This window comes from Sporofaciens musculi (genome assembly GCF_009830285.1).
Taxonomy (GTDB): Bacteria; Bacillota; Clostridia; order Lachnospirales; family Lachnospiraceae; genus Sporofaciens; species Sporofaciens musculi.
Genome location: NZ_WUQX01000001.1, coordinates 2,790,839 through 2,906,181 on the forward strand (window position 1 = coordinate 2,790,839; position 115,343 = coordinate 2,906,181).

At 42.5% G+C, this 115,343-nt stretch carries 116 protein-coding genes and 10 pseudogenes (2 of these 126 running past the window's edge); 21 read left to right on the plus strand and 105 right to left on the minus strand.

From position 1 onward, the window contains the following. From GN277_RS13945 to GN277_RS13970, 6 genes and pseudogenes are all read right to left on the minus strand, one after another. Positions 1–497 carry the 5' portion of a transcription termination/antitermination NusG family protein gene (locus GN277_RS13945; RefSeq protein WP_159751592.1) on the minus strand. The gene continues 19 nt to the left of window position 1, outside the view, so 497 of the gene's 516 nt are visible here — the first part of the coding sequence; its start codon is at positions 495–497; its stop codon lies beyond the left edge, outside the window. Between the two features lie 285 nt (positions 498–782). Continuing rightward, positions 783–1,868 carry a sugar kinase gene (locus GN277_RS13950; RefSeq protein ID WP_159751593.1) on the minus strand — a complete coding sequence of 362 codons (1,086 nt, stop codon included), beginning with the start codon at positions 1,866–1,868 and terminating at the stop codon, positions 783–785. A gap of 23 nt (positions 1,869–1,891) precedes the next feature. Beyond that, positions 1,892–2,512 (minus strand): bifunctional 4-hydroxy-2-oxoglutarate aldolase/2-dehydro-3-deoxy-phosphogluconate aldolase, encoded by a 621-nt coding sequence (locus tag GN277_RS13955; RefSeq protein WP_159751594.1) that lies wholly within the window; start codon positions 2,510–2,512, stop codon positions 1,892–1,894. After that, positions 2,512–3,135 (minus strand): SDR family NAD(P)-dependent oxidoreductase, encoded by a 624-nt coding sequence (locus GN277_RS13960; protein ID WP_159751595.1) that lies wholly within the window; start codon positions 3,133–3,135, stop codon positions 2,512–2,514. Before GN277_RS13960 ends, GN277_RS13955 begins: the two co-directional genes overlap by 1 nt. 23 nt (positions 3,136–3,158) lie before the next feature. Continuing rightward, the gene (locus tag GN277_RS13965) at positions 3,159–3,962 is read right to left on the minus strand and encodes an NAD(P)-dependent oxidoreductase (RefSeq protein ID WP_244324719.1); all 804 of its coding nucleotides are present in this window, start codon (positions 3,960–3,962) and stop codon (positions 3,159–3,161) included. A 54-nt stretch (positions 3,963–4,016) separates the two neighbouring features. Then, positions 4,017–4,919 (minus strand): annotated as a pseudogene (locus GN277_RS13970) (dihydroxy-acid dehydratase domain-containing protein); the annotation flags it as partial. Positions 4,920–4,983: 64 nt separating this feature from the next. Between GN277_RS13970 and GN277_RS32415 the strand changes: the two are divergent. Further along, the gene (locus GN277_RS32415) at positions 4,984–5,232 is read left to right on the plus strand and encodes a GntP family permease (RefSeq protein ID WP_244324720.1); all 249 of its coding nucleotides are present in this window, start codon (positions 4,984–4,986) and stop codon (positions 5,230–5,232) included. A 68-nt stretch (positions 5,233–5,300) separates the two neighbouring features. Here the strand turns inward: GN277_RS32415 and GN277_RS30915 are convergent, their stop codons facing one another. Beyond that, a complete protein-coding gene (locus GN277_RS30915; protein ID WP_280178607.1) occupies positions 5,301–5,429 on the minus strand; it encodes a hypothetical protein in 129 nt (42 codons plus the stop codon). Between the two features lie 335 nt (positions 5,430–5,764). Here GN277_RS30915 and GN277_RS13980 point away from each other — a divergent pair, with 335 nt between their 5' ends. Together GN277_RS13980 and GN277_RS13985 are read left to right on the plus strand one after the other, a co-directional pair. Further along, complete coding sequence (locus GN277_RS13980) at positions 5,765–6,481, plus strand: FadR/GntR family transcriptional regulator (RefSeq protein WP_159751596.1); 717 nt, start codon at positions 5,765–5,767, stop codon at positions 6,479–6,481. A 332-nt stretch (positions 6,482–6,813) separates the two neighbouring features. Beyond that, positions 6,814–8,079, plus strand: a complete 1,266-nt coding sequence (locus tag GN277_RS13985) for a peptidoglycan-binding protein (RefSeq protein WP_159751597.1) — start codon at positions 6,814–6,816, stop codon at positions 8,077–8,079. A 92-nt stretch (positions 8,080–8,171) separates the two neighbouring features. Here GN277_RS13985 and GN277_RS13990 read toward each other — a convergent pair whose 3' ends face one another. From GN277_RS13990 to pyrH, 8 genes are all read right to left on the minus strand, one after another. Next, positions 8,172–9,296 carry an aldo/keto reductase gene (locus GN277_RS13990; RefSeq protein ID WP_159751598.1) on the minus strand — a complete coding sequence of 375 codons (1,125 nt, stop codon included), beginning with the start codon at positions 9,294–9,296 and terminating at the stop codon, positions 8,172–8,174. 15 nt (positions 9,297–9,311) lie between these two features. After that, entirely contained in the window at positions 9,312–9,686 is a 375-nt protein-coding gene (locus GN277_RS13995) for a MerR family transcriptional regulator (RefSeq protein ID WP_159751599.1), read from the minus strand. 117 nt (positions 9,687–9,803) lie between these two features. Continuing rightward, the gene (gene rseP / locus GN277_RS14000; RefSeq protein ID WP_159751600.1) at positions 9,804–10,835 is read right to left on the minus strand and encodes an RIP metalloprotease RseP; all 1,032 of its coding nucleotides are present in this window, start codon (positions 10,833–10,835) and stop codon (positions 9,804–9,806) included. 8 nt (positions 10,836–10,843) lie between these two features. Next, positions 10,844–11,986: a 1-deoxy-D-xylulose-5-phosphate reductoisomerase gene (locus GN277_RS14005; protein ID WP_159751601.1), complete on the minus strand. Its 1,143-nt coding sequence runs from the start codon at positions 11,984–11,986 to the stop codon at positions 10,844–10,846. A 149-nt stretch (positions 11,987–12,135) separates the two neighbouring features. Beyond that, positions 12,136–12,936 carry a phosphatidate cytidylyltransferase gene (locus tag GN277_RS14010; RefSeq protein WP_159751602.1) on the minus strand — a complete coding sequence of 267 codons (801 nt, stop codon included), beginning with the start codon at positions 12,934–12,936 and terminating at the stop codon, positions 12,136–12,138. Positions 12,937–12,938: 2 nt separating this feature from the next. Beyond that, positions 12,939–13,652, minus strand: coding sequence for an isoprenyl transferase (locus GN277_RS14015; protein WP_159751603.1), 714 nt, complete (start codon positions 13,650–13,652; stop codon positions 12,939–12,941). Between the two features lie 84 nt (positions 13,653–13,736). Further along, entirely contained in the window at positions 13,737–14,288 is a 552-nt protein-coding gene (gene frr, locus GN277_RS14020; protein WP_159751604.1) for a ribosome recycling factor, read from the minus strand. A 64-nt stretch (positions 14,289–14,352) separates the two neighbouring features. Beyond that, on the minus strand, positions 14,353–15,048 hold the full coding sequence (gene pyrH / locus GN277_RS14025; RefSeq protein WP_159756778.1) for a UMP kinase: 696 nt from the start codon (positions 15,046–15,048) through the stop codon (positions 14,353–14,355). 452 nt (positions 15,049–15,500) lie between these two features. Between pyrH and GN277_RS14030 the strand changes: the two genes are divergently transcribed. After that, a complete protein-coding gene (locus GN277_RS14030) occupies positions 15,501–17,027 on the plus strand; it encodes a sodium/proline symporter (RefSeq protein WP_159751605.1) in 1,527 nt (508 codons plus the stop codon). Positions 17,028–17,103: 76 nt separating this feature from the next. On the opposite strand, the gene GN277_RS14035 is transcribed toward GN277_RS14030, so the two are convergent. Next, the gene (locus tag GN277_RS14035) at positions 17,104–18,492 is read right to left on the minus strand and encodes an MATE family efflux transporter (protein WP_159751606.1); all 1,389 of its coding nucleotides are present in this window, start codon (positions 18,490–18,492) and stop codon (positions 17,104–17,106) included. Positions 18,493–18,768: 276 nt separating this feature from the next. On the opposite strand from GN277_RS14035, the gene GN277_RS14040 reads away from it, so the two are divergent. After that, positions 18,769–19,839, plus strand: a complete 1,071-nt coding sequence (locus GN277_RS14040; RefSeq protein ID WP_159751607.1) for a response regulator — start codon at positions 18,769–18,771, stop codon at positions 19,837–19,839. Positions 19,840–19,996: 157 nt separating this feature from the next. Here GN277_RS14040 and GN277_RS14045 read toward each other — a convergent pair whose 3' ends face one another. The 7 genes from GN277_RS14045 to GN277_RS14075 all read right to left on the minus strand — a co-directional run bounded on the left by GN277_RS14045 (position 19,997) and on the right by GN277_RS14075 (position 27,098). Continuing rightward, positions 19,997–20,437 (minus strand): C-GCAxxG-C-C family protein, encoded by a 441-nt coding sequence (locus GN277_RS14045; RefSeq protein WP_159751608.1) that lies wholly within the window; start codon positions 20,435–20,437, stop codon positions 19,997–19,999. Between the two features lie 59 nt (positions 20,438–20,496). Then, complete coding sequence (locus GN277_RS14050) at positions 20,497–22,416, minus strand: NAD(+) synthase (RefSeq protein ID WP_159751609.1); 1,920 nt, start codon at positions 22,414–22,416, stop codon at positions 20,497–20,499. Positions 22,417–22,436: 20 nt separating this feature from the next. Further along, positions 22,437–23,312: an Hsp33 family molecular chaperone HslO gene (gene hslO / locus GN277_RS14055; protein ID WP_159751610.1), complete on the minus strand. Its 876-nt coding sequence runs from the start codon at positions 23,310–23,312 to the stop codon at positions 22,437–22,439. A gap of 21 nt (positions 23,313–23,333) precedes the next feature. Then, positions 23,334–24,092: a class I SAM-dependent DNA methyltransferase gene (locus GN277_RS14060; protein ID WP_159756781.1), complete on the minus strand. Its 759-nt coding sequence runs from the start codon at positions 24,090–24,092 to the stop codon at positions 23,334–23,336. 485 nt (positions 24,093–24,577) lie between these two features. Then, on the minus strand, positions 24,578–25,072 hold the full coding sequence (locus GN277_RS14065; protein ID WP_159751611.1) for a hypothetical protein: 495 nt from the start codon (positions 25,070–25,072) through the stop codon (positions 24,578–24,580). A gap of 235 nt (positions 25,073–25,307) precedes the next feature. Beyond that, the gene (locus tag GN277_RS14070; RefSeq protein ID WP_159751612.1) at positions 25,308–26,030 is read right to left on the minus strand and encodes a LytR/AlgR family response regulator transcription factor; all 723 of its coding nucleotides are present in this window, start codon (positions 26,028–26,030) and stop codon (positions 25,308–25,310) included. Between the two features lie 198 nt (positions 26,031–26,228). After that, on the minus strand, positions 26,229–27,098 hold the full coding sequence (locus GN277_RS14075) for an ABC transporter ATP-binding protein (RefSeq protein ID WP_159751613.1): 870 nt from the start codon (positions 27,096–27,098) through the stop codon (positions 26,229–26,231). 673 nt (positions 27,099–27,771) lie between these two features. On the opposite strand from GN277_RS14075, the gene GN277_RS14080 reads away from it, so the two are divergent. Beyond that, positions 27,772–28,632 carry a sensor histidine kinase gene (locus tag GN277_RS14080; RefSeq protein WP_244324721.1) on the plus strand — a complete coding sequence of 287 codons (861 nt, stop codon included), beginning with the start codon at positions 27,772–27,774 and terminating at the stop codon, positions 28,630–28,632. A gap of 58 nt (positions 28,633–28,690) precedes the next feature. Here the strand turns inward: GN277_RS14080 and GN277_RS14085 are convergent, their stop codons facing one another. The 12 genes from GN277_RS14085 to GN277_RS14135 all read right to left on the minus strand — a co-directional run bounded on the left by GN277_RS14085 (position 28,691) and on the right by GN277_RS14135 (position 40,722). After that, entirely contained in the window at positions 28,691–29,416 is a 726-nt protein-coding gene (locus tag GN277_RS14085; protein ID WP_159751615.1) for a hypothetical protein, read from the minus strand. A 406-nt stretch (positions 29,417–29,822) separates the two neighbouring features. After that, a complete protein-coding gene (locus tag GN277_RS14090) occupies positions 29,823–31,139 on the minus strand; it encodes an McrC family protein (RefSeq protein ID WP_159751616.1) in 1,317 nt (438 codons plus the stop codon). Between the two features lie 15 nt (positions 31,140–31,154). Then, positions 31,155–34,154 (minus strand): AAA family ATPase, encoded by a 3,000-nt coding sequence (locus GN277_RS14095; protein ID WP_244324722.1) that lies wholly within the window; start codon positions 34,152–34,154, stop codon positions 31,155–31,157. Between the two features lie 161 nt (positions 34,155–34,315). After that, positions 34,316–34,888, minus strand: coding sequence for a PadR family transcriptional regulator (locus tag GN277_RS14100; RefSeq protein ID WP_204162750.1), 573 nt, complete (start codon positions 34,886–34,888; stop codon positions 34,316–34,318). Positions 34,889–34,939: 51 nt separating this feature from the next. Further along, positions 34,940–35,545 carry an MATE family efflux transporter gene (locus GN277_RS14105; protein ID WP_322101289.1) on the minus strand — a complete coding sequence of 202 codons (606 nt, stop codon included), beginning with the start codon at positions 35,543–35,545 and terminating at the stop codon, positions 34,940–34,942. Positions 35,546–35,707: 162 nt separating this feature from the next. After that, positions 35,708–36,202: a phosphoribosyltransferase gene (locus GN277_RS14110; protein ID WP_244324972.1), complete on the minus strand. Its 495-nt coding sequence runs from the start codon at positions 36,200–36,202 to the stop codon at positions 35,708–35,710. 1 nt (position 36,203) lies between these two features. Next, the gene (locus GN277_RS14115) at positions 36,204–37,271 is read right to left on the minus strand and encodes an ATP-binding protein (protein ID WP_159751619.1); all 1,068 of its coding nucleotides are present in this window, start codon (positions 37,269–37,271) and stop codon (positions 36,204–36,206) included. After that, positions 37,262–38,095: a radical SAM protein gene (locus GN277_RS14120; protein ID WP_159751620.1), complete on the minus strand. Its 834-nt coding sequence runs from the start codon at positions 38,093–38,095 to the stop codon at positions 37,262–37,264. Before GN277_RS14120 ends, GN277_RS14115 begins: the two co-directional genes overlap by 10 nt. Continuing rightward, a complete protein-coding gene (locus GN277_RS14125) occupies positions 38,092–39,381 on the minus strand; it encodes an ankyrin repeat domain-containing protein (RefSeq protein ID WP_244324723.1) in 1,290 nt (429 codons plus the stop codon). The genes GN277_RS14120 and GN277_RS14125 overlap by 4 nt, the downstream gene beginning before the upstream one ends. A gap of 534 nt (positions 39,382–39,915) precedes the next feature. Then, complete coding sequence (locus GN277_RS30235; protein ID WP_244324724.1) at positions 39,916–40,143, minus strand: hypothetical protein; 228 nt, start codon at positions 40,141–40,143, stop codon at positions 39,916–39,918. A gap of 28 nt (positions 40,144–40,171) precedes the next feature. Beyond that, positions 40,172–40,369: a hypothetical protein gene (locus GN277_RS30240; RefSeq protein WP_244324725.1), complete on the minus strand. Its 198-nt coding sequence runs from the start codon at positions 40,367–40,369 to the stop codon at positions 40,172–40,174. Beyond that, positions 40,366–40,722, minus strand: a complete 357-nt coding sequence (locus GN277_RS14135; protein WP_159751622.1) for a MerR family transcriptional regulator — start codon at positions 40,720–40,722, stop codon at positions 40,366–40,368. The genes GN277_RS30240 and GN277_RS14135 overlap by 4 nt, the downstream gene beginning before the upstream one ends. 132 nt (positions 40,723–40,854) lie before the next feature. Here GN277_RS14135 and GN277_RS14140 point away from each other — a divergent pair, with 132 nt between their 5' ends. Then, entirely contained in the window at positions 40,855–41,223 is a 369-nt protein-coding gene (locus GN277_RS14140) for a carboxymuconolactone decarboxylase family protein (protein ID WP_159751623.1), read from the plus strand. 260 nt (positions 41,224–41,483) lie between these two features. On the opposite strand, the gene GN277_RS14145 is transcribed toward GN277_RS14140, so the two are convergent. From GN277_RS14145 to GN277_RS14155, 3 genes are all read right to left on the minus strand, one after another. Beyond that, a complete protein-coding gene (locus GN277_RS14145; protein WP_159751624.1) occupies positions 41,484–42,176 on the minus strand; it encodes an RES domain-containing protein in 693 nt (230 codons plus the stop codon). Continuing rightward, on the minus strand, positions 42,109–42,477 hold the full coding sequence (locus tag GN277_RS14150; RefSeq protein ID WP_159751625.1) for a hypothetical protein: 369 nt from the start codon (positions 42,475–42,477) through the stop codon (positions 42,109–42,111). The genes GN277_RS14145 and GN277_RS14150 overlap by 68 nt, the downstream gene beginning before the upstream one ends. Positions 42,478–42,896: 419 nt before the next feature. Continuing rightward, positions 42,897–43,295, minus strand: coding sequence for a transposase (locus tag GN277_RS14155; RefSeq protein WP_159751626.1), 399 nt, complete (start codon positions 43,293–43,295; stop codon positions 42,897–42,899). 117 nt (positions 43,296–43,412) lie between these two features. On the opposite strand from GN277_RS14155, the gene GN277_RS14160 reads away from it, so the two are divergent. Next, entirely contained in the window at positions 43,413–43,745 is a 333-nt protein-coding gene (locus tag GN277_RS14160; RefSeq protein WP_159751627.1) for a transposase, read from the plus strand. Further along, positions 43,742–44,650, plus strand: coding sequence for an IS3 family transposase (locus GN277_RS14165; protein ID WP_159751628.1), 909 nt, complete (start codon positions 43,742–43,744; stop codon positions 44,648–44,650). The genes GN277_RS14160 and GN277_RS14165 overlap by 4 nt, the downstream gene beginning before the upstream one ends. Positions 44,651–44,717: 67 nt before the next feature. On the opposite strand, the gene GN277_RS14170 is transcribed toward GN277_RS14165, so the two are convergent. Further along, positions 44,718–45,056, minus strand: a complete 339-nt coding sequence (locus tag GN277_RS14170; RefSeq protein ID WP_159751629.1) for a hypothetical protein — start codon at positions 45,054–45,056, stop codon at positions 44,718–44,720. 368 nt (positions 45,057–45,424) lie between these two features. Between GN277_RS14170 and GN277_RS14175 the strand changes: the two genes are divergently transcribed. Next, a complete protein-coding gene (locus GN277_RS14175; protein ID WP_159751630.1) occupies positions 45,425–45,766 on the plus strand; it encodes a plasmid mobilization protein in 342 nt (113 codons plus the stop codon). 149 nt (positions 45,767–45,915) lie between these two features. Further along, positions 45,916–47,159: pseudogene (locus tag GN277_RS14180) on the plus strand (IS256 family transposase). A 324-nt stretch (positions 47,160–47,483) separates the two neighbouring features. Here GN277_RS14180 and GN277_RS14185 read toward each other — a convergent pair. The 8 genes from GN277_RS14185 to GN277_RS14215 all read right to left on the minus strand — a co-directional run bounded on the left by GN277_RS14185 (position 47,484) and on the right by GN277_RS14215 (position 55,512). Continuing rightward, entirely contained in the window at positions 47,484–48,698 is a 1,215-nt protein-coding gene (locus tag GN277_RS14185) for an IS256 family transposase (protein WP_159751631.1), read from the minus strand. A 178-nt stretch (positions 48,699–48,876) separates the two neighbouring features. After that, positions 48,877–49,827, minus strand: coding sequence for a hypothetical protein (locus GN277_RS14190; protein WP_159751632.1), 951 nt, complete (start codon positions 49,825–49,827; stop codon positions 48,877–48,879). Between the two features lie 99 nt (positions 49,828–49,926). Next, the gene (locus GN277_RS14195; protein ID WP_244324726.1) at positions 49,927–50,589 is read right to left on the minus strand and encodes an Rpn family recombination-promoting nuclease/putative transposase; all 663 of its coding nucleotides are present in this window, start codon (positions 50,587–50,589) and stop codon (positions 49,927–49,929) included. Between the two features lie 15 nt (positions 50,590–50,604). After that, the gene (locus tag GN277_RS30920; protein ID WP_280178608.1) at positions 50,605–50,736 is read right to left on the minus strand and encodes a hypothetical protein; all 132 of its coding nucleotides are present in this window, start codon (positions 50,734–50,736) and stop codon (positions 50,605–50,607) included. A 103-nt stretch (positions 50,737–50,839) separates the two neighbouring features. Continuing rightward, on the minus strand, positions 50,840–52,387 hold the full coding sequence (locus tag GN277_RS14200) for a hypothetical protein (protein ID WP_159751633.1): 1,548 nt from the start codon (positions 52,385–52,387) through the stop codon (positions 50,840–50,842). Next, entirely contained in the window at positions 52,384–53,490 is a 1,107-nt protein-coding gene (locus GN277_RS14205) for a DUF262 domain-containing protein (protein ID WP_159751634.1), read from the minus strand. Before GN277_RS14205 ends, GN277_RS14200 begins: the two co-directional genes overlap by 4 nt. 245 nt (positions 53,491–53,735) lie before the next feature. After that, positions 53,736–54,626 carry a hypothetical protein gene (locus GN277_RS14210; RefSeq protein WP_159751635.1) on the minus strand — a complete coding sequence of 297 codons (891 nt, stop codon included), beginning with the start codon at positions 54,624–54,626 and terminating at the stop codon, positions 53,736–53,738. Between the two features lie 238 nt (positions 54,627–54,864). Beyond that, a complete protein-coding gene (locus tag GN277_RS14215) occupies positions 54,865–55,512 on the minus strand; it encodes a hypothetical protein (RefSeq protein WP_159751636.1) in 648 nt (215 codons plus the stop codon). A 437-nt stretch (positions 55,513–55,949) separates the two neighbouring features. Here GN277_RS14215 and GN277_RS14220 point away from each other — a divergent pair, with 437 nt between their 5' ends. Further along, positions 55,950–57,230 carry an IS110 family RNA-guided transposase gene (locus tag GN277_RS14220; protein WP_159751637.1) on the plus strand — a complete coding sequence of 427 codons (1,281 nt, stop codon included), beginning with the start codon at positions 55,950–55,952 and terminating at the stop codon, positions 57,228–57,230. 200 nt (positions 57,231–57,430) lie between these two features. Here GN277_RS14220 and GN277_RS14225 read toward each other — a convergent pair whose 3' ends face one another. The 4 genes from GN277_RS14225 to GN277_RS14240 form a co-directional block, all read right to left on the minus strand. Next, entirely contained in the window at positions 57,431–57,805 is a 375-nt protein-coding gene (locus tag GN277_RS14225) for a helix-turn-helix domain-containing protein (protein WP_159751638.1), read from the minus strand. A gap of 215 nt (positions 57,806–58,020) precedes the next feature. Further along, positions 58,021–58,752 (minus strand): hypothetical protein, encoded by a 732-nt coding sequence (locus GN277_RS14230; protein ID WP_159751639.1) that lies wholly within the window; start codon positions 58,750–58,752, stop codon positions 58,021–58,023. A 793-nt stretch (positions 58,753–59,545) separates the two neighbouring features. After that, complete coding sequence (locus GN277_RS14235; protein ID WP_159751640.1) at positions 59,546–59,818, minus strand: hypothetical protein; 273 nt, start codon at positions 59,816–59,818, stop codon at positions 59,546–59,548. Positions 59,819–60,101: 283 nt separating this feature from the next. Beyond that, entirely contained in the window at positions 60,102–60,401 is a 300-nt protein-coding gene (locus GN277_RS14240; protein ID WP_159751641.1) for a hypothetical protein, read from the minus strand. Positions 60,402–62,016: 1,615 nt separating this feature from the next. Between GN277_RS14240 and GN277_RS14245 the strand changes: the two genes are divergently transcribed. Then, the gene (locus tag GN277_RS14245) at positions 62,017–62,733 is read left to right on the plus strand and encodes a hypothetical protein (RefSeq protein ID WP_159751642.1); all 717 of its coding nucleotides are present in this window, start codon (positions 62,017–62,019) and stop codon (positions 62,731–62,733) included. A gap of 99 nt (positions 62,734–62,832) precedes the next feature. Here the strand turns inward: GN277_RS14245 and GN277_RS14250 are convergent, their stop codons facing one another. Next, positions 62,833–64,011: an IS110 family RNA-guided transposase gene (locus GN277_RS14250; protein WP_159751643.1), complete on the minus strand. Its 1,179-nt coding sequence runs from the start codon at positions 64,009–64,011 to the stop codon at positions 62,833–62,835. Positions 64,012–64,499: 488 nt separating this feature from the next. Here GN277_RS14250 and GN277_RS14255 point away from each other — a divergent pair, with 488 nt between their 5' ends. Beyond that, positions 64,500–64,991, plus strand: coding sequence for a hypothetical protein (locus GN277_RS14255; protein ID WP_159751644.1), 492 nt, complete (start codon positions 64,500–64,502; stop codon positions 64,989–64,991). A gap of 223 nt (positions 64,992–65,214) precedes the next feature. Here the strand turns inward: GN277_RS14255 and GN277_RS14260 are convergent. The 6 genes and pseudogenes from GN277_RS14260 to GN277_RS14285 all read right to left on the minus strand — a co-directional run. After that, a pseudogene (locus tag GN277_RS14260) lies at positions 65,215–65,649 on the minus strand (ParA family protein); the annotation flags it as partial. Positions 65,650–65,791: 142 nt separating this feature from the next. After that, positions 65,792–66,127, minus strand: a complete 336-nt coding sequence (locus GN277_RS14265; protein ID WP_159751645.1) for a hypothetical protein — start codon at positions 66,125–66,127, stop codon at positions 65,792–65,794. After that, a pseudogene (locus GN277_RS30245) lies at positions 66,117–66,315 on the minus strand (hypothetical protein). The gene GN277_RS14265 and the pseudogene GN277_RS30245 overlap by 11 nt, the downstream one beginning before the upstream one ends. A 330-nt stretch (positions 66,316–66,645) precedes the next feature. Next, a complete protein-coding gene (locus GN277_RS14275) occupies positions 66,646–68,328 on the minus strand; it encodes a recombinase family protein (RefSeq protein WP_159751646.1) in 1,683 nt (560 codons plus the stop codon). Between the two features lie 62 nt (positions 68,329–68,390). Then, positions 68,391–68,564: a hypothetical protein gene (locus tag GN277_RS14280; RefSeq protein WP_159751647.1), complete on the minus strand. Its 174-nt coding sequence runs from the start codon at positions 68,562–68,564 to the stop codon at positions 68,391–68,393. 17 nt (positions 68,565–68,581) lie between these two features. Beyond that, positions 68,582–68,938: a type II toxin-antitoxin system PemK/MazF family toxin gene (locus tag GN277_RS14285; RefSeq protein ID WP_159751648.1), complete on the minus strand. Its 357-nt coding sequence runs from the start codon at positions 68,936–68,938 to the stop codon at positions 68,582–68,584. Positions 68,939–69,119: 181 nt separating this feature from the next. Between GN277_RS14285 and GN277_RS29455 the strand changes: the two genes are divergently transcribed. Next, complete coding sequence (locus GN277_RS29455) at positions 69,120–69,320, plus strand: hypothetical protein (protein ID WP_204162751.1); 201 nt, start codon at positions 69,120–69,122, stop codon at positions 69,318–69,320. Between the two features lie 201 nt (positions 69,321–69,521). Here the strand turns inward: GN277_RS29455 and GN277_RS14295 are convergent, their stop codons facing one another. Together GN277_RS14295 and GN277_RS14300 are read right to left on the minus strand one after the other, a co-directional pair. Next, positions 69,522–70,031 carry an RNA polymerase sigma factor gene (locus GN277_RS14295; protein WP_334296660.1) on the minus strand — a complete coding sequence of 170 codons (510 nt, stop codon included), beginning with the start codon at positions 70,029–70,031 and terminating at the stop codon, positions 69,522–69,524. A gap of 181 nt (positions 70,032–70,212) precedes the next feature. After that, positions 70,213–70,365: a hypothetical protein gene (locus GN277_RS14300; protein ID WP_159751650.1), complete on the minus strand. Its 153-nt coding sequence runs from the start codon at positions 70,363–70,365 to the stop codon at positions 70,213–70,215. Positions 70,366–70,573: 208 nt separating this feature from the next. Between GN277_RS14300 and GN277_RS14305 the strand changes: the two genes are divergently transcribed. After that, positions 70,574–71,257 (plus strand): helix-turn-helix domain-containing protein, encoded by a 684-nt coding sequence (locus tag GN277_RS14305; protein ID WP_159749279.1) that lies wholly within the window; start codon positions 70,574–70,576, stop codon positions 71,255–71,257. A gap of 23 nt (positions 71,258–71,280) precedes the next feature. Further along, positions 71,281–72,144 (plus strand): annotated as a pseudogene (locus tag GN277_RS14310) (IS3 family transposase); the annotation flags it as partial. 117 nt (positions 72,145–72,261) lie between these two features. Here the strand turns inward: GN277_RS14310 and GN277_RS14315 are convergent. The 29 genes and pseudogenes from GN277_RS14315 to GN277_RS14465 all read right to left on the minus strand — a co-directional run bounded on the left by GN277_RS14315 (position 72,262) and on the right by GN277_RS14465 (position 93,950). Then, complete coding sequence (locus tag GN277_RS14315) at positions 72,262–72,858, minus strand: hypothetical protein (RefSeq protein WP_159751651.1); 597 nt, start codon at positions 72,856–72,858, stop codon at positions 72,262–72,264. Between the two features lie 40 nt (positions 72,859–72,898). Further along, on the minus strand, positions 72,899–73,510 hold the full coding sequence (locus GN277_RS14320) for a hypothetical protein (RefSeq protein ID WP_159751652.1): 612 nt from the start codon (positions 73,508–73,510) through the stop codon (positions 72,899–72,901). A 50-nt stretch (positions 73,511–73,560) separates the two neighbouring features. Continuing rightward, complete coding sequence (locus tag GN277_RS14325) at positions 73,561–74,526, minus strand: DUF4062 domain-containing protein (protein WP_159751653.1); 966 nt, start codon at positions 74,524–74,526, stop codon at positions 73,561–73,563. A 178-nt stretch (positions 74,527–74,704) separates the two neighbouring features. Continuing rightward, positions 74,705–75,340, minus strand: coding sequence for a hypothetical protein (locus GN277_RS14330; protein WP_159751654.1), 636 nt, complete (start codon positions 75,338–75,340; stop codon positions 74,705–74,707). A gap of 133 nt (positions 75,341–75,473) precedes the next feature. Then, a complete protein-coding gene (locus tag GN277_RS14335) occupies positions 75,474–75,791 on the minus strand; it encodes a hypothetical protein (protein ID WP_159751655.1) in 318 nt (105 codons plus the stop codon). Between the two features lie 222 nt (positions 75,792–76,013). Further along, the gene (locus GN277_RS14340; protein WP_159751656.1) at positions 76,014–76,343 is read right to left on the minus strand and encodes a DUF6664 family protein; all 330 of its coding nucleotides are present in this window, start codon (positions 76,341–76,343) and stop codon (positions 76,014–76,016) included. A gap of 79 nt (positions 76,344–76,422) precedes the next feature. Continuing rightward, positions 76,423–77,322 (minus strand): helicase, encoded by a 900-nt coding sequence (locus GN277_RS14345; RefSeq protein WP_159751657.1) that lies wholly within the window; start codon positions 77,320–77,322, stop codon positions 76,423–76,425. After that, positions 77,289–79,220 carry a recombinase family protein gene (locus tag GN277_RS14350; protein WP_159751658.1) on the minus strand — a complete coding sequence of 644 codons (1,932 nt, stop codon included), beginning with the start codon at positions 79,218–79,220 and terminating at the stop codon, positions 77,289–77,291. Before GN277_RS14350 ends, GN277_RS14345 begins: the two co-directional genes overlap by 34 nt. Before the next feature lie 54 nt (positions 79,221–79,274). Next, on the minus strand, positions 79,275–79,535 hold the full coding sequence (locus GN277_RS14355; RefSeq protein ID WP_456300590.1) for a stage II sporulation protein R: 261 nt from the start codon (positions 79,533–79,535) through the stop codon (positions 79,275–79,277). A 2-nt stretch (positions 79,536–79,537) separates the two neighbouring features. Continuing rightward, entirely contained in the window at positions 79,538–79,768 is a 231-nt protein-coding gene (locus GN277_RS14360; RefSeq protein ID WP_159751659.1) for a YdbC family protein, read from the minus strand. A 65-nt stretch (positions 79,769–79,833) separates the two neighbouring features. Continuing rightward, the gene (locus tag GN277_RS14365; protein ID WP_159751660.1) at positions 79,834–80,688 is read right to left on the minus strand and encodes a ParB/RepB/Spo0J family partition protein; all 855 of its coding nucleotides are present in this window, start codon (positions 80,686–80,688) and stop codon (positions 79,834–79,836) included. Between the two features lie 8 nt (positions 80,689–80,696). After that, complete coding sequence (gene mobV / locus GN277_RS14370) at positions 80,697–81,662, minus strand: MobV family relaxase (protein WP_159751661.1); 966 nt, start codon at positions 81,660–81,662, stop codon at positions 80,697–80,699. 338 nt (positions 81,663–82,000) lie between these two features. Further along, entirely contained in the window at positions 82,001–83,053 is a 1,053-nt protein-coding gene (locus GN277_RS14380) for an AAA family ATPase (RefSeq protein ID WP_159751662.1), read from the minus strand. A 151-nt stretch (positions 83,054–83,204) separates the two neighbouring features. Further along, positions 83,205–83,678 carry an RNA polymerase sigma factor gene (locus GN277_RS14385; protein WP_159751663.1) on the minus strand — a complete coding sequence of 158 codons (474 nt, stop codon included), beginning with the start codon at positions 83,676–83,678 and terminating at the stop codon, positions 83,205–83,207. A 66-nt stretch (positions 83,679–83,744) separates the two neighbouring features. After that, positions 83,745–84,188, minus strand: a complete 444-nt coding sequence (locus tag GN277_RS14390) for a sigma factor-like helix-turn-helix DNA-binding protein (protein ID WP_159756793.1) — start codon at positions 84,186–84,188, stop codon at positions 83,745–83,747. A gap of 435 nt (positions 84,189–84,623) precedes the next feature. Beyond that, positions 84,624–85,379, minus strand: coding sequence for an alpha/beta fold hydrolase (locus GN277_RS14400; RefSeq protein ID WP_159751664.1), 756 nt, complete (start codon positions 85,377–85,379; stop codon positions 84,624–84,626). 115 nt (positions 85,380–85,494) lie between these two features. Beyond that, complete coding sequence (locus GN277_RS14405; RefSeq protein ID WP_159751665.1) at positions 85,495–85,764, minus strand: CD3324 family protein; 270 nt, start codon at positions 85,762–85,764, stop codon at positions 85,495–85,497. A 221-nt stretch (positions 85,765–85,985) separates the two neighbouring features. After that, positions 85,986–86,360, minus strand: coding sequence for a TnpV protein (locus GN277_RS14410; RefSeq protein ID WP_159751666.1), 375 nt, complete (start codon positions 86,358–86,360; stop codon positions 85,986–85,988). Continuing rightward, positions 86,341–87,339: pseudogene (locus GN277_RS14415) on the minus strand (LPD25 domain-containing protein); the annotation flags it as partial. The gene GN277_RS14410 and the pseudogene GN277_RS14415, both read right to left, overlap by 20 nt. A 36-nt stretch (positions 87,340–87,375) precedes the next feature. Next, positions 87,376–87,552 carry a hypothetical protein gene (locus GN277_RS14420; protein WP_159751667.1) on the minus strand — a complete coding sequence of 59 codons (177 nt, stop codon included), beginning with the start codon at positions 87,550–87,552 and terminating at the stop codon, positions 87,376–87,378. A 52-nt stretch (positions 87,553–87,604) separates the two neighbouring features. After that, complete coding sequence (locus GN277_RS14425) at positions 87,605–88,051, minus strand: DUF6973 domain-containing protein (RefSeq protein ID WP_159751668.1); 447 nt, start codon at positions 88,049–88,051, stop codon at positions 87,605–87,607. A gap of 26 nt (positions 88,052–88,077) precedes the next feature. Further along, the gene (locus GN277_RS14430; RefSeq protein WP_159751669.1) at positions 88,078–88,260 is read right to left on the minus strand and encodes a hypothetical protein; all 183 of its coding nucleotides are present in this window, start codon (positions 88,258–88,260) and stop codon (positions 88,078–88,080) included. Between the two features lie 11 nt (positions 88,261–88,271). Continuing rightward, positions 88,272–88,670: an FtsX-like permease family protein gene (locus GN277_RS14435; RefSeq protein ID WP_159751670.1), complete on the minus strand. Its 399-nt coding sequence runs from the start codon at positions 88,668–88,670 to the stop codon at positions 88,272–88,274. After that, on the minus strand, positions 88,615–90,591 hold the full coding sequence (locus GN277_RS14440) for an ABC transporter permease (protein WP_159751671.1): 1,977 nt from the start codon (positions 90,589–90,591) through the stop codon (positions 88,615–88,617). The genes GN277_RS14435 and GN277_RS14440 overlap by 56 nt, the downstream gene beginning before the upstream one ends. Next, a pseudogene (locus tag GN277_RS14445) lies at positions 90,578–91,259 on the minus strand (ABC transporter ATP-binding protein). Before GN277_RS14445 ends, GN277_RS14440 begins: the two are co-directional and overlap by 14 nt. Beyond that, complete coding sequence (locus GN277_RS14450; protein ID WP_159751672.1) at positions 91,249–91,701, minus strand: SPASM domain-containing protein; 453 nt, start codon at positions 91,699–91,701, stop codon at positions 91,249–91,251. Before GN277_RS14450 ends, GN277_RS14445 begins: the two are co-directional and overlap by 11 nt. A gap of 183 nt (positions 91,702–91,884) precedes the next feature. After that, on the minus strand, positions 91,885–93,132 hold the full coding sequence (locus GN277_RS14455) for a sensor histidine kinase (protein WP_244324974.1): 1,248 nt from the start codon (positions 93,130–93,132) through the stop codon (positions 91,885–91,887). 10 nt (positions 93,133–93,142) lie between these two features. After that, on the minus strand, positions 93,143–93,460 hold the full coding sequence (locus tag GN277_RS32420; protein WP_159751673.1) for a LytR/AlgR family response regulator transcription factor: 318 nt from the start codon (positions 93,458–93,460) through the stop codon (positions 93,143–93,145). After that, entirely contained in the window at positions 93,396–93,950 is a 555-nt protein-coding gene (locus GN277_RS14465; protein WP_159751674.1) for a response regulator, read from the minus strand. The genes GN277_RS32420 and GN277_RS14465 overlap by 65 nt, the downstream gene beginning before the upstream one ends. Positions 93,951–94,569: 619 nt before the next feature. On the opposite strand from GN277_RS14465, the pseudogene GN277_RS14470 reads away from it, so the two are divergent. Next, positions 94,570–95,372: pseudogene (locus GN277_RS14470) on the plus strand (IS4 family transposase); the annotation flags it as partial. 73 nt (positions 95,373–95,445) lie between these two features. On the opposite strand, the gene GN277_RS14475 reads toward GN277_RS14470, so the two are convergent. The 6 genes from GN277_RS14475 to GN277_RS14500 all read right to left on the minus strand — a co-directional run bounded on the left by GN277_RS14475 (position 95,446) and on the right by GN277_RS14500 (position 101,625). After that, positions 95,446–97,134 carry a hypothetical protein gene (locus tag GN277_RS14475; RefSeq protein ID WP_016227172.1) on the minus strand — a complete coding sequence of 563 codons (1,689 nt, stop codon included), beginning with the start codon at positions 97,132–97,134 and terminating at the stop codon, positions 95,446–95,448. A 58-nt stretch (positions 97,135–97,192) separates the two neighbouring features. Beyond that, positions 97,193–97,408 (minus strand): hypothetical protein, encoded by a 216-nt coding sequence (locus GN277_RS14480; RefSeq protein ID WP_120472278.1) that lies wholly within the window; start codon positions 97,406–97,408, stop codon positions 97,193–97,195. 477 nt (positions 97,409–97,885) lie between these two features. Next, positions 97,886–98,407 (minus strand): hypothetical protein, encoded by a 522-nt coding sequence (locus GN277_RS14485; RefSeq protein WP_016227173.1) that lies wholly within the window; start codon positions 98,405–98,407, stop codon positions 97,886–97,888. A gap of 13 nt (positions 98,408–98,420) precedes the next feature. Then, entirely contained in the window at positions 98,421–99,371 is a 951-nt protein-coding gene (locus GN277_RS14490; protein WP_016227174.1) for a ParM/StbA family protein, read from the minus strand. Positions 99,372–99,409: 38 nt separating this feature from the next. Continuing rightward, entirely contained in the window at positions 99,410–101,383 is a 1,974-nt protein-coding gene (locus GN277_RS14495; protein ID WP_016227175.1) for a recombinase family protein, read from the minus strand. Beyond that, the gene (locus tag GN277_RS14500; protein ID WP_031271196.1) at positions 101,380–101,625 is read right to left on the minus strand and encodes a hypothetical protein; all 246 of its coding nucleotides are present in this window, start codon (positions 101,623–101,625) and stop codon (positions 101,380–101,382) included. The genes GN277_RS14495 and GN277_RS14500 overlap by 4 nt, the downstream gene beginning before the upstream one ends. A 237-nt stretch (positions 101,626–101,862) precedes the next feature. Between GN277_RS14500 and GN277_RS14505 the strand changes: the two genes are divergently transcribed. From GN277_RS14505 to GN277_RS14515, 3 genes are all read left to right on the plus strand, one after another. Continuing rightward, complete coding sequence (locus tag GN277_RS14505; RefSeq protein ID WP_016227177.1) at positions 101,863–102,510, plus strand: sigma-70 RNA polymerase sigma factor region 4 domain-containing protein; 648 nt, start codon at positions 101,863–101,865, stop codon at positions 102,508–102,510. A 155-nt stretch (positions 102,511–102,665) separates the two neighbouring features. Continuing rightward, entirely contained in the window at positions 102,666–103,580 is a 915-nt protein-coding gene (locus GN277_RS14510; protein WP_016227178.1) for a hypothetical protein, read from the plus strand. Next, a complete protein-coding gene (locus GN277_RS14515; protein ID WP_016227179.1) occupies positions 103,573–104,091 on the plus strand; it encodes a hypothetical protein in 519 nt (172 codons plus the stop codon). Before GN277_RS14510 ends, GN277_RS14515 begins: the two co-directional genes overlap by 8 nt. An 82-nt stretch (positions 104,092–104,173) precedes the next feature. On the opposite strand, the gene GN277_RS30925 is transcribed toward GN277_RS14515, so the two are convergent. The 10 genes and pseudogenes from GN277_RS30925 to GN277_RS14550 all read right to left on the minus strand — a co-directional run. Beyond that, positions 104,174–104,299, minus strand: coding sequence for a hypothetical protein (locus GN277_RS30925; protein ID WP_022742021.1), 126 nt, complete (start codon positions 104,297–104,299; stop codon positions 104,174–104,176). A gap of 41 nt (positions 104,300–104,340) precedes the next feature. Further along, complete coding sequence (locus GN277_RS14520; protein ID WP_016227180.1) at positions 104,341–104,694, minus strand: TnpV protein; 354 nt, start codon at positions 104,692–104,694, stop codon at positions 104,341–104,343. Positions 104,695–104,876: 182 nt separating this feature from the next. Next, positions 104,877–108,137, minus strand: a pseudogene (locus tag GN277_RS32150) (Eco57I restriction-modification methylase domain-containing protein); the annotation flags it as partial. 741 nt (positions 108,138–108,878) lie between these two features. Next, positions 108,879–110,099, minus strand: a pseudogene (locus tag GN277_RS32155) (LPD25 domain-containing protein); the annotation flags it as partial. Positions 110,100–110,194: 95 nt separating this feature from the next. After that, positions 110,195–110,509, minus strand: coding sequence for a TnpV protein (locus GN277_RS30255; protein WP_244324975.1), 315 nt, complete (start codon positions 110,507–110,509; stop codon positions 110,195–110,197). Between the two features lie 82 nt (positions 110,510–110,591). Continuing rightward, the gene (locus tag GN277_RS14530) at positions 110,592–112,196 is read right to left on the minus strand and encodes a recombinase family protein (RefSeq protein ID WP_159751675.1); all 1,605 of its coding nucleotides are present in this window, start codon (positions 112,194–112,196) and stop codon (positions 110,592–110,594) included. A gap of 105 nt (positions 112,197–112,301) precedes the next feature. After that, positions 112,302–112,514 carry a hypothetical protein gene (locus GN277_RS14535; RefSeq protein WP_159751676.1) on the minus strand — a complete coding sequence of 71 codons (213 nt, stop codon included), beginning with the start codon at positions 112,512–112,514 and terminating at the stop codon, positions 112,302–112,304. Between the two features lie 7 nt (positions 112,515–112,521). Then, the gene (mobV, locus tag GN277_RS14540) at positions 112,522–113,487 is read right to left on the minus strand and encodes a MobV family relaxase (protein ID WP_159751677.1); all 966 of its coding nucleotides are present in this window, start codon (positions 113,485–113,487) and stop codon (positions 112,522–112,524) included. 479 nt (positions 113,488–113,966) lie between these two features. Then, the gene (locus GN277_RS14545; RefSeq protein ID WP_159751678.1) at positions 113,967–115,007 is read right to left on the minus strand and encodes an AAA family ATPase; all 1,041 of its coding nucleotides are present in this window, start codon (positions 115,005–115,007) and stop codon (positions 113,967–113,969) included. Positions 115,008–115,159: 152 nt separating this feature from the next. Continuing rightward, positions 115,160–115,343, minus strand: partial view of an RNA polymerase sigma factor gene (locus GN277_RS14550; RefSeq protein WP_159751679.1) — the 3' end only. 290 nt of this gene lie beyond the right edge of the window; the window shows 184 of its 474 coding nt (coding positions 291–474); its start codon lies beyond the right edge, outside the window — the gene reads right to left on this strand; its stop codon occupies positions 115,160–115,162.

Consider the following 115,343-nt stretch of genomic DNA (forward strand, 5'->3'; position numbering starts at 1 on the left):
TCAAGCCCTGCCAGAATACTTCCAGACACAGAACCTTCCGGCGGTTTCAACCTTGCCAGCCGCTTATGCCTGTCAATCCGGCAGATTCTTTCCTCCATTCCCTGCAAGGGGCCTTCTGTAATCAGGGTAACTCCATCCCGTATAACGCCTTTCGACATACCAAGATGGCGCGCTTCTTTGCACAAAGAGGTTAAGAATAATTCTTCCTTCTTCTGGACATGGAGAATCGCTTTTTTCTCTTGGAGGAAATTCTCCACTCCTTTATGTTGCTGCCATTCTTCTGCCAGCGCTTTTTCGTTATCACTTTCCAGAAATACATAACCTGGAAACATCAACTGTTTTTCTACATGCCATTTTCCTTGGAACTTACGCATTCTGTCATAAGTGAAAATAAATGCGTCCTTTAACGCTGCCTTGGACATGTTTCGTTTGAAGGAGTTTAGAATCTTCCGTTCATTTTGTCTTGGACAATAAAGCAGATACCAGATATCAATCACTTCCTTCGCAGAGTAAGATACTCTGCGAAAATTTTGGGGTAAAATTTATAGATAATTAAATGATTTTCAAAGATAAATACAGTTCTTTTTGATAATAGACTCAAACACATAGACTTTTTTGTTTGATTTTCTTTTGTGATTTTGCAACAAATTTTTACAAAAGTAAATTAAGTGTTGATTTATTAGTTTTAGGTGGTTATAATAATTATGCTGTTAAAGCAAAAAAATCGCAGAGTATCTTACTCTGCGATTTTTATAATTAAAAACATCCCCATGCATTTGAAATTACCTCTTGATATCATAGTTCATATTCACCAGATTACGGATGGATTCTACATCATCTGTAATATTCCCGTCTCCATGGATGGTGTGCTTAATCACACTGCTGGCCACCGCAAAGTTTGCCATGTCCAACGGTTCATAATGATTCATTATTGCATAGAGCAGTCCGCTGGCAAACGCGTCTCCGCCGCCCACCCGATCCAGGATATGAAAGGTGAAGCGTTTACTCTCGAACGTGCGTCCCTGATACCAGATATAAGCCATGAGGCTGTTCTCGCTTCCGCTGTGGACAAAACGGACATGGCGGGCAATACATTTCAAATTTGGATAGCGTTCCACAAATTTCCGGAATACTTTATCCTGCTGCTCATAGCCTGGCTGCAGGGGCAGTCCGTCCTTCCAGTCGCCTTTCCCATAGTTTTCCTCATCCTTCCAAAGGTGATACGGCTCAATGCCCAACAATACATCTACATAGGGCAAACATTGGGTGCAGTAGCCGCGAGCCTCCTCCCAGGTCCAAAGCTTGCTGCGGAAATTGCCGTCAAAGCTGACGGTCAGTCCCTTTTTCTTCGCTTTCTTCAGGCATCTGAGAACAAATTGTGCGCAGCTCTTTGACAGAGCCGGCGTTATGCCGCTGAGATGAAGCCAGCCAAAACCTTCCAGCAGCGCGTCCAGATCCACTTTGGAAAAGTCATATTCCGTAATGGCGCTGTGCCGCCGGTCATAGGTGACTTTACTGGGACGGATGCCATAGCCCGTTTCCAGATAATAACTTCCCAACCGATGGGACGGTGTTTCCTCTTGCGTGGAGAAAATAACCGGAGCGCAGTGAACATCATTAGCGCGAAGCATCCGCACAGCGCTTTTACCCAGAGAATTATTTGGCACGACGCTGAAAAAGGTGCTGTCCACTCCCAGATTTGCCAATGCTAAGGCAATGTTCGCCTCACTGCCCCCGTAACTTGCCTCAAAGCTTTGGGCCGCGCGTATTTTCCCATAATTAGGCGGCGTGAGGCGCAGCATGATTTCACCCATCGTAATGAATCTGTTCTTGTTTTTTTCCTGAACGAAAGGAACCATATGTTCCATAACGCATCCCTCCCTCGTAATATTTACCTTTGAATCCCTCCCGAACCGTCGCCGCCTGCCAGTTTTTCTACCTCCGGCAATGTGACCATATTGTAATCATCTTCCACGGAATGCTTCAATGCCGAAGCCTCAGAAGATAATGCTGTGTCGGGAATATCTTTTACTGCGGCTCCCAACCGGACAGCGTCTACAATATTCCGGGATTTTTGACATAGCCTGCTGATTTCTTTCCAATTCTGGCTGTCAATCAATTCCGCCGTCACCATATAAGATCCTCCGCAGGCGGCAATGACCGGCGAAGCAATATAATCCGCCAGATTTTTCAAAGAAATGCCTCCCGTAGGCATAACCTTAAACTGAGGGAAGGGGGCGCTCATGGCCTTGATCTTCGCCAGGCCGCCGGACTGCTCCGCTGGAAAGAATTTTAACACTTCCAGCCCAAACTTCAGAGCGGCGTGGTAATCGCTGGGCGTGGTACACCCCGGATAGATCGGGATGTTCTTTTCCTGTGCATAAGCCACCAGCTCCACATCGAAACCGGGAGTGACAATGAATTGCCCTCCTGCGGCGATTGCCGCATCAATCTGCGCAGTTTCCGTAACCGTTCCGGCTCCTACCATCATCTCAGGGCACGCTTCCTTCATCAGCCGAATAGCCGTATCCGCTCCAGCAGCGCGGTATTCATTTCGGTAGCCATATAACCGGGCGCGATTGCGTTGACATTAATCCCCCGTCCCGCCCACTCATTGCACAGAGCCTTGGTCAGCAGCGCGACGCCGCCTTTGGCTGAAGCATAAGCAGGAATGGTAAAACCACCGAAAAACGACTGCATCGAAGCAATGTTAATAATCTTACCGTAACCGGCTTTCAGCATTTCCCGACCGGCCAGCTGACATAGCTCAAACGGAGCGGTCAGATTGATTTCAAGCACTGCGTCCCAGTCTTCCATCGGAAACTCCTCGCTTGGACAGCGGCGCTGAATCCCGGCACAGTTGACCAAAATATCAATCTTCCCGTCTAATCGTTCTATAGACCGGACAAAGGCAGCCTTTAGGCTTTCTCTGTTTCCCAAATCCGCCGTTATCCCGTGGCAGCAAAATCCTCTGTCCCGAAATTCTTGGGCTACGGCTTCCACTTTTTCGGAAGTTCCCCAAATCACCGTTTCCACGCCATATTCCATCAATCCCTCTGCCATTCCCCACCCCAGTCCTCTGGTCGCCCCTGTAATCAGGGCCTTCCGTCCCTTGATATCAAATAAATCCTTCAAAATGCACTCCTTTTTACGTCTGATTAAGCTACAGTTTTTCTGTATCCGATGGCTGTATCTACTTGATTCTTGAGCGGATCGCCGTTTAGGAAACGGCTCAAATTCTCCGCAAAAAGATTTACCACACGCGTATGCGTTTCCCTCAAATGATAAAACCCGGAAATATGAGGCGTAACCACTACGATATCCGCCTGCGGAAGCAGCCGGTCAAGGCTGCCAATCAGATGCACCTCGTCAGCGTAATCTGGTCTCGCAGTGTTTGTTCTGCGAACGCCGATTACCTTAGCTCCTAATGCCTTGCACTGCTTGCCGAACGCGCCGCCGATATCCCCCATGCCAAGCACCAGCACTGTACTTTTGTATATGGACCGAACCCCGCCCAGACTTTCCCATCGTTCCAGGCGCTGGTTATCACGGTATAATTCCAGTTTCTTCAAAACAGCCAGAGTCAGAGCCAGCATATGCTCGGATATAGCAAGCCCATAAGCCCCCGTCCCATTTGTCAGCACAGCGCCGGGCGCAAGCGCTCCAGGCCTTATATATGCCTCCACGCCAGCGCTTTCAGCCTGCAGCCATTTCAGCTTTTCTCCTCCGTGAAGAAATCCGGCAGGTACATTCCCCAGAATAATATCCGCCCAGTCTACGTCTTCCTGCGAAACAGGAGCTGTTTTCACCAAATTTTCAAAGGAAAGCTTCTGCCTTTTCAAGTCTGACAGAGCCGTTCCATCCCGAAACCGAAAGCTGCAGTCCGGACCTGCTTCCTGAAGCTGCCGCATATGGGATTCCTCCACCGGGACAGACACTAAGATATTTCTGCTTTTTTCCAAAATAATCCCTCCAAAGATACGAAACGCCAATTCAAACAACGTATACCGCCCGCCTTAGTACTCCAGATACGCGCCTTTCATTGGAGAAGCCGCCAGATCGGAGAATAACCGCAGTACGCCCCGCTGATACCTGGCCGGCTTAGGCTGCCAGCGTTTTCTCCGTTCGGAAAGAATTTCGTCTATCTCCTCCGGCGTTTTTCTCTGTCCTTCCACTCCGACAATCTCCAAAACCCGTTCCCGCACATCCAGATGGATCAGATCTCCCTCCTCTACCAGAGCGATAGGGCCTCCTGCCTGAGCCTCTGGAGAGCAGTGTCCAATCACAGGCCCCGTAGAAGCGCCGGAAAACCGCCCGTCTGTAATCAGGGCGATGCTCCGCCCCAGTTCTTTATCAGATGAGATAGCCTCGGAAGTATAAAACATTTCCGGCATCCCGGATCCTTTGGGACCCTCATAGCGGATAAACACTGCGTCGCCCGGCTGAACCCTGTGCCGGAGCACTGCCTCAATACACTCTTCCTCACTGTCAAAAGGACGGGCGTTAAGAACAGCCGAAAACATTTCCTCTGGACAGGCGGTATGCTTAATCACTGCGCCTTCGGGCGCCAAATTGCCCCGAAGCACTGCAATGGAGCCCTCCGTACCGAGAGCCTGATCATAGGGACGGATAATATCCTGTTGTGTCAGACTGAGTCCGTATTTTTTATTAGCCTTCTGAAGCCACTCCTGGCAGCGCTCATAAAAACCGTTTTGCTTCAGCTCCTCCAGATTTTCTCCCAGCGTTTTTCCGGTAACTGTCATAGCGTCTAAATGTAAAACGTCTTTGATTTCCTCCATAATCGCAGGCACGCCGCCGGCATAATAAAAGAACTCAGCCGGCCATCGTCCGGCGGGACGGATATCCAGCAGATAGTGAGCGCCGCGGTGAAGCCTGTCAAATGTGTCGCCGGAAATTTCATCGCTCAGGTCCTGCGTATCGCTACCGGTTCTACTACCGTAGCCTTGACCACCACTGCGGCTATTGTATCCGGCGCGGCGGCGGCGTCCGGCATTTCCCCCTATCCTGTGCGCCATTGCAGTATGCGCCGGCGGCATCGGGCTGTCCCTGCCTAACGACTCAGGCTTCTGGGCGGTTTCCCGTTTTTTTCACCTCAATGAAGTTGACACGATCCGCGGGTGGTCTTTGGGAGGCTTCGTTTCCGGCGTGTCCATCCTGATTTTTGTATGTATCCTCAGTTTGTTCCAGGGGTATCTGCCAGGTCTGCTTTAGCTTCAGATGAAAAAGGTGCAAAGCCTTTCATCATTCAATAAAGACTTTGCACCTTGATTTTATGCTGTTTATTTAGTTTCTGACTGCTCTTTCGGATCATGAGTTTCGATATACTCTATAAGATCAAGTATTTTTGTGTCGCTCATACCGGCTTCTCTAAGCTGCCTAATAAGATTAACAATCTCTTTACCTGTCATATCTTTACCTACTTTCTATAAGTGCCGTTTACTTGGTATTATTATATCACGCTTAGGGTATAAAGTCTATTGAATTGTCAACTTTATGTTTAGATTAGTAACAGTTCAGCCTGCAACCGCGCACTTGCTGCGCGGTTAGCAGCCAATGAATTGGAGCAGCTGGGAATCCGCCTCTTTGCCGCAGGCAAACTTTAAAATGGGCGGATTCCGTAACAGTGAAGCCGGAAGGCTGAACTGTTACTTAGATTAGCTTTTGCTAATCCCTTGTCTTTTTTCAATTGTTTCGCTATAATACAGTTAGCTGGCAATCGAATTGGAAAGGAACTTTTTTATTTATGGAAACATATTTTGAATCAATTAAGAACAAAGAGAGTTCTCTGCCTGAACAGGCGGCGGATCAGATTTCAAAATTAATTATACAGAATCACCTGACCGGCGAGAATAAACTTCCCAGCGAGTTTGAATTGGCGGAACTGCTGAACGTAGGCCGCGGCACTATCCGCGAAGCAGTCAAACTGCTGGTTGCCCGCAATGTTCTGGAAATCCGAAGAGGTAAGGGTACCTATCTTGCGCCAAATCCCGGAGAAGTTCCGGATCCTCTGGGATTTGCCTACTACCCGGATCAGATGCGGCTGGCGATGGATTTGGTGGAGATCCGCAGCCAGCTGGAGCCTTGGGTTGCCCGCATGGCGGCGGAACATGCAACTGCTGAGAACATCAAAATATTACGGGAATGCTGCTCTAAAGTGGAACAGGACATTCTGAATAAGCGCGATCACTCTCAAAACGACGTACAGTTCCATGTGGCCATCGCGGAATGCACGCAAAATCTGGTGGTTCCAAAGCTGATTCCCATTATCACATATTCCATCACGTTGTTTGTTTCATTGACAGAGAGCCGTCTGCGAACAGAAACAATCGTAGGACATCGGGAGCTTTTAGAAGCTATTAGCGACGGGGACGGTCTGCGCGCGGAGAAATCCATGATACAGCATATTGAATACAACAAAGCTTTATTACAGGAAATTACCCGGCGCGAAGGTGAAAAATAAATACTGTATACTATAGTGTCGCCGCTTTATGTCATCGCACCAGAAAGCGGCGTTTTATTTCTTTTCGATAACGATATAATGGCAAATCATCATACTCAAACGTCTCTGCCATATAAAACAATAAATGGGCAATCATCATATCCTCGTAAAGATATCCTGCCGGAAAAGCCTGGGATGATACCTATGTTAGAGAGAAAAATTTCAACCACTTTCTTCGCAGAGTAAACTACTCTGCGAAATATCAGAATCAATTCTATATCTTTAATATCCGTAACCTATCTCCCCCTCCCACATATTCTAACTGTAAGAGAGTCTTTTTATGAGGTATTTCCATGAATATTATGAATGCAACTCAGCAGGACACCCCTGATAAAGGAAAGCTGCAAATCAATATCACGTCAGAAATTACCGCCTATCCCGTAGCCGACGCCACAGTCTCCATCTCCTACACCGGAGTCCCCGACAGTCAGCTTGAAAAACTGAGCACTGATTCTTCCGGCCAGACTGAAACTATTGAGCTTAGCGCCCCTCCTTTAGAGTACAGCCTGAATGTGGAAAATGAGATTCAGCCCTACTCTGAGTATACCCTCCAGGTCGAAGCTCCAGGATACGAGCCTCTAAGTATCGCCGGTGCAGAAATCCTCTCCTCTGTCACCGCAATCCAGAACATAACCCTAAGACCTTTAGATACCACCGACCCCTCCGAAGAAATATTTGTCATTCCTGCACATACCCTCTATGGCTCATATCCCGCCAAGATACCAGAGGATGAGATTAAGCCCATGAACGAGACAGGCGAGATTGTCCTAAGCCGCGTGGTGGTTCCGGAGTACATCGTCGTACATGACGGAAGCCCCAGAGACAGCACAGCCAGGAATTATTATGTAAAGTATAAGGATTACATTAAGAATGTGGCGTCCAGCGAAATCTATGCTACCTGGCCTGCGGATACCATACGTGCAAACGTGCTGGCAATCATGTCCTTTACCCTAAATCGGGTATTTACGGAGTGGTATCGAAATCAGGGCTATGAGTTCACCATAACCTCCTCCACCGCATTTGACCACAAATGGATTCCGGAGCGCAACATTTTCAATACCATCTCCGTTATTGTAGACGAACTTTTTGCCGATTATCTGTCACGGCCAAATGTAAAGCAGCCAATACTGACCCAATACTGCGACGGAAGACAGGTCCAATGCCCCAACTGGATGACCCAATGGGGAAGCAAATCCCTTGGCGACCAGGGATATTCCCCTATTGAAATTCTCCGATACTTCTACGGAGACAACATGTACATCAATACTGCTGAGGCCATCTCAGGGATTCCCTCCTCCTGGCCTGGATACAATCTGGAAAATGGCTCCAGCGGAAGCAAGGTACGGCAGCTTCAGGAACAGATCAATGTAATTGCCACAGCCTACCCTGCCATTCCCAAATTAAACGTTGATGGAATCTACGGACCTGCCACCGCAGAAGCCGTCCGCAAATTCCAATCCGTTTTCGGCCTGCCGTCAACAGGAGTCGCTGATTATAAAACCTGGTACAAAATTTCTGAAATCTACGTAGGGGTATCACGGATTGCGGAATTAACTTAATGTGAAGCCATATTCTAACCCTCTCCCACATAAAAACAGGGATGTCGGAAAATAACACAACCGACATCCCCATATATAGTTCTCATCATCTCTTATTTTAACATTTCCGCAAAGTCTGCCAGCTTTTCCGAAATCTTAATCTGCTGCGGACAGACAGCCTCACAGCTTCTGCAACCTACGCAGGCAGACGGAAGCTTATCCTCCGGTACCGCCATCAGCGCCATAGGAGCAATAAATCCGCCGCCTGTAAATTTATGCTCATTGTACAGCTTCAGCATGGAAGGAATATCAATCCCCTGAGGGCAGTGAGTGGTGCAATAGCGGCATGCCGTACAGGGCACTCCGTTGACCATACTGTCAGCAATTCCAAGCAGAGTCTCCATCTCCTCTTTATTAAGCGGATTTTCACTCTCAAATGTATGTATATTCTTTTCAAGCTGCTCATAATTCGACATTCCGGACAGCGTAACCACCACATTGGGAATCGACTGCAGGAAACGGAACGCCCATGCCGGAATCTCCTCCTTGGGGCGAAGGGCAGTTAATTTTTGTTCATTCTCCAAAGAAAGAGAAGCCAGCATACCGCCCCTTAAAGGCTCCATAACCCAAATCGGAATCTTGTATTCATTCAGCAAATCTACCTTGGCCTTTGCCTCCTGGAAATCCCAATCCACGTAATTAAGCTGAATCTGACAAAACTCCATATCTTTGCCATAGGCGTCAAGGAAACGCTTCATTACATCATAGCTTCCATGAACAGAGAAGCCCAAATGATGGATTCTGCCTCTCTCCTTCTGCTTCATCAGATAGTCATAAATCCCATACTGCTCATCCAGATATTCATTAATGTTCATCTCACAGACATTGTGAAACAGATAGAAATCAAAATATGAAACCTGGCATTTTTCAAGCTGCTTGTCGAAAATTTCTTCCACCTTCGTCATATTTTCAAGGTCATATCCTGGAAACTTAGTCGCCAGGTAAAACTTCTCCCTTGGATATTTACTCAATACCCTTCCCATCACAAGCTCTGAATTCCCTGCATGGTAACCCCACGCCGTATCAAAATAATTAATTCCTTGATTGAAGGCATACTCAACCATCTTCGCTGTCGCCGCCTCGTCGATTTCCTCGTCCCTGCCGTCAATCACCGGAAGGCGCATTGCGCCCATACCAAGCGCAGACAATTTCAAATCTTGAAACTCCTTATAAACCATAGCCATTATCCTCCTTTAATCCCAGACCAGTCTGCCTGTCTTCATCGCCTTGTCATAACAGGAAATCTTATACTCCAATCTTTCCATCGTTCTTTGGATGGCCTCTAACTGTACTGTAAGCTGCTCCTTCTGCTTTAGCAAAAGCTTATGCCTGTCAGGAATCGTCTCATCCCCCTTCTGGCTTAACCGGACATACTCCGCCAATGTCAAAAGAGGCAGGCCCGCTAAACGCATACAGCCCGCAAGCTCGACCCAACCACAGTCCTCCTCCGTATAATCCCGAAGTCCGTTCTCGGTCCGGTGTACCGGAGGAATAACTCCAATCCGTTCATAATATCTCAAAGTATCCTGAGAAATTCCATATCTTTTACTTACTTCTGAGATGGTCATACCCTCACCTCTCCCTCTCGAAGCCTAATTTTCCTGGTTATGCGGCAACCTGATATAACCACTATATCATCTGGAGTTCACTCTAAGTCAATATATAATATTAAAATAAATTCATTTTTAAAAGAATACCCTGCGGATATCATTGAACATCACAAACACCATCAGAGCCATCAACAGCGCAATCCCTATCATATGGACATACCCCTCCTTCTCTGGCGGCACCCGTTTTCTGCGTATCGCCTCCACAAACAAGAACACCAGACGCCCGCCGTCCAGAACCGGAAGGGGCAATAGATTCATGACTCCCAGATTTGCCGACAGCATAATGGCAATATTCAACAGCTCGACCACTACCACAAAGCCTCCATAATTCCGGCTCTCCTGGTAGGTGTCCTCCACAACATCCACGATTCCCACAGGTCCCGTCAGATTATTGATGCTGACCTTTCCCGTAACCAGCATCTTAAGACTCTCAAGCGTTGTGCTGACCCAATAATTCACCGAATAGGCGCCGTACTGTACCGCCTTTAGGATATTTGCCTTCTGATATCCCTCGGAGGAAATGCCAAGACGATAATACCCCAGCTCCTCGTCCATCTTAGGAGACACCATTACAGTATATTCTTTTCCGTCGCGGCTGTAAGTAATCTCAACATCCTCTCCCTGGTGGAACTGATTGTATATAGTAATCTCTCGGAAAATACGGATCTTTTTATTTCCCATCTTCTCAATCCTGTCGCCTGCCATAAGACCCGCCTCTGCGGCCGGAAGCCCTTCCTCCACAGAAGCCGCCACAGGGCGGTCGTATCCAACCATGGCCGTCAGGATGACTGCAAATATAAACGCCAGGATAAAATTAAACACAGGTCCCGCCGCAATCACGGAAATCCTTGCCCAGACAGACTTGTTATTAAAATTATTGGGCGAAGCCGTGGCCTCCTCATCCTCCCCCATGGCGCAGAAGCCGCCGATTGGAAAGATACGGACTGCATACCTGGTTCCCTTATACTCCCGTGAATAGAGGGTCGGACCCATTCCGATGGCAAATTCATCTACATCAATGCCATTCTTCTTCGCCAGTAAAAAATGCCCCAATTCATGAAAGAACACGATAAAACTAAAGATAATGATTGCTAATATAATACCCAAATTACGAGTTACCTCCTACTGTTGATCCTGTCATAAGTTGCAGCCTCCGCATCCAGAATCTCCTGGAGAGAAGGGTTATCAATATTCTTGTGGGCCTGCATGCAGTCTTCAATAATCTCCACAATCTCAAGGTACTTAATCTCCCGATTCAAAAACTGCCGGACTGCCAGCTCATTTGCCGCATTAAAGACCGTGGGGAGGGTGCCCCCCTTTCGCCCCGCATCATACGCCAGCTTCAAACCATAGAATGTATCCATGTCTGGTTTCTCAAAGTCCAGCTTACCAAGACTCCAGAAATCAATCCTCTCCCCTGGCAGAAATCTTCTCTTGGGATAGTACAGCGCATATTGGATCGGCAGCTTCATATCCGGCGTCCCAAGCTGAGCCATAATGGCGCCGTCTACATATTCCACCATAGAATGGATAATGCTCTGAGGCTGCACCACCACCTGGACCTGGTCCACGTCAACTCCGAACAGCCACTTTGCCTCAATGACCTCAAGGCCCTTATTAACCATGGTGGAGGAATCAATGGTAATCTTCTGCCCCATGGCCCAGTTGGGATGCTTTAGTGCATCCTCCACCCGAATTTCTAAAAGCTCCTCCTCCTTCTTCCCACGGAATGGGCCTCCCGACGCTGTCAAAAGAATCTTGTGAAGCGCCTTTTGCTCATTTCCCTGAAGCGACTGAAAAATAGCGCTGTGCTCGCTGTCCACAGGAAGGATAGACACCCGATTCTCCCTGGCCAACGGCATAATGATATGTCCTGCTGTCACCAGCGTCTCCTTATTGGCAAGGGCGATATCCTTCCCCGCCTTAATCCCTTCAATAGTGGGACGAATCCCAATCATCCCCACAATCGCTGTCACTAGTATCTCCGTATTCCCAAGAGTTGATACCTCCAGAAGTCCATCCATTCCGGAAACCACCTTTGTATCCGTATCGGAAATGCATGCCTTTAGCTCACCTGCCTTCTCCTTGGACCAGACAGCCGCAATACGCGGATGAAATTCGCGAATCTGCTTCTCCAAAAGCCGGATATTGCTGCCCGCCGCAATGCCTTGCACCTCAATGTCTCCATTTTCTCTAACCACCTCAAGGGTTTGGGTTCCGATTGACCCTGTTGAACCTAATATGGCTATTTTCTTCATGATTTACCTCACTCATTATTAAATATTTTATCCCCAAAGGGCCCTCATTTACACATCGACTATCAGGCAACTCCCAGCCGTACTATATATATGCAGGAACCGTTCCCGACATTATAGAATAAACGAATCATTTATTTTTAAACAGTACGTTATACTGCAAGCATCGTCGCCAGATAATAGATGATTGGCGCAGTAAAAATCACACTGTCAAATCGGTCAAGAATCCCGCCATGTCCGGGAATCAGCTTCCCATAATCCTTAATCTCATGATTACGCTTAATGGCAGACGCCGCCAGATCTCCCACCTGGGAAATAGCGCCGCCAGCAGCACAGATGACAGCATAATGCACAGGGGAAGCCGACGCTCCTCCCCACTTGTTCATGGCAAGTGCAAACAGCACGCCAAGCATTGCAGCCCCCACAATTCCGCCAATTCCACCTTCTACAGACTTCTTGGGGCTCAACTTAGGCGCCATCTTATGCTTCCCAATCAGTACACCCACACAGTAAGCACAGGTGTCGCATCCCCATGAGCTTAAGAAGATGAGCCACACCACCACTCTGCCATCCTCCAACATACGAGTCTGGTACACGTATGAAAGCATAACAGCCACATAGAAAAAGCCAAAGAACACCGTCATAACCTGTTCTGCCAAAAAAGTGGGAAATGTAAACACATACACAGCCATCAGAAGCACCAAGAACAGGATGGAAAGCATGGTCATATACTCCTCAGCCTGGCACCACAAAAGTCCATAATAGGCCAAGGCCGCCAGATATCCCACCATTCCTAACGCCTTACCCTGAACACCAACTACTTTATATAATTCCGTCATCCCCACCAGACTGATGGCGCCAATAAACGCAAATAAAAGCTCTCCGCCTGTTCCAACCGTCGCCACCAGCACGATTACAAGCACAATCCCGCTTAACAGCCTCGTCCTAAACATTTTTATTCCTGTTCCTCCTTTACCCCGCCAAAACGTCTGTCCCTGGCGTTATACTGTTCAATCGCCTTCATCAGTTCTTCCTTCGTAAAGTCCGGCCAGTGAATATCTGTAAAATAGAATTCCGTATATGCAAGCTGCCACATAAGGAAATTGGACAGCCGAAGCTCGCCGCTGGTACGAATCAGCAGATCCGGATCCGGAAGTCCGCGGGTATCCAGATAGCCCTCAAACAGCTTTTCATCAATGGCTTCCGGCTCTACCTTACCATCTCTACAGTCCCTGGCAAGCCTTCTGATTCCGCGAATCATCTCATCCCGACTGCCGTAGTTAATAGCAATCTGAAAATTCAACCCGCCGTTGTTCTTGGTAGCTTCTTCAAGCTCGCCAATCCTGGTTCTAATATCTTCATCCAGCCTGGATACATCGCCTATTACCCTGATCTTCATATCATTCTTTGCCGCTGTCTTAAGGCAGGTCTTCATATAATTGCGCAAAAGCTTCATCAGCGCAGAGACCTCGTCGCTTGGCCTGTTCCAGTTCTCTGTGGAAAACGCATACACAGTCAGATACTTTACGCCCATGCGATAAGCATCCTCACAGATGCGCTCTACATTCTTACTCCCCTGGGCATGACCGTAATTGCGCGGCATCCCCTTCGACTTCGCCCATCTTCCATTTCCGTCTAAAATAATCGCAACATGCTGCGGTATTACCATAAACTTCTCTCCTTTCCGGAAATATATTAAGCATGAATGGGGGGACAGACCCACACACAGGCTTCTGGTCTGCCCCCTCCCTCATTAAACCGTCATAACTTCTTTTGACTTATTGTCTACTGCCTTATCTACATCCTTTACAAACTTATCCGTCAGCTTCTGAAGCTCTGTCTCCATATCCTTAATCTCATCCTCCGAAACCTCTGTTCCCTTCAGCTTCTTTAACGCGTCATTGCCGTCTCTGCGGATGTTTCGGATTGCCACCTTTGCCGCCTCCCCTTTTTTCTTAACATCCTTCACCAGCTCTTTTCTGCGCTCCTCCGTAAGCTCAGGAAATACCAGACGAATCATGGTACCGTCATTGGTTGGATTGATTCCCAAGTCAGATACCTGGATTGCCTTCTCAATTACCTTGAGCATGTTCTTCTCCCATGGCTGAATCTGAATCATTCGCGGCTCTGGCACCGAAACATTCGCTACCTGCTGGATTGGGGAGGGCGTCCCGTAATAATCCACCTTAATCTTATTAAGCACGTTCGGGTTGGCGCGTCCTGCGCGGATGGTCCCCAGTTCACCGTCCAGGTTCGCCATGGTCTTATTCATTTTGTCCTTATACACCTGTAATTTTTCATTCATAATTGCTTCCTCCTTTATTCTACCCACACAATTCTATTCTCACACTATATTTTTGTAAATGTATCTATACCGTCACCTTAGTTCCCGTAAAGGTTCCTGTCATAGTCTCTACGATACTGTTCTCCTCATTCAGCCCAAACACCAGCATCGGCATCTTATTCTCCAGGCACATAATCGAAGCCGTCAAATCTACAGCCATCAGCTTCTGGTCAATCACCTCCTGGATCGAGATCTCATCATACTTCTTCGCCTGTGGATTCACCTTGGGGTCACTGTCATAGATTCCATCAATGGCCTTCGCCAACAGCATTGCATCCGCCTCAATCTCTATCGCTCTAAGCACAGCCCCCGTATCTGTTGAAAAATAAGGGTGCCCTGTTCCTCCTGCAAAGAAAATGACCTTCCCCTCCTCAAGAGCCTCTACTGCTCTGTCCTTGGAAAACAGTGTGGTAAACGCGCCGCACACGAATGGGGTAAATACCTCCGTCTTCATCCCTACATAACGGAAGATATCCGATACATAGATACAGTTCATCACTGTTGCAAGCATCCCAATCTGATCTGCCTTCACACGGTCAATCGTCTCGCTGGTTCTTCCGCGCCAGAAATTACCGCCTCCGGTCACAATCGCCACCTGGATTCCATCCTCCGTCAGCTTCTTCACCTGCTTCGCAACCCCCAAACAGGTGGCCTCGTCAAATCCGGTCTTCTTATCGCCTGCGAGAGCCTCCCCACTTAACTTTAACAATACTCTCTCCATCCGTCCATACTCCTTATTCTTCGTAATCTTCATTCTTTACATACTCAGTCAGAGCCGAAAATCCGCTCTTTAAAGAGGATTACTTCCGAATCCTCTGCCTTCAACATGATAAATTATATCATAGGAATAAAAAAAATGGAATACACTACCGCCAACATTCTACATGATTCTTACTTTACATTTAAATCTTTACAAAATTTCTCACCAAACGCAAAAATCGTCGAAATTGATTAAATTCTTAAATTGTTCATCTGGAATTGACAGCAATTTAACTAAGTGCTATAATATACCATAACAATTCGTTATGGATACATAACATTTTGTTATGATGCTATTGCATACAAGGGAAAGACACATACAGAAGCTCTAACCTTTGTTTTTTATTGTTCCGGCCCCTCAAACCGGAAGGATAAGCTTTAGTAAAACCAATAAAAAGGAATGAGGTGCAGTTTATGAGTAGTATTAGTATTGTAATTTTGTGTACGATTCTGGCTTATATGTGTCTGCTGATTGGCGTCGGCATATATAATGCAAAGAAGAACAACAGCAGTGAAGATTTCTATCTGGGCGGCAGGAAGATGGGCGCGCTGGTGGTTGCTATGAGCGCCGAGGCAAGCGACATGTCAAGCTGGCTTTTGATGGGACTTCCGGGAGTTGCCTATCTGACCGGCCTGGCAGATGCATTCTGGACAGCGGCAGGTCTGGCAATCGGTACATATCTGAACTGGCTCTTTACATCCAGAAGATTGAGACGATATTCCGAGAGAATCGGCGCAATCACGGTGCCGACCTTCTTTGCCAAGAGATTCCATGATGAGAAGAACGTCATCACAGCAATCTCCGCAGTCATTATCGTAATCTTCTTTGTTCCGTATGTAGCCTCCGGCTTTGCGGCGTGCGGCAAGCTGTTTAACTCCTTGTTCGGCATGGACTATATGACCGGAGTTATCGTATTTGCAATTATTATCGTAATCTATACGATTATGGGCGGATTTACCACAGTTGCAACCAATGACCTGATTCAGAGTATTGTCATGTCCATTGCGCTGGTTTCTATCGTAACCTTTGGTGTGAGCAACGCAGGCGGCATGGGAGCTGTTATGGACAACGCTAAATCCTTGTCCGGTTACCTCTCCCTCTCCGCAATCCATGACGCGGTTACAGGCACAGCGATTCCATATTCACCGCTGACGGCTGTATCCCTTCTGGCATGGGGAATCGGATACTTCGGTATGCCCCATATTCTGGTAAGGTTCATGTCCATTGAGGATGAGCAAAAACTGGTGCTTTCCAGACGCGTTGCTTCTATCTGGGTGACATTTGCCATGGGAATCGCAATCTTTATTGGTATCGTTGGTCTTGCAGTAGTCAATGCTGGCGGTATGGCTCCCTTGGAGGACAGCGAGCGTATCATCATCGCACTTACCAATGAACTGAGCCAGAACGGCGTTCTTATGGCTATCCTTGGAGGCGTCATCCTTGCAGGTATCCTGGCGGCCACCATGTCCACGGCAGACAGCCAGATGCTGGTTGCAGCCTCCGGTGTATCCGAGAACATTGTTCAGGATTTCCTCGGCAAGAAGCTTACGGAGAAGCAGGGGCTTAACATTGCCCGCGCTACCATTCTTGGCATCGCCGTAATCGCTCTGTTCCTAGCTAGAGACCCTAACTCCAGCGTATTCGGAATCGTATCCTTTGCATGGGCTGGTATGGGCGCCGCCTTCGCAGGCGTCATGATCTGCGCATTATTCTGGAAACGTACCACCTTACAGGGCGCGCTTGCGGGAATGATTGCAGGCGGAGCAATGGTATTTATCTGGAAATATATGGTTCGTCCACTGGGCGGAATCCTTGACATCTATGAACTGCTTCCGGCATTTCTGGTGTCCCTAATCACGATTATAGTGGTAAGTCTTGCTACAAAGGCTCCTTCCCAGGAGATTATTGATGAGTTTGACAGTGTTACTGTGAAAAAATAGCAACCTCTCGTTCATTTACCTAAGAAAAGAGGGCTGTCAGGAATGACCAGCCCTCTTTTCTGTCCATATTTTTTGTCTACGTATATCCTTTCTTCAGCACAGGAACCATCTCCTCTGGCTCCTCTTTCATCATTCCTTTTCGCTTATACTGGTGCATAATCCTGAAATACATCCCAAGCAGAAGCCCTGCCGCCAGAACCCACGCTGCCGGACTTGCAAGACAGATTCCCAGGAAACTACCAAACTGTGACGCCGCCAGGGCCGCAATACTTCGTCCCGCCAGCTCTGCGATTCCTGCCGTCATAGGCAGAAGTCCAAAGCCCATGCCCTGGATCCCGTTTCGGTAAATACTGACCACCGCCAGGAACACAAAGGAAGCCGCTGTACAGCGCAGGCTAATGTCCACGTACTCCGTAATCTCCCTTACATTTTCCGACACAAACAATACGGTCACGGATTTGCCCCAGAAGAATACCACAAGTCCTGTTAAGACTGCGTATATCCCTCCCATCCATGTGGCGCTTCTAAATCCCTGGCGAATCCTAAATATCTTTCCCGCCCCCATATTCTGGGCGCAATAGGTTGACATGGCCGTTCCCAACGCGATATATGCCTGCGTCACAATCTGTTCGATTTTCGCAGCCGCAGAATATCCTGCCACAGCCACAGAGCCAAACACATTCAGGGCCGTCTGGACTACAATCGTTCCAATAGCGGTGATGGAAAACTGAAACGCCATCGGGAAGCCAATCTTCATCTGCCATTTCATCAGATTCCAGTCCCCCCTCCAATCCTCTCTGGCAAGATGAAGCTCTGGTACGTATTTCACAATGTAGCACAGACATAATAGTCCTGACACTCCCTGGGAGATTACGGTTGCATAAGCTGCCCCCGCTGCACCCATGTGGAATACTATGATAAATACCAGGTCAAGCACAATATTCAAAAGGGCGGCAAGAATCAGAAAATACAGCGGTCTTTTGCTGTCTCCGATGGCCCTTAAAATTCCTGCCAACAGGTTATACAAAACTTGGGCAACGATTCCTCCACAGATTACCATAATATAAGCATAAGCCTGGTCATACATATCCGCCGGCGTATTCATCCAATGCAGAACATTTTTCATCAGCGTCATGCTCAGCACAGTGAGTATGACGGAAACGATCAACGACAGAATCGACGCGCACGCCACCGACTGGCGCATGGCCTTCTTATTTCCTGCCCCATAGTGCTGTGCAGTCACAACAGTAAATCCTGCCGTCATCCCCATCAGAAACCCCAGAATCAAAAACGTAAGGGTCCCGCAGGCTCCAACAGCCGCCAACGCCGTATTCCCAACAAATTTTCCCACAATCACAGTGTCCGCCATGCTGTAGAACTGCTGAAATACGTTTCCTATAAAAATAGGAATCGTAAAATTCAGCAGAATCTTCGCCGGTTTACCTGTGGTCATATCTCTCTCCATATCACTCCTCCTCTATCCTTCAAACTCCGCCATATAAGCAGATCACATCAATGATTTCTATGTAAAAAAAGAAAACTTTGTCTATTATATTAAATGTGATGTTTGAATACAATACATAATCTTACCAAAAAATATTTTTTTAATTCAAATTTTTGTTCACATATTATGCTTTTCCTTTTCATTTCACGAAAAATAAAGTATACTATATGTAACACAAATGATCAGAGCGTATCTGAAAACGACAATTAATACACCAGGAAAAAGAGGGAAAGAAACATGGACAGAATATTGGTCGTAGACGATGCGGAATTAAACCGTGAACTATTATACGATATATTAGAAGATGACTACACAATTGAGCTGGCTTCTGACGGAGTCGAGGCTCTGGAAAAGCTTAGGAAATACCAAGCCGAGATTTCCGCCCTGCTTCTGGATCTTCGGATGCCCAACCTTGACGGCTTTGCCGTAATCGAAGAAATGCGGCGAAACGGCTGGATTAAACACATCCCCGTACTCATTATCAGCAGCGAGCACGCCATTGAAATTGAAAACCGATGCTTTAATCTGGGCGTTTCGGATTTTATCCACAAACCCTTTGAAAGCTCTATTGTGATAAATCGGGTTAAAAATGCCATTGAATTATTTACCTGCAAGAATCAGTTAGAACAGACGGTAGAAAAGCAGGCCATGACACTGAAAAAGCAAGTCCAGATTATTGAGATGCAGGCAGAGCAGCTAAGGGATGCAAGACCATTTAAGCATCTCATGATGGAATACAGCTCTGCAATCCTTGAGGTGGAGACAAAGCTTAAGGTATTGAACGCAGAATTCTCACAGGTATATAACCGGAATCCTTTTGAGGCTATCAAAAGCAGGCTGAAATCACCGGAAAGCATTTATGAAAAGCTGGAAAGAAAAGGCTATCCCATCACACTGGACAGCATCCGCAAAAATCTGTCGGACGTTGCCGGACTTCGGGTAATCTGCTCTTTTCCCGACGACATCTACCGCCTTGCAGAGCTTTTCATCAAACAGGACGACATTGTTCTGGTGCGCCAGAAGGACTACATAAAGACCCCCAAGGCAAACGGCTATCGAAGCCTTCACTTGATTTTGGACGTTCCTATTTTTTTGTCCAACGGTAAAAAATACATGAAGGTGGAGGTACAGTTCCGCACCATTGCCATGGATTTCTGGGCAAGCCTGGAACACAAATTAAAATATAAAAGAGATGTGGAAAATACCGACGAGATTGTGGAGCAGCTCAGAATATGTGCAGATTCCATTGAAGCGCTGGATCATCAGATGCAAAAGATTCGGGACCAGATTGACCTTTCCCGTGGGTAGCAAATATCTTCCTTGTATTTTAATATGATAAGAGGCGTTGGTCAAATACTGATACAGCGGCGCCGGTGTGTTGTTCATTTGCAATACAACACCAAAAACGTCAATTGACGCGGGCACCGCTGTACTTTTATTCTTCACTCTCACTTCTTCGTCTGTATTAGACCTCTTCCGCCCCTTCAGCAGTCTTTTTGCTTTTAAAATACTCGTCAACTAAGGCCGCGGCATCTTCTACACACTGGATACAGCATGGAAGAGGCTGAGGACCGTCCATGTTCTTAAGCTCGCGGCAGTAAATAGAGCCATTCTTTTCACGATATTTTGCTGCTGCCTCACGGAATTTTCCATAGGTATCCATCTTCGTTTTCCGTGGATTCTCCATATCTCCCGCGCTGTTTGCAAGGCTGATGGTCAGAAACATGCCTGTGACTGCCCCGCAGGTATCCCGTAATCCTCCCATACCAAGACCGAATCCTTCTGTGAGCTTGAATACGTCTTCTTCTTTGACACCCAACTCCTCACAATATGCACAGATTACTGCCTGGCAGCAATTATAGCCCTTATTGAATTTCTCAACTGCCACTTCCTTATTTGCTTTCATTGCTATCCTTCCTCTTTTTCTCAATTTTCAATTCTCTTAAGCAGCTTGTCCCCAAGGCATCACTTTTCGCTCACAGACTTAAGATTCTCAAGCCAGCTTATGCCACAGGCATCGCTTGGCATCCTTAAATCCCCTCTTGGAGACAGGGAAACCGTCCCCACCTTTGGCCCGTCTGGCAGACAGGACCGCTTAAACTGCTGCGAAAAGAATCTCCTTAAGAATGTCTCAAGCCATTTATAAATCGTATGGTCATCATATTCACCGTTAAATGCGTATCTGGCCAGCCGATAAATCTTGGCAGGCTCATACCCAAACCTTAACAGATAATACAAGAAGAAATCATGCAGCTCGTAAGGCCCCACCAAGTCCTCCGTCTTCTGGGCAATCTCCCCATCTTTTGGCGGAAGCAGTTCAGGGCTTACCGGTGTATCCAGCACATCATAAAGTACTGCCTTTAACTCATCATCCCCGCAGGTATCCGCATAGTAATGCACCAAATGACGAACTAGTGTCTTTGGCACAGATCCATTGACCCCGTACATAGACATATGGTCGCCGTTATAGGTGGCCCACCCAAGAGCCAACTCCGACATATCCCCAGTTCCAATCACAATGCCTCCATTTTGATTGGCCACGTCCATCAACACCTGTGTGCGCTCCCTCGCCTGCGCATTCTCAAAGGTCACGCTATGGTCGTTTGGATCATGTCCGATATCCTCAAAATGGCGATTGACAGCTTCTCCAATCGGAATCTCCCTAAGCTTCGCCCCAAGCTTCATTGACATCTTACAGGCATTCCGGTAAGTCCGGTCTGTAGTTCCAAAGCAAGGCATGGTCACAGCCGTGATTCCTTCTCGGTTAAGTCCAAGCATGTCAAAGGCCTTGGCAGTCACCAGGAGGGCAAGAGTCGAGTCTAGTCCTCCTGAAATCCCCACAACAGCGCTCTTGGCATGGGCATGGCTCAGCCTCTTCTTAAGCCCCATTGCCTGAATCATAAGAATCTCCTCACAGCGTCTCGTCCTCTCCTGCCCGTCTGCCGGAACAAAGGGACGTGAGGAAATACTTCTGGTAAGGCTTGTATCTTCCATCAGGATGTCAAATGAAATCTTCTTAAGCCGCGGCTCCCTTGCCGCCTGGAAGGTGGTGTTTCTTCTTCTCTCGCTCGCCAGCCGTTTCCAGTCAATCTCCGAGTAAATCACATCATTTACAAAACGATTGCTCTCTTTTAGAATTACTCCGTTCTCTGCAATCAGATTATGTCCGCCGAACACCAGGTCTGTGGTGGACTCCCCTTCCCCTGCATTGGCGTAAACATAGCCGCAAATCAAACGTGCCGACTGCCCTTCAATCAGGCTTCTGCGATAAGAAGCCTTCCCCACGGTCTCGTCGCTTGCCGAACAGTTGACAATCACTACCGCCCCTTCCCTTGCCGCCTCCATACTTGGAGGTACGGCCGACCATGCATCCTCACAAATCTCCGCAGATACCACAAGAGACTCTATGGTTGATGACGCAAACAAAAGCTGGGGTCCAAAGGGCACCTTCTCCCCGTCAAACAGAATCTCCCGCGCCTCCTTTGGCCCCTGGCAGAACTGGCGCATCTCGTAAAATTCTCCGTAATTCGGCAGAAAGGTTTTGGTCGTAAGGCCCAGAATCTTTCCTCTATTCAATGCTGCCGCCACATTATATAACTCTCCGCCCACGGTAAGGGGGACTCCCACGAACACCAGGGCGTCTTTGTCAGTCGTATGCTCTGCAAGCCTGTGAAGCGCAAGCCTCGCATCATTCAAAAGAATATCCTGTGCAAAAAGATCTCCGCAGGTATATCCTGTCACGCAAAGCTCTGGAAATACCACAATCTTGGCGCCTCTATCCACAGCCTCGTCAATCAGGCCGCATATCTTCTCTGTGTTATAAACCACATCCGCAACCCGAATATCCGGCGTCACCGCCGCCACCTTCAAAAAACCATCCTTCATCTAGCCGGTTCACTCCTTAACTATTTACTGCGTTTGATAATCTCCTTAAGTTCTTCCACCGTATATTTGTACGCCGTATTACAGAAATGGCACTTTACCTCAATATCTTCCCCGTCCTCAATCATCGCCTGGATTTCTTTCCTTCCGATACTCACAACCGCCTGCTCTACTCTCTCCTTAGAGCAATTACAATAAAACTGAGTTGGCATTGTATCGGTAATCTCCAATCCTAATCCCTCAAACAAAATCTCCAAAAGCTCCTCCGGCATATGCCCCTGCTTCAAAATTGAAGTCACAGAAGATAGCTTCTTTAAGTTCTCCTCCACTTTGCAGATGGTCTTCTCCTGGGCAAAGGGCATCATCTGTATAATAAATCCGCCGGCACAGTCCACCGTGTTATCCTTCTCCATCAGAACGCCAAGCCCCACGGAGGAGGGCACCTGCTCTGAATTGGCAAAATAATAGGTCAGATCCTCTGCAATCTCACTGGATACCAGAATGGTCTGCCCCGAATAAGGTTCTTTTAACCCCATATCCTTAATTACCTTTAGAAGCCCGATTCCGACAGCGCCGCCCACATCTAGTTTCCCGTTCTTTGGCGGAAGCATCACCTCTGGATTCCCTGCATATCCCTTCACATTGCCGTGACTGTCGGCTGTAACTGTAAGCCCTTCAATGGGCCCGTCCCCGCGAATCTGAAGGGTCAGCATATCCGTATCATTCTTCATCATGCTGCCCATCATCGCCCCTGCACTAAGAAGCCTGCCAAGGGCAGCCGTAGCCACAGGGCTGGTGTTATGGCGCTGCCTCGCCGTCTCCACCATCTGTCTTGTGGTGGCTGCAAACCCACGAACCTGGCCATCTGCGGCTGTGGCTCGTACTATATAATCTTCCATTCCAAAACTCTCCTTAAAAAACTACTTTCCATACTCCTGGGCAATCACACAGACACGCCCGCTGGTGTACATAGGCGCTTTCTTCGTGTATGCGTCATACGCCGCAATGTAGCGGAGCCCTGCCTTCTCAATCAGAGTCTTAATCTTCTCCAGGGTGTATGCCTTCTGCTGATGAACCTCCTGATATTTTCGGTAAAGGTCCGAATCCTCCTGACTCTGAACGAACAGCGTAAGCTGATATTCATTCGTCTTGTCCTCAGTCCTGTAATCATTCTCCCAGATAAAACTGCATTCTTCCCGTTCCTCTGCAATTACTCTATCTCCAAGTATCTCTCGGTACTTATATTCTGTGTTAAAATCAAAGATAAATATACCCTGTGGGTCCAGGTAATTATTCACAAGCTTGAACACTTCTGTTAATTCCCCATCATCTTTTAAATAATTAATGGAATCACAGACGCTGACCACAGCCTTGACTGTACCATATAGTTCAAATGCCTGCATGTCCTGAAGAAGATACAGGATATCATGGCCGCTCTTTATACGTTTCTCCATGGCAAGCTCAAGCATGGACTCAGAATTGTCCACACCGATCATGTCATAACCCTTTTTTGCCAGTAATTCCGTCATGATCCCTGTCCCACAGCCAAGCTCTAACACCAGGCCGTCGAAGATATCGTATTCTTTCAATATATCATGAAGATAATCTGCCCACTGTTCGTAAGGTACATTATCCATAAATGTATCATATACCTCAGCAAAACTTGTATATGCCTCCATCTTATTCTCCTTCGCCATCAGTATTCTAATAATACACGCATTAGCGTGTTTCTTCATTATATCATGGCTTTTTGGGTTTTTCAATAATGGAAAGGAATAAGACGTTCTTCCGTCTCCACTTACCCAAGAAGTTTTCCTTCTTAAGCTCTCGCCTTGCTCTATATGTCCGCCTGGGAATACTAATCCCCCTGCATATCCCGTTCCCTTTTTCTCTTGCACAAGGATTCTATGTTCATCATAAACCAAACACATATTGGTCAACTCAACTTGTGTTTTTCTTGGCACAAACCCCCCCACTTCCTCATCATTATAACCTCCGGTCATGTTTTTTCAACCACGCTGTCAAAAACTACCCCTGTCTTTAAAGTTTCAAGCCTGTCTTTTCTGTGGGCAATAAGGATTAGAATTGATTTTTACCGCCATGAAATAGAACGCACGTCAAAAATGAGATGCCGCCCATATCGGTTGGCATCTCATTTCATATTCTATAACTGATTAAGCTTCTCTAAAAACGCAATGTAAAATTCTCTTTCTTTGGCACACTCCCGCTGAACCGCTAAGCTTGTAGAAGTATATACAGCAGGATGCTCCAAATTAAACAGTGCCTGCTTCGTCGCCTGGATTGCAGATTCCACACTATTCCCAAGGATATCCAAATTTTCTGTTTCCCCTCCCATCGTTTTAATGCATCTCTGGACCATCATCTCCGATATATGTGTCATCTGTCCATTACTTTTAATCCCAAGACCATTGGCATTTACTTCTTTTGCCGCCTCCATCCACGCATTCTTTACGTCCAGCGGGGCATTGGGGCCAACCATATCAAAGGCTTTTTCATCATAATCTATTGTTTTATCCTGCGCCGCCATTTTTGCTGCTATTTCCATAAATCCCGAAGCTGTGGATTCAGTACTACTCTTTGCTTTCCTTGTTCCGTACCATGCCGGATTCCCCATGGCTGCAATTCCATTTAAGCTCATTTTTCAAATCCTCCATTTTCTTTGTTCTGTCAGCCCATCTGTCGGTCTGGGCCCTTTCTGCTCCCTTGTAATAAGTCCAAGCAGTTCTTTACCTCCATGTAAACATACCGAATTAACTTCCCCTGTCAAACTTCATGCCGACCTCGCCTCCTTAATACCTTGTCTTATCCTGCGCATATAATTTAACGCTTCGTAAATTATATCGACAGATACACCTGTTTTGTTTACTTATTGTTTATTTTAATCCTTTCATCATGCGGGATGAAAGCAGACATTCATCCCCATTGACCATGTAAATCACCCGATTCTGGAAATCAATTTCCCTGATATTGTCCTTGTTCACCAAAAATGAGCGGTGGCATCGGTAAAATCGCTTATCCACCTCTTTTTCAATCTCTTTGATTTTCCCCAAAAATTCCATCTGACGATTTTTACAATGTAAAATAATTTTGTGTACATTCGGAGACGTTTCAAAAAAGAGAATATCATCATAATCTACTGTAAATACCTTTTCATTCACTTTCACAGAAAAATTTGCGTGCACTTTATTATTGACAGACGCAAATCTTTGATTCGCCTTGAGAATACAATCATATACTCTTTTTCCCAATTCTTCAGGAGCATCCTTCAAAATGAAATCCAATGCCTCTAATTTATAAATAAATGTCATGTAGCTCATTTCCGAATGGGTGGTAACAAAAATAATAAATCCTCTCGGATCATATCTTCTGATTTCCTGTGCCAAAATCAGTCCTGTCATATCTGTACCCAGGGCAATATCCAGAAAATATATTCCAACCTCCTCTGTTTCTTTCACTTTTTCCAGGATTTTATAGGGATCTTCAGAAACACAGTAAAGTTCCATGTCCAATTCTTCCATAAGGACAATATTTTCAACCACCTTCTGTATTTTATCTCTCTCCGCTTCTATATCTTCACATATATATATTTTTAACATACTGCATCTACTCCTTATCATAGCGAATACAAGGCTTTCCGGCTGTACCAGAGATATTTCTTTTTTGATATTATACAAAACGCCTAAAATTTGTCAATGAAAAGCATTGCCAATCCCCATCATTTTGCACATGTTTACATAAACCGCCAAAACGAAAGCAGCCAGAAGGCTCCTCTCGTTTCAAGCAGCTATAAAGTATTAGTCCTTCATTAGCTCTAAAAATGTATCTTCCAGAGTTTCACTTGCCTCATAAAGCCCTGTCATCACCACATTATATGACGCCAGTAATTTTGCAACATCCTTCTTTTCATCTGCGCCAATCCTGATTCGTACCTCCTGCTCATTCTGTGAAACCACATGGTATCCATTTTCCTGAAGAATTTTTTGTGCTGCTTCCGTATCCAGGCTTTCCATTACATAAGTAATCTGTTTTTCTTTCTTATCATCGTGGAAATCCATAAACTGAATGATTTCACCTTTTTTGATTATAATTGCCCTGTCACACATTTTTTCCAATTCGCCCAATAAATGACTTGAAATCAATACAGTGATATTCTTTTCATTTGCGATTTTCCTAATATATTCACGGACTTCATAAATACCTTTCGGGTCCAGTCCATTGGTAGGTTCGTCTAATACCAAAACATCAGGATCCTTTAATAAAGCCTGGGCAATTCCCAATCTCTGTCTCATGCCAAGGGAATATGCTTTGACATTCTTATTCGCAGCATCCATAAGCCCTAACAATTCCAGCAATTCTCCTACCTTCTTTTTTCCCACGCCATTTAGTCCGGCAAAGTACATTAGATTCTGATATCCCGTGTTGTATGGATAAAAACTAGGTGTCTCAATCATGCAGCCGATATCCCTGACACCGCTTAAATCCACTTCTCCGGTATAATTTCTGGTCAATCCGACTAAGATTTTCATAATACTAGTTTTCCCTGCTCCATTGGGCCCAATTAGTCCGACAATCTCACCGCTTCCAAGCTCAAAGGATACTTTATTTAAAATCTGAAAATCTTTTGCTCTTTTACTGACATTGTTAATTCTTAATACACGATTCATTTTCAATCTTCTCCTCCTAATCCTGTTATTCAGTTTTTTCTTAACAAATTTATTATAAAACAAAAATCTCTATGTTTACATTTTCTGTCATAAATGCCCATTTTTAAATCATAAATGCTTTTTCTTGCCAATTTTCCCGCTATGAAGTATAATAAATTCAAAGCCAAGATTCGTATGCGAGTCTTGGCTTTGGGTTTGCGCCGGTTTTACTGGTAAAAAGGAGATTTTTATGCTTACACAATATTTGATTGCTTCCATACTTATAGCCTTTTTGTTGACTTGTGATATTTTTATTTTGGTCCACCCACATCTTTCCTTAAAAAAGTACCCTATTTTCTTTTTCTCATTTTCAGCACTTTTTTATATACAGATATATTTTACCTTTTATCCCATGTTATTTGTTATACTGGTGGTAAATTCTATCCTGTTAGTGATATTTACTAAGAAATTATATTTTGTTTTTTATATTCCGCTTGGTTATATTTTTAACTGTGTTTTAGGCAATTTAATGGGGTTGACAGCCAATATAATATGGGATCTCTCAGTCAAAGAATTAAATGCTGATATATTATATTTAACCATATATGGCATTTCTACATTAGCCGCCAGTTGTCTCATCCTTTATCTGGTCAGACGATTTTTTCAAAAATATCTTATTGATACTTTTGAAAAAATGAGCAAAAAGCTGCTCTCTTTGATTGCTTTAACCCTTTTGCTCTGCGCATTTATGGTTTTCACAATGGCTTCTTTTTTTGATAACATAGATATTACACACAGGGAATACTTTTTAATGGCTTCTTCTCTTGTCCTTTATTTTCTGTTTACAATTAGCATGATTTTTATCGTACTGCACACCACCAGAAAAAGCTACGAAGCACAGAAAAAAATGGAATATCTGGAAAACTTAAATGAATACACTAGAAACTTGGAAATGGTATATGATAATCTGCGGTCTTTCAAGCATGACTACATCAATATTATGGCTTCCCTGGCTGCCTATATTGATGAGAAAAAATATGATGAGCTGGGAACCTTTTTCTATGAATATATTTTACCAATGCAGAAAAACCTTACGCAAAAAAACGGAACGTTGAACAACTTATTGCGCGTCAGGATATTAGAATTAAAAAGTATTTTATATACCAAGCTGCTCTTAGCCGTCAATCAGAATATCCAGGTGAACCTTGATATTCCGGACGAAATTGATTCCATTCACATGGAGCCCATTGACATGACAAGAATGCTTGGAATTTATCTGGATAATGCCATAGAGGCATGTCTGGAAGCAGAGCATCCAGTCATTAATTTTCATCTGGGCAAAATGAATCAGGATATCGTATTTATAATATCGAATACGTTTATTGACAAAGGGCTTTCCGTTGCACAGATGCATAAAAAGGGCGTGACCACAAAGGGCGACGGACATGGGCTCGGCCTTTACAATGTGTCCGAAATCTTGAACCGCTATGACAATATTTATCACGAAGCTTTAATTAAGGACAGCTTGTTCATTCAGCAAGTCCAGATATCATAAAAGGTGTACATCGGTACGCCTTTTATGATATCTGCTTTGTTAAAGATTGGTCTGCTCCTTATAAATCTTTTTTCTGTAAAACGGCCACACCAGCGATTGAAAATGCAACACCTGTGATAATAAATACTGCAATATTTTTGACACTCCAATCCTGATACATCAGGAGCTGATCAGAAAGACAAAACAACACATAATCCATTACTTTTCCCAGAGCCGTTATTTTCTGTCCGATCAGTTGCAAAACACTCGGCATTATCCAAAACAGTACGATCAGATAGATAAAAGGCGTAATAGTTGTGTTCAGAAAACATGTAATCATGATTGCCGTTGCGCCTATGGCAAAACCATAAATCATATAAATCAGGATTTCTTTTCCAATGGTTCCAATCAGCATGGCCGCTGTCCATGGCTGTTTACAGACAGTCAATGCGATATCGTAAAAAATTCCGCCGCATAATCCAATCAACATACTGGCAAGCGCTATGCTCACAATTTTTGCCGTGATAATCTGGATTCTGCTGCTTCTTGATGTAAAAACAAATGTCGCTGTTTTCAGATCAAATTCTTCCCCTAAACACTTTGCCGCTAAAAACATGATTAAAATACTGGAAAAATTTCCATAAAATGCGATTACATTGTGTACCCCAAAACTATCCGGAAACATATACGCACCGTATGTCATTCCTCCACCCATAATCAACACCATAATCAGACCTAATAGAAACTCTCTTTTTTTCAGCAGCTTTACTAATTCCAACAATGAAATGTCCATCGTTTTTTTCATTTCTGTGCTCCTCCTTTCGATTTAATATCATTATAAGCATTTTTAATTCCCATGCCTGTTTTTTTCTTAAACGGTCATAAATCTGTCATAAGCGTATCTGTAACTGCTTCTACCCGTTCCTTCGCAATCCCAAAAGCAACCTTACGAGTCTTTGCATTTCTCCAATACACTCATCTATAGTCTCAAGATAATAAAACCATGTCCCATCCTTCGCTTCTTCACAAAGGTATGTAGTCTTTTCAGCCCATTCAGAACTTGCGTTGAATATTTTATATCCTTCATCCTCAACGCTTACTCCACTTATCAGCAGGTCCTGAAACTCAACTGTTACAATTCTGCCTTTATTTCTTTCCCTGCTCCATTCTCCGAAACGTATTTGTTTACAAGTTCTCTTACTCTTTCAAAATTATTCATCAGGCTGGGTCTCCTCAAGCTTCTGCTTAAGTTCAATTAAGCTATCTTCAATATTAGCTACATCAACAAAGAATACATGCACTGTTGTTCCATCTCCTGAATCAAATGAAATATCTGGGTGTCCTCTCATTTCATCATTCAACGGATATAACAACCAAATCTCAGATGTCCCATATTTCTTTGAGTATGCATACATCTGATACATATCTTCCTGCGAAATACCATAATTCTTTCTATCGTTATTCACTAAGCTTTTCCACTTAGTATCCATTATTACAATGCGCCCTTTACGTTTAAGAACAATATCCGGTCTAAGTGAGAACTGTTTCCTCGGTTCAACAAACAAATAGTATCCTTTATCTTGAGTTGAAACCTCCCACCCATCTGAACATGCTACCTTTTTCATCTGCTGTGCAACATAACGCTCATATACTCTTTCCATTGGAAACAGCAGCGCTCTTGAACTATTCTTTCCAGAAAAAGTAGTAAAGCTTTTATTCATAAGGAGTACCTTAGACCACTGCATCAACATTTCATAATCCTTGGTGCTTCTATCAATTACAACAGCCGAAAAGTCCTTCTGATAATTTGTAGATGGAGCCACCATCTCAAATGCAATTAATAACTGTCTTATTTCTTTAGAGTTCTCTGCACTGGAGGTCAGCTTCTGCAATTTTATCAAGGTAGCCTTTATCAGCTTGTTTTCTGCCCTATTCGGATGAAATTCATCAAATGCAACCCAAAATCTTTCCTTATGTACTGTATTAGCTCGGATATGTTTACTCACCTGAAGTTTTCCCCTATAGAACCGCAAGTTGTCTTCCTGTTCAACATAAGCAGATTTGATTCCATGCTTTACAAGTCGCCTTACTTCCTGAAGATACATGTTAATGAATATTTCATATAAATTCATTCGATCAACTTTAAGACTGGCATCACTAAAAGCTTTACTAGGGAAATCCTTCATGCTTCGCAACATTTTGAGGAATGTCCGTTTTGTTTTTGCACATCCAACATCCTCTCCATCGCCAAAGCTAATCTTTGGAAGCACCTGTATCTGATATCCATTTCTCATCTGTATCAGGCCAACATAGTTTTTAATTGTAACAACGTTGCCAACATTTCTCTTATATGCAATTCTCATGAATTCGAGTGCATCTGTATTCTCCTCATCACCAGTATACTTATGGATAAACTCTACGAGGTTTTCAAATGCTTTCTCAGGCAAATATTTATAATTATCATCGTCTTTATAATCTGCATTTCCAGTAATCGACTCAAACTCTCTTACTTCTAACAGCTTATCCATGTTATCACCACACTCTTACATAATCTGCTTATAGGCCTTGATGTTATCAATAGCCACTTTATTAATTGAATATTTTTTCTCTGGCAAGTCTGCGATATCATCTGCATTACCTTTAAAAATATCCTTAACCCTAATGTCCTCATCGAGAATGAATTTAGTGTCATCCTCTTTCTTGCCATTATCTCCGAGAACAAGCTGTATCTTCTGATAGTCTTCATAGAAGTATTCCTGCAAAAGAGGAATTACACACTTCTCAAAAATGGAGCTGAGTACATGAATTGACGAATCCTTTGCAAGTTTTGTAAAGAACGCATGTCCAATAGTGTGCTCACGATCATATAAGAATGTTATTCTTTCATTTATTGTTTCCAGCATTGCTGCAACATCTAAATCTTCTACCTTATCTGCACCAATCTTTCTTAGAACATTCGCATCCGGCAGCATTTCAATAAACTGGAAACGTCTACGAAGAGCTGTATCCATCAATGCAATCGATCTGTCTGCCGTATTCATTGTTCCAAGAATATAAACATTAGAAGGTACGCTAAACGTGTCTCCAGAATAAGGAAGAACTGCTGATGCGGCTTCCTCCATACCTGCACGCTTAGTTCCTTCAATTAATGTAATAAGCTCACCAAAGATTTTTGAAATATTACCTCTGTTAATTTCATCAATGATAAAGACATACGGCTCCTCATTTTCTACAACTTCTGTTGCTTTTTCATTCAAAGAATACTTCTTTGCTACATCAAGAATATCCTTTAACTGCATGTTAGGAGCCTTTGCAAATGTCATTCTATGAAGAAGCTTATCTCCATTTATGCTAGTAATATTCTCATCAATATTTGTTGCAAGCCAGGTTACTTTACGTGATAGCTGATATGTTTCCTTTGAAGTCAATTCTTCAATATCACCGGTTACAACACCAATACCATCAATCGTTTTTCTAGTCTTAAATGACAGAATAATATCACCAATAGCCACATCCTCAACAAAAGCTCTAGCATCTGAAGTGTCATAATCAAAGCCCATTCTGGCGTTACCTTCATGGAAGCATTCCTGCTTCACTGGATTCATCTCCCCACTCATTATTGTGAGCTTCCAAATCTGAGCCTGTGCATTTACTAAGGTGCCTGTTTCATTACTCTGGATCGTCTTTGCATCATCACAAAATTTTTTGAATACACCAGGCTCTACTGTATATCCAACTTCTTTCTTTGTCTGATCTACAATAGGTTTTATTCCTTCGATAAATTCTTCGTATCCATATGACTGATGGAAGGTAGTAAATACAATTCTTCCGGCCTTTTTTAATTTGTTATATTCATCCATAACCTCCTTGTATGGTCTTTCCCTTACTTCCTCTATACTTTTTCCAGTACATATTGCCACTGCATAAATGGCAGTATTATATGTCTTACCTGTTCCAGGAGGTCCATACAAGATCATATTCTTGTCAAATTCAGATGCTTCAGGTCCTTCTTCAATTCCTTTTTTATATTCAAGTCCGATATCTGTTAAGTCCATTTCCTTCAGAGCCTCCCATAATTCATTTCGCATTTTATATACATAGGCTCCGCTATTGGCAGCTTTCCCTGCTTGTCCTAAAAATGCTATTGGAAAGACTCTCTTAACCTCTCCATCTGGGCAAGGCGCCTTTTTGAAATAATCAAGAGCACGTCTACTGGTGTTATATACGCTGCTAGTGTATACTGTAGGGTGTCCCTTATATTTGTCTGATAAAATTTTAGGTGAAGCAACTCCACCAATATCAAGGAAACATTTCAGAACTCTCATGCATCCTTTGTGTGAAGGATACTCCACATCTTCAATAAATCTCCTCCAGTCATCCTTTGTTAAATCAACTGGATACTCATCATATGATGGCCAATAACCATCCCCCGCACCTATAAGTGCTTTCCACATTTTTCTCAATTCAGGAAGAACTTCTGTTTTTATTTCTATTCCAGATGCCATTGGACTCCACTGCTGATCTGTAAGATGCTCGTTTAAATCATCCTGTAAAAGCATATTTTCCGTTTCATAATCCTGAATCCAGTCATACTCTGCATCAATGTGACGAGCCATGACACCTTGCGCGGCTTTCTCTGGAGAATAATGCAGTGCTTGATATGCCTCCTTTGCCACTCGACCATGCGCAATAATACCTCTTGGCTGGTTACCAGTTTTTATTAAGAATACTTCATCCCCATCAACAGGATGCTTATTTGAACACGTCCACGGTATTATACATGTCTCACCTTGTTTTGTAGCTACACACTGTTCTTTGTAATTCTTCCAAGGCCAGTTGTCAGGATTCCATGTTAATAACCAGGCTCTACCTTGCTCTGCTTTATCAATTACATGCTCGTAATAAGGAAGTATCTTATCTACCGCTTCCATTATCTCAGCATCAAATTCTTCGTTTGTTTTTCCTTCTGTGGTTTCAACATAGATACAAAGCTGAACCTTTCTAAGCCTTCCATCTTCAACCTGCACCTTTATATCCTCTTGCGGACCAGTAATAACTGATGGATTTCCCCATTCATTACTTCCTGACACATAAACCATTCCAGGCTGAGGTGGAATATCAAGGTGTGAATGATACTTTTTCATTATCTTCTTATCAGCACCATCATTCTTTATTTCTAAGCTGATACGATATCTTGCAGCACCATCATTCTTTTCCACAAATAAGGAAATGCTGATCGGATTTTCAGCCTGCTCTTTGTACTTCATCTGGGTCCACAAATATTTTCTTGTCTTTGTTTTAGAGCCGTCAAGCCATGATGCCGTCAAGCATCTATCTAATCCATATAAGGTCTTACAACGAGCTGCCATCTTCTCCATCTCAGCAACTGCATTCTGGCCTTTCTTCTTAATAGTAAGCAGGTTATTCTTCTCATCCACTGTTAAATTTTCTGCATCTGGGTTTGAATACGGAATTTCCTGATTGTTTGCCAGATAATCCAACACACCTATATAATCGATATCTATTGGTTGCATCTTTTTCATCACCTCTGAATATATATTGCGGACGAATTCCAACAATTCATCAATCGTGAGTAGCTGTCCATTTTTACGGACTCGTCTAGTAGCATCTCTCTGCCTCTGTAATTATCCACTAAGCACCATTAAATCATATTCTAATATTATATTCCTTTGGAGGAATATTTTCAATCTTCTTGAGGTTCATGCTTGTTCTCCCTTTTTAAATGCTCCAGTCCCTCGCGGAAGCTCTGAATCCAACAAAGTTCTGCCTCGCACATCATAACAAAGTTGTCATAGATCATTTCCCACATGAAATGTTCCTGTTTTGACCTGTTGGGGAAATTTTTCTCACGGCATTTTTCCTCTCTGCGCATGGCTAACTGCTGTGTCATAATTTTCTCATACCTGGCAAGCAGTTCCTCCACCTTTTCCGTCTCCAGACATCCGGCCCACGATAGCTGTATAAGAAAGGTTTTCTTAAATTCCGGCACTTCCGGTTCTTCACTCATCACCCATCGAAGCAATTCAGACATGCCGGATTCTGTAATGGAATAAATCTTTTTGTTTGGGGCGCTTTCCTGATACTGTATCTCGTTTGTCACAAAACCATTTTCCAGCAGCCTCATAAGCGCCTTGTAAATTTGGTTGTTGTTGCCTGACCAGTAGAGAAACGGAGAGTCCTGCATCACCCGTTTCACATCATATCCTGTAAGTGGTTTCCAACTCAACAAGCCCAAAATTGCGTAATCAATCATCATAATAATTCCCTCCTTATCATGTGTTAATTTTAACCTATGATATTGATTGCGTCAATCTCGCTTTACGGAGAAATTTTCCCTGTTTTCTGATGTAGGAATGAGTTTCTTTGACTTCCACGTTCCACTAAAATATCGTGTGCAGACAATCGCGGTGGCATCACCCCAGCCGATGCTCGTGGATACTGCAATAGCGAGAAAGCCTATGTTCGGCGCTAAAATCAGTGTTACCGCTAACCGAGTGACGATTGATGTGGCGGAATGAACAGCCGCAATGATTGTATCGCCAGCGCCCTCCAGCACACCGGCCAAGCAGTACATAATTGCCATGAGTGGATAAAACCATGCGCAGACGGTGAAATAGCTGTTTCCACTCGAAACGGCCTGCCCGTCGCTGCCGACGATGAGACTGATGATACTTTCCCCAAAGATCAGCATACATGCCGATAGTAGGGCTATTGTGCTGATGGAAATCATCAAGCTGAACCGCAGGCCCTTTTTTAACCGCTCCATTTGTCCGGCTCCAATGTTTTGACCGGTAAAAATGGTGACTGCATTCCCCAAAGACTGTACCGGAAGCAGGATAAAGGCTTCAATTCGGGTGGCCGCTGTCATTCCGGCAATCTGCTCTTTCCCAAACTGATTGATAACGTCTTGTATGAAGCAGGCTTCCTAAAAATATGGGGAGTGTAAACAGAATCAGTTGTTTCTGTAGATTTCCCGCGATTAACATGTTGTTGGATGTAAGCACCTCTTTTTCAATAACAGACCCTTGGACTAACAAAAAAATAAGACTCGACTATAACGCCAAGTCTTTCTTTATTATATTTGATTAAACAATCTCATCGTGGTATCTGGTCCAACTCCACCATTTTGTTTGCAGACTTTTTCTCCAACAAATGAGTTTCTTGATACCCTTACTGTATAGAGCTGATCTTCAAACAATTCTACCGCCTGTTCATTTATAACACAGCAAGCAATCATCATGTCTGGTTCAAGAATCCTTTTTATCGTATGGCCAGTGTTTATAACCGAATCAGCAATAATTACATTCTTTGTTTCAGGCTTGGTGAAATCTTCCCTCTTAGGATCATATAGCTGTAATTTACACCCTAACTGAAAATATATTCCTTCTGCCAAAAATATGCCGCCCCGGAGCATCGCCACCACCGTAGTTTCTTCTGGATTCATTTGAGGAAAGCCTTGTGACAAGTATTTCCCTAATTCCATATGAGCCTGTGCAAGTTTAACACCTGAAACTCCAGAATCGGACTTTGTTATTGAAATCAACTCATTTATTCTATCTGTCTTATTCACCTCAAACAACAGCTATACCCTCCGTATCCATATATTTTAACGAACGACTTAACGTACCGTCTGATTTCGTAATCAGATAACCTTCGTCTGCCTGTTTCAGCATATAATAATCGTTCATGCTGTCTCCATAGGCAATAATTCTAACACCCTTCTCTTGAAGGAATTTTGCAATAAAATATTTTGTCTCCGCAGACATCTGCTCACCACAATACATGGGCATTTTCAGTTCATTTGCTATTTCCTTCCATATTCCATAATATCCAGTTGTTAATATAATACATGGCATCCTAATCGTTTCTATAACAGCAGGATTAAAATGTACCCCCAATTCCTCAAATGGCCGACTTGTCCAATCAATGAAACGTAAGAAATCTGTCATTTCCCTTTTATGTCTCCACGCTTGGAAACCTGTATAAAAATTGCCATCAAATATGTGTGTCTTGTACCCCAAAACACTACTACTATCTTCAGTAGTCAACGTCCTGTCCCCATCTGCCAAGCAAATTTCCTTACCTTTTATCTGATCGAAAATACTATCAGCACTTTGCTTTGCATAGGCCAAACAACTATATCCTGCCGCCAGGCTATCTATAAATTCCAGTATCGTGCTTATATTCGGGAAATATCCTTTTTCCGGATTGTCACAAACATAAAAATCCTTATTATGTTTATGGCAATACTGCCGAAGTGATTCCAGTTCAGCCATCTGCCATTTCCCAATGTCAAAGGTAAGGTATTTTTTGTTTCTGACTGAGTCTTCCATTCTCATTTTAAGAATTGACGGATCCACATATAGATATAAAATCGCGTCATATAGTTCTCCGTCTTCTTCAGTAAATACAACTTCATCACCAAAGGAATAGTGTCCATCCATGATGAAATCATTCTTTTCTTTTAGCTTTGCCGCCAGTTTCCGTCTCACATGCTTTTTCTCTTCAGATGATAAAGAATGGAAATCTGGTTCCAGTTCTTTAAGCATGGAACTGCCTGCAAGCACATCAAAATTCCTAACTGCATCTAATATAAAAGTTTTTCCCGCTGTAGGAAGTCCATATAAACCTATTCGCATATTGTCTCCTTATAACATCGTGTCCTGTCGAATACCAACGATACCTTCTCCAAGTCACTGATAGGCAAACTACTCTCTCCCAATGCAGGCAGGTCTGCACAGTTTCCGCAGAAGTATATTTTCCCATTTGCATAGAAAAAATTATTTATGCCGACACCACATAAACCACCATACATCGTACAGTCATAGCCGCCTGTTCTAACATTTAATACCTGAGCAGCCTTCTCCAAAAACTTATGAAACTCATTTAATGTAATCCCATACTTACCAATCATCCTTGAAAAAGTTACCCTTGTATTAAACTGTCGGAAAAAGTCGGTTGTCTCATCTGCTTTTTCCAATATTTCTTTTCCCACAGTACAGTTCATTGGTGGATATTTACCATTAATCTTTTGGTATAACTTCATTTTTTCCATTACTTTTGCGTGCGTATTACATCTATACATGTCGTGGATTGATGTAACGCCGTCTATGGAAAATCCCAGATTAACTTTATGCTCCTTAAAAAACTCCAGCATATCTTCATCAACCAACAAGCCATTTGTAATAGAATATGCCGCAATACGCCCAGCAGCCAGATATTCGGAAATATATAATATGTATTCCTTCAATGCCTCGTATTCCAATAACGGTTCTCCATTACCGACAAATCCGATTTTAAACACTTCAATGTTATTACTTTCTATATAATCTATAATGTTATCCAGAATAATAAAGACATCCATTTCATCAGCTTGAATAGCGTCTTTCTTTTCATGGAAGTGACAGTATTTGCATTTTAGATTACATCTATTATTTATTGAGATACATATTCTATTTATCATCTTCTGCCTCTCTTCAAATTACGATCCTTCCTATAGTTTGCATCTCCACGATTGTATTGCACTCTTGCCGGACCAGACTTATGATATTTATCCACCCAGTCTGCCGCTGTTTTTCCATCTATATCAACAATCTTCTGATCCGCACCTGCTTCAATAAGAATTTGCCTGATATCCCAAGTACGCTTTCCTCTGTCATTCGCAAAATGACCATTCATACATGCCTTCATCAATGCAGTAAATCCATTTGCATCTTGCTGATTGATGCTGGTTCTTTCATCCCCACATAAAGCAATAACAAAATCTTTCTTTCCTTCCCATGCAGCCACCATTAATGGCATGTTCCCTTCATTTTTTTCACGTCTTAAATCCTTCTGGCGCAGTTTCCCGGAATCATATGGATTTCTGCTCCCTATATTAGGATTTGCCTTACATTCATTTAAAAGAAACAAAAACATATCCTTGTCTCCCGTTTGAACTGCATGAGTAAGCGGTGGAAAGTACCTTCTGCTGCAATCCCTCTTGTTTTTATCTGCACCATGCGCAATCAGCCACTCTATTTTTGCTTTTCTCTCTTCAAAAGTTGCCTTACGGTTTCGCACAGCAGAAATAATCAATGTATTTCCATCCGGTAAATATGCATCGATTTCTTCGGCATTTGGTATTTCACAATCCTCATATGAATCAGCGTAATATGCATCAATTTTTGATATCTTTGACATATTGATAAGCTCCTGTTTTGTAGCCATATACTCTCTTAAATGCAAAGCTGCAACTGATTCATTTCCTTTCAGGTAAGCTGAATAATCCGTATCTTCCGTTATAATGTCTACTTTACAGTGGTATTTATCAGAAGCTTCCTGAGCTATATAGATTATTTTACAATCTTCATTTTCTTCATCACTGTCTCCTGTATAGCCCATAAGAATAGTTCTATCCCCATAGCTGATTCCACGTATCACTTCCCACGCTTTTCTTCCTAATGGTCCTGACTTCTTGTTCTTAATGTTATCCAATTCATCTACAACAACTTTCGGAATAATCACCTTACTGTATTCTTTATTCAGTTCATCTATAAGCTGCGAATTTTTTAACAAGGCAGACGTGTCCGGGACAGCAACCCTTTCTCCCCGCAGAAATTGGTCCGTCTGCTTTTCTGACATACCGAATGCCTCACAATACTTTCTTGCAGTTTCAAACAAAGTTTTTTCACTGGTTTTTCCTGCTTCTACCCTTGAAATTGAAGATTTATTTGGTGCAATACCATTAACAGCCAGCTTCTGTGCCATTTCGTCCATCGTACAATTATTTTTCTCTCGAAGCTCCTTTAATCTTTTACATAAAAAAGCGATTTCATTTTCATTAGACATCAGAAATTTCCCTTCCAAACCTATTCACTAAAAAGTGGTTATCTTTCACATATCTATAATACCGCTTGTTGCAATTTTTTCAATATGCAGCCTGTTTTTTGCAACTCAAATGCTGTATTAGCAACTACTACATCCATTTCTTTTAAAAGTGCAACATTTTTTATCACTTTGCAACATAATAATAAAAATATCTGCAGTCATCATTTCGCCTCCGCAGGCCAATGGAGTAAAATTTTAAATTTACATCTATTTTCTTCGTAAAAACACAAGTTCATTTTTTACAAAAGTGACCGAAAAGCCCGGAAAATCACAATGTCATTAACTTAAGAAAAAGAACAATGCCGGATATCGTTACACCATTCTATAGGGTAAAGGTATCCGGCATTGTTTTGGATATGAAATCCTGATTAGCTTCTCTTATCTCCATAGCATCACTTCTCCTCGCTCTCAAATCTATATGTTTTTCTCCAGCCACTTTTCAACAATGTTTCTATCCCCATCCTCCATAACGGCGTGTTCACTGTCCTGAGAAATCGTTAAATCACACAGATACTTCCGTACAAACTTCTGAATCACTTCTGCCGACTGCATGTTATCCTTCCCGCCATAAAGAATTGCAGTCCAAATACCCCAATCACAAATGGGATGTTCCTTCACATACTGATAATAGTCCCATCTCAATGTATCAACAGGTATTGGTATTTCTTTTTCAATACACAGTCTTTCTTCCGTAACCTGGAATCATAAAAACATTTGCTGAATTAGATATTTTCTCTGCAATTTCCGCAAAAGCCCCGGCATACTCTTTGCGGGACATTTTTCCATGAACATAAATATATACTTTCTCTGATGCTTCACCCCAAATAATAATAGGAATACCTTCTATTGAAATTTTTAACTTTTTCATTTTCCGCTTATTCTCTCCTGATAAATACCTATTTTTTCATCCAGATTCCGCAGGTATTCTTCCCACTTTCTTTTCTCTTCCACTACAGATTTTCTGTGCTGTATCAGCAGTTCCATCCGCTCTGCCATCGTGTCGTCTCCCTGATACCGCAGATCAGAATAATGTTTAATATCCCGGAGCAGCATTCCGGTATCTTTCAGACGCTGGATAAATTTTACCCATTCTATGTCATCTTCACTGTAATCCCGTCTCCCGACACTGTCCCTACTTACACAAAACAGTCCTTTCTTCTCGTAATAGCGTAGTGTATATGCACTGATTCCAGTTATCCCAGAAAATTCACCAATAGTCATAACTATCCTCTTTTCAAAAAATCCTTGACTTAGACTATAATCTAAGAACTATCCTTTTTACAGTAGCTTGATATCTTATTGAACAGTAATTGTTTCATAAGACCATTTTACCAAACAAGGAGGAGAAAAGAAATGGAGAAAACAAGATTTCATACTGGTATGGAAAACTTAAAGAAAATTGATGGAGAAGGCGGCGAGTCTGTCATCCGGTCACTGGAGACAATTTCACCTGACCTTGGAAAGTACATTGTTGAATTTGCCTTCGGAGATATCTATGCGCGGAGCGGCCTCTCCTTACAGGAGCGGGAAATGATCACGTTAGCCAGCCTTCTCACTGCCGGAGGATGTGAACCACAACTGGAAGTACATATTAATGGAGCTTTAAATGTGGGAATTGCTCCTGAAAAAATCATAGAGATATTCTTACAGTGCATCCCATACACTGGCTTCCCCAAAGTCCTAAATGCAGTCTCTGAGGCAAAAAAGCTCTTTGAAAATTAAGGATTTTTTCTGTACTATAATCTTCTAAAAAGTACGTTCCTTTCACTGATTTTACCCCAGGGTAAAAATATGGCTGTGTCCTTAGTCAAACCAAACTGATAACACAGCCACATACCAGTCCTACATGCCCGGAATTGCCCGTATTACCGGGCTTTCTTTGAAAGCAGACAGACCGTTTCAATATTTGCTAATTCCCGATGCAGAATAATGAATTTCCGAATTATTATCTTTACTTATTCGGCCATTTCCAGGTAATTTATCTAAATAATCATAATCTTGGAAATATTTGTGATCATATTCTTTAAAAATTCTATTTCACTTGCCGAAATGGGAAAAGTCAATTTTATTTCCATTAACAGCTTTTTACAATAACCACTACATCCAATTTCTTTAACTGGTAGCACAAGATTTTGATACAGTCTATAATTTAACCTGGAATGTGTACAAGTTGCAGTTGAAAAATACAAAATCCCATCAAAACTTCTGTCCGATGTAATCAACCACTGTGTAATTAACTGCGGAACAATATACTCTTCCTTAAATACTCCTTTCTTTTTTGACACATCTACTTTTACGGAACAAGCCATAATAATTGGAATCATTTTTAAATAGTTAATGATTATTTCCTCATTATCTGCATCATTTTGATCGCAAAGGTGCTTTTTCAGTTCATATGGCAATAACCCAATGGTTATTAAATTATAATCCTTTGGTATCTCAATTTTTGTAAAATACATATCTTGTTCTTTTGGTCTTCCAAGTTCTTCATAGCACGTATACGGTGTTGTTCCTAAATACATACAAGGGAAACCCGACACACTATATCTTTGATTTTTTACAAGATACCTAGATTCAAATGGAATATGAAAAAAATCTTCTTTTTTGTCAAAATTCTCTTTTTTTGTCAGAACGTAAACGTGCTCTATAATATGTTCGTAATACATATTTCCCATAATATTCGCTTATACGCTTAATAGCAAATTCACTCTTTTCCACTACATTATTAAAAGTAATGCATGCCCCTGTGATATCCCCCAATAGGTATTTATGTATCGCACTAATAATCCCTTCCGTTGAAATTTTAATATCTTCTATTGTATTTTCCATATTTTCTGAATAGTGTACTTGATTAAATTCTTTGAGTTCCTTAATAAAAATATTAAACTTCTCTTTTAACAGTCTCTCTATCCCCCAAACATCATTACTATATGGTAAATCTAAATTTTTGCTACCCAATAAATGAAACATTTTCATAAACTATACTCCTATATTCAAAAAACAATACGTTTCTTCCGTTTACTCCACAATTCATAAATTTGTCCGATTACAGAATAGATTTTCTCATTCGACAAAATTCAGCGTTTCACCGAAAGTTCATTTTTCTTACCCCACCTGCTCTAAGGAAACATATTTTCAGTCTCACAAAACAGAAAACACAGAAACATATCGACCTCTGATCGCCTAAGCCCTTTGATTTAACGGGCTTTCCAGGTGAGCAGATAGACGATTTCAACATGTGATACTTAGGCTATAACCAAAAAAGTCCACATTTGCCAAAAACCTTTGAAATTCGAGGGCACTGAAAAACTCTCATTTTTTTGTGGGAGTTTTTCTTTCTTCTATAAAATACAATGTCAGGTATTATGATTCATATAAAAACATAGGCGGTTTTATCATCCGGCCAGTGCAATCAACTTCGTTATTCTCTTAATATTTGCTGCGAATGCCATAAAATACATTTGCAATTCCATAGCAAACAATCCCACGGAATCTGCTCTGCCTAATCCGTGGGCTTCCTTTAATTCCCCATTCTTTTTTTCAATCCGGTGTCGGATCTTCAGGCGTTCCTGAAATTTTTCGCTTGCTTCAAATTCCAGCCTGCTCCGGTTCCTTTGGCTTGCTTGAGTAATACTATAGCTGTGGGGTTTTCCCTTCCCTACTTTACACTGTCCTTTTAGCGGGCACTTATCGCATTTTTTCTTGCTGAATACGTAATTCCGGTACTGGTTCCCGTTCTTTGCCTCCCGCTTCTCAACCCGCATGGCTAATTCACCCGCCGGACATTGCAGCATCTTTGCGTCTTTGTTAAAACTGAAACCTTACTCAAGTTTTGATGTGGTATAAAAAAAGTTGACAGCTTATTCTCAAGGATTTCATAATAAAACCAAGAGAATAAGGAGGTATTCAAAGTGGCACGTAAATATGACCATGAATACAAAGTACAGGCAGTAAAACTTGCCAAAGAAATCGGCGGCGCTAAGGCTGCTAAAGAATTAGGAATCCCTGAAGGAACCATCCATACATGGCTGAAAGCCGTAAGAGCCGGTAAGTTAGACATTGGGGAAGGTTCCCATACCCCTGCCAGTGCAATGAGCCTGTCAGAAGAAATTACCATGCTGCGTAAGCGGGTTAAGGAGCAGGACAAAGAAATCCGACGTCTGGAAGAAGAAAACGAATTTCTGGAGGAAGCCAGCGCTTTTTTCGCCGCCAGCCGTCGCAAGTCAGCAAAAACCAGAGGATGATATTCCTGGCTTTGAAAACAGAGGACGGCAGGATTACCAGAAAAATTTCATTTTATTGCCGGATGCTTGGTGTCAGCCGGCAAGGCTTCTATAAATATCTCGCGAACAAAGACCGTCCCTGGAAGTACCAGGATCTGGCGGATGCCATGAAAGAAATCATCAGCGAGGATGAATGCAATGATACTTATGGACGGATCCGGATGTATCAGGCGTTGCTGCTAAAGCAGCCGAAGGGAGTACATATCCCCAGTGAGAGGACTGTGTACAGGGTCATGGATCGGATTGGCCTGGGCCACCGTCCAAAGCGCAAACCGAACGGAATTACAAAAGCGGATCGGGAAGCGATGAAATCAGACGATCTTTTAAGGAGGGATTTCCGTGCGGATGCCCCATTGGAAAAATGCATCACAGATATCACGGAGATTCCAGCGTCCAATGGGAAACTGTATGTATCTGCGATTTTTGACTGCTTTGATCTTAGCGTTCTCGGTCTTGCAATGGGAACAAATATGAAAGCAGATTTGTGTATCCAAACATTGAGGAATGCCCTGACAGCTTACCCTGCACTGGAAGGCGCAGTGATCCATAGTGACCGGGGAACACAGTATACCAGTGAGTGTTACCGGAAGACCATCCTGGAACACCATATCCATCAAAGCATGAACAGTGCCGGAGGACGCTGCCATGATAATGCACGCTGTGAAAGTATGTGGGCCAGAATGAAGACGGAACTTCTGTACGACCGCCATGACACAAAACAAATGACTGTAGAGGAATTAAAGGTACACATTTGGAGATACTTCCTCAGCTACTGGAATAACCGAAGGATCTGCTCTGCAAATGGCGGACTTCCTCCTATGATAAAACGCAGGCAGTATTATGAGGCTTTGGAACTGGCGGCATAGGCAGTGATACCCTTGAGAAAAATGTGTCAACTAATATTGACAATATCATAAGAATGGCAACCGTTTTCTATGTAAGTTTGCCGCAGTACGGTCCGAATTCATGTATGATTGACAGAATGGTTTTCCTGTCCTCCGCCGTACACAAAACAGCGACTTTCTCCAAGCATTCCAGCTGTTCCTGTGATAGCGTGTTCTGGTTCTTCCCAACGCCGTCCATCAGGAAGTAGCCGCCGTTATATCCCTTTTTTGAAATGACCGGGAGTTCCTCTCCTATGACTTCAAAATCCCTGCTGATTGACTTCCTGCCTACGCAGTATCTGCCCATAAGTTCCGCCACGGTCAGCTTCTTTCCTGCCAGCAGCATACGCTCAATCTCCCTGCGCCGCTGGAATGCATGGTCTAACATTTTTTCACCCCCTTTCACCGCTGTTTCTGATGTTAATTGTAGATAAAGTAATACCCCCTCTATGGGGGCATTGCCTGAAAAAATTTATAATTTTTTCCGCAATGCCGGAAAAGGCTGGAACCTTTTCCGTGAAGAATAGCAAGCACTGCCTGTGTTCCCTCACAGGCTCCAATCTTTCAAATTCCCTCGAAGCGGGAACTTGAAAAAATTGGCTTGTAGGGGGCATATCCCCCTAACCCCCTTTGCGCTCAAAAAATCGCAAACTGCCCTGCCGAAGTTTTTGATTTTTTTGCACGAATGCCCCATGTATGAGGGCATTTATTTTTGTAAAATCCCATTAAAAAACTGATAAGGAGAAAAAAACAAAAATGGCAAACCGTGAGCGCAAAAATGAGCTAAAAATATATCTAAGCGACAAGGAGCAATACATACTGGAACAGAAAGTAAAAATCTCCGGCATGAAAAGCAAATCCACCTTCCTGCGCCGCCTGATTTTATACGGCTTTGTCTATGACATTGACTATTCCGATTTACGGGAATACAACGCCACACTCGGAAAAATCAGCGGCAACCTGAACCAGATAGCAAAGCGAATGAATGCCACAGGAAATGTGTATAAAGCCGATGTGGAGGAAGTGAAAAAGCTGATGAAACAAGTATGGGATACACAATTAGCCATGCTTTCCAGACAGCCAAGCATGAAGCAATAAACCCGAACAGAATTCCCGCCCAAAACAGGGGAGTGTAAAATAAAGTGTGTAAGTTAGAAATACAACAAATCTAACTGCATACTTTATTTTTCTATATAAAGTGTGCTACACTCACAGAAAGGATGAAGAAAAGGATGGGTACAGCACTTATGGCACGTAAAAATAGTCAGAATACTAGAGGGGCTGCAATCGCAAAGGCTATTATGGAAGAATACCAGCCACAGACAAGGGAAGAAATGCAGGATGCTATCAAAGACGTCTTTGGGCCGATGTTTGAGGCTATGCTCCAGGGAGAGATGGATTCCCATCTGGGGTATGGGCGTAATGAGCGCGGGGAAAAGGAGACGACAAACAGGCGTAATGGTTATTCCCATAAATCTGTCAATTCTGTTTATGGAAAGCTGGATGTTGCTGTTCCAAGGGACCGGGATGGCAGCTTTGAACCGAAAGCAATCCCAAAACGTACCAAAAACGTCAGCGGGATTGAAGATAAGGTATTATCCATGTATGCACGAGGCATGAGCCAGCGTGATATCGCAGATACGGTAGAAGATATATACGGTTTTGATATCTCCCATGAAACCATTTCAACAATTACGGATAGGGTGATCAGAACCGCGGAAGAATGGCAGAACCGTCCACTGAAAAAGTTCTACACGTTCCTGTTTGTCGATTGTATTTACGTTACCATACGAAAAGAGATGGAGACAAAAAATTGTGCGGTATATGTGGTGCTGGGTTATGACGCAGACGGCAGAAAGGACGTGCTGGGGCTGTGGATTGGCGAATCAGAAGGAAAACACTATTGGATGCAGATCTTTGACGAGATCCGTGCAAGAGGTGTGGAAGATGTGCTGTTTATCAGCATGGATGGAGTATCCGGTCTGGAAGAAGGGGCAAGGAGTATCTTCCAGGATGTAGTCGTGCAGAGATGCATCGTACACCTGATCCGAAATGCTATCAAGTACATACCATCAAAAGATTATAAGGCATATAGCGCCCAGTTAAAGAAAGTATACGGAGCGCCTAGTCTGAAAGCAGCGGAAGCTGAATTTGAGCGTCTTAAACAGGCATGGTCAAAATATCCCGGAGCAATAGACGTATGGATACGCAACTGGCAGCATGTAGCCCAGCTTTATAATTATGGGAGCGCGGTCAGGAAGGTGATGTACACGACAAACGCCATAGAGTCTGTCAATTCGAGTTTGAGGAAAGTCACGAAAAGGGAGCGTTCCCCAATGAGGACGCTGTACGAAAGGCCTTCTATCTGCGGATTGTGGAATTGTATAAAAAGTGGAATGACCGTCCCGTAGCCAATTGGGCATTAGTACGTAATCAGCTTGCCATGGATGATAAGATGCAGACACGCATTCTCAAATATGAGCAGTGTTGATTCTGAGACTGTAAATAATCTTGTGTCTTTGGAGAAATAATCTTTACTGGTAGGAATCAGATATGTAGAAATCTGCTGTCGAATATCATTACTTTTATGTTGTCGAATTCTTTTTATGATAATAGTATTACCAGATAGTCAGGTTTTATACATATTTATTGATTTTTTGGCACACCAATCAGACATTAGCAGCAGAAACTCTTTCCGTGGGCTCTGCCCACACCCGGCCTCCGGAATAAGACCGGGAATTTCTGGCAATACTGCTAATGCCGATGAAATAAGGCCGGAACGTTTTGATGCGATATGTCGTTCCGGCTTTTCATTTTACAGGTACCGGGTAAGCCTCTCCCCGTACAGGACGATCAGCTGGTTCAGCACCTGGTCCCAGTTTCTGTAACGCTGTGTCCATTTTTTGATCACATTTCCACTGGCAAGATAAAGCATCTTTTCCAACGCGCTGTCGCTGGGGAATACACTCTTTGTCTTTGTCACTTTCCGATACTGGCGGTTCAGTCCTTCTATGATATTTGTAGTATACATGATACGCCGGATATCATCTGAAAACTGAAAGAAGGAACTGATGTCTTCCCAGTTATTCTCCCAGTTACTTATCGCATAGGGGTATTTCCTTCCCCACTTTTCTTTGATCTTTTCCAGTTCTGAAAGAGCAGATGTTTCATTGGGGGCATTATATACTGCCTTGAAATCTGAGGAAAATTTCTTCAGGTCACTGTAATTGACATATTTGAAAGAATTGCGTAGCATATGGATGACACACCTCTGGATCTGGGCATCCGGATAGACTGCCCCTATCGCTTCCTTAAAACCGGGAAGCCCGTCCACGCAGAAGAACAGTACATCCTGTACACCGCGGTTTTTCAGATCATTTAACATGCCCAGCCAGAACTTGCTCGTTTCATTAGCTCCTACTGTGATGCTCAGGATATCTTTGTAACCATCTGCTGTGATGCCCAGCACGATATAAGCCGCCCGGCTTAAGATGCGCCCATCCTCCCTGACCTTGTAATGGATGCAGTCCATGAACACAAAAGGATAGATCGGATTCAACGGACGTGACTGCCATTCCTTTATTTCCGGCAGGACCCTGTCTGTGATCTTGCTGACCATTTCTGCTGACAGTTCCATCCCGTAAAGATCTTGTATCTGGTCATGGATGTCTCTTGTGCTCATGCCCCTTGCGTAGAGGGATATCACTTTTTCCTCTATCCCGGAAATATCCCGCTGGTATTTTGGGATCAGTTTTGGCTCAAATTCCCCTTCCCTGTCCCTTGGGACATCGATCTGGAACTCACCATACTGGCTCTTCAATGTTTTAGGGGTATGTCCATTTCTCTTATTGGATGTAGGAGCCTCTCTTTTCTGATTCTTTTCATAACCGAGAGACGCATCCAATTCTGCCTCCATGAGTTCCTGAAGGATATCCTTGAAGCTGTCTCTGAGCAGGCTGTAGACATCAGCTACGCTGTTTAGGTTGTTATCTGCAATAATCTGTCGAATCTGTTCTTTTGTTGCTGGCATAAAAAATCCTCCTTTTCGATAAGAATTGTCATATCTTGATTCTTACCAAAAAAGAGGTATTTTTTTCCAAAGACACAAATTATTCTACACTACCTTGATTCTGCATGTAAAACCGGCAGCTTTGAAAACTGCCGGTAAGGAAATTTTATAAAACTTACACACTTTACTTGACAAACCCTTAAATATACTTTTTTGCGGTTTCCAGACTCAGGTTGAATTTTTCCTGTACTTTTTCCAGTATCGTCTGAATAGGTACATTCATATCTTTCAGCGTAGATACCAGAGCATTAATTCCCTTCTCCATTCCCTTCTCCATACCTTCCTCCAAGCCTTCATTCCTAATCGCCTTCGCCTCATATTCTAATACCTTTCCACCCATAACAGATTGTACTCCTTTCTTAACAGAATCATATTTTACAGCAATGTGTTCCAGAACCTTATTAGACATATCACTAATCGTACATTTCATATACTCGCTAATCTCGCCCTGATTCATCAATTCTTCAAGCCTGTTCTTTATCAGTTCATATTCCTCTTGTAATAATTTAAGCTTTGTCTCGTCATTCTCATATTCCTCAAATCGTTTCTCATGAGAGAATATGTAGAATGGAATCAGAAGCAGAAGTCTTTTTTCAAATATTTCATCTAGCGTGTACTGCTGTGACTTCATCAACGGAATATCATAAGTAACTTCTCCGCCAGGTGTAACCATCTTAATTTTCATCTTATCCGGCGTAGATTCATTACATCTTAAATATAACACTGCTGAATGAGGAAAAGTTACAGTTAGAACATTTTCCTTAATCTCTCCCTCATCAAGAGCAATCTGCGTGTCATATTCAAACAGCCTCACCAACATGCTGCTATCTATGTTACTTTGACATTCCAAATGGTACTTTTTAGTTACCGTTCCTACTATTTTAAAATTTGAATCCGTAATACGCTCATCTTCATTTCCGCCTTGCCGATTCATGAAATGTTCATTGGCGGAGAAAACCACCTCTTCCTTTCCAGAATATCTCTCGTGGAATACTTCGTTAATTACTGGAATAATCAAACTACTGCAATCATTTAGTAAAGTACGAAATACATCGTCATACGGCGTATTCGTCAATTTAACCTCGCTCATTGGCATCCTCTCCTTTCTATACGAGCATATTTTTATCAAAAATTATAGCACTTACAGAGAAACTCCCTGCCTGATACCCCCATAGCCTGAGAGTTACTATTAAATATACTTTTTTGCGGTTTCCAGACTCAGGTTGAATTTTTCCTGTACTTTTTCCAGTATAACCTGAATAGGCACATTCATATCTTTCAACGTAGATACCAGAATAGTAATTCCTTCTTCTCTTCCTTCTTCTCTGCCCTCTTCAAACTTCACACGTTCTAACATTTCCATCGTCATATAATCACGCCTCCATTTCTTGTTTGCTTTCGCCCTTTTAACTGCTTCTTCCAGTCTGTCTATGAAATCATCATTAGTAACCTTAATACCCTTTACATAATCCAAAAACGCACGCAGTTCTTTACCCACATCATCCATATCACTGTCAGAGTTCAAAAAGATTTTTGTTGCCTCATCACCCATTGATAAACTATTATCTTCTTTACAGATATTCTCGAATGTATAGATATGTCTTCCCTTCCCATACAAATCAAATGTGCAGATAAAAATGATATATGTCTTATTTAACTTCATATAAGATTTATCGCCTGCTTCTAATAACTGAAGGTCTACCATACCCTGATAATATCTGCTTCTTTTGGGAAGTTCCCTTGAATCACTGGCTTGCATCTCAACATTATAAACGATATTTTTATCATCCTTGATGTACACATCAAGCCTGATGCCCCTTGACTCCGCCCCTTCTTTGATACTCTTCTGCAATTCTGGATATTCTATTCATTCTATATTCAAATCTGGCAGTATCCTTTGTAATAACTCCTTGCATAAGTCGGGATTCTGCATAACCTTTCCAAATAGAAAATCATTCGAGATATCCAGACTCTCCCAATTTGTCTCTGTCATTTTCATCTTTATCACGTCCTTTTCTATATTGTACCATGCCTCCAAAGTATACTCAAACAATTTTCCACAAAAGGCAGGGAAATCCCTGCCTGATATGGATACCCCCACACTAGAAATGGAACTCTACAGGCTCAGTACACCATTCCTGTATCCTGCTCTCCGTTTCACTTGTATCGCAGGGATATTTCTTGTTATAAATATGATATAACCTCTCTACTTTCTTTGTACCCTTAACATAAGTGATTCTATCGCCCTTCATCACGAAAGCATACCTGTAATTCAGCCTGCCGCAATTATAGTGGCTCGGCGGACAATCATGCATGACAAACAGCGCATCAAGGTCTGGACACAACGCCTTCCAGACTACCAAGTCCGTAAGGAACGCATAATACTGAGGATTCGTTATAGACGCAAGCTTCGAGAACCCAACCTTCCCGTCATTGCAACAGGATTCAAAGTAAATCGTCCGACAGGCACAATCTCTTTTACATGTTTTCTCCCGTCCGCAAGTACCTCGTACAGAGAACAGCGGATTGGGATTCCAAGAAGCACTTCTCATTTCTTCTTCCGTCAAATCAACGTCTAATTCTATGGTTTCCATCCTTTTTAGAATCTTATACTGCGTTTCAGCAGTATAACCATCCAGTACCCCAACGAGCGCAAGGAAAAACCTATGCATATCATAATCCTTCTTTTCCTTCAGGAGATAATACTCGTAAGTGTATTCATCCCTCTTACTTCCAGAACAAATCCTGCAATAGAATAGTTTGTCCCATAAGGTCGGCAGACGAAGCGTCTCTTCTTTCCTGTACCATACAGTACCTCCCCACTTCATACAATCTGCATAAAAATCTACAGCCCTCATAACCATACATCCTCCACATTTAAAAAAAAACTTTGATACGCCGTCATACCAATTATTCATCAGATCTTCTACTTCACTTGTATCACAAGAATACTTTACATGGTATTCCTCATACAGTCTCTTTACTTCTTTTTCATCTTTGATACATGTAATCTTGTTATCCTTGAGCAGGAAAGCAAAGGTAAAACTCAGCTTCGCATCAATATTATCAATAGGCGGAAAATCATGCATCACATATACCGCATCTAAATCTGGACAAACTGCCATCCATACAGCCAATTCCGGCAGAAACTCATAATACTCCGGACGTTTTATTGCGCTTATCCTTGAAATCCCAACCTTCCTATCCCTACAACAAGGCTCATCATTTACTTTACAACATACAGGCTCACATTTGCACTCCTGTTCCATATGGCAAGTGCCTCTTACAGAATACAACGGATACTTTTCAAAAGTATCCGAGCAGACATGATACCAACCAGTTGATTCATCATATGTTATCTCCGGTTCAAATTCTATCTCTATGGTTTTCATGCGCTTTATGATTTCATACTGCATCTCATCAGGCAGTTCTTCCAAAGTCCCTATGAGATAGTCATAAAACCATTCATATTTTCTCTCTCTTGGCTCAATAATAAGATACTCATAAAAATACCTGTTTCCTTCCGCCGTCATATGATAATATGTATGTTCGTTATCCTCCCCTCTTGATAATAAAATTGTTATCTCCTCCCCATTATCCTCATAACCACTATAACTTGTTATTTTTGCAAAAAATTCTAATGCGTTCATGCCTTGATACCCCCATTTTCTTTTTCTTCTTTTAATGTCTCTCTCACCATATCTTCGCTTCTATCACTATCCCTTCCGCCTATGGGTGAACATCCGCTGTCCTCCGGTATTTTGAAATATCTTACAAATTCATGGAACATGGCAAGGAGCCTTCCCTCCGTCTTTGCCCTTTTGATATTTCCACTGCCCATATTCACATCGTAATCAACGCAGATAGAACCTCCAAAGTTATCAATGAAGGTCTTGAAATCAGAAGGCGGGATATTGTTCTGCATTGCCAAGTCTGCCATGATAAATACCATTGGGACATTGGTCTTTTTCAGAAACTTATGCTTCTCAGCAAAGGCGTCTGACAGGTACTCAACGATACACAAGATAATCTTCTTTCGTTCGTCCGTATAAACGCCCCGAATGTCCCTGCAATATTTCATAACTTCACGCATGGAGATAGCCTTGTATTCATACCCCTCATCCTTCGCATCCATTAAGAGCATGGACTGCAACAGAATCTCCAGTTCGCTTTCACGACGAGCCTGAGCAAGTGTAAGCGGTATTGCATGTTGGAAGAACGGTAACTGTGTCATTTCTCTCGTCCACCTCGCCAGATCCGTCCCCATCTCGGTTCTTGCTTTCTGAATCAATGTCAGCGGAACACTGGCGTTCAGACGTGCAAAAGCTTCTTCAATCTCTTCGTCCGTTGCATTCTCAAGGGCATAAATCGTAAAACGGAAACCATTAATCAGGTCTTTTAAGTCTTCCGACAACTCCTCAAACAATTTGTTTGCCAGTTCATATTCTGTTCCCTCAATGGTCACGTTCGGCGTACTGGCGTGGAGCGCATACTCTCCATGAATAAATTCAAAGATAGATGTACAACGCTGTTTTCCGTCCAGAGCCTGATAAGTAGTCTCATTGTCTTTGTACCTGACCAGATAAAGGGCAGGAATCGGGTAGTCCGCCAAAATGGAATGGACTAACAGGGATTTCTGTAGGAGACTCCACTGACCAGAAGCCCTCTGGATAGGAAGGTCAAATTTCAACGTACCCTTTTCATACCATTTTGCCAGTTGGCGGATACCCTGTGGCAATGTCGCTTTGTTCATGTTTTTTCCTCCTTGTATTTGTTAGTTTTTTTCAGTCTTATATCCATCACTCCAAATGATGAAAAAGTCAAGCAGTTCTGGTAGGAAACCACAAAGGGCAGGAATGATTGTGCTTATTACACAAAAATTCCTGCCCGTATTTGTGCTTTATTACAGGGAGCTTGGTATGTAAGACAGAGTTGCAGAAATGCTTTCCTGAGCTGATACCCCCATAAGGCATATTCCTGTATTCCTAATAAATACCTTTATATGTAACGAACAAATTCACCAAACGAATCTATAATTGCGCCTAATAAATTATAAATCTCACCGCTCAAAAGATACAGCAGGCACAGCGCACACATCATTAACTGCTTTGACTTCAGCTTGGCATAAATACTTATAGGCTCTCGAAAACTAGAAGAACCTATCGAGTTCTCGGCTGACATGACGGCATTACGGGCTTCTATTGATACCAGTATCGGCTTGTCCTGTGTATTCTCAGGACTATCGTTTCTGGCATCCACCCAACACTGCCATACTGGAATCGTAATATACGCAATATCCATAACAATCGCCATGCCTAAGAACAAAAACATAAGCCATGCCACAATTCCCAGAATAATACGCATCCATCGAAATACATCTTTTACAAATGACGAGCCGATTACACTTGCAAAGTCTGCCTTGACATCCTTCGATAACTGTCTCGTCAGATTGGCTGTAGCCTCGTCACTGTTGGAAATAATATTATATAATCTCGACTTAGATATACTGGATAAATCGCTTTGCTCAATACCACTCAGAACAATATCCATTACTTCCATTCTCTGGTCTCCATTTAACCTATTATATAACCATGCATTAAACCTGACATTCATAACTATACCGCTTTCTCCATCTGAAAATTCATTATCTTTGGTATATGATAATATCTTAACATCAGAATCTTCAATACCTGTTTTACTGCTCATCTCATAAACAGTTTTATTAATATCCTCACAGGTCGTTTTGATAGTTGACGCTTCTTTACCATTCAGCGAACTCAGTGTAACTGTCGGTCCGCTTACGGCTATATCTCCCTGCATATATGCATTTGTAGAAAAAAGCAATAACAACATCAGTGTTACAATTATATAATTCCTTATTTTTTTCATATCTTTACACACTCCTTTTCATTCTTCATATGTATCAGTTGCAGGTAAAGCCAAGACTGATACCCCCATTAATCATTTCTTACATTTTTTCTTCTGAATCAGCCAACTCTCTTACATCATAAAACTCTCCTGTAACATATGGATCTGGCTTCATACTATCCAATGTTTCTCTTCCAATACGCTTCTCCATTTCACTCTTGCTGACAAGCTGTAACTTCTTAATGCGTTCTTTTGAAAACTATTCCAACATCTCTTCCTCTGATATACCATGCTTTCTGAACGCATCTGGAAATTGATGAAAGACTGCCTTCACACGCAACAGGTCTTTATCCTCTTTTACAGAAAGCACACTATTTACACGTCTCGTCGTGACGCTGATACCCCCGCCTTGAGACAGCTTTCTGATAATATCCTTTACAGAATTGCCTTCTATGGCATAACATAGAATCTCCGCTGATACCATGTATCTGTTCAATACATCCTGAGAAATACCTTTCTCCCAAGCCTGTCCTTTCGTCAGAAGAAACAGCTTCTCCTTGCAATCTCTTAAAATAGCTTCTAGCCGGTTCTTCTCATGTAATTGCTCTTTCAGGCTCTTGTTTGCTTCTTTTAGAGTCTTGTTTGCTTCTTTTAGAGCCTTATTTTCTTCCTGTATCCTCTCCACTTCGCCTGAAATCCCTTTCACTTCCTGACGAAGTTCATCCATCACTTTATAGACGTCTTCTACTACATCAATTACCCCTTCGCTCTTTCTCCAGTCAACTGAAGCCAGAAGCCCTCGTACAAGCCCACATCTCTCCTTTTCTGATTCCAGTGACTTTTTCAACTCTTCATTTTCCCTCTGTAAACGCTTCAGCGCATACGTGTCGTTTACTGTTCCTCGCATAACAACTGCTCCTCGTATAATAAGTTTGTAAGCAAGAAAAACTGCTTACAGACTTATTCTTTTTGATTAGACAGAAGGATAATTCTAAACATCCTTTCCGAAGATTCTTCTTCAATCACGCTGGTTCATCCATTCTCTGTCTATTGGTTAATAAGTTACTTTATAGTCATGGTCCCAGATGTTACAATAAGTTCCATAAGAATTGTAGCTATGGTCATTGCTTCATCGCTCCTGCAAAGCGTTTGCTATTGCCAAGAAAGCATGCAACCCTAATACTGCGCTAAGACTTATTACACAAATGCTGCATCCTGGTATCTAGCCACCAGCAGGGTATTTCTTCCAGGTAATGCTCATAACGCGAGGTTTAGGCCGGCGTAGTGGTCTGGGATAACCCATGATTACTCTTCTTCACTTTTATTGAAAGGTGGTGATGATCCGTGAAAGAACATATTGATTACCTCTCAACACTGTTTGTTGGGATTGATATTGCATCCCGTGTTCATGTTATCTCTGCACTTGATTTCAACGAGGAATTCTACATCAGGATGAAATCTGTAGAAAACACTCAGGAAGGTGCAGCTTTTATTGAACAGATGATTTCTGATGTATTAAAACACAACCATCAGTTCAAATACGTTATGATCGGTATGGAAGCTACTGGTTTCTATGGTGTCCATCTGGCGAATTATCTTTCTGCCAGTGACCTGCTTGCTCCATTCTCTGTCAGAGTTTACTGTCTCAATCCGAAAGAAGTTAAGAACTACAAAAAGTCCTTTAACGATATCGGAAAAAATGATGGCATTGACTCTTATGTGATTGCCGATTTTGCCCGTGTGGGACGTATTGCAATCAAACCCTGGCGTGGCTCCCAATACCTTGCCTTACAGCGTCTTACCAGACACCGTATGCACATCACTGAATGTATCGCAAGAGAAAAGACTTACATGCTTAACAACATTTATCTCAAGTTCAGTGAATACGCATTACTCCGTGATGGGCAGCATCCATTCGCAAACAAATATGGTGCTACAGCCGAAGCCATTCTTACCGAGTACACAACGAATGAAGATATCGCAAAATCATCCGTAGAAGACCTCGTTGCTTTTATTAACTCCAAGAGCAAAGGCCGTATTGCTGATCCGGAAGAAACAGCAAAAATCTTACAGGCTGCAGCCCGCAACTCATACCGGCTTGATAAATGCCTCTATGAGCCGCTTACTATCTCAATCGCTTCTTCCTTTAACTGTATCAGTTCCTTTGAAAGAGAACTCAAAGCGATTGATAAAGCAGTCCTTCAAACAGTTCAGGGACTAAACCCTGACGAGTACACTGTACTGAATTCCATTCCTGGGATTGGTAAAGTTTATTCAGCCGGTATCTTGGCCGAAATGGGTTCCATTAAGGCTTTTCCTAATGCCAATGCCCTCGCAAAATACTGTGGTATCGTTTGGAACGATAATGACTCTGGCGATTTCGTAGCCGAAGACAAACACATGAGCAAAGCTGGCAACAGATATCTGCGCTACTACATCATAGAAGCTGCCGGAAGTGTTATAAGACACTGTCCTGAATACAAAGCTTTCTATGACAAAAAATATGCTGAGACAAGAAACCATCAGCATAAACGAGCACTCGCGTTGACTTCCCGTAAATTTATACGTCTGCTCTTTGGTCTGCTGGACAAGGGCCAACTCTACTCTCCGGAAAAGAGTAGGTAATCCATACTGCATATCGAACTTACGTTCTTAATAGACCGTAGGTCTATTAAGGTTACCCTTTTCCAAGAAAATCTTTTTCATTTTCCTCTTGACATATTACCAAATTGCTTTCTCGATACCCCCACTACCTAATCGTGATACATCCAAACCTGCGTCTCCCTACTCTTAATACAAAGGAATATCTCTGGAATCTTGACACCTTATACATTCTCTTCGTTCTCATCTAACTCACCTCGCATTTTATTTAACAGCGCCTCTACTTCATCTACTGAAAACAGCCTTGTACCTCCTGCCGTCTTGGTATAGCTTAAATATCCTCTGTCCGCCCAGCTTGCTATCGTTGTAACTGGCACGTCAAACAGTCCTGCCACTTCGCCTATCTTCAAGCTTTCTTTCGTATCCTTGGTCTGCCTTCGTTTCTGTGCATATTCCTCCAAGTCCTGTTCGCGGAAATAATGTACTCCGCCGGGGTTTCTGACATACTTTATCTCTCCTCTGTGTGCGCTGTCCCTCAACTCCATAGTCGTGATACCTAATCTCCTTGCTGCATCGCCAATCTTAATCATGCCTAACATAAGCATTTCCACCTTTCGTTTTCTATAGATTGTACGCCTCATTTAAAATCTGATGTTTTATGTATATCTTAGGGGCGGTATGCAGTGTTTTGCATGTAAGGGAAAATTCCTCAACCGATACCCCCATGTCAGGGCAGAGCCTTGGCTGATACCCCCATACTTTGCTCTGCCCTCATTGATACCTGATATACTCATACTGCCATTTCTATAAAATCCTAACCTAATTTGTGTCTCCAGTACTTAAGATTTATCCGGCGCATTTGTACTTCTGTAATGTTACCGAGTATATAATGGTGAATCAGTAAGTCCGTAGTCTCGCTGAAATCATTTTCAATGTCATATACAAAATCTTCAAACCCTGTTCCTTTATACAATACTCTGGCAGTATCTCTGTATGCCAGATAGCAGTCTACCTTTGATAGGAAATCAGGACTCTCTACTGAAAACCATGTTCCTGTATCCATTATACTAAAACCATGCTTCTTCAATTCAGGAATAGCATGTCTTACATTGGATTGTAATAACAGCTTGAAGCGATACCCCCGAACACTATTTTTCATTCTTACTGCACTAGCACGATTCTTTGCATTCGCATCTTTAGTACAATATCTCAAATTACTCTCCACACAGAAAAATCTGTTGTGGTTGATGTGGTCTACTTCCTCCCAACCTTGTACTGGAAGAACATGATTATGTATAGATATATACTTTCTTTTACATACTTGAATACTCGGTACTAACATCTTACTAGTCCTTTTATTTATCCAAATACTTGGATACCCTATGTTCGCAAATACAGTATTCTCCACAATAAGCGGATACTCAATCTCTTTGTAGACTGCAATCGCAACTGCATACTTCTCGCCAGCTTTCACATAATACTTACATTTACCCTCCGTACCAATCTCAACATAACCACGACTCATCAAATCATTTTTCAAACTCATATTTACCTCTCCTTTCAAATTTACATCTGCCGAAGCAGATAATGATTTATTTAATTTGAAAGAGTATGTATATCTTACATTTCATTGAAAGACATCATAAAACAGTCATATACCACATTCCTTGGCACTCCTTAAGAAGGCTGTTATGGATACAAGACGGCGTTGCCGGAACTGATACCCCCATTTCATATTTTGTACTACATATCTCCTATACTTTTTGCACCTAATACATCTGACATCTACTACCTGTCAAATTATTTCCCCGTATTTATAGTTTATAGATTACCTTAAATTCTTTGACATTCTATCCTGTCAGTTATTCATTTAACTGATACCCCCACATACCATACCGCAAGCGTAAATCTTTGAACTGATATCACCATTACTACAAAACAAAAGAGCCTCTTATCAGATTGATAAAAGACTCTCTCATACTCATGTGCAATTTAATACTGGATTAAGAAATAATGAAATCTCTCGTCCATAGTTGTTGCAATGCATCCAGAACTGGCTTCTTTTATGTGCAACAGTTACCTCTAATCCGTTGGAATGTGATACCCACGCCATACAGAAATATCTCTTTAATATCACATAAAATATACTGTTATTATTGATTGATAGGTTAATAGTTGAACACATACATTTTATCTCCTGTTTTTCTGAATCATTGCCAGTGGATGTCCCTAAAGCTTCGTACCAGATACCCCCAGATTGGCATTTTACATAACATATCAGGGTAAAATACCAGTGACGAATACTGTTTAAAAAATCCACTCTCTCATAAGGTTACATACTAACACAGACGTTGATTAAGAACATCAGCATTTGTCCCAAAATATGCGCGAAAATAATCTGCTGTCTCAGCAGGAGATATATCTCCATACCCAAACGGCGGACAGATAATTACATCCATACCTGATAATGACTCCCGTTCCCTGACTGCTTCTTCAAAGGTCAAACAACATGACTTGGGTTCAATGTCTCTTGGAGTTCCATCTGAATCGCGCACCTTTATCTGCGCAACTACATAACCATCATTACTCTTAAAAATATCATTCAGCTTCATACCAGTTCCCCCTTCCTACGTGGTTAAATTGCTGTCCATTGTAGCTCTGCCAACAGAAAGAGTCAAGCGCATTTCTGCTATATATTTCACCGTATGCGCCAGTTCATACAGCAGAGGACGTGATAAACGTATTTGCTTAGGTAGTTACAGAATGTCCATAAGCATCTAAGCCAATCAGGGCGTGGATGGTGGGTAATCTAAGGGTTTGCAAAAACCTGATACCCCCACTGTTTTTATTCTGCCTCAATACCTGTTTCGCCTCAATAGAATCTCCAAATCTGCTTCAAGTATCTCTCGCAATACATACCTGATATTTTCCCTTCTCAGCACATACAACCTGATTAAGCAGTTTCTTCCTTCTCTTCAAAGCATACTCGTATGACAGGCTCTCAGGAATGTCAGCGGTGTAACCTGCTGTCTCTGCGGTTAATACTGACGGGATACTTCTAATCGTTCTCTTGCAGGTATTGTTGGTCTGAGCTAACATATGCGTCACTCTCCTTAACTTATCTACTATAATTATAAACTCCCTTGTATGCTTCTGACTGTCTCTCCTATCGGTACTGTTGGTCTGAGCTAACATATGCGTCGCATCCGTAAGTCTTAAAGGTTAAAGTGTATATCTACTGAAATACTCAGCCAATACCCCCATACCTGAATAGCAAAACTTGTTACTACTCGTTATCTTTAGACAATGCCTGCATATACTCTCAGGCGGAAAGACAGAACTCTGCCGGAAGTACCACAGCCTCTCTTTACATCCCCGTAGACTCTCGCAGATATTCACACATCTTACGAAGTCATCACATAACTGCCTCTCATATAACTGAATAAGAACTTTATATCAACTTTCCATATCTCTTCTAGTAATAAGCCTTATATCCATTCTCATACTTTTCACTTAATCTTTTTAAAAATCAAGGTCTTATAATGAGACACATCTAGCTTACAGTTACGCCACAGAAAGAATTTTATAAACTGTACCCATTTCAAAATTCTCCACCAAGATTCCCACTGGCTTAAGGTCTTTCTCAAGGCTCTAAAAAATCTTTCCAGATAATTCACATATCATCCATAAGCAAGGCATAGCTGAATATGTTACATCCCATGTCCGTAAAAGAATATACTCTTTCGGTTACTTTATTAATCCAGAAAATAATGAACTGAGCAATTCTATCCCTTATCTCCGGTTAATGAGTTTCTCTTTATCTATTTGGGAATCTTCTTTATAACAGCTCTCAAGACACATGCCGTTCTCATCCTTATTATTTACTCTCAAATACAGCCTATCTTTATAGCAAACCTCCCGATTTTAGAGGACTTTCACAGGTTATCACCTGATTTTCTGCTACATTTTTCCTACCTAATATTCACCTTTTTGCTACGTTTTTCCTCCTTAATACTCACCTTTTTGCTACGTTTTTCCTGCCTAATATTCATCTTTTTGCTACGTTTTTCCTCCTTAATACTCACCTTTTTGCTACGCTTTTCCTCCTTAATACTCACTTTTTTTGCTACATTTTTTTCCTGGAAAACACATCTTTTTGCTACGCTTTTCCTCCTTAATACTCACCTTTTTGCTACGCTTTTTCTCTGAAAAACACATCTTTTTGCTACGTTCTTCCTCCTTAACATTCACCTTTTTGCTACGCTTTCCAAGCTTAATATACTACCACTGACTACGCATAACACCTTCTCCTGTTCTGAATAACTATACTTCATGCATGGCTTTCACTCTGAGCGTCTACTCGGATACCTACAATGAATCTTGCTTAATTATCTCTCATATTTCCCATCTTAATTTCACTTTTTAGAACCCCAAAACATGGTATTACATCTTTCCTACTAATATCCGCTGACTATTCACTGAGGTTTTTTTACCTCCATCAGTTCAATCCAAAAACGTGAGGTTTCATATAAACCTTGAGTTTCTTTTTTTAAACGCTGAGGTAAAAATACATCTTTCATAATCGACGGGAGTACTTGGGTAAAAAAAATAGTCAGAATATTCGCGCTATCTTTTAAATCAAGTAAATTTTTAGAAAATTATAACAAATATATGATATCTCCCGCATAAAAGGAGGAATTTATATGTTAAAAAGTACAACAGAAAGTAACTCAAATGAAAACAGGAATCATTCTTGCATAAAAAAAGGTCTACACCTACCCATTGCAGGGTATCCAAAAAGCTTTTAGCAATGTATGAGGAAACATGTGGCGAGACGTTATCAATGAAACAACTGCATAAAAACATATCCAGCCTGACTAAGTCAGAAATAGAACTTCTAATTAAAAAAAGCGCGGAGTGGGAACCTGATTTCTTTAAATTGGAATTAGGCATCAGTGACAAAGATTTATCTGACAAAGTTGATAAATCTATAAGAAAAAATCCAGAAATCGAGACTTTTATAAACGCATTTATGTATAATGAAAATGATGGTAAATCATTCTCAGAAAAACTTGAGAATTTCCTTTGTTTTCTCTGTTATATAAAAAGGAAGGGCGCTATAAAAACGCCTAAAAGTCAAAAACTTGATTCACCTGTCCTGCCTGTTCATGGAAACAAACACTGGATGAGGAAAAAAGATTATGCTTCTATATTTGAAGAACTTCCAAACAATATTACTTCTTGCGTAGAACTATTTGGCGGAAGTGGAATCCTCACAGCTGACGCCTCAGTCTCCGGCTTAAACTGTACATATAATGATGATGATAAAGATAAGCAAAATTTCTTTAAATGCCTGAGAGATAAACCTGATGAGTTACGAATGAAATGCATCTTCTATTCAGAGAACAAAAATATACAAATAAGTCCTAATTCTTCACCATTAGACAAGGCAGGTTTCTTTTGGGCTGACAGTTATCGAAAGTGTCATCCAAAGGTAGGAGACAAAAAAAGAAAGACCAACTATTAAAAGTCAAGTAGATAATTGAAAAAATTCAAAAGAAATTTTGTAAAAAAGAGTATGACAATAAGGCCTGCTGTCAGGCAAGCCGGCATGGGTTAAAAGGATTTACACTTTTGGAACGTAAGGCCGATTGTTTTTTAGGACGGCATAAATGATGTTGCACATTTTTCTAGCAACAGCTCCAACACATGTCAAATGATGTTTGCCTTCTGCCCTCTTTTTCTGGTAATAGACACTTAATACGGGGTCTCTAAAAGAAGCGATTAGAGCGGACTGAAAAATGGCTTTCCGCAAATAAGGTGATCCGCGTTTGCTCATTACATTGTGGGCTGCTTCAAATTCACCGGATTGTGTAACAGTGGCATCGAGACCGGCAAAAGCCACCAGCTTTCTGGGGCTGTCAAATTTGGAGATATCGCCTATCTCGCTAAGAATGGTCGCTCCTGTGACAGTGCCAATTCCAGTAATGGTAGTAATGGGGGATTCCAGTTTTTCCATGATACTGGAAATTTCCGCTTCCGTTTCTGTTACCTGTTTTTCAATAAAAGAAATCTGCTCGATCAGTGATTTGAGCTGGAACGTGAAGCTGTTTTTGGCAAAGGTAACGCCGAAAGAAGAGGATGCAGCAGCTTTTAACTGTTCCGCTTTCGCAGCGCCGACTTTCTGTCTGCTAAGTTGTGCAAGAAGTTCCGCCAAGGTTTCAGATGAAACCGATTCAAAATCAATCGGTGAAGAAAACTGGAGAAGGATTTCTTTTGAGGTCTTGCCGAAAATGTCGGAAAAGATGGACTGGTATTCGGGGAATACCTGATCCAGAACACAGACAACTTTCCGTTTTAAATCACTGATGGATTCCACAAGATAAGTGCGGAAGCGAGTCAGGGTACGCAGAGAAAACAGAGCTTCGTCTGCAAGCCTGGTTTCCACGAACTGCCCATACCGGATCAGGTCAGCGATCAGGAGGGAATCAATGATGTCATTTTTGCGTTTGCGGATTTCTGTTCCCCTGCGCCATCCATCGGTTTGGATAGGGTTGATAACATGAAGAAGGAAACTTTTCTCAAAGAGGAAAGAGTAAACGGAAAGCCAGTAGTGGCCAGTAGCTTCCATACCGATCTCAAAATCAGAGGGGTTTAAAGAATAAGAAGCGAGTTTGGAAAACAACGCATTTCCGCCATCCGAAGTATTGGGAAAGGAAAAAGCTTTGAATACTACTTTGCCAGTATCATCCATCATGGAAGCAACATGATTATTTTTACCAATATCAATGCCCACAAAAAACATAAGAACACCTCGAAAAAAGATTTCAGATTGGGAGACCACTCATCTAATAAGCGCCACTACCTTGTGCTAAATACGGAGAGAAGCCATAAGGCAACCAACATCCAACTCATACGCGGAAAGCTTATTAGAGAGAGGGATCAGTCTTTCAAGTACGAGCAGAATCGCTCAAGGAGAAAACGATCATCCTCTCAATCTAATAAAACAATTATCTCCTATCAGACTGGAGATGTAAAGAAGTAGGTCTAAGGGTTTATAGGTATCCCTCGAACAACCTAAATACATTATACAAGGAGAATCTATTAAAAATTACTTGCCAATTTGAACAAGCCTCTAAAATTTACAAAGATGTGCAATTCAAAAACCACAATGCCTTAACGTATGCAAAAGAGTGTGCAAAGGATAAACATACTCTCGTTATAATAGATTCACCTTATCCCTACTCCAAAGATTATTCAGGTAGAAATACTAATAATAAAAGGAGTTTTGGGATGGAGGATTTGGAAAAAATTTCTACTATCTTTGAAGATGCAGAATGTATCTATATCACACATGGTAGATTAACAGCTCCAAAGGATTACAGCAAAAAACGTGAGGAACAAGATTTAGAAGCAGATACATATATCCGCCGAAAAATCGAACAACTTTATATGGATAAAGGCTTATTTTATAAAGAAATACCTTATGGTAATTTAGGAACAATAGAATATATGATAAGCAATTACCCTTTTAAATCATTCTCTCCTTTTACTACTGAAAATAGATATGGAAAATCATATCTGGAGAATGACATACCAGAAACACCTGATACATGTTCTGAAACAGCAAGCAAGGAAACTCCTTCCACTGTTCCTTCAGCAATAAATGCCGATGACTCATCAGCGTTAAAAAAGGATTATATAAAGGGAAAGAATCTACGGACAACCTTGCTAAAACAGCTTAAAAGAAAATTTGCGAACATTGTACAAAAACTTAGAAAATAGCAAGTGGTTATAATTTATTAACACCATTAATAGAGCATTATAAAATAAAAAAGCACTCTGCTAAGGAACAATAACATCTTAGCAGAGTGTTCTGATACCCCCACAATCAGGAACTTATACAATGTATTCTTTTTTTGGGTACAGATAATTAATGCTTTAGTAGAGATTTTGATACCCAATTTAGGAACTTATATAATGTATTCTTTCTTTGGGTATGGGGTATTAGTGCCTTGATTGTCAGCATCCCCAAGCTCGGCATACAGTCAATAAGGACAGCATCGTAATTCTTTTTTACTTCATTGATGCAGGTTTTCAGCACGCTTTCACGGCTTATGGCATTGATTAGCCTTACTTCCAAGCCCGACAGTTCAATGTTGGACGGGAGCAGGTCAACTCCCTCGTCATGGTGCAGGATGCTTTTGGAAACATCGACGGATTTATCATCAATAATATCCTGCATAATGGTTGAGAGTGTATTGGGTAAATCGTCTGGTCGGCTGTAACCGAGCGACATCGTTAAATTTGCCTGTGCATCGGCATCAATGAGCAGGACTTTCTTACCCTGCTGTGCCAGAGTTACGCCCAGATTGACCGCCGTGGTGGTCTTTCCGACACCGCCTTTCTGGTTCGTCAGAGCGATTACTTTGCAATTTGACATAGGGTACGTCCTCCTTTCGCATAGATTTAGCCACTTTGTCAAGGTGGCTATGTAAAGGATTCATGGCAATAAAAAAAGCCGACTGGCTGTTTTTATTTGCTAAACTACACCAATCGGCTATGTAAAAATCTATTCAGTTTTATTATCTGCTCTTTAATGATAAGGCTTTTCTTATTCTCTCCGTATCCCATTTTTCTGGGAACAATACCGCCATAATATGAAACGCATCTATCAACCCTGCAATATACGCATGAGTTCCGTATTCAAAATCCTGCTTATCCCTGCAATCTAAAAGATGTTGGCAAACTGCCCTCTGCTTCTCCGTCAAATCAAGCTGATGAAAAGCATCCTCTGCACTTCCCTCGTTATGACTGTCCTTTTGATAACTTGCATCGGCTTGTAACAGTTTCAATACAGATTCGTCTTTCAGTTTCTCTACTGCTATTTTTATCAGTTCTTTAAATTCCTTATCGCACATCACTTCCTCCTGCCATTCCTACTCTTAACTTTTTTATAGGTGCATGGATAACCTTGAAAATAAGTTCATCAACACAATCTGTATATCTGCCCTGCTGTATAAGCTGATTTTTTCAGCTCCACAAGGCTATGTAATAAAATACTCCGTTCTTGGCTATCCACATATAAATGATTTTTCTTTTCTCTCATAAATGCCACCATCCTTTTTGCTTTAATTATATAAACGAATGGCAGAATGTTCAAAGATGCAAATGGGCGAAAAAATAAGCGTACCACTATCTCTAATGATACGCCTATCCCATTCAATTTCTATGAGCCTGTTGCCTATATTTTATCCGCAAGGTGGACACTACATAGACACGTTGATTGCGGAAACCCTTTATTTTCCGTTTGTGTTCCCACACCCGATATCAACTACCACCGAAACGTCAAAGTAGTTTTTGAGGTGCTTATTTCGGATTTTTTCACCCTCCGAAGTGAACGTGAAATGCTTCGCAAAGTGCCTAAAATAAAGGATTTCTACGAGGTTTTCTTTTGTATCAACACAATAGTCTCAACGTGTTCATCGTTGTCCAAACCAATACTTAAATCATTTTCAATAATCGGCAGCTTAAACCGAATTGATTTAAGCCACTGACCATTGGGTTTACGTTCCTCATAAATCTGTATTTCAGCAATCAACGCTTCGATAAGCTGTCGCCGCTCCACATCATTCATAGCGAAATACAGCTTGTCAAAACAAATCAATACCTTGTAAATATTATCCCCTGTGATTTTCTCCGCTTCAATTGATGTCTTTTTCGCTCTGGCATCAATCAACTGTGATTCCAGTTCCTCTATCTTGTCATACATCCGATAAAGCCTATCATCAAGGTCTGACTTTCTTCTAATATAATGTCTGTCGTCGGGATTGAGGTTGTCAATTTCCTCCATCAGCTTCGATTTGATGGCGTAATCTTGACGGAGCTGTTTTTCATAATTTGTTATTTCTTGGTCTATTGCGGTCGTATCAACTTTCATGTTGATTTTTTCCTGCATCATTGCCGCAAAATGGGGATTGCTGACCAATTTTACTATCACTTCGGCTACGGCATCGTCCAGAAGTTCTTCCCGTATCTGCTTTCTGTAATCGCATTTATGCCCCCGCTGCATACCACGGTGTTTACACCCATAATAGAAGAAATCTTTGTATTTCGTACCATCCTTTTTGTATTTGATGCTTTTATTCCCATACATCCCTGCACCGCATATAGGACACTTCACAATCCCAGAAAGCAGATGCGTCCGCTCATTTTTTCCTTTATTAACGTGTTCATACTTTTTCGCCTGTGCAATCAGTTTTGCCTGTGCCGCATTCCAGACATCCTCTGGAATAATAGCTTCATGCAATCCGTCTACCAAAAGAAAGTTTTCCTGCTCCACAAGATGATATTCATTTCGTGTTCCGTGGACTTTTTCTGTTTTCCTGCGTCCATAAGCAATTTTACCGCAATAGACGGGATTTTTCAATATCAGACGGACTAAGTGGGCGTCAAAAAGAGGGTTCTTCCCATTTTGACGCTGTATCTTCCGAATGCCGTGATTCTCTAAATATTTTGAAATTCCGTTTGAGCCAATATCCGTATTCACATACTGGTCATAAATTGTTCGGATTGCAACTGCTTCTTCCTCGTTGATTTCCAACTTGCCATTTACAAGTTGGTATCCATAGGGGGCAAATCCGCCATTCCATTTTCCCTCTCTGGCTTTCTGGATTCTGCCCTCCATTGTCTGGACACGGATATTCTCACGCTCAATTTCTGCTACCGCCGACAAAACAGAAATCATCAGCTTACCCGCATCTTTAGACGAATCAATCCCATCCTCCACGCAGATTAAATTCACGCCAAAGTCCTGCATAACCTGCAAAGTGGAAAGAACGTCTGCCGCATTTCTTCCAAAACGTGATAGCTTAAATACCAAGACATACGAGATGTTGTCTTTTCCCGACTTCACATCCTCCATCATCTGTCTAAATTGCATCCGCCCTTCGATGGATTTGCCCGATTTCCCTGCATCCTCATACTCGCCGACAATTTCATAATCATTAAAGTCTGCATACGCTTTCATCCTTGCCCGCTGTGCGTCCAGTGAATAACCGTCAATCTGCATGGCGGTGGAAACCCTCTTATAAGTGTAAACCTTTATTTTTTCTTTGTTCATAATAACAGCAACTCCTTTTTTAACCAAAACCGTGATATTTATTTTTTACACCAAAAATTGTATCAGCGATTCTCAGAAACAACAAATGTGCGATTTTGGTGAATATTAGAGTCGCTGCCATATTCTTTGTTACGACTGGCATCGGGCATACCGTCTATGCCCAGTTCGGAAGCGTATTTTGCTATCAGATTTGCCAGCAGGTCAGCCAAGCCGTTCCACTCATCGTCAATGAGCATATTCCGATACACCCCCTTTATTTATTTGCCATAGCAAGACTAATGGCAAGAGCCTTGTCAACCCTTGCCATTATATTATCGGGCATTGTACCCATATGACTTTTAAGCCTTTTCTTGTCAATCGTCCGTATCTGTTCAAGCAGGATAATAGAATCCCTGTCAAGCCCCTCAATCTCTTTTACCTCGGTGTGTGTTGGCAATTTCGCCTTTGTCTGTGTCTTGCCCGTGATAGCAGCAATAATAACTGTCGGGCTGTGTCTGTTGCCTGTATCATTAGAAATGATAAGTACGGGTCTTGTTCCGCCCTGCTCCGAGCCGATAACGGGATTAAGCTCTGCGTAGAAAATGTCGCCACGCCTAATAGTTCTGTCCATAGTGTTTGACCTCCTATTTGGATTTAGGCAGAAATACCCTGCCTATGTAACAACCAGACGCAAGGAAGCATTTAAGGTCGGGAGAACATAAAACAAAGCCCTGTTTCCATAGACCGCCTTGCATCTGGCTTTTATAATAGGAGCATTTCTATTTGTCCTCGACACCCCGAAATGCTGATGCGTGAAACGCAAGGGAAGTCACCAAACGGTCAGCAGCGAACTGACGCCACGGGAGTTGCACCCCAACTGTCGGTCTGACAGAGCCGCCCTCATTGCCTGCGGCGGATTGGTTACCGCTCGGACTATGACTGGACGGGAGTATCATTGTCCTCTTTGTGTGTCATGGCGAAATCGGGAGCCGCCCGATATTTTGAGTCGGTAATTATCCGCTCACCACCTTTCATCGCTGTTGCTTTTTCGGCAGGTCATGGCGTACCGCTACACACGCTTATGCTCATTACAGTCACAAAGAGAATGTATTTGGTGAATGGTTATTCGGTTGTCAAAGAACTGCGGGAAGCCTGTAAAAAACCCCCTCACTTTTCCAAAGGAAAAAGTGAGGGGGGTTGAGCGGAACAAATTTTTATTTTTCCAGAATTTTTTTGATCTTGGCTAATATTCTCCGTTTTCGGTCATTGATTGTCTTTTGTGGAATGCCCGAAATGTTTGACCATTCTCTTTCCGACAATTCCTGAAAGAAAATAGCATTTACCAACTTTTGCTCATCTTCCGATAACATAGCAAGGGCAGAACGCAGCTTGTCCAACATCATCCTATGGACAACAGTTTCCGCAACATTTACCGCTTCATCAGCGATGTAATCAATACTATTGTCATCGTCACCCTCAAAAGCCTCTAAGGATAACAGGCTGTTATCTGCATCAAGTTTTTTCAGATAACGCCACCGCTCCTTGTCACGATAAAACTCAATATAATGTGCCTGTTCCGTTTCAATCAGACAGCCCTGCACGGGGATAAAGAGCTTGTCCGCATAAGCCCTGTCCGTTTCTCTGCGATTGCAAAATTCCTTATAGGACAGTTCCATATAACTGCCATTTTCTTTGATATATACCTTTCTTGGTGCGTATTTCACCGTAAGTACCTCCAATCTGAATTTTTTTGAAAATCCAGATTGGCAGGCGGTGAACGGCATCCAATGACAGAAACAGCCTTACGGCGTATTTCTGCAAAAAACGACAAAAGAAAAACCGCAAAGGCTGTTATACCTTTACGGTTTATAGATATTTTAGTTCTAATATGTAGATATTTGACTTCTACTTGTTGGGTGCAAAGCCCCCTTGTACTAAAATAGATTTTTTTAACAGGTTATCCACCCATTCTTTATTTGATATATGTAAATAGAAGTCATTGCTTACAGGCAATACAGCAAACCTGCCACTGGCAGCTTTCCTTGCATACTTTGGCATAAAAATCCCTCCAAACTTCAAAAAGCGAAGTCGGAGAGATTCCAAAGCATGGCAAATCAGCTCACCGAAACATCGTTTTTTTTATTCGGTGGGCTTGTCTTACCTGTGGTTATATAAAACAAAGCCGATAAACTGTGATTTTGATATGCTCCCCTTATGGTAGACAGATGAAATAATAAAACTGTCACTATAAGGAGGAGCATATTTTATGGGACAACATTCAAAATACTCTTTTGAAATGAAATTAGATGCCGTTACAAAATATTTGGAGGGAAGCTGTTCAACAGAAAGTATCGCCCGAAGCCTGGGAACAAATGGAACACGTATCGTCGAGTGGGTGACCTTGTATCAGTCTTTAGGAATAGAGGGGTTAAAAACAACTCCAAAACTCCGTATCTATTCCGCCGAAACAAAACAAAATGCTGTTGCCGATTACCTTTCCGGCAAAGGAACATTAAGGGAAATCCAGAAAAAGTATGGAATCCGCTCAGATAAGCAGCTTCGCAACTGGATTATGAAGTATAATGGTCATGAGAAGTTAAAGACTTCTGGAACAGGAGGAACCAGCGTCATGACCAAAGGAAGAAAAACCTCATATGAGGAACGGGTGGAAATTGTAACATACTGCATAGAGCATGGAATGGATTATGCCCAGGCAGCAGAAAAATACCAGGTATCCTACCAACAGATTTACCAATGGACAAGGAAATACCAGTCAAACGGCGTAGAAGGGCTTATTGACAAAAGAGGGAAAAGAAAATCTGAAACAGAAATGTCGGAACTGGAGAAGCTGCGTGCGGAAAATAAGCTTCTTCAAGCGGAAAAGCGCAGAGCCCAGCTGGAGGTTGCTTTCTTAAAAAAACTCGACGAAATCGAAAGGAGGCGGTTCTAAGCCAGACACAAAATGAAACGGTTTATCTGGCGATACAGGAAATATATGACGAGCAGGGATGTTCAATATCAGAACTCTGCAGATTTGCGGGAATTTCGCGTTCTGCTTATTATAAATGGCTGAACCGAAAACCAAGTGAAAATGAGAAATTCAACCAGAAATTATGTGTCCTTATCAGAGATGCGTACGAGGAAAAAAGCGGGATTCTGGGTTACAGGCAGATGACGATTAAATTAAACCGTGAAAATGAATTTCAAGTCAACGCAAAGAGAATCTTGCGCCTTATGCGGATTTTACATCTGAAATCTGTGTGCCGGCGCAGGAGAAGAAACTATGTAAAATCAACGCCAGAGGTTACTGCCGAAAACATCTTAAACCGGGAGTTCCATGCGGAACGTTTTGGGGAAAAATGGCTTACGGATGTAACGGAGATGAAATATGGAGCCAGTGGGAAGGCATACCTGAGCGCCATTCTGGACTTGTCAGATAAAAGTATTGTTTCCTTTGTCATTGGACATTCCAATAATAATGCCCTTGTTTTTGAAACCTTTGACACTGCCCATGAAAACCATCCAGATGCAAGGCCTTTATTCCACAGTGACCGTGGATACCAATACACCTCAAAATACTTCCGTAAAAAGCTTAACAAAGCGGGAATGACACAAAGCATGTCAAGAGTATCCAGATGTATTGATAACGGACCAATGGAAGCGTTCTGGGGGATGCTGAAATCAGAAATGTATTACCTGAAGAAATTTCAAACATATGAGGAGCTAAAGGAGGCTGTATCAGATTACATAGATTATTATAATAATCATCGGTATCAGAAACGCTTAAACTGTATGACACCGATAGAATATAGAAACTATTTGAAAGATGCTGCATAAAAGCTCTGCCAGTCCTCTTTGCGACTGGCAGGTAAAAATTTTTATTTTTTTAACTGTCTACTTGACAGGGAGCGGTTCAAAATGAAAACCTCTCGGCTATGTAATACTAAAAGTATTTTAACACATCTTTTTCAATTTAATACTGAAGTATAACGGATTATTTGATATATCCTTATACTGTTTGTATAACTCCAAAGCTAAATCAGACCCAATCATTCCTAATGACACTGCTAATGCTATTTGTGGTTTAACATCAGTAAAAATAGATGCTAACATAGGGGTATATGATAAAGGATTTTTGGCATCTCTTATAATTTTCTGAATTGTATTTATTTTTAGATTAAATATCTTATTTTCTAAATCTCTTATTGCTGGAGATATTTTAGTATTAATTATTTCTTTTACATAAAGCTGAATATCTCCATCAATAGGAATTGATGTTGCCAACATATTAATATAACTCTTTAATTCCAACAATTCATCATTAGCTCTATGCCTAATCTCTAAAATATCATCTATTGATAAATCTGAATAATTTGGCAAAAATAGTTCAAATGCTTCAAACGCAAGATATGAGTCTTTGTTTATCTCTACTTGTTCACAACCATTTTTATAATATTTTTCTATAATAGAAAACAAATACTTATCGTTTGATAATGGGGCACTCCTCTTGCAACTATATTCAAAAATTGTTGCATATAATGAAAATAACATTCTTTAAGCCAAGTAAACTTTTTTATTATCGGATTTTCTATTACATAATTCCCATAGAATTGATATAAATAATTATTATATTTGGGATTAAAAGTATCATCCAATAACTGCAAAAATCCCTATTACTTATAGTGGCATTTTCTTCTATAATATAACTATTTTCTTTGATTAAAAATCCTTTGAATCCTTTTAGCAGCTCTTTCTCAATAACTTCCATTAATTTAGAATTCTTTTTGATTCTATTAATATCACACATATTTTGAAACAAACATCCTGTAAATTCCCTATTGTTTTCTTCATCCATTTTACTGTTTATTAAATTAGGAGCTTTATAACTATGCCCTGTTAATCTCCCCCGAAACCCATCAAATAGCCTATTTTGCATATAACTATCCACTTGTATTACCCCTTGTTTGGAAAGATAATCTAAAGTAGGGTTTATTTCTTTTTCATTAAAAAATTCCAAAGTATCAATATAAGTATTTAAATCATTCGCTTTGTAGAATTGTTCAGGAGATTGCCCAATCGGTAAATTTACCGTTGCCATAAATGTGGTAGGTATTTGAACCGTAATATCATCATAATACAACAAAGCAAATTTTAATAGAGAAAAATCTTTATCATTACTATTGATTATAATATTTGTTTTCATTTACTTCTCCTGCCTTTCTGAAATCACTGTTCATCCTATAAATTGCAATTCTATTCCTTATTTTTACCATCGTTTAGTTTGAATCTCTCTAACTCTGATTCTACAATTTTTGTATATAAGTCATCTTTACAAGCCGTTTTCTCTGAAATTTTTATTAATGAAAGAAAGCGTTCATTATCATGTAAAGAAGAATAATAAAAATTTAGCTGTTCTAAAGAACGCTTATATACAGACAAAGAAGTTCCTGCAATAACTTCTACCACCACACCACCTAAAGCAGTCAATAGTGCAAATAAATTCTCTTTCCACAAAAGTGATAGAACTGATGCAAAAGTAAATAGCAAAAAACCCGCAATACACATTCCTACTGATAAATAAAACGCTCTTTTTGCTTGACTTTTAGTAAGAGAATAAAATTCCTCAATCTCTCGTAAATTATGAAGCATCAGACCTAGAATATCACTATTTTCATCATTAGCTTTACTTCCTAGTAAAGTTTCTAATCCTTTTAAATAATCTTGCTTCTCATCACCAATAATTTTAGAAGATTTTATCCAATAAGTTGAAGGTGAAAAACTAGCCAAAAATTTGGATATACTCTGAACAAATTTATTCTTAAAATCATCTATATCATCCCATAAAACAACCAACTGATTATTCAAAATCCGCTTAACAAACTTTTGATATTTCTCATCATCCACTTTACTATAATTACTTTTTAAAAAGCATACTACAGATTTACTTTTTGAAAGAGAATAAACATACTCTTCTTCAACATAACTTCTATCTGTTTGCGAAATACTTCCATATCTTTCACCTATAATCATTACTACAAATTCACAAGTATCAATATATTTTGCAGTATACTTTTCTGTTGTGTAATTCTCCTGTACATTAAAAATGTCTAATCCTACAGGTATATGTCCCATTTCCAAAATAGACATATATGTAAATGCACGGATTTCTTTCAAATCCATATATGTAGAAGATATAAATACTTGATATTTTCTATCCATATTTGCCACCCTCATCAAAATGATTTTTCATATTTTAGATAATTATTCATTTTTGATTATCTTTATCTTATTATCATATCATATATTTGTAAATATTTCTTTCCAAATAAATTATCTAAAGTTATATCAGTTTCATCCTTCGCTTCAGATTCAGCCATATAAAGGGCATACACAAACTTCACTGCAATAATTCATTCAAGAGTTTTTGATACTTAGGAGTAAGCGATGCAATCATAAAATCATACCATGTTTTCCGAGAATATTCTCCATTTTCAACACACCATATTTTATAATGCAGTTCCTTTTCGGTATAATAATCTATTGGAACATCATTATTACTTTCTGAGTATTTTAGCAAATAGTCACTAAATCTGTATTGATTCCGTGTATAATCAATATGTGTAAATATATCTTTATTGGGATAATACATTCCATGCAGAAATGTAGTTATGATATGGTTGATATTTTTCTTTTGTCCATCTACATATGGAAGCGTTTCTATTTCGATATGCCAAAAAGATTCACCAAACATATCCTTACATTGTTTAATAACCATAAGAAGCTTATCCATAGTATTTTCATCCATATGGACAATAATTGTTTTCTTTGTATCTAATATTGAATCATTAAATCTGAACTGCGGACCATAAAATTTTTCAAAATTTAAAGTTGAATATGAAATTATCTGTTCTTCTGGTACAGCCAACCGTTCATCAAGTCTATACAAAATATCGCCTGAAGTAATTTGTTCGGTGATTATCCGTGCAAAAGCAGGCATTTTATCTGTAAAATCAATTACCTTTGTATCAGTCAATATATTGTATAAATAGTATTTTTGTCATAACAAAGTCCATCTCGCTTGAATACAGCTCCATTTATTTTTGTTAATCCATATTGATTTGTTTGATATGCAAATACTTCTTCCTGGACTATCTCCTCAATATCAATTATATTTTTGAAAAATAACTAATTGTAAAACCTAAAACAAGAATCGCAAATATATCATAGTCCAACTCTATTAAAGAACAAATGCCTTCACCCAGTGCAACAGTATTATAATAAACAAATTCTTCAACATTTTCTTTCCTTTTAAATCGGGTCAAAATAAAATGAAAACACCAACTATGATTATCTTTTTCAATTATATATGATAACAAAACATCTAAATCCAGTTCCAAATCAATCAATTTACCTTTTATATATTCATGCAAAGGCTTCATAAAAGGTTCAATTTCTACGCATCTTTTCCTTGTAATATAATCCATCGGAGATCTTCTGATATTAAAAAAATATACGATACTTTTTCATATTCTTGTGATTCCACAATACAGAGTAAAAAATCTTCGATTTTTTCATTATCAATCATCTACATCACCACTCTTTCTTTTCCAAATTATACTACAAAGATTTCAATTTTTCTACCTCCCGGCTATGTAAAAGACGGCATCAGCACTTACGCCAACACCGCCTTTTCCTCGGTCAGTCCGTTATAAAATTCCTGCCTTTTTCAGATACCCTACGCTGTCATAACAGCCACGGACGTAAACCGACTGCATCTCCATATCTGTAAGTTTGTTCCTAAGCTCCATCACTTTAATGAGTGCGACACATTCTTCCTCGGTCAGTTCCGCCGATGTTTCCGTGTCAAACACACCTAAGACTTTCGGATATTTCTCATAAAGGCTCTCAATTTCGGCTCTCACGGCACGGTATTCCTCATTTTCTCTGGACAGCTTTGCTATGACAGAGCCGAGGTATTCATTAAAGATATTGCTGTGGACATCTACAAAAGTTTCAAATCTGAACGCATCAGACATTTTTCCTCACCTCCGACTTTTTCTTATCGTCACTTATTATACTGCCCAAAATAAAGCAATACAAATGTGCAAACTGAATTTACCGTTCCCTGTCCGCACATTTTTTCTCTGCCGGCTCATCGTTCTGCTCTGGCTCATCATCAATAACAGAGTTATCCTTTTCATTCAGATTCAGTTCGATATTGAGGGCATTCAGCCTTTCCGTCTTTTCTTTCAGCTCATTTTCAAAAGCAAACGGTTTCTCAACCTCAACTTTTGCGGTTTCAAGCTGTGCGATGGTTTCCTCCTTTCTGGTCTTGGCGGCTTCCAGTCTGGCAGGGAGTTTGGCAATCTCATTCTCAATTCTGGTCAGATTGCCCAGAGCGTCCACGCCTAAATCCACCTTATATTTCCTCATTCCGCAGAGGTTTAGACAGTAGTGGGCGTTGACAGTATCATAGAAAACCTCCATCTGAAAGCCACGGTAGCTGCCGATTTCTATCGGCTGTGACATTGGATTTTCCTTGCAGATGGCAAGGAGCATCCCGCCTGCGTCCGCCTTTTCTTTGTAGGTCACTCCTTTTAAAGTCATCGGGCAGAATTTATCCTCGCCCTGCGGCTTATGCTGACTGGCAGTTTCCGCATCATTTCCATAGGCTGCAATACGTTCCTCATAATCCTTAATCTCCTGCGGATAGTTCTTTAATATCCTGTCCTCAAGGTCGTAATGCTCGGAAAGATAGCTCTGCTTCAAGACTTTGAGCTTCGCCACCTGCATATCCAAATCCATTTTTTCCTTAAATCTTTCATCGCCTGTGGCAAGCATTTTGATCTCTGCAAAGGAGAGAGCCACTCCGTCCACGTCCTCGGCAGAACGGACAGGGCTTTTGCTCGTCATTATCTGGCTGATAAATTTCTGCTTTCCCTCCACCAACTGAAAGAGGTAGGCATCAAAGGTCTGTTCCGTCACATAGCGGTAAACTTCAACCTCTGGGAACATATTGCCCTGCCTTTCGAGCCTGCCTTGACGCTGTTCCAAATCAGTCGGTCATTTTTTGCGGACAGTTCAATACATACCATCCTTTTCTGTTCCCTGCTCCTGCGTTTGCTCTCGTTTGACTTCTCCCTCTGCACCTTTTTCGCACATGTCGGGCAATATTTTGAGATAGCAGAGCCAGGGACGTATTCAACACCGCACACCATACAATTCTTTGGCGACAACGCTGTCCACCGCTTTGTGGGTGTGATATGTAATTCACCGACAAAGCCGATGAATTTATAGTAAATCTTGATTTCCTGCTTCACTGTTCCGTCTGATGACTTCTCACGCTCCGAAACAAGTATCTTGTCTATCAGTGCATTTATTACTGTTGCGTCCAGTTCCTTTAAGCCTTGATAATTGCGGATAAGGGAGAGGAAGTCACGGATTCCCTGCGATTTCTCGTAGCTTTCATTGAGCGTTTCCGTTACCTCTTTCAATCTTGCTTCGATTTCAAGCTGTTCTTTCTGGTATTTCCCTGACATCATTTCAAAATTCCGTTCGGTAATACGTTCCATGACTTTATCCTCATAGAGAGAGGAAAACAGCCTGTCAAGCTCTGCAAGGCGTTTGTTCAGCTTCTTCCGTTCTTTCTCCATTGCTTTTGCTTTGCTCTGGTCTGTTTCCGTGAGCCGCTTCTCAATCGCCCTCACCGCACGCTCGTCATTCACCGCCATATCCGCAAAACGGTTGATGTCGGCAAGGACAGCGTTAAATAAGTCCCTCGCTTCAATGCTGTGTGCGGTACACATCGTATTACCGTATCTGGCGTAATTATTACAGGAGTATTGTACGCAGTCAATGACATCTGGGCGTTTTCTCCTGTTGGCGTTCATAGCCCGCAGAGCATAGCCGCAATCGGCACATTTGATTACGCCTGCAAAAATATTCTCAAATCCCCCTGCGTTCTGTTCCCTCCTGCGGCTTGTCATAAGCTGTTGGACGGTATCAAATTCATCCTGCGTGACTATCCCCTCATGGGTATCGGGTATCACTTCCCATTCTTCGGGCAGCTTAGAGGGACGTTTCTTGCTTTTCATGTTGGCGGCAATCCGTTTGTAGCCTGCAAGATTTCCCGCATATATCGGGCTTCTTAAAATGCCCCTCACACTATTCTCGCTCCAGATATAGCGGTTTTCCTCGTTACCCTCAAAGTAACGCTCGTAACCTGTCACCCCCTGCTCCGCCGCATAAGCGGCAGGGCGTAAAACATGCTGTTTATTAAGGTGCTTGCGGATTTTAGAGATTCCGTTTCCTGCAAGTGCAAGGTCAAATATCTCCCTTACCACATGGGCAACCTTATCATCAATCAATAGGTGGTTATGGTCGGCGGGGTCTTTGATATAGCCGTAGGGTGCATACGTCCCCATGAATTTCCCCTGCTGAAACCTCGCACGGTACGCCGATTTAATCTTGACCGACACATCAGCAGAATACATTTCATTTAGGATATTGCGGAATGGGGTAATGTCCATCGCCGATTTATTGAGCGTGTCCACGCCGTCATTGACCGCTATATACCTCACATTATGCTCTGGGAAAAAGACTTCCAGATATAAGCCGCAGTCAAGGTAATTCCTCCCTAAACGTGATAAATCTTTCGTAATCACGCAGTTTATCAGCCCGTTTTCAATGTCCTTAATCATACTCTGAAAGCTCGGTCTTTGGAAATTCGTACCAGAGTAACCGTCGTCCACATACGTTTTTGCCAAGTGCCAGCCCTGCTTTTTCACATAATCCGTGAGGATGGATTTCTGTGTGGCAATGCTCGCACTCTCATTATCTGTGCCATCATCCTTTGACAAGCGACAGTAAATGCCGACTAAATATATTTTCTTTTCTTCTTTGATTCCTGCCATACTGTTAAACCTCCGTCTTTGTTCTAATAGGTTTCATGTTCCATTGCGTACATTCTAAGCGGATATACCCTCATTGTCGAAGGTGTCACCCTCGGCTATCATCCTGCGAATATCCTCGGAGATAATCGGGATAAACGCTTCGGCAACGGTCTGTGTGCCGACATATTCCCGACTGATAACCACCTGCACTTGTGCTTTTGGCATGATACGCTTTCTCTTTCTGTTCGCTGTCTTATCCTCGCCCATACTCAAATCTTCCTTTCCAGACAGGTCAGGGGAGCGTTTGAAAATGCCCCCACCCTGCCAATCAGACACAATCAATCCCCGCTGTTCAATTCTTTCTGCAATGCTTTAAGGAGTGCCGCCGCTTCATCAGCGGTCAACGTGATTCCCTTGCCGCACTTTTCACGGTTGGGGGAAAAGCTGCGGATGTCATACTTCGGCTCGTTCCCATTCCATGAAATCAAGTTGATTTCCTTTGTATACCCGCTGTCACTCGTAGACAATATGGCGATTTCCTTTACAATCTCATACTGGATTTCTTTCATTTCTGCCTTGCCTTTCTGTTTTTTATCTGTTCAGAGTTTTGTATTTACCTCCCGAAAAGAGAAGATTAGCGGCTGTCCCTGTTCCGTTTCCTCTGCAATTCACGCTCCAACAGTTTGATGATGGTGTCCTCCATCTGCTTGGGCGTTGTTCCTTTCGGGAAGTATTTCTTTAACCGCTCCATGCCGATTTTTACGGTTTCTTTCTGGTTTCCCTTTTCCTCCGTCATAATGGAAAATATCATATCCATGTCAAGCCGCCCGCTCTGGCTCAAGGTTTTCATCCGCTGTGCCTGTGAGAGTGAGGGCGTTGCTTCCTCGCTCTCCATTGTGGCAAACAGGTTTTCCTGCTCGTCTTTCTTCAAAAAGGACAGCTCCACCGCAGGCGTGAGGGCGATTTTCCCCTCGTCCACCATCTGTAAAATCGGCGGTATCAGTTCCGTCAATCGGATAAATCGCTGAACGGTCATCCTGCCAACGCCGAAGCCCTGCGCCACCTTATCGTCTGTCCGCAACTTCGTCCCAACTTGTGACGAGGTTAGGTCTGTGCGGAAGCCCTGCCGTTTCATGGCTTCGGATTTCATCTTGTAGGCAAACGCCCGCTCCGATGGCAGGATATTTTCTCGCTGCAAGTTGCTGTCTACAAGGGTGATAATAGCTCGGTCACGGTCTAAGGGCAGGACAAAAGCGGGGATTGTGTTTATCCCTGCAAGCTCCGAAGCACGCACACGCCGCTGTCCTGCAATGATTTCATAACCGTTCCCGTCCTCTTTCGGGCGTGTGATTATTGGCGTTACAATGCCAAACTCTTTGATACTCTCTGCTAATTCTGACAGCATTTCGTCCTCCACCACATGAAACGGGTTATCGGGAAACGGATATAAATCTGCGGTCTTTAACACCTTAAAATCCTGTTTCTTCATTCACATTTCTACCTTTCTTTCGCTCTATTCCTGTTGCTTTTCTGCAATTCTTCCAATACCTCTGGCGGGATTTTGGAGAGCAGCCGCCCCATCTGCTCGTTGGTTTTCTGCAACTCAAATATCCTCTGGTTGGCTTTTTGTACCTTTAATTCCTGCTCGTACTTTTCATCACGCATACGCCCCGCATAATCGGATTCCTGCCCGATTCTCTCATTCAAGCTGTCGATATACGCCTGCTGTTTGCCGATTTCCTTAGAGAATTTCTCCACGTCTGGGAGCCATGCCGCAATCAGTTCCAGAGCCTTGTCACGCTTTTTCCCTGCGTTAAAGGCGTTGATGTCGGAGAGGGCAGACACGATTTCCGCATATTGTTTATCCAGTCTGCCGCCTAACTTATAGAGCCATGTGGGGATATGCTTCCGCTTCGTTTCCATTGAGGACTGACCTCTTTCAAGCTGATTCCAACGTGCGGACATCCGCTCATGGTAGGCGGTCTGCCACTCGGAAAGGCTCTTTTGGTTGCCTAAGATAGACTTCGCTGACAGCTTATTGTCGGGCGTAAGCGGAACAAAACATAGGTGCATATGGGGCGTCCTCTCGTCCATGTGGACGACTGCGGAGAGGATATTTTTCTTTCCCACACGCTCCGAAATGAAGTCAAGAGCTGTCTGGAAATACGCTTTCTGTTCTTTGGGCGGTAACTGGTTCATAAATTCTGGCGAAGCGGTGATGAGCGTTTCCACCATCATCACGCTGTCTTTCCTCACTTTACAGCCCGCTTCGGCTACCATTCGGTTTATCTCTTTCTTGTAGGTGTAGCGGGGCGGCTTCACAAGATGGTAGTTATCTTTGGAGCGTCCCACGTCAATGTCTGGGTTGCTTTTATAGGCTTCTTTCTTCCGCTCGTTGTGGCGTTCGCAAGCCGCAACGCCGCCTGCTTTGCGTTTCTGGAAACGCAGGATTGCATAGGGCATAGTTCATCTTCCTTTCTTTCGGCGGGTAACTGTCACTTCCTGTCTTTGGTGCGTAACGGTCATGACGGTTATGACGGTGTTTTTGGGATACCCCCTCATAAGAGCCGCAACCGTCACGCCGATATTCTTTTATCCGAAGCGGAAAGCGTAGGATAAGCAGGGCGTAAGCCCTGCATTAAGGGAGTCCAGAGGGAACGTCTGGCACACGACTTTGCAGGGCAAAGTGTAGTGTGTTACACCCTGTAAACGCAGTCGGAAAAATCGGAGGATTTTTCTGACCGCAGGGGTGGCTTTATGAGCCGAAAAGGGCGAGTAATGCCCACGCCTGCATGTTGCGTTTACGGGGTGTTCTCCCGTAGGGATGACAGCGGCGGGGGTATCCCAAAAACACCGTCATCATCGTCATGACCGTCACCCTCCACATCTTCCTGCCTTGCAAGGGAAATCATCCGCCCGCTGCTCCTGCGGCTGAAATCATAACGGATATGGTTTTCAAGCAGGAAATCAAGACGGTATTCATTCATCCACTTCGTCAAGACATTCGCCGCTGTCCCTGTTTCCCCCAGAGCGTCCAGTAACTCGGTGGCTGTGCCAGTCCATCCCTCCCTGCCCTGCATGAAATCCACTAACCGAAAAAGAATATCTGGTATCGCTTCTTTCGCAAGCTGTTCCTGCTCTTTCCGTTCCACCAGTTCCCAACTGCAATCACGGAAGCGGAGCTTAAACTCCTGATAGGGCGTGTCCCTGCCCGTCACATATAATTTTGCGGCATTGGACGCGCGGTTTTCCTGTTCCAGAACAAAGGTTGCGTCCGCACTCCCCGTCAATCCCGTCGTGCCAGACACTTTGTTGAACACGTCGCTGTCATTCTGCTTTCGGATGTGGTGTACGACAATGACCGCCAGAGAGTGCCTGTCGGCAAAGCCTTTGATAAGGGAAATATCCCCATAGTCACTGGCATAAGCATTATCTTTGGAAGCGGTGCGGACTTTCTGCAAGGTATCAATGACAATGAGCCTGCTGTCTGGATATTCTTTCAGATAATCTTCCAACTGCACGATAAGACCGTCTGACAGCTTATCGCTTGCCACCGCAAAGTGAAGCCGCCCGCTTGCTTCGTCCGTCAAGCGGAACAGCCTGTCTTGTATGCGGCAGAATGTGTCCTCAAGGCAAAGGTAAAGCACATCGCCCTCCCGTGTCGGCATATCCCATAAGGGGATTCCCTGCGACACGCAGAGGCAGAGCTTTAACATGAGCCAGCTCTTGCCGATTTTCTGTGAGCCGCAGAACAGAGTTAAGCCCGTGGGTATCAGACCGTCCACTACAAAGGACGGCTTCTCAAGCGGCTCATAAAGGAGCGTGTCGGCATTGACCGTCTGTAACTTCTGCATGGGATTCCTCCTTTCGGGCAGTGTCTTTGGTTTTGCTGCACATAGGCGTTGACCTCCTTAAAAAGATTTACTCCCACGGAAAAAGCGGGAGTATGTAATGCCGCCAATCCCATGCCTGTCAAGAGCGGATTTCTTTTTCGGGCGGTAATAGTCAAGGTTGGAGATATTTCTTCATTTCTGCCTTGACCTTTTCCCTTGCAACCGAAACAGACTTCTGGATAGCGGAAGCGGTGCAATGCTCCATCTCGGCTATCTGATAAAAGTTGAAATCATACTCGTAATAGAGCAGGAAACGCCGCCTCTGTATCTCTGGCAGTCGGGCAACCGCCTTATAGAACATTTCATTTCTTTCTTTTTCAATCATTCTTTCATCAAGCGTTTTAGGCACTCTTAACGCACGTCTGTAAAGCGTTTCGTCCCATACCTCGTTAAACTCCCTGTGCCGCTGGTTCCATTGCTGAAGATTCCTGTTCCTGCGCTCCATCTGCCGAAATTCAAGAAAGAGCTGTTCTGATACTTCCAACTCGTGAGATTCCCCCTGCCCGTCCTTAAAGCTGATAGAATACCTTGTGCCGCCCTCGGCGGCTTCTTCTTTCAGCATGTATGTCTTTGCCCCGTACGCCATTTCCTTTCCTCCCGAAAAAAATTGGGTGAGAGGATTGCCCTCCCACCCAATAGCCCGTGGAAATGATTAAATTTCCCCGAAAGGATAAAAAATAGGCTTTAATTTTTTACGGAGCCGTTCAAGGCGTTTGTAGACCGCCCTTTCGGTAAGCCCTGCCATCGCCGCAATCTCCCTTGTGGAATACCCCTGCATTTTCAGCAGGAGAATGAGCAGGGTATGCTTGTCCACTGTAAGCAATGCCTGATACAGCTTCTCGTCCTCAATCTCGTCCAGTAAGTCCGCAACGGTATTCGGCTCTGCCTGCGGTTCGGTGTCCGCCATTCCCTCAAGGTATTCCCCGAAGTCGCTCGTCCATCGGTAAAACCGCCTGTTGGAATTAAAGTCTGCCCTGTCCTCTATGCGGATTTGCTCAATGACCGCTTCATCAACGCCACACTCCCGCAGCACTTTTTCTTCGGCTTCTTTCCAGATACGCCACTTCCTGTCCTCACGTCCGTGGTTGTATGCCATGTTCCTTTTCCTCCAATCTGAATTTTTGAAAATGTAAAAATCAGATTGGAAAGGCGGCGAACGACAGCCAACAGCGGAAACAGCCCTGCGGCATATTCCGATAAAAAACGACAAAAGAAAAACCGCAAAGGCTCTGTGACCTTTACGGTTATAGGAGATACATATTCTGTTAAGTGGAGATTCTACTTCTGGTTTCATGGCAAGAAGTAGACTTGCATGATTCGGGATAATTTTTTTACCTGGCTTCCTGCCATTCCCCGATATGCTATGTATAAGTCAAATCTGCATTGCATGAGCAGATAGATTACTGCCCGAAAAAAGAACATAAAAAATCCCCCACAAACTTCAAAACGAAGTCTGGGAGAGGATTTAAGTATGATAAAATAGCCCATCAAAACATCGTTTTTTTATTAAGTGGGCTTGCCCTATTTTTGATTATTTAGAAAACAAAAAATCTTTTACAACATCTACAAACTTCTCTGCATTTGATAATATGGCGGGATGATTGCCTGTTGGGAATAAATATTTTCTGCCATTCGATACAAGCTGTTCCATTTGATTATATTCCTCTTCAAGATTTCCACGGCACATTGTATCTTCCTTACTACCAACAAATAGTATCGGCACTTCAAGCATTTCTAAAGGCTTATGGAATAATGGAAGTTTTGAATCAGCACATTCTACCAACGCTTTTGTATTAAGGTCAACGACAGTTTCCCAATCTTTTCCTTGACACCATTCATAAAACTGTCTGGAAAAATCGTTACTTTTTGCTGTCATTCTCTCTTTTAGAAGATTTTCCGAAAAATCGCTTTGAAGTGTTCTCCCATCAAAACTATCTGCAACAACCTTATATACAAGGTCTGGACGCTCTAATGCAACATTAACGGCAACCCATGCTCCGCCGCTTGTGCCTATCAAATTCACTTTTCCACAATCTAAGTATTCCAAAAACGCTATCACCTGTTGAGCCTGTGAATACCATAAATCCGACGGAAATTCCTCTACCCTATCAGATTGCCCATTGCCAAGAAAATCCATAAGAATCACCCTAAAACTATTTGTATATAAAGGTATTATATATTCAAACATCTTTGATGAGGCTGTATCTCCATGCAATAATACAACAGGCAAACCTGCCCCTATTTCATCGTAATAAATGTTCTTATCCCCATATTTAAAAAATGCCATTTACCATTCCTCCTGCCTTTTTAAGTTAATTGTAACAACATAAAAACAGATATAAAACCTTATAATCTTTCTGTAAATAAAAATGCGCCATGAACAAATCATGGCACACTTTTATTTACAGATTATTTTGTTTTATTATCCGCTGAATACTTTTCTCGGATAAATAATACTTTTCTGCCAACTGCTTAATGCTCATTCCATCTTGGTAATCTGAACATATCTGGCAATTTCGAGAAGCTAAAAACTGCTTTGTATCGGTATTATCTCCCCAATGCTTTCTGTTTTCACTCTTTTTGGGGATATATATGGTTTTACCATCAACATATTTTTGTATTTGCTCTAATAACTCTTTCGGCAATAAATCAATCGGATTTTGACAGCCCACTTTGCACCTCCTAAAATTTCTTAGGATTAGCAAAGGCTATTGTCATTTGCGATTATAATATGTTTTTATTGATGTATGCAATAGCCTTTGCTATGCAAAAATTTTTGTTCCCATTTATCAAACACTTCCTTTCGCTATAATGCCAGTATTATAGCATATGCGTTTTGCACTGTCTATAAAATCTCATTCAAACGGGGAAATACAAACTTAAATTACGTCCATTAATTATAAATAATTTCCTCGTTTACAATCTCTCTCGCACACGCCCTTATGTTATTGAGCCACCCTGTCCATTCTAGGGCGTTTTCTTCCTTTAGGCGTTCCGTTATGCCCTGTGCCTGTTTCATGCCCTCTATGAGCCTTTCAAAGCGTTCCTGTGCCTGCCTGTCGATGTCGGCAAGATAGGTGTTGAGCCTGCCACTTGTAAGAAGATTGGTATATGTAACCTTTCGGTACTGCTTCAGATAGTCCAAGAGCCGCTGTCCCCATATGCCCATCGGCTGTTCTTCTTCGGCGGGTAAAGCTATACATGGAATTAAATAATCTCCTTGCCTTTCGTATCTGCCGCCCAGTTCCTCAAAAATCGTCTTTGCCATTGTCTGTTACCTCCACATTCTTTTTTATTTTGAATGTCCGCAAAATCCGTCCTACATCCGACGGTCGCCACGGGCAATCTAAATTATGGATGGCAATTAGCCTGTCCTGCACGTTTGTACCTGCACCCATCTTCGGGGTAGAGCCGAACAGCACACGCACCTCACCGCTCCTTACCTTTGCGAACAGCTCTTTTTTCTGTGCATCAGTAGTCGCTTCATGGATAAAACGCACCTGTTCCGCAGGGATTCCACGCTGTATAAGTTTCTTTCTCATATCATCATAGACATTATCAAACTGGTCGGGTATCATCTCAAAAGCATTTTCGCTGACTTCCTGCGTTTCTATTATCTTTTTATTGGTGGGTGTCGATAAATCACAAAAGGCGAGTTGTGCTGCTTTTGTGTCGGCGTGTTCCTCCCAGATGTGGTAAATATTATCCACGCAGGCGTTGACTTTGCTGTTCGGGTCGTCTGGCAGCATCGGGTCAATCAGCCTCTGGTCGAGTGCCAGTTTCCGCCCGTCATTCGTTATTTTGAGCATATTATCCTGTTGTGGCTTTACAAGCCTAGCCCTTACTTTCTCGGCTCGCTTGGCAAGCCCCGCCACCATTTCCGTCTGGATTTCGCTCGGATTGGTCTTGATATTGTGGTAGTTGACCTTTGGCACAGGCAGCTTTAGCATATCGGCAGTCTGAATGTCTGCCACCTCACGGAACATCTGCATAAGCTCTGGCAGGTTGTAAAATTTCGCAAACCTCGTCTTGGCTCGGTAGTTCGTACCCTCTGGGGAAAGCTCCAGAGCCGTAACCGTTTCGCCAAACGTGGACGCCCAACTGTCAAAATGCTGCAATCCGTTCCTTGCAAGGGTGTCATACTGCAAGTACCTCTGCACGGAATACATCTCGACCATCGAGTTTGAGATAGGTGTTCCCGTTGCGAAAATCACGCCACGGTTGCCCGTGATTTCAGGGACGTGTTGTCAAGTGTGTTTTTAAACTTTTATAATCGTAAACTCTTAATTTAACCGATTGCTCTGCTTTGATTGGCTTCCATAGACTATCAGAAATTCCATTCTTGTAAAGCCTGCTAACGCACCGTAAAACGGCTTCGGACTTGACCAGAATTCCATTTCTGATGCAGGACAATCAAGCCAATCAATGGCGGTTTCCGCGTCCGGAACACCGGTTTCCAAAATTCCGGAATGGAGGTTTCTTGAAGCAAGAATATTCATTTGAGTTTAGTAATTAATTATTAAGCCAAATAAAATTAGTATTTTCATCATATACAGCATTATAAATTATTTCTGCTAGCTGTTCTTCGCTTGCTGTTTTATTATTTTCCCCAATAATTCTACCTTCTGCATTATTATGTATGTCCATATTTTTATGTTCTAATTTAGTATGCCCATCTACCTCCAAACCCGTAATATCCTTATCCTCGTGAGCCGTTGCAAACATTTCTGCTTTCTCACTTCCGATTAATATAACCATTTCTGCATTCCACATACCATGTCTAAATGCATCACTCCTATCACCAAGCCCATTATAACCAAACTTTTTTTCTGTCTGTGTAGTTGCAATATTTTTGGCTGTATTTACTTTTAATGCATCAAGTGGATATCTAATGACTAATTTTTTTTCTGTATCCGTTAGAGAATTCCAAATATTACTTACACCACTATCTCTTCTCATAGAAACCTGTCTTACTATAAGCGTTTCTATTTCTTCATTCCCTTTTCTGGATTTTTCGATTTAATTTCAATAATAATCTTTATCAGTTCACCAAAATCATCATTTACTTGTATTGCTAAAGCATTATTTGCTGCCATAGCCTCAATATTAAATCCGATTATCATCCATATGCATATTACAAATGTCAACAGTCTTATTTTCTTTTTCATTGTATTCCTCTCTATACTTGTCGAATTATTTCTATTATGTTAATTTCCTTAACTTTTTGCAAAGGCATCAGTGATGATACAATTGCTGTAAATATAGTAATTCCAATAATTGTAATTATCATTTCAACAGGTAATCTCCATACGGTATTAAAATACTTAGCAACTAGATGACTATAAAGATAATAATGTAAAGGTACACCAATTGCTATTCCTAACGCCCCACCTCCACATGCATATAATAGAGCCTCCAGTATTACTATCTTTTTACATTGTTTTGTCGTCCCACCTACAGCACAAATCATCCCATACTTTTTCATATTATTCCAAACACTTATGCTCATACAATTTATAATATTAAAGATAGTTACCGCTATGATAGTTCCACAAAATCCATATACAAAGACTGCCATTGTTAAAAATTGGTTTTTGCTTTCTTTTTTTTTGTCGGTAATCAAATATACTAAATTTTTCTGGTATAATTTTAGTCATTAATTCCCATACTTCCTCATTTCCCTTACTAAATCTTATATCCAGTATGGAATAATCCATATTTCCTACTACCTGTTGAAACAATGCTTCTGCAAGCAGGCATCTCACACTGTCAGCCGAATCATATGGAAAATTCCTTAATACTCCTCCTACTACACACGCTATTGTATTGCCTCCATTACCTTTAATCAGTACCTCATCTCCTACTTCTAAACCACTTTCTTCATCAACTAATATTTCTTCTCCTTCTAATAACCTGCCTATATTTAATTTCCCAGAAATTATTTTGCTTTCTATCCATTCAAATTGCTGTTTGTCATATGATACAAGCAACGTAGAAAATACATTTCCATTTTTTTCCAATTCTGCATTGTTTACTTTACGTCCAACAACACTTTCTACACCACTTATTTCTTCTATTTTCCACTTTACTTCATCATGAATATAGTACTTACCTTCTTTATTATAAATAGAGGCATCCGGATTATATGGCTTTGTAAAATATGAACCTTCATAAATAAAGTTAATCATAACAGAAAAAGCAAAAATCAAAACAATATTCATTGCAAAAGAAGCTATCATAAGCCCAAGTGATTTTCTATTGCTTCCTGTCTGTCTAAGGCTAATTAGTAATTCTACTGGAATTTTTATCGTCCTTCTTTTTTTTCGGCATTTTATATCTTTCTGATAAGTTTCTTCATTTATCGCTGTTAATGGCGGAATACTGCATACATATCTTACCGGACTCACTGTCGCTATCATAACTGCTGCCAAACCAGTAAATATTCCAATCACAATCCCTGCTATACTGACTTGAAACACAAAAATATTTTCAAACATATCTTTATTAAGAAGTCGTAGCAATAATAAACAGCACCATGTCAAAACCACCCCGCTCCCAATCCCTGCGGGTATACTATGACACCATAGTATTTTTCCTTCTTTCTGCACACATCTTCTTAATTGTTTTGAATCTGCTCCTATACACCTAAGTAAGCCATATAATTGCTTTTTCTCATGAACACTTATATTCAAGCAATTTGTAATCATCAGAATACTTACAAGAAATACAAGACAAAATAAAATACCCGCTATCAAATATAAATTAGCGGCTAAGACAGATTTCCCCTTTCCCATAACTGCCAACAATATTTCATTTAACTGTATTCTGTTTTCTTCCAAATGATACTCTTCTATAAGTTTACATTTTACTTCATCGATTTCTTCCACATTTTGACATGTAATATAATAATCCCCACAACTATTTCCCAGTATCCTTCCGCCTTCTACAGACAACAAAAGACCATACACATCTCTTGCTGTAAGGGAAGAAAAGGTATCGCATACCCCTACAATGTCCAGGTTATACGTCTTTCCTTCCAACCTAACTGGCAGGACATCTCCTACCTTCAAAGCATAATCCTTCTTAACCTTTTTATCAATAACAACCTCTTCTCCGGTCTTTGCATATTGTCCTTCTAAAAGTCTGACATCAAACTGCTGTATGATATCCGCATCTCCGCATAGTATCCTGCACTCTTTCTCTTTCAATTCTCCTGTTGGTAACTCAACCAACCAGCCTGCATGACTTATTCCTTCTATTTTTTCTATATCAGTAATTTCAAAAGAAAGATTTTCCACTTTCATATGATAGTTTCCATAGATGTTCTTGACGGCCTGTATTTCAACATCTATTCCAATATCCGCCAAACTAAATACCGTTGTAATCATGCAAATAGCCGCCGCAATACATGCCACTGTAATAGTTGTTTTCTTTTTATGCATACGATAATATTTATATATGATTTCTAAATAATTATTCTTCCACTTATCTTCTTTCACTAACACAACCATCCTTTACATACAGTATTCTATCTGCTACTTTGGCAATATCATGATTATGAGTAATTAGCAAAACTGTTCTGCCATATTCTTTTGATATTTCCCACAATATTTTAATAACCTCCTGACTATTTTTGCTATCCAAATTGCCTGTCGGTTCATCTGCTAATATCAATTTCGGCTCTGTTGCCAATGCCCTGCCTATCGCCACTCTTTGCTGCTGCCCGCCCGATAACTGTGATGGAAAATGCTGTTTCCTTTTCTCCAGTCCCAATTTATTTATAATACTATCTATTTTCTTTCTATCCGGCTTATTATGCCCTAATGAAATGGGAAAAATTATATTTTCCTCAACGGTTAATTCCTGAATCAAATTAAAGGATTGAAAAATAAAACCTATGTTTTTCTCTTCTAAATACTGCTTGCTGATCCAGTGTCATCTCTCTTTGTTCTATCCCATCAATTACTATTTTTCCGTTGGTCGGTCTGTCTAACATCCCTACAATATTAAGTAAAGTACTTTTTCCAGAACCCGATTCACCTATAATAGCAATAAATTCCCCTTTGTGTACTGAAAAACTTACATGATTCAGTGCCTTTACCTCACTATCCCCCGAACCATATATTTTATCGACATTCTCCATTTCCAAAATATAATTATCCGCCATAGCAACTTTCCTCCCCAAACAAATACTTTTTGTCTATATCAGTTAAAGAAATATATATTTTTAATGCTTGTTCCGTTAAAACTTTTTGCAATTTGCAATTACATTCTGCCGGTATATTTATATTTTTCATTAACAAAAGATTATCATGCATACATCCTCCAGAGCATATAGACTGACATATACAATATTTACATTTTTCCGGAATTTTATATAATTGATTATATATCACATCATGTTCAAATACATTAGTGGAAACATCCCCCATGCAAAACTCCTTATCACCCACAAATCGATGACATGGATATATATATCCATCAATATCTATAGATATTGCTTTAAAACCTGCTGCACAATAAACATTTCTCTTCTTTCCTTCATGAATTTCTCTTAAAATACTATATAGATTATGTCTTGCAATACACTCTTTATATTTATCCCTCACTTGTATAATGATTCATTTGTTTTTTTGATAATATCATATTTTCATATCTTAATTTTCCAAATGGCGAAATTCATATATATTAGGGCGAAATTTGTACAAAAAAAGCCTCTCCATTGAAATAGGTCTGGTAAACCTAAACGATGTGAGGCAATAATATGTAAGTGTCTGTTAAATTTTCTATTTCTACAATAAAGCATATAATATAATTTTTACATCAAAAATATTATCTTTGTCTGATATCTGCATATCCCCCTTGTAAGTATCAACCACGTTCTTGACATTTTGCAATCCGATTCCATGAATCCGCTTCTCTTTCTTTGTGGTAATATAAATTTCTCCTTTTCTTTTTATTGCATTATCATAACTATTTCTGACACGAATAAAAAGCATACCCCGTTCATAATTTAAAAATAGTTCCAACCATCTTTCCTTTGACTGCTCAGCTGACTCTATCGCATTCTCCAATAGATTCCCGACAATGACATTTAAATCAAAGGAACGAATTGCCAATTCCTTTGGGATATTTATCTCGTAATTAACATGATTAAGAACTGTCTTTGCTCTGTTCAGCATATAATTCATCAGACTGTCTACTTCCTGATTTCCACTGCTGATATACTCATGTGGATTTTCAAGATATGCCTGCATATCACAAATATAGTCCATTACTTTATCATCATTTTGATGCCTCGCTAAAATCATTAATTCATTTAAATGGTGCTTCATATCATGCTTTAGTGTTCTTACTTTTTCTTCCGTTTGTGTCATAATATTTAATTGATTGGCATAGCTAGCAATCTGTCGTTCAAATAATGCTCTTTCCTCTAACTTTAAATAAGCATCAACTAAAACACCATATAAATAAAATATTAATAGATTAATAAGCAAAATCCCAACACTTACAGAAATTAGTATCATTCTGCTATTCAGGTTGTTCATAACCAATATTAGTAAAATCATTATACTAATAGCAGGGATAGCAATTAATATGTTTCCGTGAAATGGTATAAAATCCTTACTTTTATTCTTCACCAAAAATCTCTCTACAACAAATTCACAAATAAGTATTAAAAAAGTAGTAATGTATACTGTCATTCCATTTGCTTCTTCACCTACCATGTAATTACCAAAGGAATATACTGCTATAATGTCACAAAACATATTGATTCCATATATCAAAAGAGTAACCAATACTTTTTTCTTCTCTACCCCCACATATAATCGTGTAATAAAATAAATCAATAATAAATTAGTTATGATGTTTAATACGGGAAAGTGAAAAAACGAATGAACTAATACTGTCAGTGAAAAGAAAACAAAATAACATATCCTCTCCTTTCCCTTTTCTTCAATATTTATTTCAAAAAATATTGACATGAATCTTTTGAGAATGAATGTTCTAAATAAGTTAGTGCTTAAAACCGTAATCATTTCTGCCACATTATTTTTCCTCCCATTTATATTTCATAATCTGTTCCCTTACTAATTTTCGATATGGAATACTAATACTCAATAAATTATCTCCCTGCATTCTGATTGCTTCATAGGAACACTCTACCATATAATCTAAATTTATAATATAAGACTGATGAATCATGATAAAATTATGTGGTAATTCTGAAGCTATTTCTTTCAGTTTTCCATTAAACTGTCTTTCGCCCTCTCTTGTAACAATATTAATCTTCTTATTCTGGCTATAGAAAAATATAATTTCTCGAAAAGAAATCTTGTAAAAATAACCTTTCTGAATAATACTCAAATTTTTGATTTTTCAATTCGTAAAAATGAATGCTCTTTAAAAATACATTTTCTACAGTTTCTGTCTTTAATGGTTTAATTAAAAAGCCTATCGGTTGCACCTCAAAAAGCCGCATTGCATAACTGCTTTTAGATGAAATATATATGATAATTAATTCTAAATTTTTCATTTTCTCTCGTATAAAATTACCTACCTGAATTCCGTCTGTGGTAATTAAGTCTATGTCCAAAAACAGCATATCTAAAGTATTTTCCCTTTTTAAAAAATCACAAAGACTTTCTCCGGAAAACCATACACTTGTTTCTAGCCCTACCCCATGCTTTTTTCCCAATTTATAAATCATATCTTCCAGTTCTGCACAGACTTCTTTTCCATCATCACATATCCCTATATGAAACACATCATATCCTCCCCCAATTTTTGTTTTATACTCAAACTTCGCACTTGAATAAGTGTTTATGCACCTTGAACATTCAATAATTACTGGCATTAAAATAGCATGAAACCATCTGGTTTGGTATAATTGAGTTGTTCAAAACAATTAAAACACCACAGGCTCATGCCTCAAGTAGATATGGGGATTGCTCCCCATACCCCTCATTAGAACCGTACATGCACTATTAACGCATACGACTCAACCCAATATTCTTTCATTGCAAGGTGTGCCCCTTCCCTCCACCGTTATTAACGGTTTCTTTGGTACTATGAGCACTTCAGACTTCCTATTATCCATTTAATTTCCTCTCTTGTTCCCTTAATTGTACATCATACCCTATGCCAGGGGGATAATAAGACCCCAACTGTTCTGTATTATATATTTCTCATCAACCTCTCCAAGCTCTCGGACTGGGGGATGCCCCTGTCCCTCACCATAGCGGTTACAGAGATGTTGTCTGCTACGAACGCAAACGCATCGACCATTTCCGACCTCATACTAATTTGCAAGCTCTATCACTTCACTTTCGTTTCGGCTCTGTTGCCTCTGTCCTATGCTTAAATCTGATGTTGCCACTTCGACTCCAAGGACTTGGTACGGGCGGTTGATTAAACCTTTCCCGACAGGATTTTCCTGCTATATAATCAGCTATGCTGATTTCTCAGCTCGCACTATGAATAAAAGTATAACACAAAACAACCAAAATGATAAACAAATTTCTAAATCTATCCGAAGATTTTTTACTATTTTTTACTAGATTTCATGTTTCATCTGTATTAAAAACGGCTAATGCGTATAAAAAGAAGGGAACTCCTGCAGTGGAAATCTTTCAGTACCTGTTTCTTTTGATTTTTTCAAACAGAGGCATATAAGAACCTTATTTCATGAAGAAATACTCTGGCTTTTGCCAAGGATACTGTATACCGCTTTATGAAAATGGTCCAGATCAACTGGATCCGTTTTACAACCATTCTTGCAGGCAGAATCATCAGAGAGGCAATCCTTCCGCTGGATTCACAAGACCGCGCCAACGTATTGATCATCGATAATTCTATGTTTGAACGCAACCGTTCAAAAAAAACGGAACTTCTTGCAAAAGTATATGACCATGCCAGACACACTTATAAATTTAGTTTCCGTATGCTCACGCTTGGATGGTCTGACGGAAGTACTTTCCTTCCGATTAACAGTGTGCTTCTTCCACCTGAAAATAAGAAAAACTGGATCAATCAAGCAGAGCCTGTCGAAAAAAGAACCGTTGGTTATAAACGGCGTGCACTTTCTATGCAGAAAGGAACACATGCCATGCTGGAACTCCTGTCATCTGCTAAAAAAGCAGCCATTCCTGCAAAATATGTCCTTTTTGACAGCTGGTTTTCCTCTCCAAGCGCCCTACATTCCGTTAAGGAAACTGGGTATGATGTCATCGGAATGATAAAGAAAACCCCGAAAATGTTCTTCCGTTATAATGGGGAAGTCTAATGCTGGAACATAGACTGGATGTCCCTGCTCACACTCTCTCCCACAAGCAGACCACCATCTGCCTATTCTACCTCGCCCCTTTGTCATTTTGCCTTGCCTGATGCACCCTGCCTGCTTCTCTTTCTTTTATAGCCCTCTCTTTTTGCCTAAGCCTGTCTCTGACGCTCTTAGTATCCACCACTTTTTCTCCATAAGTTTTCTCGTACTCCGCACAAGCTGCTTCATAATTCTGATTCTCTCTTTTTGCCACATCAAGTTCCTTATAGAATGCCTGCATAGAATCAAAATGATGTTCTTTCACAATAGAAGAAAGCCTCTTTTTCATATTGAAAATCTGATTATCAAAGCTGTCGATCTCCTGCTGTAACTCCCTGCGCCTGCCGCCTTTGAAGATGCCCGTACATTCAGACAATTCTTTTTTCAGCATATCCCTCTGTTTTTCACGCCCGAATATTGCCTTGTTCTGGTCTTTCAGCCTGCCCTCAATCTCTTTCAGCCGGGGATATTTACTTGCCAGTACGGACGGTTTTGGCTGCGGCGGTCTTTCTGCTGGCTGCTCTTTTTCAACCAGAACAGGTTTTCGCTCCGCCTTTACCTGTTTAATAATGCTTTCTTTCTCTTTGGAAGCAGTCATTGAATATTCTGTATTCTTTTTCATATCGAGTTTTCGATGCGGATCTATGGGAAATGGTATCTCCTTTCTTTCCGGCTGAAATCCTGGATCATCTCCTGCATGGATACGGCTGTCCGTTTCTTTTGATGTTTCCTTTATGGCACTGACACCATTTCCGATCACTTTCTCCACTATATCAATCACCTTCTGCATGGCTTTCATAATCAGGAGTTCTAACAACAAAATCGCTGCCCTGACAATCTCCCCGAACAGCTCCGGCCTTTGTCCGTTCTGCTCCACGGATTCTTTTACTTTATCCGTTATCTCCGTCTTTTTAAGCTCCACAATCTCCGCTTCTGATACGCCGCTTACAATCGCACGGTCAACGGTTCTGTTCCACTCCATGCGTATTTCATTGTCCGATTTGATTTCCTCCGCTTTCGGATTATTTTTGCCAACCTTCTTTGTCGCAAGGTACGGACCGTTTTTATCAAAAATACTTAACCTGTCCCTATCATCAAGCACCATCTGGTTGATTAAATCCGTATAAAACACTTTTACCCCATCTAAAAAAGATTCTTGCTTAAAGCGTTCATCTTTGACAGTGAAAATTTTGCGTTCATACACCTCACCTTTTTTAATGATTTTACAGCCTTGACGGATATTCCCATCTCCGTCAAGAATCTCTTTCTTTGTCCTCACATGACGCCCCTGCTCATTGTAGAACATATTCCGAGTGGCAATTTTCTCTGTCGGCTGTTCCAGCCGCTTTCTCTCCGCAAATACCATATGGATATGCAGATTCGTTTTACGTTTATTGTGGTGGAGCGCAGCAAAGCACTCCACGCCGTACTTTTCCTTAAATTCGTCTGCCATCTTTTTCAAAAGATAGTCATGCTCATAGTTGATAAAACTCTCCGGAAGTGCAATCATCAGCTCCCTTGCCTCAATGCACTTCCCATTCGTGCCGCTTTTTTCAAATTCCTCCTGATTACATTTGGCAAGCTCCCGCCAGAATGCCCTGTCCGGCTCCGTTGTATAGACTTCATAGAGATGCTCCTGCTTGGCGTGGCTTGAAATATAAGTGATGCGCCCTGATAAGTCATGCAGCTTTGCCATTTCTATAAATGAATTTCTTTTCATAAACGCTTTTCCTTTCTTTTGGCGGATAACCTGCCACCGCATTTTTTGTGAGCAGCCATTATAGGACGGCTGTCTGTGAACCGATGCCCGTATCCGGGCAGTCTACGGCTGTCGCTTTCTGACAGCCGCAGGGGGCTTTGTTTTGTGAAGTCCCCTCTGCAATGCTGCACATCTGTCCTGAAATGTAGCCGTAAGCAGCAGCGCCATCTATGCGCCCGTCCTCTGGGCGGCATGGATAAATACAGTCCGGTTTTTTCGGACTGTATAAATTCACACTTGCGTGAATTTGCCCCCGGCAGGGCGAAATCCCCGGAGCATAAACCGAAGGTTTGTGCGTAGGGTGTATTTCGCTCTCAAACGCCGAGGGCTTAGGGGAGAGCTTGCGCCCTCCCCGGAAATTAGTTGCTGACACTCTCTGAACCACTCCGAAGCAGTCCGTGGAACAGATTCTTTACAGGCATAAAAAAGCCGCCTGCCTGAAAACTGGTATTCCAGTCTCAAAACAGACGGCTACATTTGCACCCTTATTTGCAGCCTTCCGGCTGCTTTCTGCCCTTATTTTGCGGGCTTGAATGCCCGCCCTTTATTATGCAGCCTTTAATGGCTGCCCCTTGTCCTTGTTTTGTAGCCTTTCGGCTACCTTTTGTTAGTCTTTTTTCAAAATACGGCTACATTTATACTTTGATATAAAAAATCCGCAAAAATAAGGCTACAGTAAACCTAATTACCGTAGCCCTGCCCTATAAATATATTAAAATGCGTCAAAATCAATCAAATCATTGTCCGGCGGCTCTGTGGCATTCTCTGATACAGCTTCTTCCTGCATATTCCCCGCATTCCGTATCGTTGCTTTCGTAGCAGCGGGAGAAACTGTGCCGCCCGTCACATTTCCACTGTCTGCGCCGTTTAATGATTCCTGCCCGCACACCATGCCGCCCTGCGCCGCCTGATAAGCCCCCATAGGAACGGATAAAGGAAAAAGCTGCATCTGTGCCATATACATACCAAAAAGCGCCGGGAGATTGGACATTACTTTCTTTTCAACCGCTTCCACGATACGCTCTGCAAAAGCATCCTCTTTCTCCCGTGTTTCCAGATAGGGATCATACTCTGCCGCCATGCGCCTGTTATAATAATCATTGACCGCCTCTATCACAAATTTATTCTGCGACTTGAACATCTGCCGTATCTTTGGGGAGTGCAGAAGCTCCCACGCCCTGCATTCGTCCCCTTTTTCCATGTTAAAGCGGATATTATGGTTTTTGTTTTTCATTCAAATGCGCCCCTTATCCGGCTGATGCCATTGCTTTCTGCCTGCGGAGTTTCATATAACAGAAATATTCGTAGCCTTTGGCGTTTGCCCGTATATCATGGTTAAAAGTAACATTATCGCTGTCATAACTGCCCACAAGCTCCACAACCTTCGCCCCACCGCCCATGACATACAGTTTCATAAGATTAGGATTGTAACCATGCGCTTTCAGTTCTGCAAATATCTTATCCACATAGGATTTTGCCGCTTCCTCCATGAGCTGCTGGTATTCCCCGCCCACTTTTGTATCGCCGCAGCGCAGATAATTCTCAATAATTTCCATCGGAAGTTCCTCCGCTTTTCTGTCTAAGATGTGGTCACGGATCACCTTAAAACACTCGCCCACGCCAAGCCGCACTGTCCACGATTTGCTTTCGCTTGCCTTGCCATTATTGAGTATCATCACGTTCATCGTCCCATTCCCAATATCAGCTACCATGTGCATACCCTTAAAATCCGGCAGGCTCTCCGCTATCGCTGCATAGCACTGTGGCATGACCGTACAGTCCACAATGTCAATCAAATAACGCCTGCCCGCATACTTATAATCTACATGACGGTTCTGCATCATATACTCCCGGAACGAATCCCGCTGTGTCTGAACCCATTTTAACGGAAGTCCCACCGCAAGATGAATCTTTGCCGTTGACAGCCCTCTTGCGTTCAGTTCCTTTGCTATGGCGGCAAGGGTAATGATATAATTATCGTCATCCATGCTCTTTTCCGCCACAAAATCCTTATGCCCCTCGCCTATGGTGTAATAGCTGCCTTCATATTCCAAATAATTCCTTGTAAAAATAGGCGGCTGGTCGCTCCTGCTCACGGAAGTCGGGAAACAGCACCTTGCCGTCTTATAGTTCCCATAGCCTGCATCCACGCCTAAAATAATTGTCCCGTTCATGTTGTAATCCCTGATCTTTGTCATATAAAAATCCTCTCTTTCATGGTTTGTTTTTAATAAAATTATCTGCCATACTTGCGTTTCACTTCTTCTTTCGTCGGAAGGCTGCCGTCTACGATAACTTTATTTTCCCCGGCTGTTATGGCTGCAACCTGCTCCGTGCTGTCTGTAAGCAGAAGTCCATCCGCTGACTGCCTCGCTTCCTCTATCTGTTTCTGCCTGTCTGCGGCATTTGCACCCTCAATCAGCTGCCGGATTTCCGGTCTGTGCTTCTTGCGGTATGCTTTTTGGTACTCCCTGCTGTACTGGCGGCGTTTCCGTTTCTTTTCTTCCTCTGCAATTTCTTCCTCCGAAAGTTCCTGCGCCGGAAGATCCACCTTCCCGATATAATTTAAGAAAATCTCAATCTCCTGCACACGGTCTCCATCCATTTTCTCTATTTTGTGTACCAGAACCTTGTCCACAAATTCATTGACGATGGCAGGCGTAAGTTCCTGAATGTCAGTGTATTTATGCACAAGCAACAAAAATTCTTCCGTCCTGTCCGTATCTTCTTCAAACTGCATGAGTTTTTCCTGAATTTCTCTCATGGAAATCTCAATCTCCTGCTGTTCCTTTTCATAATCGGAAGAAAGCATTTCGTATCGCCTGTCCGGCAGCTTTCCCATTGCGTTGTCCTCATACACCTTTTTAATCAGCAGGTCAAGGTCTGCAAAGCGTTTCTCTTTTTTCACAAGGTCTGATTTCAGCTTTTTTACCTCGCCTTTGTCCCTGACCTGTGATGCGCTCCGCATACTTTTTATAAATGCCGCCTCGTCCATGCGGACGCTTTTTAAGGCATACTGTATTGTTTCAAGGATAAGTTGCTTTACCGTGTCCTCTTTGATGGAGTGGGAACAGCACACCTTTCTGTTCTGCTTTCTGGCACTGTTATATGTCCCACAGTTAAAGCCTGCGGATGTGTGTTGGACTTCCCCGTTCGGAATCCCACGCCAGTCCCTGCCTGCCCTCGTTGTTCCCCTGCGGTAGTGCATTTTTCCACCACAGTCTGCACAATAGAGCTTTCCGGTCAGCATACTCCCTTCCCCGCTGGTATCAAACCTTCGAACAGTTTTTCTTAATTCCTGCACCATATACCAAGTCCTGCGGTCTATAATCGGTTCATGGGTATCCTGAAAAACAAGAATCTCGTCACTGCTGTTTTTGACTGCTTTCTTGTCCTTATAGGATTCCTTGTGGCTGCGGAAATTTACGGTATCTCCCATATATTCCGGTCTTTCCAGTATCCGTGCAACCGATCCGCCCGTCCAGTTATAAGGAGTTTCAAAATTACACATAGTTTTATAATTCCCCCTGTTTCTGGTCGCCTGATAATATGATGGTTTCTCAATCTTTTCTTCCGTAAGCTGCTTGGCAATCTGGAACGGTCCCATGCCATCCACTGTCAGCCTGAAAATCTTCCGCACAACCTCCGCAGCTTCATCATCGACAATCCAAAGATTTTTGTCATCAGGGCTTTTTACATAGCCATATGGCGGATTGCTCGTAATCGGTTTTCCCTCTTTCCCCTTTGCCCGCAAAACTGCGGTGATCTTCCTGCTGCAGTCACGAAGATACCATTCGTTCATGATATTCAAAAAAGGGGCGAATTCACTGCTGGTGTTGTTGGTACTGTCAACACCGTTGGAAACAGCAATAAAACGGACACCCTTCTCCCGGAAGAATACCTCGGTGTAGAATCCCACCTGAAGGTAATCCCTCCCCACACGGCTCATATCTTTTACTATGACTGTGCTGACGTCGCCGTTTTCAATCCGGCTTAACATCTGCTTCCATCCCGGTCTTTCAAAACTGCCGCCGGAAAATCCGTCATCCGTAAAATGCACCGTGTTCGTGTACCCGTTATTTTTTGCGTAGTCTTCCAGCATTTTCTTCTGGTTGACTATGCTGTTGCTGTCCCCCGCAAGATCATCGTCCCTTGAGAGTCGCTCATAAAGAGCTGTTATTCTGTTGTCACCAGCCGTCCTGTTGTTCATTCCGAACTCCTTTCCGGCGGCTGGCTCATCTGTGGTGAATCCATCTTAACATAACTTTCCGTGCCTGTCACCATTTCATTCAAAATTAAGCGGGGAATTTTTTCATCCAGCGTGTCTGCGTATCCCGAACCCGTATATACCCTGACCTTGAAAAGCGTCCCTCCGATTCTTCTGTAAAAAAATCCAGCCTCATGCGGGCTGGTTTCCATCATCCTGTCATTATCCGTTTTTACTGTTTCCATGCATCCTCCCTTGCGCATCCGGCTCACTGCCGTTATAATGTTTCTTATGCTTCCGTTATTTGTAACCATATTTTTGTGTTATCCGTATCCCATATTCCCATTCTCCTTTCTTGTAACCAATTTTTAAATAAAAAGAATTACATCTTTCACTAATGGGAGAAAAACGGCTATAAAAACGGAAGTGTTTTTGAAAAAACTGCTACAAAATTTTATTTTTTTGCAAAGGACTGACTATAAATGCCGAAATACGCTGAGTTCCAGACATTCAGGGAACAAAACTTAATAACCGAAGCTGACGGGGATATGCTCCACCGTGAAGCCCGTGCGCTTGCCCTCCGGCGTATCGAGGAAAGCGCACGGACAGAGGAGGATTTCAGGGAAGTCATTAAATGGTGGGATAAACTGGATGCTAACAGGGAACGCAGGGAAAGGGATCATGAAAAAGGACGCTCCGTTGTCCCTCTGGAATGGGGCACAGACGAACCATATCTTTCTGACAGGCCTTCCTATGACACGGTTTTAAGAAGGCTCATGCTTGCAGGCGATTTCATTGACCTCATATTTGACTGCCCGGAAACGCTACATGAACTTGTCACGGATGCGGATTTATCAAGAATATTAAAAGACCTGAAACCGCATCTCAAAAATATGCTCTATTATCTGTTCCTGCATGATTACTCTGCTGCGGAGTATGCGGAGAACATCGGACAGTCAGACCGGAATATCCGTGGCATTCGGGAGACTGCACTGAAAAAGATACGGAAACTTTATGGCGGCATACTCGCATACAGACAAGAGAACAGCCTTCCGATGACGATTGATGAAAAATATTTCTTAAACAATGGCGTGCGGAAGAAAAAGGACAGCAGACAGCTTGACCGATAACAGGTAACTGCTTATAATATAGGAAGTATTACATCAGATGATGCAATGAGCGCAAGAGAGGAAAGAGGGAGCTTGCTCACTCTTGACGAACGGCGAATGCCGATCATGAACGAAGTTCATGATATGATAGATTGATGGATTGGAGCAGATTTTCTATGAAGAATTTATTTGAACATACCAGCGCACCGTGGATTCGGTACAGCAACTACGAATATAAAACAGATAATAATGACAATCTTTACATAACCGTTTCCAAAGATGCCAAGCCGGAAATGTACCGCCCCATGCAGAAAGCAGGACAACTCGTTATGGATGCCGTAAATGTCGGACTTGCCGCCATGCACAAAGTCCCGGAAGAAGAACTGAAAGAATCTGTCCTCGGTTTTGTGCGGAAGTACGGTTTCCTCGGCTTTATGACCGCCCTGCCGACAACAGCGGATTTTATCACCTATGAATCCGTGTATCTTCCCAAGAACCACTTTATAAAGGAAGAATCCCTCTCCACTGAGGATTACCTTTCTTATTTCTATCCTTTTAATAAGCCGGATTTCAGAAAAAAAGGCGTGGAATCGGGATGGTCTGTGACTGACCGTGAGGGCATTGCAATCGCAATGGCTATGGGGAATGCGCCGCAGGCTGTGACGATGGGATTCCAGAAGGAATATGCCGAAAAGTACGACTGGATTGTGAAAGAGTTTACTGACCTTGCGTTTACGTTTATGACAAGTTTCCTTTATTACCTCGATTATGATTCGCTTGACGAAGATACCCGCAGCCTGTACCGTCAGGGCATTTCCGCTTTCGGCGGTATTGCCCCAACTTACCGGATCGCACTTGAAAAGGATGCGCCCGTCATTGTATGGGACTTCCATTCCCTACTTATCATGGTTCAGATGTGTTTCTCCTTCATGCTCACGGATAAGGACAGCGATATGCGGATGTGCAAGCACTGTAAAAAAGCTTTTATTGCAAGCAGAAAAGGAAATGAGTTTTGCAGTCCGCAATGTAAAAACCAATATAATGTATACAAATCAAGAGAAAAGAAAAAGGGGAACAAAAACGATGATTGAAAACAGGAATGTAAATATCATAACCGATGCTGACGGTAAAAAGCTGGCCTTGATTAACGATATACGTTTCAAGGGCAAACGGCAGATTGACTGGGATGATGTAAAACAATATCTTGAGGGATATGTCGGTGACTATTACGAAATTGAAGAAAGTGCAGAACGTATTTATATCGGAAATGAACTTCCGGAAGAATACACGGAATCAGAGAGCCGTAAAAGCCTTATGGGGGCTAATGCGAAAGCTAAGGCAAATGCCGCCACTGCAATACCGGAGCTGATCCAGATAGCATCCAATCCGGCTTATGAGGAAAACCGCAAGGAAAAACACAATAAAAATGCCAAATTCGGCTGGTACAGGTATGATGTCCGTTTTGCCCTCCCGGTCTATGAAGAAAACGTACTCGTCAGATACAATATTTTCCATGCCCGGCTTCTAATCAACCACGCTGAAAACGGCAAAAAATATCTGTATGACATTTTGGCAGTAAAAAAAGAAACGAGCAAGCCGTAACAAGATGTACGGTGAAAACCCATTTCTTATTGTCAATAATAAGCTATTTTTCCCGTCCTGTCAATCCCCGATTTTGATTTTTTCAAAATGCCGCCATTGGCATTTCTAATGCAATGGGGGAACTTTGTTCCCCCTTAACTACCCCATAGCAGGAAGCGCAGAAGATGTCAAGACCGCCGCAGGCGAGGCAGAGCCGATGTCTTGACATCTTCTGCGCTTCCTGCTACCACCTGCGGGATTTCCACAAAATTAAAGAGAATAAATCAAGTCATGCAGCACTATTTCCTCCGCCCTGCTCCTGATGCTGTTTGTTTTTTGAATCCAAAGCAGCCAGTCATCGGATTTTAGCTGCTCCGTCACACCCTCGTTTTTTGCCATCTGTCTTACAAGCCTGTCCATCATTTCATTACATTCCTCGTCAATCTCTGCAAGATGCTTCCATAAGGTTTCCGACAAAAGCATATAAGAATAAATGCCCCTGTGGTTTTCTTCCAAAAACCGCTTTCTCATTCTCCCATACTTCCCGATCTGATATTCTATTGTATCCGAAAGTTTGAGATCAGGGATTAGATAATCGCCTTCCCAATGATATGTAATCTCCATATACAACCGCCTTTCTTTGTGCTAAACTGTTTACAGATACGAATAAAAAGAGCTATCACCCACTTTCTTTACCACAACATCTGCAAGTTTCCATTCACCACAAATGAGCCAGCCGCATATGTTGTATTTTAGCAGATGCCCCATTTCCGCTAAAATACTGCGTTTGCCGAAAATGTTTACATCTACAGTTCACAACATATCACATCGTCCAGATAGCGGCACTTCATAAACAAATCGCTTGACTTCTGGGCTTCGGTCTGGGCGATGCCGCCCACATTCCGCATCTTGGTGTAAAGGTAAAGGTTCTTGTAAAAATGGCTCTCATCTATAAAGAGCCTGTCTATGCCCAATTCCTCGAAGTTTATCACGCTGTCTTTCCGTTTGGTGTCGTTGAGCTTGTCGAGCTTCGCCTTGATTGCTTTCCTCGTTTTCATGAACTGCTTGACTGTGAACTGCTCCCCGTGGGACGCCTGCACGTCGTCAATGCCACGCTCAATATCGTCAAGCTGCCGCATGAGCTGTTCCCTCTGGCGTTCCTCGCTGATGGGGATTTTCTCGAACTGCGAGTGACCGATAATCACCGCATCATACGCCCCTGTCGCAATCCTGCCGCAGAATTTTTTGCGGTTTCCCGTTTCAAAATCCCGCTTGGTCGTCACAAGGATATTGGCAGATGGATAGAGCCTTAAATACTCCGATGCCCACTGCCCGACAAGGTGGTTCGGCACGACAAACATGGATTTCTGGCATAGCCCCAGACGTTTGCTTTCCTGTGCGGCGGCGACCATCTCAAAGGTTTTTCCCGCCCCTACCTTGTGAGCAAGGAGCGTGTTGCCGCCGTATAGGATATGGGCAATCGCATTGACTTGATGCGGTCTTAGCTGAATTTCTGGGCTGATGCCGCCAAATGTGATATGGCTTCCATCATATTCACGGGGACGGATGGAATTAAAAGTATCATTGTAGTAGCGTACAAGCCTGTTCCTCCGCTCTGGGTCTTTCCAAATCCAGTCCTGAAACGCCTGCTTTATCACCTCCTGCTTTGCCTGTGCCGCCGTAGTTTCCTTATGGTTCAGCACCGCCTTTTTATTGTTGTGTTCATCATAAATATAATCGAAGATACGGGTGTCACGAAGATTCAGAGTGTCCTCTATGATGCGGTAGGCATTCGCCCGTTTTGTGCCGTAGGTGCTGTCTGCCTTTACATTTCCCACATCGGAACTCTTATTCTCAATGAACCAGTCGCCGTTCATCGGCGTATAGCGTACTTTCAATCTGCCCGCCGCATAGCTTGACGGTGTTAAAAGCTCCACCATAAACTGCTGTATATCTTCCTGCGGTATCCATGTCGTACCTAGACGGACGGAGATTTCACTTGCAGGCAAATCCTTTGGGATAACTTTTTCCAGAGCCGCCACATTGACCACAAGCTCTGGGTCTGCCTTTACCGCTATCTCTGCAATTTTCAGTTTCTCCCGCACATCTCCCGATAAATATTCGTCTGCGGTCACATACCTTGCAGGCTCAGAAGATGGAACTTTGAAGATAACGCCCTGTAAATTCTTTATAATTTCCTCCTGCGTCCTGCCTGTGAGCTGTGCCATATAGAATAAATCGACACGGGCTTTCTCCCCGATGGAGAGGGCAAGGGCTTCACTCGCCGTTTCCACAAAGGTCACTTCACGGTGGGGCTTTATCGTCCTCTTTGAGAATATATCCGCCTTTCTTTTGAATTTCCCCTCATCGTCAAGCACTTCAAGGGAGCATAAAAGGAAGTAGCTCTCGTCTGCCGCAAAAGCAAGGTAGTTCCCCCTGCTGTTGATTAAGCCGTACTTTTTTGTAAAGGCATCATATAATCGGTTTAGGTTTTCCTGCTCGGTCTGTATCATTTCCTCTGGATAATCGTCGGTCTGGTACTGGATGAGCTTTCTCACGCAGTCACGGATTCCCAATAATCCCTTAATGCGGTTCTCTGCGGTCATGGACACCTTTGCGGGGGTCATCTTGTTATTCTCTCGGAAGTAAACCCTGCCGTCCACAAGGGCAAAAGAGAAGTTCCGCACGTTCGGGTCGGCAGGAATATCCGCATCCTGCTCATCGGAGATTTCATCAATCCCAATGTCCTGCTCTGGGATTTCCCCGCTTATCTGCTGCATGGCATCATGGAGAAGCCCCGCAAGCGGCACATCGGGATAGGCTTTGCAGGCACTGTCCATGCCGAACCTTGTGCTTTCCATCTTCATTTCGCCAAGCACCATCTCTGGGTGGGATACAAAATAGCTGTTCATCGTGACGCCGTTTTCATCCGTGTCAAGATTTACCCACTCTGGCTCAATATCCATGATGCGGTCACGCTTTTGCAGGATAAGGATGTCGCTCGTGACCTCTGTGCCTGCGTTTGCCCGAAACGTATTGTCGGGAAGCCTTACCGCCCCTAAAAGCTCGGCTCTCTGTGCGATATACTTCCGCACCTCTGGGCTTGCCTTGTCCATCGTACCCTTAGAGGTAATAAACATCACAACGCCGCCTGCCCGCACTTTATCCAGAGCTTTTGCAATAAAATAGTCGTGGATTAAAAAATTCTGGGCGTTGTAACGGCTGTCGTTGACTTTAAACTCCCCGAACGGGATATTGCCAAGCACCACGTCAAAGTGGCTGTCTGGGAGCTTCGTGTCCTCAAATCCCTCAATAGCGATACTGGCTTTCTGGTAGAGCTGCTTTGCAATCCTGCCCGATATGGGGTCAATCTCAATGCCGTGCAGCTTTGATTTCTCCATGCTGTCGGGCAGAAGTCCTAAGAAATTCCCTGTGCCGCAGGACGGCTCCAAGATGTTCCCCTGCGAGAATCCCAGACGGTCAAGTGCTTCATACATTGCCTTGATAACGACGGGCGGCGTATAAAAAGCGGTCAGCGTGGATTCCATAGCGGCACGGTATTCCTCGTCGGAAAGTTCCGCTTTCAGCTCCTTGTATTCGTTTGCCCATGCCGCATTTTTTTCATCAAACGCCATAGACAGACCGCCCCATCCCACATACTTTGCAAGGGTTTCCTGTTCTTCGGGCGTGGCAAGGCGGTTTTCTATCTGAAGGTCGTGGAGAAGACGGATTGCTGCCATATTATTTCGGAACTTTTCTTTTGCACCGCCAACGCCTAACGCATCATCGGTAATACGGTAATTATAGCGGTCGGCAGAAACAGCAGGAGAAGCCGGGCTTGCCGTTGAAACTTCTGCTTTTTCTTCGGGCGGTAATTCTTCCTGTGACTGCTCCAAGAGCCTGCGGACATAGCCGATTTTCTCCACACGGTTTATCGGGAAGCCTGTGCTGTTCTGGAAAGTAATGTCACGCATGGAAACATCGCCGCTGATTTTACCGACGCTTTCTATTACATAACGGCGGTTGTCAATCACAAGCTCTTTGCCGATGAGGTCAGAATTATCCTGTGCAGGCAGAAGCCCTCTGTCTTGGCTCTGCGTAGGCTCGACCGCCTTTTCCGCTTTCGGGCGGTGGGAGTACAGAGCTTTTTCCGCTTCATCAAATGTGTCAAAGCCGCCTGCTGTCGTATTGGCAGTATCCCTTTGCTCATCATATCCGTATCGGTTGTAATATTTACCGTTAGGATACTGCATGATAACGACGGCTTCATCACCAGACAAGTATCTTGCTATGATAGGGCTTGCCGCTTCCTTATCCGCAACGGTTTTTCTGACCTTTAAAAGTCCTGCTTCGGCATCTTCCTCGGTGGGATAGGTCAGTACCATACCGTCCCCGTTGATATAATAATCCCCACGGCTGTTGTCCCAGATAGCATAAGCATCTTCGGGGTCTGGGAAAGCGTCGGAAGTCATCGTGACCTCAAACCGTTCCTCTGGCGGCTCGGTTTCCTGTTCTTTTGCAGCCTTTTCCTCAGCAGCTTCTGTTTCTTCGGGCTGTTCTTTATCCCCGCCTTTCCTGTTCCAGTCGGATTCGGTAGCCAAAATCTCGGCAAGGAGCTTTTCATCTTCTGCCGTCAGCTCGGTATGCTGCTCTAAGAACGGGAGAAACACATCCTGCCCGAAACGCAGGCTTTCCATCTTCTCCCGATAATAGTCCTCGCCCTGCCGTTTCCATTCTGGGATAAACGGACAGTTAGGGGAGAGGGAGTATTCATAAAAATTTCGGATATGGGCAATCAAATCTCCCTCGCCGTCCCCGATGTCAAACCGTCCCTCGTAATTAAATTCCTCCCCGCCGACAACTGCATGGATTTCAAAGTCGGTCTTTTTATACCAGCCCACGCCCTTACTCTCATCCAGTCTTTCATAATGCTGTTTTTCATCCAAAACGCCAAGCAGCCTGTTCCCAAGTGCAAAACTAAGTTCAGTAAATCGGTCATTCAGCTCCCTGTCATAAAAAGCGGGATGCTCGGAGAACCCGATGGAAAACATGATGCTGTCGGGCTTTTCCCCGGCAGTCGTTTCTGTTTTCTGTCTTTCGGTGATGACCGTTTTCAGATGGTCATTCGCAGGATTTTCACGGAGCTTTTCTTCAAAATCGGCTCGGCTGAACTCTTTGCCGAACAATGGGAACTCCGCATTTCGTAAAGAAACGGCGTTCTCATCAAAGGCGATGACCTCATATTTGTCCGCCCCGATATACACCACGTCGCCCTCGTGGTAGAGGTAACGTAGAGGGTGTAGCTCCGTAAGCTCCTGCGAGAAACGCCACGCATTGCTGCGGCTGTAAACGCTTGCCGTCTTTTTCTGCACGAGGGAGAGGAAGTCTAACAGCTCCTGCACGTTGTCGGGATGCTGCAATGCCTGTTCCATAAGGTCGGCGGGCATATCCGCAAAATCCCTGCATCCAATCACGCCCAACAAGTCTTTCTCATATCCGTCCAAGTCATGGATGAAGTCGGAGAGCCGCAGGGCGAGTGTATCCCTCTTGTCGGCAGGCGGAAGCTCACGCTTTTCCTCGATAAAACGCTGCCTTTTTAATTTCTTCTGGGTGTCAATTTCATACTGTGGGGCAGACACGCTTTCCAGATAGTCGGCATAGTGGTCTTTCTCTTTGGGATTGAGGTAGCGGTCATCCTTAACCAGCTCACGCAGCCGTTTTTCCGCTTTAGACCAGCTCAAAACAAGGTCGTGTTCGGTGGAAATGCCGTCACGGTCAATGGAGATGCCCGTGCCGCTGTACCACACATACCCCTCCGTGCCGTCTGAAAAATCAACAAAAAAACCGCCCGTGCCATATTCCCTTTTCAGAAAATCAATGTTATTCTTTTTATCTTCCTGCTTCTGGAACTGATGGTAGATGCGGTATTTACCATCCGCATAGCTGCTTCCTTTTACAAGGACGGCATCAATATCCTCCTGTGAAACGGCAAAAGCAGAGGATTTTTCGTCCTCTGCTTCCGCTATCATTTCAATCTGTTCATCTATGGTCGGGAGATTTGCGGCAACTTCTTCCTCATTGGCAATGCTGCCTTTATCATTTTCCCTCTGGTTCTCTGGCTCTGTTAATTGTAAATCAGTTCGCTCAATATGGCTTCCTCCGCCTGGCTGCGGATGCTGTTCATCATCCCTACCCACTGCATCGGTGCTTTCTCTTTCAGTTCCTCCGTCACTCCCTGCTCCCTGCAAAGCTGCTTCGTCAGAAGCTTCAGCCGATGCAATGCCGTCTGCTCGGTCTGGTGCAGGTGTGCGTTCAGCCTGCCCGATGTCAGCAGGTTGAGGTAGGTCACTCTTTTGTGGTTCTCCAGATAATCCCTGTGCATCAAAGCGTACCTGCCAAGCGGAAGCTCTGGCTCTGTCGGTAATGTTAGGTCGGGTATAAGATAGTCGCCGCTTTACTTTACTTAAGGATAATCCTTCGGGGAACTGCCATAAATGGCACATTCCCCATAGTTCCTGTATCTAATCAATCTTCCCGACAAAACGGTAATAAATCTCAATGTCCCATACCTTTTTGCCATTCTCATCTTTCCTCCACTGGTGGACCGCGATTTTTTCAATCAGCTCATTCAAAAGCGGGGCGGTAAGCTCGTCAATGGCGCTGTATTTTTGGATTAAGTCTACCCATCGTTTTGCGTCGTCCGTTTCCGCTTTGGCATCCTCAAGCCTTGCGGATACGGTCTTAATTGTTTCATCAAGCTGTTGCTGCTCCGTGCGGTATTTGACGGAGAGCATGGAATAGTTTTCTTCGTCAAGAAGCCCTTTTACCCTGTCCTCGTACATCTTCGCAAAGAGGTTGTTTAATTCCTGCCTGCGTTTCTGCACCTTTTTCAGTTCTTTTTCATCACGGGCATTCTCTGACTTCCGCTGTTTCTTGCTGCTCTGCAGCAGCCGTTCCAGAATGGCGTCCTCATTCTCCTTTACCGCCATCAGCCAGTATTGTAACCGTCCGAGGACAAAAGCATAGAGCAGATTGTATGTGATGAAATGCAGGGAACACGCTTCTTTCCCATGTGCGGAATACTGCGTGCAGCGGTAATACCTCGACTTGTTCTTTGTGTTTGCCGCCGATAAGCTCCACCCGCACTCGCCGCATTTGAGTAGCCCTGCGAATATCTGTGGCTCATCGTCCTTTCGGCTGCGTTTGCGGGAATTAATATGCCCCTGCACCAAATCCCATGTTTCACGGTCAACCAATGGCTCGTGGGTGTTCTCAATCCGCATCCAGTCCTCTTTCGGTCGCTTAATGTTCTTCTTTGACTTATAGGAGAGTTTCTGTATCTGGTAATGTACAGTGTTGCCAAGATAGATTTCATTTTGAAGGATTTTGCTTACGGTAACGATGTTCCAGAGGTATTTCTTTCCCTCTGGCTGACCTTCAAAAATGTTCGCCTTGTAGCCGTTCTTCTGCGACGCCCACCATGCGGGTATCGGGACTTTCTCGGTGGCAAGGGTACGGCAGATTTTGTTCGCCCCATATCCGTGCGCCGCAAGCGCGAAAATCCTCTCCACAATCCACTTCGTTTCCTCGTCAACGACAAGCCTGTTCTTCTCAGCAGGGTTAATTTTATAACCGATTGGCACGACAGGGGCGATGTATTCCCCATTTTTAAACTTGGCTTTCATCGCATTTTTCACCTTGCGGCTCGTTTCCTTTGCCTGCCATTCGTTGACGATGTTCTTGAATGGGGCGATGTCGTTGTCCTCTCTTATCGTGTCAACGCCGTCATGGATTGCGATATATCTTACGCCCTTGCTCGGAAAATAAAGTTCTGTGTACTGCCCTGTGAGGATGTAGTTCCTGCCAAGCCTTGACAAATCCTTTGTGACAACGCAGTTGATTTTCCCGTCCTCTATGTCCTCAATCATGCGTTTGAAACTCGGTCGCTCGAAATTTGTACCCGAAAATCCGTCGTCCACATACTCGTCTACGACTAAAAATCCCTGCTCATTTGCGTAATCCCTTAGTATCTGTTTCTGCGTGGAAATGCTTGCGCTCTCCCCTTCCAGCTCGTCATCACGGCTTAAACGCATATATAACGCTGTATTGTATTGCTGCTGTTTCACTTGTTTTAACCTCCTGTCCTTTGAAAACAGCCCGCCACAATACACTGCTTGCATGAATCTATTATAGCATGAGGCAGGCTGTTTTTCCATCGCCAGCGGCATTTATTATGCAGATTTTTTCCTCTCGCACCGCATGACGTTCTCCACAAGCCTTTCCACGGTCTGCTTTTTATCGCTGAAATGCTCGGTAAAACAGATAACGTCTTTGCCGCAAATAAAGAATGACTGGCCGTCTTTTTCTATGAAACAGCCCTGCGGGATTCCTTTTTCCTTTGGCTTTATTCCTGTCTGTATCATCCTGTCGAACAATTTAACCATTCAATCCCTACCTTTCCTTTAACCTGTTTTTACTCGATTTCTGCAATTCCTCCAATACTTTTGGCGGTATTTTTTTCAATAAGCGTTCCATCTGCTGATTGGTTCTCTGCAACTCAAATATCCTCTGGTTGGCTTTCTGTACCTTTAATTCCTGCTCGTACTTCTCATCACGCATACGCCCCGCATAGTCGGCTTCCTGCCCGATTCTCTCTTTTAGGCTGTCGATATGCGCCTGCTGTTTGCTAATTTCCTTAGAGAATTTCTCCACGTCTGGGAGCCATGCGGAAAGCAGTTCTAACGCCTTATCCCTTTTCCTGCCTGCATTAAAGGCGTTGATGTCGGAGAGGGCAGACACGATTTCCGCATACTGTTTATCCAGCCTGCCGCCCAACTTGTAGAGCCATGTGGGGATGTGTTTCCGCTTCGTTTCCATTGAGGACTGCCCCCGTTCAAGCTGATTCCACCGTGCGGACATACGCTCATGGTAGGCGGTCTGCCACTCGGACAGGCTCTTTTGGTTGCCTAAAATAGACTTCGCTGACAGCTTGTTGTCTGGCGTAAGCGGCACAAAGCATAGATGCATATGGGGCGTCCTCTCGTCCATGTGGATGACTGCGGAGAGGATATTTTTCTCTCCCACACGCTCCGAAATGAAGTCAAGAGCCGTCTGGAAATAGGCTTTTTGTTCTTCGGGCGGTAACTGGTTCATAAATTCGGGCGAAGCGGTGATGAGCGTTTCCACCATCATCACGCTGTCTTTCCTTACCTTACAGCTCGCTTCTTTTACCATTCGGTTTATCTCTTTCTTGTAGGTGTAGCGGGGCGGCTTCACAAGATGGTAATTATCTTTGGAGCGTCCCACGTCAATGTCTGGATTGCTTTTATAGGCTTCTTTCTTCCGCTCGTTGTGGCGTTCACAAGCCGCAACGCCGCCTGCCTTGCGTTTCTGGAAACGCAGGATTGCATAGGGCATAGTCAATCTTCCTTTCTTCGGCGGGTAATCTCCCAAAAGGTGACGGTAGTGACGATGGTGACGGTGTTTTAGGGATACCCCCTATCGCCAGTCATAACCGTCACTGTCACGCCAACATTCTTCCATCCGAAGCCGCAAGGCGCAGGATGGGCAGGGCGTATGCCCTGCTTTCAGGGAGTCCAGAGGGAACGTCTGGCACACGACTTTGCGGAGCAAAGTGTAGTGTGTTACACCCTGTAAACGCAGTCGGAAAAATCAGTAGATTTTTCTGACCGCAGGGGTGGCTTTACGAGCCGAAAAGGGCGAGTAATGCCCACGCCTGCACTTTGCGTTTACGGGGTGTTCTCCCGTAGGGCAGAACCGCCGATTTTACATACATTTGCCATGACAGCGACAGCAACAGGGGGTATCCCAAAAACACCGTCACGACCGTCACTGACCGTCACGCATAAGCCAGAGCCGCCGTTTTCACATACTTCTTAGGTGACAGTGACAGCGGCAGGGGGTATCCCAAAAACACCGTCACCATCGTCACCACCGTCACCGTCCGTACCCTCCTGCCTTGCAAGGGAAATCAGCCTGTGGCTATTCTTGCGGCAGAAATCATAGCGGATATGGTTTTCAAGGAGAAAATCAAGGCGGTACTCGTTCATCCATTTTGTCAAGACATTCGCCGCTGTCCCTGTTTCCCCTAAAGCGTCCAGTAATTCCGTTGCCGTTCCAGTCCATCCCTCCCTGCCCTGCATGAAATCCACCAGCCGAAAAAGAATGTCTGGTATCGCTTCTCTGGCAAGCTGTTCCTGCTCCTTACGCTCCACCAGTTCCCAACTGCAATCATGGAAGCGGAGCGTAAACTCCTGATAGGGCGTGTCCCTGCCCGTCACATACAGCTTTGCGGCATTAGACGCACGGCTTTCCTGTTCCAAAACAAAGGTAGCGTCCGCACTCCCCGTCAATCCCGTCGTGCCAGACACTTTATTGAACACGTCGCTGTCGTTCTGCTTTCGGATGTGGTGTACGACAATGACCGCAAGAGAGTGCCTGTCAGCAAAGTCTTTGATAAGGGAGATGTCCCCGTAATCGCTGGCATAGGCGTTGTCTTTGGATGCGGTGCGGACTTTCTGCAAGGTGTCAATGACAATAAGCCTGCTGTCGGGGTATTCTTTCAGATAATCCTCCAACTGCACGATAAGACCGTCCGACAGCTTATCGCTCGCCACTGCAAAGTGGAGCCGCCCGCTTGCTTCGTCCGTCAAGCGGAACAGCCTGTCTTGGATGCGGCAGAACGTGTCCTCAAGGCAGAGGTAAAGCACATCGCCCTCCTGTGTCGGCATATCCCACAAGGGGATTCCCTGCGACACGCAGAGGCAGAGCTTTAACATGAGCCAGCTTTTGCCGATTTTCTGTGAGCCGCAGAACAGGGTTAAGCCTGTGGGTATCAGACCGTCCACCACAAAGGACGGCTTTTCAAGCGGCTCATAGAGGAGCGTGTCTGCATTGACTGTCTGAAGCTTCTGCATGGGATTCCTCCTTTCGGGCGGTGTCTTTGGTTTTGTTGCACATAGATGTGACCTCCTTAAAATAGATTTACTCCCACGAAAAAGAGTGAGAGTATGTAATGCCACCAGTCCTACGCCGATAAAAAACGGATTTCTTTTTCGGATGGTGACGGTCACGGTTGGAGATACTTCCTCATTTCTGCCTTAACCTTCTCCCTTGCAACCGAAACAGACTTCTGGACAGCGGAAGCGGTGCAATGCTCCATCTCGCCAATCTGATAAAAATTGAAATCATACTCGTAATAAAGCAGGAAACGCCGCCTTTGTATCTCTGGCAGTCGGGCAACCGATTTGTAA

Bases quoted from the DNA above. Each gene is read 5' to 3' on its own strand.
- GN277_RS13950 (WP_159751593.1), bottom strand. From the start codon at position 1,868: ATGGAACATATGGTTCCTTTCGTTCAGGAAAAAAACAAGAACAGATTC.
- GN277_RS13955 (WP_159751594.1), bottom strand. From the start codon at position 2,512: ATGAAGGAAGCGTGCCCTGAGATGATGGTAGGAGCCGGAACGGTTACG.
- GN277_RS30915 (WP_280178607.1), bottom strand. From the start codon at position 5,429: ATGACAGGTAAAGAGATTGTTAATCTTATTAGGCAGCTTAGAGAAGCC.
- GN277_RS13980 (WP_159751596.1), top strand. From the start codon at position 5,765: ATGGAAACATATTTTGAATCAATTAAGAACAAAGAGAGTTCTCTGCCT.
- GN277_RS13985 (WP_159751597.1), top strand. From the start codon at position 6,814: ATGAATATTATGAATGCAACTCAGCAGGACACCCCTGATAAAGGAAAG.
- GN277_RS13990 (WP_159751598.1), bottom strand. From the start codon at position 9,296: ATGGTTTATAAGGAGTTTCAAGATTTGAAATTGTCTGCGCTTGGTATG.
- GN277_RS13995 (WP_159751599.1), bottom strand. From the start codon at position 9,686: ATGACCATCTCAGAAGTAAGTAAAAGATATGGAATTTCTCAGGATACT.
- GN277_RS14005 (WP_159751601.1), bottom strand. From the start codon at position 11,986: ATGAAGAAAATAGCCATATTAGGTTCAACAGGGTCAATCGGAACCCAA.
- GN277_RS14010 (WP_159751602.1), bottom strand. From the start codon at position 12,936: ATGTTTAGGACGAGGCTGTTAAGCGGGATTGTGCTTGTAATCGTGCTG.
- GN277_RS14015 (WP_159751603.1), bottom strand. From the start codon at position 13,652: ATGGTAATACCGCAGCATGTTGCGATTATTTTAGACGGAAATGGAAGA.
- frr (WP_159751604.1), bottom strand. From the start codon at position 14,288: ATGAATGAAAAATTACAGGTGTATAAGGACAAAATGAATAAGACCATG.
- pyrH (WP_159756778.1), bottom strand. From the start codon at position 15,048: ATGGAGAGAGTATTGTTAAAGTTAAGTGGGGAGGCTCTCGCAGGCGAT.
- GN277_RS14030 (WP_159751605.1), top strand. From the start codon at position 15,501: ATGAGTAGTATTAGTATTGTAATTTTGTGTACGATTCTGGCTTATATG.
- GN277_RS14035 (WP_159751606.1), bottom strand. From the start codon at position 18,492: ATGGAGAGAGATATGACCACAGGTAAACCGGCGAAGATTCTGCTGAAT.
- GN277_RS14040 (WP_159751607.1), top strand. From the start codon at position 18,769: ATGGACAGAATATTGGTCGTAGACGATGCGGAATTAAACCGTGAACTA.
- GN277_RS14045 (WP_159751608.1), bottom strand. From the start codon at position 20,437: ATGAAAGCAAATAAGGAAGTGGCAGTTGAGAAATTCAATAAGGGCTAT.
- GN277_RS14050 (WP_159751609.1), bottom strand. From the start codon at position 22,416: ATGAAGGATGGTTTTTTGAAGGTGGCGGCGGTGACGCCGGATATTCGG.
- hslO (WP_159751610.1), bottom strand. From the start codon at position 23,312: ATGGAAGATTATATAGTACGAGCCACAGCCGCAGATGGCCAGGTTCGT.
- GN277_RS14060 (WP_159756781.1), bottom strand. From the start codon at position 24,092: ATGGAGGCATATACAAGTTTTGCTGAGGTATATGATACATTTATGGAT.
- GN277_RS14065 (WP_159751611.1), bottom strand. From the start codon at position 25,072: ATGAGCTTAAATGGAATTGCAGCCATGGGGAATCCGGCATGGTACGGA.
- GN277_RS14070 (WP_159751612.1), bottom strand. From the start codon at position 26,030: ATGTTAAAAATATATATATGTGAAGATATAGAAGCGGAGAGAGATAAA.
- GN277_RS14075 (WP_159751613.1), bottom strand. From the start codon at position 27,098: ATGAATCGTGTATTAAGAATTAACAATGTCAGTAAAAGAGCAAAAGAT.
- GN277_RS14080 (WP_244324721.1), top strand. From the start codon at position 27,772: ATGAGCAAAAAGCTGCTCTCTTTGATTGCTTTAACCCTTTTGCTCTGC.
- GN277_RS14085 (WP_159751615.1), bottom strand. From the start codon at position 29,416: ATGAAAAAAACGATGGACATTTCATTGTTGGAATTAGTAAAGCTGCTG.
- GN277_RS14090 (WP_159751616.1), bottom strand. From the start codon at position 31,139: ATGGATAAGCTGTTAGAAGTAAGAGAGTTTGAGTCGATTACTGGAAAT.
- GN277_RS14095 (WP_244324722.1), bottom strand. From the start codon at position 34,154: ATGAAAAAGATGCAACCAATAGATATCGATTATATAGGTGTGTTGGAT.
- GN277_RS14100 (WP_204162750.1), bottom strand. From the start codon at position 34,888: ATGATGATTGATTACGCAATTTTGGGCTTGTTGAGTTGGAAACCACTT.
- GN277_RS14115 (WP_159751619.1), bottom strand. From the start codon at position 37,271: ATGCGAATAGGTTTATATGGACTTCCTACAGCGGGAAAAACTTTTATA.
- GN277_RS14120 (WP_159751620.1), bottom strand. From the start codon at position 38,095: ATGATAAATAGAATATGTATCTCAATAAATAATAGATGTAATCTAAAA.
- GN277_RS14125 (WP_244324723.1), bottom strand. From the start codon at position 39,381: ATGGCACAGAAGCTGGCTGTTAATGGTATTGCACCAAATAAATCTTCA.
- GN277_RS30240 (WP_244324725.1), bottom strand. From the start codon at position 40,369: ATGAAAAAGTTAAAAATTTCAATAGAAGGTATTCCTATTATTATTTGG.
- GN277_RS14135 (WP_159751622.1), bottom strand. From the start codon at position 40,722: ATGACTATTGGTGAATTTTCTGGGATAACTGGAATCAGTGCATATACA.
- GN277_RS14140 (WP_159751623.1), top strand. From the start codon at position 40,855: ATGGAGAAAACAAGATTTCATACTGGTATGGAAAACTTAAAGAAAATT.
- GN277_RS14145 (WP_159751624.1), bottom strand. From the start codon at position 42,176: ATGGGAAATATGTATTACGAACATATTATAGAGCACGTTTACGTTCTG.
- GN277_RS14150 (WP_159751625.1), bottom strand. From the start codon at position 42,477: ATGAAAATGTTTCATTTATTGGGTAGCAAAAATTTAGATTTACCATAT.
- GN277_RS14155 (WP_159751626.1), bottom strand. From the start codon at position 43,295: ATGCTGCAATGTCCGGCGGGTGAATTAGCCATGCGGGTTGAGAAGCGG.
- GN277_RS14165 (WP_159751628.1), top strand. From the start codon at position 43,742: ATGATATTCCTGGCTTTGAAAACAGAGGACGGCAGGATTACCAGAAAA.
- GN277_RS14170 (WP_159751629.1), bottom strand. From the start codon at position 45,056: ATGTTAGACCATGCATTCCAGCGGCGCAGGGAGATTGAGCGTATGCTG.
- GN277_RS14175 (WP_159751630.1), top strand. From the start codon at position 45,425: ATGGCAAACCGTGAGCGCAAAAATGAGCTAAAAATATATCTAAGCGAC.
- GN277_RS14185 (WP_159751631.1), bottom strand. From the start codon at position 48,698: ATGCCAGCAACAAAAGAACAGATTCGACAGATTATTGCAGATAACAAC.
- GN277_RS14190 (WP_159751632.1), bottom strand. From the start codon at position 49,827: ATGAGCGAGGTTAAATTGACGAATACGCCGTATGACGATGTATTTCGT.
- GN277_RS30920 (WP_280178608.1), bottom strand. From the start codon at position 50,736: ATGAAAATGACAGAGACAAATTGGGAGAGTCTGGATATCTCGAATGAT.
- GN277_RS14200 (WP_159751633.1), bottom strand. From the start codon at position 52,387: ATGAACGCATTAGAATTTTTTGCAAAAATAACAAGTTATAGTGGTTAT.
- GN277_RS14205 (WP_159751634.1), bottom strand. From the start codon at position 53,490: ATGAACAAAGCGACATTGCCACAGGGTATCCGCCAACTGGCAAAATGG.
- GN277_RS14210 (WP_159751635.1), bottom strand. From the start codon at position 54,626: ATGAAAAAAATAAGGAATTATATAATTGTAACACTGATGTTGTTATTG.
- GN277_RS14215 (WP_159751636.1), bottom strand. From the start codon at position 55,512: ATGCGAGGAACAGTAAACGACACGTATGCGCTGAAGCGTTTACAGAGG.
- GN277_RS14225 (WP_159751638.1), bottom strand. From the start codon at position 57,805: ATGTTAGGCATGATTAAGATTGGCGATGCAGCAAGGAGATTAGGTATC.
- GN277_RS14230 (WP_159751639.1), bottom strand. From the start codon at position 58,752: ATGAGTTTGAAAAATGATTTGATGAGTCGTGGTTATGTTGAGATTGGT.
- GN277_RS14235 (WP_159751640.1), bottom strand. From the start codon at position 59,818: ATGAAGCTGAATGATATTTTTAAGAGTAATGATGGTTATGTAGTTGCG.
- GN277_RS14240 (WP_159751641.1), bottom strand. From the start codon at position 60,401: ATGTTAGCTCAGACCAACAGTACCGATAGGAGAGACAGTCAGAAGCAT.
- GN277_RS14245 (WP_159751642.1), top strand. From the start codon at position 62,017: ATGTATGAGGAAACATGTGGCGAGACGTTATCAATGAAACAACTGCAT.
- GN277_RS14250 (WP_159751643.1), bottom strand. From the start codon at position 64,011: ATGTTTTTTGTGGGCATTGATATTGGTAAAAATAATCATGTTGCTTCC.
- GN277_RS14255 (WP_159751644.1), top strand. From the start codon at position 64,500: ATGGAGGATTTGGAAAAAATTTCTACTATCTTTGAAGATGCAGAATGT.
- GN277_RS14265 (WP_159751645.1), bottom strand. From the start codon at position 66,127: ATGTGCGATAAGGAATTTAAAGAACTGATAAAAATAGCAGTAGAGAAA.
- GN277_RS14275 (WP_159751646.1), bottom strand. From the start codon at position 68,328: ATGAACAAAGAAAAAATAAAGGTTTACACTTATAAGAGGGTTTCCACC.
- GN277_RS14280 (WP_159751647.1), bottom strand. From the start codon at position 68,564: ATGCTCATTGACGATGAGTGGAACGGCTTGGCTGACCTGCTGGCAAAT.
- GN277_RS14285 (WP_159751648.1), bottom strand. From the start codon at position 68,938: ATGGACAGAACTATTAGGCGTGGCGACATTTTCTACGCAGAGCTTAAT.
- GN277_RS14300 (WP_159751650.1), bottom strand. From the start codon at position 70,365: ATGCCAAAGTATGCAAGGAAAGCTGCCAGTGGCAGGTTTGCTGTATTG.
- GN277_RS14305 (WP_159749279.1), top strand. From the start codon at position 70,574: ATGGGACAACATTCAAAATACTCTTTTGAAATGAAATTAGATGCCGTT.
- GN277_RS14315 (WP_159751651.1), bottom strand. From the start codon at position 72,858: ATGTTATTTTCATTATATGCAACAATTTTTGAATATAGTTGCAAGAGG.
- GN277_RS14320 (WP_159751652.1), bottom strand. From the start codon at position 73,510: ATGAAAACAAATATTATAATCAATAGTAATGATAAAGATTTTTCTCTA.
- GN277_RS14325 (WP_159751653.1), bottom strand. From the start codon at position 74,526: ATGGATAGAAAATATCAAGTATTTATATCTTCTACATATATGGATTTG.
- GN277_RS14335 (WP_159751655.1), bottom strand. From the start codon at position 75,791: ATGGATTATATTACAAGGAAAAGATGCGTAGAAATTGAACCTTTTATG.
- GN277_RS14340 (WP_159751656.1), bottom strand. From the start codon at position 76,343: ATGTCTGATGCGTTCAGATTTGAAACTTTTGTAGATGTCCACAGCAAT.
- GN277_RS14345 (WP_159751657.1), bottom strand. From the start codon at position 77,322: ATGTTCCCAGAGGTTGAAGTTTACCGCTATGTGACGGAACAGACCTTT.
- GN277_RS14350 (WP_159751658.1), bottom strand. From the start codon at position 79,220: ATGGCAGGAATCAAAGAAGAAAAGAAAATATATTTAGTCGGCATTTAC.
- GN277_RS14360 (WP_159751659.1), bottom strand. From the start codon at position 79,768: ATGAAAGAAATCCAGTATGAGATTGTAAAGGAAATCGCCATATTGTCT.
- GN277_RS14365 (WP_159751660.1), bottom strand. From the start codon at position 80,688: ATGAAGAAACAGGATTTTAAGGTGTTAAAGACCGCAGATTTATATCCG.
- mobV (WP_159751661.1), bottom strand. From the start codon at position 81,662: ATGCCCTATGCAATCCTGCGTTTCCAGAAACGCAAAGCAGGCGGCGTT.
- GN277_RS14380 (WP_159751662.1), bottom strand. From the start codon at position 83,053: ATGCAGAAGTTACAGACGGTCAATGCCGACACGCTCCTTTATGAGCCG.
- GN277_RS14385 (WP_159751663.1), bottom strand. From the start codon at position 83,678: ATGGCGTACGGGGCAAAGACATACATGCTGAAAGAAGAAGCCGCCGAG.
- GN277_RS14390 (WP_159756793.1), bottom strand. From the start codon at position 84,188: ATGGCATACAACCACGGACGTGAGGACAGGAAGTGGCGTATCTGGAAA.
- GN277_RS14400 (WP_159751664.1), bottom strand. From the start codon at position 85,379: ATGGCATTTTTTAAATATGGGGATAAGAACATTTATTACGATGAAATA.
- GN277_RS14410 (WP_159751666.1), bottom strand. From the start codon at position 86,360: ATGGCAAAGACGATTTTTGAGGAACTGGGCGGCAGATACGAAAGGCAA.
- GN277_RS14425 (WP_159751668.1), bottom strand. From the start codon at position 88,051: ATGAGAAGAGATAGTGGTGTAAGTAATATTTGGAATTCTCTAACGGAT.
- GN277_RS14430 (WP_159751669.1), bottom strand. From the start codon at position 88,260: ATGAAAAAGAAAATAAGACTGTTGACATTTGTAATATGCATATGGATG.
- GN277_RS14435 (WP_159751670.1), bottom strand. From the start codon at position 88,670: ATGGCAGTCTTTGTATATGGATTTTGTGGAACTATCATAGCGGTAACT.
- GN277_RS14455 (WP_244324974.1), bottom strand. From the start codon at position 93,132: ATGATTACGGTTTTAAGCACTAACTTATTTAGAACATTCATTCTCAAA.
- GN277_RS14465 (WP_159751674.1), bottom strand. From the start codon at position 93,950: ATGCCAGTAATTATTGAATGTTCAAGGTGCATAAACACTTATTCAAGT.
- GN277_RS14475 (WP_016227172.1), bottom strand. From the start codon at position 97,134: ATGAAAAGAAATTCATTTATAGAAATGGCAAAGCTGCATGACTTATCA.
- GN277_RS14485 (WP_016227173.1), bottom strand. From the start codon at position 98,407: ATGAAAAACAAAAACCATAATATCCGCTTTAACATGGAAAAAGGGGAC.
- GN277_RS14490 (WP_016227174.1), bottom strand. From the start codon at position 99,371: ATGACAAAGATCAGGGATTACAACATGAACGGGACAATTATTTTAGGC.
- GN277_RS14495 (WP_016227175.1), bottom strand. From the start codon at position 101,383: ATGAACAACAGGACGGCTGGTGACAACAGAATAACAGCTCTTTATGAG.
- GN277_RS14500 (WP_031271196.1), bottom strand. From the start codon at position 101,625: ATGGAAACAGTAAAAACGGATAATGACAGGATGATGGAAACCAGCCCG.
- GN277_RS14505 (WP_016227177.1), top strand. From the start codon at position 101,863: ATGCCGAAATACGCTGAGTTCCAGACATTCAGGGAACAAAACTTAATA.
- GN277_RS14510 (WP_016227178.1), top strand. From the start codon at position 102,666: ATGAAGAATTTATTTGAACATACCAGCGCACCGTGGATTCGGTACAGC.
- GN277_RS14515 (WP_016227179.1), top strand. From the start codon at position 103,573: ATGATTGAAAACAGGAATGTAAATATCATAACCGATGCTGACGGTAAA.
- GN277_RS30925 (WP_022742021.1), bottom strand. From the start codon at position 104,299: ATGTCAAGACATCGGCTCTGCCTCGCCTGCGGCGGTCTTGACATCTTC.
- GN277_RS14520 (WP_016227180.1), bottom strand. From the start codon at position 104,694: ATGGAGATTACATATCATTGGGAAGGCGATTATCTAATCCCTGATCTC.
- GN277_RS14535 (WP_159751676.1), bottom strand. From the start codon at position 112,514: ATGGTTAAATTGTTCGACAGGATGATACAGACAGGAATAAAGCCAAAG.
- mobV (WP_159751677.1), bottom strand. From the start codon at position 113,487: ATGCCCTATGCAATCCTGCGTTTCCAGAAACGCAAGGCAGGCGGCGTT.
- GN277_RS14545 (WP_159751678.1), bottom strand. From the start codon at position 115,007: ATGCAGAAGCTTCAGACAGTCAATGCAGACACGCTCCTCTATGAGCCG.